This window comes from Rahnella aceris, from assembly GCF_011684115.1.
Taxonomy (GTDB): Bacteria; Pseudomonadota; Gammaproteobacteria; order Enterobacterales; family Enterobacteriaceae; genus Rahnella; species Rahnella aceris.
This window is the reverse complement of sequence record NZ_JAADJV010000001.1, coordinates 2,475,171-2,590,513: the sequence shown is the minus strand read 5'-3', so window position 1 is coordinate 2,590,513 and position 115,343 is coordinate 2,475,171. Positions and strand designations below refer to the sequence as shown.

Below are 115,343 nucleotides of genomic sequence, written 5' to 3'. Positions count from 1 at the left end.
ATTGATGAGTCTTGCCAGTACGCCCTGACTGATTTTTTCTTTCTCACGCAAAGCGCGAATGCGTTCAGCAGAGCTTTCTGCGAAGGCTTTCAGTCTTTCCTCCTGAACGGCTTCATCAACTATTTTGTTAATTTCACGCATCGTGGTTTGTGTTACCACGCCAGATGAATCATGGAAGCGTTGAGCCATCCGCTGCATTTTTAGCAAACGTTCATCAACCATTAGAAATCACCTCTTTAATTAATCCATTTCGAAGTTCTGTTTCGAGTTGAAGCTCTGTGAAGTTGAGCAAATCTTTAGCAATTGCTTTATATAAAGACAGAAGTTTGTCGGGAATTTCATTGCCTTTCTTGCGGACACTATTTTTCAGCCACCCGTCGATATAAAAGATCTTATCTTCAAAACGAAAAGCGATGACTGCCCGGCCAAACCCTGACTTCGATCTCCCTGACGGTGCAATTCTCTTCTTGTAAACGTTGCCGGACAAATCCGCATCAAAAAGTCCGTTTGCCAGTTCATGTGCTGACTTGAGGATATCCTTTTCCGACAGTTTGCTGGCGGTCATGATGTCGTGAAAATCCTCTGTAACAAAAATACGTAAACAGTTCATGTCATCGTCCCTGGTAAAATAAACTATAGTATTTATTACTACATATCGCAATGGGGCGAATATTGTCCAGCATCATGAAAAATGATGAAGCGATCATGAACTTTATTCATGTCCCATGAAAATTCCTCTGTTGCCCGTTAACACCCTGCATGACAGTATCTTCTTAAAGACGTTTAGACATCCAGATGTCTAAATATAACGCAGCGTAATTATTTACTTTGTGAATCATTCGCATTTCGCCACCGGCGGGATGTTATTAAGGAGTTCTTCATGCAACGTACAACCCCTCCATTCCGTGCAGACGTCGTTGGCAGTTTCCTGCGTCCGGCGGTGATTAAAGAAGCCCGTAAGCAGTTTCAGGCGGGTGAGATTGATGCCGCGCAACTGCGAGCCGTGGAAGACACCGAAATTCGCCGCGTGGTGGACTTGCAGCGCGAAGCGGGTCTGCAAGTGGTCACTGACGGTGAATTCCGCCGTGCATGGTGGCACTTCGATTTCTTCGAAGGTCTGCAAGGTGTGGAAGGTTACGATGCGGTGCAGGGGATCCAGTTCAACGGCGTACAGACTAAAGCGCGCAGCATTAAAGTGGTCAGCAAGCTCGGTTTCGGCTCGCACCCAATGCTGGAAGATTTCCGTTTCCTGAAAAGCATCAGCGGAAGTGCTGTGCCGAAAATGACCATTCCAAGCCCGAGTGTGATGCATTTCCGCGGTGGCCGTAACGCCATCAGCAAAGAAGTGTATCCGGATCTGAAAGCGTATTTTGACGATCTGGCGCAGGTTTACCGGGATGCGATTAAAGCGTTTTACGATGCCGGTTGCCGTTATCTGCAACTCGATGACACCGTCTGGGCTTATCTGTGTTCTGAAGATCAGAAGAAGCAGATCCGCGAGCGTGGCGATTCTCCGGAAGAGTTAGCACGTACTTACGCTGACGTGCTGAATAAAGCGATTGCAGGTAAACCTGACGATCTGGTGATTGGTCTGCATGTTTGTCGCGGGAACTTCCGTTCCACCTGGATTTCTGAAGGCGGCTATGAACCTGTCGCGGAGATCCTGTTTGGTGGCGTGAACATCGATGCCTTCTTCCTGGAATATGACAACGAGCGCTCCGGTGGCTTCGAACCGCTGCGTTTTATTAAGAAAGGCCATCAGCAGGCGGTTCTGGGATTGATCACCACCAAGTCCGGTGAGCTTGAACTGGCAAAAACCGTGGAATCACGTCTGGCCGAGGCGGCGGAATATCTGGATATCAACCAGATTTGCCTCAGCCCGCAATGTGGCTTTGCGTCAACGGAAGAGGGCAACAGCCTGACCGAAGCGCAGCAGTGGGAAAAACTAAAACTGGTGGTCGATATTGCTGCCCGCGTCTGGTAACCCCTGAAAGAGGTCAAATGATGACCTTGTAAATATGCTGTAAACTGTGCGTGAAATAACCTGAAAGTGGTGATTTCACGCATTTTTAATCTTATCGGAGCATATCTTGTGCTTCATTAGTTCAAAAATCATACATATCATATGGTGTGTTTATCGCAGTATTTAGTGAATATACCTGCCTTGTAACATTAATTTGGTTAAACACTCTGCTTTTTGGATCCCGGCTTGCCTTTATACGCTATAAAAGATTACCTTAGCCCCCGCTGTCGCTCGATACTCCCTGCATAACAACGTAATCATCTGCATATCATCAGGCGTTTTTGCTCACTTCGCTCCTCACATGGGTGCTCTCTGGCTGTTATATGCCATTCATCTTTCTGACGACGTGGCACGACGGCAGCATCGGACACTTTATTCATTTGAACAGGCAACACGACACCCATCATGAGTACTCGTTTAACAAATAAAGATATTCTGGCGCTGGGTTTCATGACCTTCGCCTTATTCGTCGGGGCGGGGAATATTATTTTCCCGCCAATGGTTGGTTTGCAGGCAGGTCATGACGTCTGGTGGGCTGCTGCCGGCTTTATGATCACCGCAGTCGGACTTCCGGTGATGACGGTAATTGCACTCGCACGCGTTGGCGGCGGTGTGGATGCCCTGAGTACGCCAATTGGTCGTGGTGCCGGTATTCTTCTGGCCACTGTGTGTTATCTGGCTGTTGGCCCGCTGTTTGCCACGCCACGCACGGCAACCGTTTCTTTTGAGGTGGGTATCGCACCGATGACCGGTGACGGCCCGCTGCCTCTGCTGATTTATAGCGTGATCTATTTCTCCCTGGTCATCGGCATTTCCCTGTATCCGGGACGTTTGCTTGATACTGTCGGCCATTTCCTCGCGCCGCTGAAAATGGTGGCGCTGGCTGCACTGGGTATTGCTGCCGTACTTTGGCCAGCCGGTTCTCCGATGCCAGCGGTGGATGCTTACCAGACAGTGCCGTTCTCCAGCGGTTTCGTTAACGGCTATCTGACCATGGATACGCTGGGCGCGCTGGTGTTCGGTATTGTTATCGTCAATGCCGCGCGTTCCCGTGGTGTATCTGATGCCAAACTGCTGACCCGTTATACCGTGCTGGCAGGGCTGATTGCCGGTCTGGGTCTGATGCTGGTTTACCTGAGCCTGTTCAAGCTCGGCGAAAACAGCGCTTCACTGGTGCCTGATGCGACCAATGGTGCGATTATTCTGCATGCCTATGTGGCACATACCTTCGGCGGTGTGGGCAGCTTCTTCCTTGGTGCGCTGATTTTCATCGCCTGCATGGTGACGGCGGTTGGCCTGACCTGCGCCTGTGCGGAATTCTTTGCTCAGTATCTGCCGCTGTCTTACAAAACACTGGTCTTCATTCTGGGTCTGTTCTCCATGCTGGTGTCCAACCTGGGTCTGAGCCATCTGATTGCGATTTCAGTACCGGTACTGACGGCGATTTATCCGCCTTGTATCGCGCTGGTTGTGCTGAGTTTCACCCTGCGCTGGTGGAACAGCACCACGCGTATCGTGGCGCCGGTCATGCTGGTAAGCCTGGTGTTCGGCATTGTTGATGGTATCAAGGCGTCTGCTTTTGTTGACCTGATGCCAGCCTGGACCGCAAACCTGCCCCTGGCTGCACAAGGTCTTGCCTGGTTACCCCCGTCATTATTAATGCTGGTACTGGTCGGGATTTATGACAAAATCAGCGGCCCGCGCAGCGTTACCGCGCACCAATGATCATCGGGTGAATGTTCGAAGACATAAAAGCATGATCGTCTGACGAATGTTTCGCCAATCAGGCCACGGAGAACCCTTCCGTGGCTTTTTCATTGGCAGGCTAAAAGTCATTTTTTAGAATACGATTTTTGATATTTAAAAAAACAACACGGGTTAATGCACATGCAGCAAGAAGCTGAACAACCAATAGCGCAGAACGAAGCGCCGGGCACGAAGTTAAAACGTGGCCTGACAACGCGCCATATCCGCTTTATGGCACTGGGCTCAGCCATCGGAACTGGTCTGTTTTATGGCTCGGCAGATGCGATTAAAATGGCCGGACCGAGCGTATTGCTGGCGTATCTGGTCGGTGGGATTATCGCGTTTATCATCATGCGTGCTCTCGGTGAGATGTCGGTTAACAACCCGCAGAGCGGTTCATTTTCGCGTTATGCGCAAGATTACCTCGGGCCGATGGCGGGTTACATCACCGGCTGGACGTACTGTTTCGAAATCCTGATCGTCGCCATCGCTGATGTAACCGCGTTCGGTATTTATATGGGCGTCTGGTTCCCTGATGTGCCGCAATGGACCTGGGTGCTCAGCGTGGTGTTGATCATCGGCGCGATCAATCTGGTCAGCGTGAAAGTCTTCGGCGAGCTGGAGTTCTGGTTCTCTTTCTTTAAAGTGCTGACCATCATCATCATGATCGTGGCAGGCTTTGGGATTATCTTCTGGGGTATCGGCAATGGCGGGCAGGCGACCGGTATCCACAATCTGTGGAGTCATGGTGGCTTCTTCAGTCAGGGCATCATGGGGACGATTTTGTCCTTACAACTGGTGATGTTTGCTTACGGCGGCATCGAGATCATCGGGATCACGGCCGGTGAAGCGGAAGACCCAAAGAAATCTATTCCGAAAGCCATCAACTCAGTACCGCTGCGTATTCTGGTATTTTATGTGGGTACGCTGTTTGTGATCATGTCTATTTTCCCGTGGAATCAGGTGGGGACGCAGGGCAGTCCGTTCGTGCTGACTTTCCAGCACATGGGCATTACTGCTGCGGCGACGATCCTGAATTTTGTGGTGATTACCGCGTCGCTTTCTGCCATTAACAGTGATGTGTTCGGCGTGGGCCGTATGCTGCACGGAATGGCAGAGCAGGGGCAGGCACCGAAAATGTTCAGCAAGGTATCGCGTCTGGGCACGCCGTGGGTCACCGTTCTGGTGATGATGGCGGCACTGCTGGTGGCGGTTTATCTGAACTACGTCATGCCATCGGCTGTGTTTCTGGTGATTGCGTCTCTGGCGACCTTCGCAACGGTCTGGGTGTGGATTATGATCCTGTTCTCGCAGATTGGTTTCCGTCGCAAACTGAGCAAACAACAGGTGAAAGAGCTGGAGTTTCCGCTGCGTGGCGGCGTTTATACCTCGGTGTTCGGTATTATTTTCCTGGTGTTCATCATCGGCCTGATTGGTTACTTCCCGGATACCCGTATTTCGTTGTATGTGGGGATGGTTTGGGTGGTGGCTCTACTGGTCGGTTATGCCTTTAAACGCCGCAACGACCGTAAGAAAGAAGCACTGGCGCTGAGCAATAAAGCGTAAGCAAGCACTTACCTTTCGGTAAATTTTAACGCCCCCGATATCAGATGATATCGGGGGCTTTTTACTACAGGTAAGTGATCGGGGTGAATGAAGGCAGCCAATGCAGAGATAGCTTGAAGGATGCCAGTTAATAACCGATGGCGGCTCCTGCGGGACGTCGCACATCATTCGCGCCATACAGATAACCTTCGCGAACCTTGCCTGACACCGCCGAGTCATTACCTGAGTTTGCTGATGTCACACCGGCCGCACCCGGTAACCCCACCATAATCAGCTCTGTCGCACCCCATGGCGTCTGTTCCACCATTCTGTAACCCATCTTCTGCAGGATATTCAGGCTGTCCTGAGAAACGCCGCGCTGCTCGTAATACACTTCATCCGGCAACCACTGATGATGAATACGTGGCGCATCCACGGCTTCCTGTGGTGCCATGCCATAATCGATGACATTCAGCGCCGCCTGCAGGGTAATGGTGATGATGCGCGAACCGCCAGGCGATCCCAGAACCATGAAAATTTTACCGTCTTTGGTCACCAGACTCGGGCTCATAGAGGATAGTGGGCGCTTACCGGGGGCGATGGCATTTTTGGTTCCCTGCACCAGACCGTACAGGTTTTTCTCGCCGACTTTGGTGGTGAAGTCATCCATTTCATCATTCAGGAAGAAACCGGTGCCCGGTGCAATCACGACAGAACCAAAGCGGCCATTCACTGTGTAGGTGGTGGACACCGCGTTACCCATTTTATCGACGATGGAATAATGCGTGGTTTCCGGTTTCTCGTGCGGTTCCATACCCGGCTGAACGGCAGTGGACGGCGTGGCTTTGTCCGCTTCTATTTTCTTACGGATTTCTTCGGCATAGCTTTTACTGACCAGCCGGTCGATCGGGTTTTTCACGAATTCCGGATCGCCGAGATAGGTATTGCGGTCCATATACGCATGGCGCATGGCTTCGGTGAGGACGTGAATCGATGCCGCTGAATTGAAGCCCATGCTCTTCAGGTCATAGCCTTCAACGATGTTAAGGATTTCACACATCGTGACACCGCCGGAGCTTGGCGGTGGCGCTGAGACAAATTTATAACCGCGATAGCTGCAGGCGATCGGGGCGTCTTCGGTGACTTTATAATTCGCGAAATCCGCTGCGGTCAGGATGCCGCCACCTTTTTTAGAGGCCGCTTCGACCGCTGCCGGGATTTTGCCTTTGTAGAACGCATCCGGGCCATGTTTCGATATGGACTCCAGCGTGTTGGCTAAATCGGTTTGTACCAGTTTGTCGCCGGGTTGCAGCGGGCTGCCGTCTTTGCGCAGGAAAATGCGCGCGGCTTCGGGATCTTCTTTGAAGCGTTTGACGGTGGTATCAAGAATATCGGTATCAGCACGGGTCAGTACAAATCCCTGACGGGCGAGTTTAATCGCCGGCGCCATTACCTGCTGGCGCGTCAGTTTGCCGTATTCTTTCTGCACGGTATCCATGCCCAATACCGTACCTGGCACGCCTGCGGCGAGATAGCCATACAGACTGGCCCCTTTCTTCACGTTGCCGTCGGCATCCAGATACATATTGGCACTGGCGGCGGCTGGGGCGGTTTCGCGGAAGTTGATGAAGGTGTCTTTACCGTCGGCAAGATGCACCGTCATGAAGCCTCCGCCACCGATATTGCCACAGCATGGGTTGACGACGGCCTGCGCGTAGCCGACAGCCACGGCAGCATCGATGGCGTTGCCGCCCATTTTCAGAATATCGACGCCGACCTGAGACGCCAGATATTGCGAGGTGACGACCATGCCATTTTTGGCTTCCACCGCGGGATTCGATGCGGCGTACAACGGCAGGCTGGTCAGCATGGCCAGCGCGATGAGTGATTTCCGTAACATAGGGGCTCCTGTCTATTACCCTGTCTTTTGAGTCATAACCTTCAGGTTATTGTGTGATAACGCTTTTTTGTTTTTTCAGTCTGACACTCTTTATGCAAACGGCACGCCATAATGAGACGGTCAGACTATTTTTCAGCGTAGACGTAAATGACCGGGAGCGGGAAGGGAAGGCGGGAAAATGTGATCGTGCCGGATAGCAGGCAAAAAAAAACGGCCAGCGAGGCTGACCGTTATTGACCGTGAAATCCGCTAAAGGATTACAGGTTTGATGCGTTTTCAGACAAATATTTAGCCACGCCATCCGGGGATGCGCCCATGCCTTTTTTGCCTTTTTCCCACTGAGCCGGGCACACTTCGCCGTGCTCTTCGTGGAATTGCAGCGCGTCAACCATACGCAGCATTTCGTCGATGTTACGACCCAGTGGCAGATCGTTAACGACCTGGTGACGAACAACGCCTTCTTTGTCGATCAGGAAAGAGCCGCGCAGTGCAACGCCAGCGTCCGGATGTTCGATACCGTAGGCTTTCTGGATTTCGCGTTTGATGTCAGCAACCATCGCGTACTTAACAGGACCGATGCCGCCTTTCTCTACAGGGGTGTTACGCCATGCGTTGTGAACGAACTCGGAATCGAAGGAGACGCCTACCACTTCTACGCCACGATTCTGGAATTCTTCGTAACGGTGATCGAAAGCGATCAGTTCAGAAGGACAGACGAAAGTGAAGTCCATTGGCCAGAAGAAGATAACAGTAGGTTTGCCTGCAGTGTGTTTTTTGAAGTTGAAGTTTTCAACTACTTCGCCGCTGCCCAGTACTGCTGCTGCGGTGAAGTCAGGGGCTGGACGAGTTACCAGAACCATATTATTACTCCTTATGAAACCCTTCCGGGCGTCGTAGGTGAGAAGGAAAGGGTGAACAAAACGACTGCCAGTATAGGGGCAACCTTCGGGTGAATAAACCCCATCGCACCAATCAATCAGATAGCATCCGGCTATCAGTCTTTGAAGTAAGTCTCAAACTTTTTAACAACTACTTTTTGTCTTGCAGAGAATTGCGGGGTAATCCACAAAATGAAGGGTATTTGTCAGATTTGCCGGTCTCTCGCCTGTTGCATCATCACAGGATAAAACTGCCAGAACAGTTGCTCGAGGGCGTCGTAATTGAGTTCGATATCATGGAAAGAGCCGGTCAGGGCGGCAAGTTTTGGCCGCCGGTTAGCCATACCGCGCAATACGTCGCCAATAAAAGGCAGCACCGCGTAACGTTCCATCCAGCGTTCAGGCCAGAGATAAGCGTTCAGATTTTGGAAACGTTCCGGCATTTCAGGTAACTGAGGTTCAATTTCCTGCTGACAGCCGTCAAGAAAATCTTCCAGTGATTGCTGCGGATGAATGCTGGCCCAGTGACGGGAAAGGAAGTGATCCCAGACGACATCGAGCGTTATCGGTGCGACGCGGCGAAAATCTTCACGGAAATAACTGCGGGCAATTTTCACTTCCGGCAGTGAATCGGTCATGACATCCACGCGGCGGTGCATGCGGATGCCGCTGACGATCTCATCAGAGAACTGACCGTCAGGATTGCCGCGAACGAAGTCTGCCAGCAGATTTCCGGTCAGTGAACTTTTGGCCAGTGAGGCCAGATGGAGGTGGGCTAAAAAATTCATTCGCGAAGTATAACGCAGGAAAGTTGATCTCCGACAGGGCAGCGGATGCCTTTATTCGCGCAGAAGCTTGCAGGGGATGCCCCGTCCCACTAGACTAAGCCGCCTGTTTTTGTCGTTAAGTGAAGTGAAAAACCATGCGTGTGGCCGATTTTTCTTTTGAACTCCCTGAATCCCTGATTGCCCGCTATCCGCAGACCCAGCGCAGCGGCTGTCGTTTGTTGTCTCTGGACGGGCCAAGCGGTGAGTTAACGCACGGCGTGTTCACTGATATTCTCGATAAAATTCATCCCGGCGATTTGCTGGTATTTAACAATACCCGCGTGATCCCGGCTCGTGTGTTTGGCCGCAAGGTCAGCGGCGGTAAAATTGAAGTGCTGGTTGAGCGCGTGCTGGATTCACACCGCGTTCTGGCCCATGTGCGTGCGTCCAAATCGCCAAAACCGGGCGCAGAACTGCTGCTCGGTGATAAAGAAGATATTAAAGCAACGATGGTGGCACGCCACGATACGTTGTTTGAGCTGGAATTTAATGAAGATCGTGATGTCTTTACTCTGCTCAACGAAATCGGCCATATGCCGCTGCCGCCGTATATTGACCGTCCTGATGAAGATGCCGACCGTGAACTGTATCAGACCGTCTACAGCGAACGCCCGGGTGCGGTAGCTGCGCCCACCGCTGGCTTGCATTTCGATGAGCCGCTGATGGATGCTTTGAAAGCCAAAGGCGTGGAGTTCGCTTTTGTGACGCTGCATGTGGGGGCAGGCACCTTCCAGCCGGTTCGTGTGGACACCATTGAAGACCACATCATGCATGCTGAGTATGCCGAAGTGCCTCAGGACGTTGTGGATGCGGTGCTGGCCTGCAAAGCGCGTGGCAATAACGTGGTGGCCGTGGGAACAACCTCTGTGCGTTCGCTGGAAAGTGCAGCGAAGGCCAGTGAAGATGCACTGATTGCGCCATTCTTCGGCGATACCAAGATTTTCATTTATCCGGGCTATCACTATCAGGTAATTGATTCCCTGATCACGAATTTCCATCTGCCGGAATCGACGCTGATCATGCTGGTGTCGGCGTTTGCCGGGTATAAAAATACCATGAATGCTTACCATCAGGCGGTGGCTGAGCAGTACCGTTTCTTCAGTTATGGTGATGCGATGTTCATCAACCGTAACCCGCTGGCGCCGCAGGAAGTGGTCGGCCAGTAACCTTGAGTTAATAATTACCGGCCTGGTCGCACCCGGTGCATCCGGGCTTTCTCTTCCGGGCGTCATGCCACGGATTTAACCTCATCAGACTGTTTCTCTGATGCTGGAGGCAATGTGAAGTACGAATTAAGCACGACCGATGGCCGCGCACGTCGCGGGCGTCTGATCTTTGAACGTGGCGTGGTCGAAACCCCGGCATTTATGCCAGTGGGCACTTACGGCACCGTAAAAGGCATGACCCCGGAAGAAGTCAAAGACACAGGTGCACAGATTTTGCTGGGCAACACTTTCCACCTGTGGCTGCGTCCGGGGCAGGAAATCATGAAACTGCATGGCGATCTGCATGATTTTATGAACTGGCATGGCCCGATCCTCACCGATTCAGGTGGCTTCCAGGTGTTCAGCCTGGGCGCGATGCGTAAAATCAAAGAAGAGGGTGTGCATTTCCGTAACCCGATCAACGGTGACCCGGTGTTCCTTAGTCCGGAAAAATCCATGGAAATCCAAAACGATCTGGGTTCCGACATCGTAATGATCTTCGATGAATGTACGCCATATCCTGCTGACTGGGATTATGCAAAACGCTCGATGGAGATGTCTTTGCGTTGGGCAAAACGCAGTCGCGATCGCTTCAACGAGTTGAATAATAAGAATGCTTTGTTCGGGATTATTCAGGGCAGCGTTTACGAAGATTTACGAGATGTATCATTAAAAGGGCTGGTAGATATCGGCTTTGATGGTTACGCTGTGGGCGGCCTGGCAGTGGGCGAGCCGAAGGAAGACATGCACCGTATTCTGGAGCACGTTTGTCCGCAAATTCCGGAAGACAAACCTCGCTATCTGATGGGTGTCGGTAAACCGGAAGATCTGGTTGAAGGCGTGCGTCGCGGTATCGATATGTTTGACTGCGTGATGCCAACGCGTAACGCGCGTAACGGTCACCTGTTTGTCACTGACGGCATCGTAAAAATCCGTAATGCCAAGCATAAAGATGATACGTCGACGCTGGATGAACATTGTGATTGTTACACATGTCGCAATTATAGCCGTGCCTACTTGCATCATCTTGACCGTTGCAACGAAATTCTCGGTGCGCGGCTAAACACGATCCATAATCTGCGCTATTACCAGCGTCTGATGGCCGGTTTACGCCAGGCTATCGAAGAGGGTAAATTAGAAGCGTTTGTGACAGACTTCTACGAGCGTAAAGGCAAGCCTGTTCCGCCTTTAAACTTCTGATTTCTTTCTCGTGTCGGCATCTTCGAAAGAGGGTGCCGATTTTATAATTTCTTGGACCGGCATTATGGGGTATTGTGCGAGACGTTTCATCGCAGACTCCGGGTCGGATTCTCGGTTTGTTTTACATCAATTTGCTTCACAACAACAATGAGGGAATTTAAATGAGTCTTTTCATTTCCGATGCAGTCGCAGCGACCGGCGCACCGTCACAGGGAAGTCCTTACTCTCTGGTTATCATGCTGGTGGTTTTTGGTCTGATTTTCTATTTCATGATCCTGCGCCCGCAGCAGAAACGTTCTAAAGAACACAAAAAACTGATGGACTCTATCGGTAAAGGTGACGAAGTCATGACCACGGGTGGCCTGATTGGTCGCGTAACCAAAGTAGCCGAAACCGGTTATGTGGTTATCGCACTGAACGACACTAACGAAGTGATGATCAAACGTGACTTCGTGGCAGCAGTTCTGCCAAAAGGCACGATGAAGTCTATCTAATTTTCGATTTTCCCGAAGGGAACTGCCGTGTTAAACCGTTATCCTGCGTGGAAGTATCTGATGTTGATCGTTGTGGTCATCGTCGGGCTGCTTTATGCACTTCCCAACCTTTATGGTGAGGATCCGGCTGTTCAAATCACTGGTGCTCGGGGTTCCGACGCCAGTGAAGCAACGCTGGACCAAGTCCGTAACGTATTAGATCAAAGCAAAATCCAGATCAAATCAGTTGCTCTGGAGAATGGCGCTATTCTTGCCCGTTTTAATGACACGGATGTACAGCTTCGTGCACGTGAAGCGCTGACTGAAGCGTTGGGCGACAAGTTTGTTATTGCACTGAACCTCGCGCCGGCAACGCCGCGCTGGTTGAGCATGCTGGGCGCTGAGCCGATGAAGCTGGGCCTCGACTTGCGTGGGGGTGTTCACTTCCTGATGGAAGTGGATATGGATACCGCGCTGAGTAAGCTGCAAGAGCAGACGATGGACAACATGCGCAGCGACCTGCGCGACAAGAATATTCCTTATGCCACGGTGCGTAAGCTCGACAACTATGGCGTTGAAGTGCGTTTCCGCGATGCTGCTACCCGTGATTCTGCGGTCAGCTACCTGAGCCCACGTCACCGCGATTTAGTGATCACTAACAGTGGCGACAATGCTATCCGTGTAGTGATGACTGATGCTCGCCTGAGTGAAGCCCGCGAGTATGCCGTTCAGCAAAACATCACCATCCTGCGTAACCGTGTAAACCAACTGGGTGTGGCCGAGCCTCTGGTACAGCGCCAGGGTGCTGACCGTATCGTGGTTGAGTTACCGGGTATTCAGGATACTGCGCGCGCTAAAGAAATTTTGGGCGCGACCGCGACACTGGAATTCCGTCTGGTTAACACCAATGTAGATGCTTCTGCAGCTTCAACCGGTCGTGTGCCGGGCGACAGCGAAGTCAAAAACATGCGTGATGGCCGTCCGGTTGTTCTGTACAAACGCGTGATCCTGACCGGTGACCACATCACTGATTCCACATCCAGCATGGATGAGTACAATCAGCCGCAGGTTAACATCTCTCTCGACAGCGCTGGTGGTAACGCCATGTCTAACTTCACTAAGGATAACATCGGTAAACCGATGGCAACCTTGTTCGTGGAGTACAAAGACAGCGGTAAGAAAGATGCCAATGGCCGTGCGATTCTGGCGAAGCAGGAAGAAGTTATCAACGTGGCGACCATTCAGTCACGCCTGGGTAACAGCTTCCGTATCACCGGGGTGAACGATCCGAATGAAGCCCGCCAGTTGTCCCTTCTGTTGCGTGCCGGTGCGTTGATCGCGCCAATTCAGATAGTTGAAGAGCGTACTATCGGCCCGACCTTAGGGATGCAAAACATCACTCAGGGTCTGGAAGCGTGCTTGTGGGGTCTGGTGGCATCCATTCTGTTCATGGTAGTTTGGTACCGTAAGTTCGGCATTATCGCTACGACAGCGCTGGTTGCTAACCTGATCCTGATTGTCGGGATCATGTCTCTGCTGCCTGGTGCGACGCTGACCATGCCGGGTATTGCCGGTATCGTCCTGACGCTGGCGGTGGCCGTCGACGCCAACGTACTGATAAACGAACGTATCAAAGAAGAGCTGAAGAACGGACGTTCCGTTCAGCAGGCGATTCATGAAGGCTATAAAGGCGCGTTCTCAAGTATCGTTGATGCCAACATTACGACCCTGATCACGGCAATTATTCTTTATGCAGTGGGTACCGGTTCGATTAAAGGCTTTGCTATCACCACCGCTATCGGTGTGGCAACCTCGATGTTTACGTCGATCGTGGGGACCCGTGCCATCGTGAACCTGGTTTACGGCGGCAAACGCATTAAAAAGCTGTCTATCTGAGGAGTGCGTTGTGGCACAGCAACAACCATATACTGTTGAACAACTGAACTACGGCCGTAAAGTCATCGACTTTATGCGCTGGGACAACGTGGCCTTCTGTATTTCAGGCCTGTTGTTTATCGCATCCGTTGCGATTATGGGTGTTCGCGGGTTCAACTGGGGTCTGGATTTCACCGGCGGTACCGTCATTGAAATCAGCCTTAGCCAGCCCGCTAACCTGGACGTAATGCGTGCCGATCTGGAAAAAGCAGGATTCAAGGATCCTGTGGTTCAGAACTTCGGTAGCAGCCGTGATGTGATGGTTCGTCTTCCACCTGTATCGGGTAATGCCGGTCAGGAACTGGGAAATAAAGTCCTTAGCCTGGTGAACGCGGATATCGATAAAGACGCGACCGTGAAACGTGTCGAGTTTGTCGGCCCGAGCGTGGGGAGTGATCTGGCGCAGGCTGGTGGCATGGCCCTGCTGATGGCGTTGATCTGTATCCTGATTTACGTCGGTTTCCGTTTTGAATGGCGACTGGCGCTGGGGGCGGTAATCGCACTGGCGCACGACGTGATCATCACCATGGGCGTATTGTCACTGTTCAGGATCGAAATTGATCTGACCATCATCGCGTCCCTGATGTCAGTTATCGGCTACTCGCTGAATGACTCCATCGTGGTATCGGACCGTATTCGTGAAAACTTCCGCAAAATTCGTCGCGGGAACTCTTACGAAATCATGAACGTGTCCCTGACCCAGACGTTAAGCCGTACCATTATGACTTCAGCGACCACGCTGATGGTGGTACTGATGCTCTATATCTTTGGCGGTGCGTTGCTGGAAGGCTTCTCACTGACCATGCTGATTGGTGTGTCGATTGGTACGGTTTCGTCCATCTACGTGGCGTCCGCGCTGGCTCTGAAACTGGGCATGAAGCGTGAACACATGCTGCAGCAGAAAGTGGAAAAAGAGGGCGCTGATCAGCCTTCCATTCTTCCGTAAGTTGCCGATGGTTGTCCCGTTCGGAAAAGAAAACAAAAACCCCGCAATGCGGGGTTTTTTTTCATCTGCAACTCGTTGTCTTTACCTGGTAACGACGGGCTGTGCCTGCGGTGTCGCCACAATATTATGCAGGTGAACAAATCCCAGAGTTTCGACAGTGACCTGATTAAATTTCACATCGACCGTTTTCACCGGGCCTGGCAAGAGATCTGGCTCGACGCTAATGGTCTGGGTTTGCATATCAACAGTCAGCGGTTTGCCCGTGACCGGGTCGAGCTGCCCCCAGCTCAGGGAAGCCGTAAACGGCGGCAATGGCTGGCCCGCAGTGTTTTTGATTTCCAGCACGGCCTGTACGCCGCTGGCATCCGGGGCGACGCGGATCAACTGCACACTTAATTCACCAATATTACTTTTCAGCAAGGCGGCACTTTTGGCTGCAGGTAACAAATAGACACCATTATTTGACTGGCGGTTGAGCGTGGTTTGCTGCTCCAGCGCGATGGCCAGATCCGTCAGGTGTTGCAGTTTTTGATTGAGCTGACCGACTTCTGTTTTCAGCTCCGGGATTTGTGAATTTTGCGTCGCGCAACCCGTCAGGCTGAACAATGCGGCGCAGACCAGCAAAAGGCGTGGGTGTTTTGTCATATCAGAGACTTCCTTTCATCTGCCCGTTGAAACATTCCGTCCGGGCACCAATATTGATAGTTAAGTTTAACCCGATGTCGATGAAAGTAGCGACAGCCTTTGTTGTAGGCAAACTTCGGGTTAAACTAATGTCCAATTGAGTTCGCGATCAGGAAGTGCTATGCATTGCCCATTTTGTGCCGCTGTTGATACTAAAGTCATCGATTCCCGTCTGGTAGGCGATGGATCGCAGGTTCGCCGTCGCCGTCAGTGTCTGGTGTGCCATGAACGTTTCACCACGTTTGAAGTGGCGGAACTGGTGATGCCTCGCGTCATTAAAAGCAATGAAGTTCGTGAACCGTTCAACGAAGACAAACTTCGCAGTGGCTTTCTGAAAGCACTGGAAAAACGCCCGGTCAGTTCCGATGACGTCGAAACGGCCATCAGCCACATTAAGTCGCAATTGCGCGCGACCGGTGAGCGTGAAATTCCAGCCAAAATGATCGGCAATCTGGTAATGGACGCCCTGAAAGGGCTGGATAAAGTCGCCTATATCCGCTTTGCATCGGTGTATCGCAGTTTCGAAGATATTCGTGAGTTTGGTGAAGAAATCGCCCGTCTTCAGGATTAAGGAAAGCTGATGTCGCCTGACCAACAAGTTGCCGAAAACCCTACCGATGAACACTACATGGCGCGGGCTTTCGAGCTGGCGCGTCGCGGGTGTTTCACCACGACACCTAATCCCAACGTCGGTTGTGTCATTGTCTTAAATGGCGAAATCGTCGGTGAGGGCTATCATTTGCGTGCCGGCGAACCACATGCTGAAGTCCACGCATTACGCATGGCAGGTGAGAAAGCGAAAGGGGCTACAGCCTACGTGACGCTGGAGCCGTGCAGTCATCATGGTCGCACGCCGCCGTGTGCCGATGCATTACTGGCAGCAGGTGTTGCCCGTGTTGTCGCCGCGATGCAGGATCCTAACCCGGAAGTCGCGGGGCGTGGTTTATACCGCCTCAAACAAAACGGCGTGGATGTCAGTCACGGGCTGATGCATCCGCAGGCTGAAGCCGTGAATCTGGGGTTCCTGAAACGAATGCGGACCGGTTTCCCGTATGTTCAGCTCAAAATGGGCGCGTCTTTAGATGGCAGAACTGCGATGGCCTCGGGCGAAAGCCAGTGGATCACCTCGGCTGCCGCCCGTGCTGATGTTCAGCGTTTTCGCGCTGAAAGCTCGGCGATTCTGAGCACCAGTGCCACTGTTCTCGCGGACAATCCCTCGCTGAATGTACGCTGGAGCGAACTGGGCAGTGAGGTGCAGGCGATTTATCCCGAGGAAAATCTGCGTCAACCGCTGCGGGTTATTCTCGACAGTCAGAATCGCGTGACGCCACAGCATCAGGTGGTGAATTTACCCGGTGAAGTCTGGCTGGCGCGGCTGGAAGCTGACACGCAAGTCTGGCCGGGATCCGTCGAGCAATGGCGTGTGGCCGGGCGCGACAACCGTATTGATCTGGTTCTGCTGATGATGCAACTGGCGAAACGGCAGATAAATTCCATCTGGGTGGAAGCCGGTGCACAACTGGCCGGTGCCTTATTACAAGCCGGTCTGGTTGATGAATTAATCGTTTATATGGCGCCTAAGTTATTGGGCGATAATGGCCGCGCACTGTGTGAACTGCCAGGATTGCAGCATTTGGCGGATGCCCCTGAATTTGTTTTCAATGATATCCGTCAGGTCGGCTCTGACTTACGTTTGCGCCTGAAACCGGTGTATTGAGAATTTTACTCCTCCCTGCGGAATGACTTTAAAAGCGCATGTCCAGACAGGGTAATTTTATGATAGAATCCGCCCCCCTGCGGCTGGGGTTGAGAAACTCCTGAACCCACTTTAAGGAAAACTATGAACGTTATCGAAGGTGTTGTAGCCACGCCTAACGCGCGCGTAGCGATCGCGATTGCTCGTTTTAACAATTTTATCAACGACAGCCTGCTCTCTGGCGCTGTTGATGCGTTGAAACGTATTGGTCAGGTCAGCGATGACAACATCACCGTAGTCTGGGTCCCGGGCGCATACGAATTGCCTCTGGCAACCCGCGCACTGGCTGAAAGCGGTAAGTATGATGCGGTTGTTGCACTTGGCACCGTGATCCGCGGGGGCACTGCCCACTTTGAATTTGTAGCGGGCGAATGCAGCTCTGGCCTGTCCAGCGTTGCCATGAACAGCGAAATCCCGGTGGCCTTTGGTGTGCTGACGACAGAAAGCATTGAACAAGCCATCGAACGCGCAGGGACAAAAGCCGGTAACAAGGGTGCAGAAGCTGCACTGACCGCGCTTGAAATGATTAATGTTATCAAGGCTATTAAGGCCTGAATCTAGTTAAGGGGAAATCCGTGAAACCTGCTGCTCGTCGCCGCGCCCGTGAATGTGCCGTTCAGGCGCTTTACTCCTGGCAGTTGTCGAAAAATGACATCGCCGATGTTGAATTAGAATTCCTGACCGAGCAGGATGTCAAAGACGTAGACATTGCCTATTTCCGCGAACTGCTGGCTGGTGTAGCAAACAGTGCTGAGAAACTCGATGCACTGATGGCGCCATACCTGTCCCGCCAGTTGGATGAACTGGGCCAGGTGGAAAGAGCTATTTTGCGTCTGGCTCTGTTTGAGCTGAGCAAACGCCAGGACGTTCCTTATAAAGTGGCGATCAACGAAGCTATCGAACTGGCCAAAACTTTTGGGGCTGAAGACAGTCATAAGTTCGTCAATGGTGTGCTGGATAAAGCAGGCCCACATATTCGTAAAAAGTGATCGTCAAAAAGGGTCAGCCTCGTTCACAAATGGCGACAGTCATTTTCGGTTGATTTCTGGCTCTGTTGATAATCTGGTGATGTCACTGCGTTTATCCTTTGTGTGACACCCTTCTTAAGGCCGGATTTCCGGCCTTAAGTCATTCTAACGATTTGGAAATGTACTATGGCATGCGGCGAATTTGATGTCATCACTCGCTACTTTAACCGGTTCAGAACTGCCCGGCAGGATGTGCATTTAGGCATTGGTGATGATTGTGCCTTACTGACGGTTGGCGAGAAGCAGCTATTAGCAGTCAGTACCGATACGCTGGTCGAAGGTATCCATTTTCTAAAAACTATTTCACCTTCCGACCTGGGCTATAAAGCGCTGGCGGTCAACCTGAGCGATCTGGCCGCGATGGGCGCCGATCCTGCCTGGGTTTCGCTGGCCCTGACGCTGCCGGAAGTGAACACCGACTGGTTGCAGGCATTCAGCGACAGTCTGTTTGAACAACTCAATTATTACGGCATGCAGTTGATTGGCGGCGACACTACGCGTGGCCCGCTGAGCATGACGTTAACCATTCAGGGGCTGGTGCCTGTGGGGCGTGCATTAACCCGTTCCGGTGCAGGCATTGGTGACTGGATCTTCGTCACCGGTACCCTCGGTGACAGTGCTGCGGGGCTCGCTATTCTGCTGGAACAGCTGAATGTGACTGATACCGATAACCGCGAATTTCTGCTCAAACGCCATCTGCGGCCTTCGCCACGCGTTCTGCAAGGGCAGGCGCTGCGCGATTTAGCAACATCTGCTATCGATCTTTCTGACGGGTTGATGTCGGATCTTAAACATATACTGACTGCCAGTGAATGTGGCGCGCGGCTCGATCTTGATGCGATCCCATTATCGGTTGCATTGAATAAAGTTGCCGATCCTGAGCAGGCGCTGAAATGGGCGCTGACCGGAGGCGAAGATTATGAACTTTGCTTCACTGTGCCGGAAATTAACCGCGGTGCGCTGGATGTGGCACTGAGCCATCTGGGTGTCAACTTTACCTGTGTTGGCCAGATTGCGCCGCTTTCAGAAGGTATTAAGTTTATGCGTTCTGGCGTACCGGTAGAACTTGAATGGCAAGGTTTTGACCACTTTGCCGGAGAGGAATTGTTGTGAATATTGGCCGTAAAAAACGCCCGGCGGGGTACAAGGGAAAAACCGGTGATCCGGTTCAGGACATGGCTGCGGCTAAAAAGCGTCTTGATTTGCGTAATCCGTGGCATTTACTGGCGACCGGTTTTGGCAGCGGTTTATTCCCTGTTGGTCCGGGCACTGCGGGCTCCATCGCTGCGATCCCGTTTTGGATTGTCATGACCTACCTGCCGTGGCAAGTGTATTCCATGATCGTCATGTTCAGTATTTGTATCGGGGTTTATCTTTGCCGACAGACCGCGCGCGACATGCGGGTTCATGACCACGGCAGTATTGTATGGGATGAATTTGTTGGCATGTGGATCACCCTGATGGCGATCCCGGTCAACGACTGGCGCTGGGTATTGATTGGCTTTATCGTTTTCCGCGTGCTGGATATCTGGAAGCCGTGGCCGATCCGCTGGTTTGACCGCAACGTGCAGGGCGGAATGGGTATCATGATCGATGATGTGGTCGCCGGTGTGCTTGGCGCGGCCATTATCTATCTGGTCGGACATCACTGGCCGCTGGGCCTGTTTTGATCCGTTTCAGATAGTAATAAAAAAGCGTTGCCGGGTTTTCCCTGACAACGCTTTTTTTACACGTTTATATTACTGAAAGCCGGTCGCCTGATGCGGCACATAAGCCATTTCCAGCTCGGCGATCTCTTCAATCGAAAGTTTCACCTCCAGCGCGGCAATGGCATCTTCCAGATGAGCGGGGCGCGAAGCGCCGATAATTGGCGCGGTCACGACGTGTTTACTCAGGATCCACGCCAGTGCGATCTGTGCGCGTGGCACGCCGTGATCTTCCGCTATTTTCCCGACACGTTCAGCAATTTTACCATCAGCTTCATCGGTGGCGTCATACAGCGTTTTGGCAAAATTATCGGAAACTGAACGTACGGTGGTTTCTCCCCACGGACGCGTCAGTTTGCCGCGAGCCAGCGGACTCCACGGCAATACTGCAATGTTCTTTTCCAGACACAGCGGGTACATCTCGTTTTCTTCTTCACGCTGGATCAGATTGTACTGATCCTGCATCGACACAAAACTCGCCCAGCCGTTTTGCGCAGAGACATCCAGCGCGTGTTTGAATTGATGCGCGTGCATCGATGACGCGCCGATAAATCGCGCCTTACCGGCTTTGACGACGTCATTCAGCGCTTCAAGGGTTTCTTCAATGGGTGTTTCGTAATCCCAGCGATGGATTTGCAGCAGGTCGACATACTCCATGCCGAGACGGCGCAGGCTGTCATCGATGGATTGCATAATCGAAGCCCGTGAAAGCCCCGGTTTTAAGCCGGTGACGGCGTTGTACACTTTGGTCGCCACGACAATCTCATCGCGTCTGGCGAAATCCTTCAGGGCGCGGCCAACGATTTCCTCGCTGCTACCGTCGGAATAGCTGTTGGCGGTGTCAAAGAAGTTAATGCCGGCATCCAGGGCCTGCTGGATGATCGGGCGACTGCTCTCTTCCGGTAACGTCCACGCATGAGTGCCGCGATCTGGTTCGCCAAAAGTCATACAACCGAGACACAGTTTCGATACTTTTAGTCCGGTTTTTCCTAATGTGGTGTATTGCATGACATCTCCTGGTAATCATGAAGTGATAACAGAAAATCATTGAAAATGATTAGCACGCTATAACTGTAGCTTAAAGCAGGGGGAGCTCGTGTGACTGAAGGGGAAAATGGAGAGGAAAATCCCCTCTTTCAGGTAGAAAGAGGGGAGGGGAATCAGGCCAGCCAGTCGGTTATCTGACGGTCAATGCCTTCGGCATCCAGTCCTAAATCGTGACGAATTTCGTCCTGCGTGCCTTGTGGCACAAAACTGTCCGCCAGACCGATATTCAGCACCGGCACCAGAATACGTCTGGACATCAGCAGTTCATTCACGCCACTGCCCGCCCCCCCCATGATGGCGTTTTCTTCCAGTGTGACCAGCACTTCATGGCTTGACGCCAGTGCCTGAATCAGTGCTTCATCGAGTGGTTTCACAAAGCGCATATCCACGACGGTCGCGTTGCGTTTTTCCGCTGCGGCCAGCGCTTCAGGCAACAATGTACCGAAGTTAAGAATCGCAACTTTCTCGCCTTCACGACGCACGACGCCTTTACCGATTGGCAGTGAAGCCAGCGGTTCACTGGTGGCGCCGGTACCATTACCACGTGGATAACGCACGGCAACCGGCCCGCTGTTATGGTGATAACCGGTGTGCAGCATCTGACGACATTCGTTTTCGTCGCTCGGCGTCATGATGGTCATGTTTGGGATGCAGCGCAGGAAGGAGAGATCGAACGCGCCCTGATGTGTCTGACCATCCGCTCCGACGATACCACCGCGGTCGATAGCAAACAGTACCGGAAGATTCTGGATCGCCACATCGTGGATCACCTGATCATAGGCGCGTTGCAGAAACGTCGAGTAGATCGCCACAATCGGCTTGTATCCGCCAATCGCAAGGCCTGCCGCAAAGGTGACCGCATGCTGTTCGGCAATGGCCACGTCGAAATACTGCTGCGGGTATTCACGCGAGAAACGCACCATACCGGATCCTTCACGCATCGCTGGCGTGACAGCCATCAGCTTGCTGTCTTTGGCCGCGGTTTCGCACAACCAGTCGCCGAAAATCTTCGAATAGGTTGGCAGACCTTCTTTGCTTTTCGGCAACGTGCCGGAAGCCGGATCGAATTTAGGCACGGCATGGAAGCTGATCGGATCTTTTTCGGCTGGGGCGTAGCCTTTGCCTTTTTTCGTCATGATATGCAGTAGCTGCGGGCCTTTCAGGTCACGCATGTTTTTCAGCGTTTGCGCCAGCGCCACCACGTCGTGACCATCGACCGGCCCGATATAGTTAAAGCCCAGCTCTTCAAACAGCGTGCCCGGCACCATCATGCCTTTCAGATGTTCTTCGGTACGGCGCACCAGTTCTTTAATCGGTGGCAGGCCAGACAGGACTTTCTTGCCGCCTTCACGCAGACGCGAATACAGCTTGCCGGAGAGCAACTGTGCCAGATGATTATTCAGCGCGCCGACGTTTTCGGAAATCGACATCTCATTGTCGTTGAGGATAACCAGCATGTCAGGTTTGATGTCGCCTGCATGGTTCATCGCTTCAAACGCCATACCTGCGGTGATCGCGCCATCGCCAATTACACAAACGGTACGACGACCTTTGCCTTCACGTTCAGCAGCCACCGCCATGCCGAGGCCTGCGCTGATGGAGGTCGATGAGTGACCAACGGATAAGGTGTCGTATTCGCTTTCACCACGCCAGGGGAACGGGTGCAGACCGCCTTTCTGACGAATGGTGGAAATACGATCACGGCGACCGGTCAGAATTTTGTGCGGATAGGCCTGATGGCCGACATCCCAGACAACGTGGTCGAACGGCGTGTTATAGACATAATGCATCGCCACGGTCAGTTCAACCGTCCCCAGACCGGACGCAAAGTGTCCGCTGGACTGACTGACGCTGGCCAATAAATATTGGCGCAGCTCATCGCAGAGCTTAGGCAAGCTCTCTTTAGGAAGTGAACGGAGATCTTCAGGATTCTCCGCCAGCGCCAGTGTCGGGTATTTGGCTAATTCAAGGCTCATCAGTTGCTCATAGTAAGTTTAATTATCGCGTTCAATGATAAAGCTGGCTAACGCGAGAAGTGGCGCTGTGTTGTAAGAAAGTGCCGCCAACTGATCCAGTGCGGAAACGGCTTCCTGATACAGATCCATGGCCTTAGCCTTTGCGCCGTCCAGCCCCAACAGGGCAGGATAGGTACTTTTTCCGAGTTGCTGGTCAGCGCCCTGGCGTTTGCCGAGCGTAGCGGTATCGCCAACCACGTCCAGGATATCGTCCTGAACCTGAAATGCTAAACCAATAGCCTGCGCGTAGTTATCCAGTATCGGTAAAACAGCACGTCCGGTTTCACCGGCAGCCAGCGCGCCCATGCGTACGGCGGCGCGGATCAGCGCACCGGTTTTATGGCGATGAATTTGTTCCAGTGCGTCGAGGTCAACCTGCTGACCTTCAGCGGCTAAATCCAGGGCCTGACCGCCACACATCCCGCTGGATCCGCTGGCGAGGGCCAGTTCAGAAATCATCGCCAGACGATCTTTTACCGCAACATCCGGCATTTCACTGTCAGCCAGAATCGAAAATGCCAGTGTTTGCAGAGCATCGCCCGCCAGAATCGCATTGGCTTCGCCAAATTTAATGTGGCAGGTCGGTTGACCACGACGCAAATCGTCGTCGTCCATGGCCGGTAAATCATCGTGTATCAGCGAATACGCATGGATGCATTCCACGGCAGCCGCAGGCGCATCGAGATTTTTCAGATCCAGACTGAACAACTGGCCGCTGGCGTAAACCAGATACGGACGCAGACGTTTACCGCCCAGCAACGCACCGTAACGCATGGCTTCAACCAGCGGTAAGTCGGCCAGCGGCAGTGCGCTGATATAGGCTGTTAATACCTGATCGACACGCTGTTGCATTGCGCGCAGTTCATGCGTAAATCCGTCAGCGCTGGAAAGGGAGATCGCTTCAGACATGACAGTTACTCGGCTTCCGGGGTGAACGGGGTCAGCGGAGCGTCGTTGTCGCTGTCGAGCAGGATTTGAACGCGCTGTTCTGCCTGTTGCAGCTTTTGCTGCCCCTGACGCGCCAGCTGGACGCCTTGCTCAAATTCGTTGAGTGCGTCTTCTAAAGGCAACTCGCCTGATTCGAGGCGGGAAACGATCTGTTCCAGTTCGGCCAGAGCCGTTTCAAAATTGGCAGGTGGTGCAGATTTTTTTGGCATAATTCTCTTTTAATATCGTTGATCAGAATGGATGATCGAAGTACTGAGGCGGCAGAGTCAGCGCTCAGCCTCAAGAGACATTCCTGTCCAGCATGACATCTGCTGCAGGGTTTTGTGCACAGAGTACCCATTTTAAGTGATATACTCTGCGCCGCAGATATTATTGCTAAGCCCAATGTGACACAAAATGAACATTTGGCTTAGCAATAATAGGATCCTAGATCCTTATTCAGCGACTTACTACCCCGTTTTTTCACCTGCTAACAAAAGACTGCCATGAAGTTTATCATTAAATTGTTCCCTGAAATCACCATCAAGAGCCAATCTGTGCGTTTGCGCTTCATTAAGATCCTCTCTAGCAGCATTCGCAATATCGTGCGACCGCATGATGAGACGCTGGCGGTGGTCCGCCACTGGGATCATATCGAAGTTCGCAGTAAAGACGAAAGCAAACACGACCTGATTCAGGAATTGCTCTGCCGCATTCCAGGTATCCGTTATGTTGAAGAAGTTGAAGACCGTCCTTACACCGATGTCCACAACATCTTCGAGCAAGCGCTGGAAGCTTACCGTGATGAAGTGGCAGGCAAAACTTTCTGTGTGCGTGTTAAACGTCGTGGTAAACATGATTTTACGTCTACCGAGGTTGAACGCTATGTCGGCGGTGGCCTGAATCAGCACATTGAATCAGCGAAGGTCAGCCTGAAAGATCCGCAGGTCACGGTGAAACTGGAAATTAACGACGATAAGCTGGTGCTGGTGAAAAGCCGCCTCGAGGGTCAGGGCGGTTACCCGATTGGCACGCAGGAAGATGTGCTGTCACTGATTTCTGGTGGTTTCGACTCCGGTGTATCCAGTTATATGCTGATGCGTCGCGGCTGTCGTGTGCATTATTGCTTCTTTAATCTCGGCGGCGCAGCGCATGAAATCGGTGTGAAACAGGTGGCGCATTATTTGTGGAACCGTTTCGGCAGCTCGCACCGGGTGCGTTTTATCGCGGTTGATTTCGAACCGGTCGTCGGTGAAATCCTCGAAAAAGTTGAAGACGGCCAGATGGGCGTTGTCCTGAAACGTATGATGGTGCGTGCGGCGTCTTCCATTGCTGAGCGCTATGGCGTGCAGGCACTGGTCACCGGTGAAGCGCTGGGGCAGGTTTCCAGCCAGACGCTGACCAATTTGCGTTTAATCGACAATGTTTCTGACACGCTTATTTTGCGTCCGCTGATTTCTCACGATAAAGAGCACATCATCAAGATTGCCCGTGAAATCGGTACGGAAGATTTTGCGAAAACCATGCCGGAATACTGCGGTGTGATTTCGAAAAGCCCGACGGTGAAAGCGGTGAAAGCAAAAATCGAAGCCGAAGAAGCGATGTTCGATTTTGAGGTGCTGGATAAAGTAGTCAGCGAAGCGCGCAATGTCGATATTCGCGAAATTGCTACACAGGCGGCGGAAGTGGTACCGGAAGTGGAAACTGTGGCTGAGTTCGTGTCAACAGACGTCGTTCTGGATGTCCGGGCACCGGATGAAGTGGAAGCCCAGCCGCTGGCACTGGAAAACGTTGAAGTGAAGCCGCTGGCGTTCTACAAACTGGCCACTCAGTTTGGCGATCTGGATCAGAACAAAACCTATCTGTTGTATTGCGACCGTGGCGTGATGAGTCGTTTACAGGCGCTGTATCTGAAAGAACAGGGCTTTAACAACGTGAAAGTCTATCGTCCGTAAACGATATTCCGGATGTAAAAAAGGGGTTCAGCATCGCTGAGCCCCTTTTTACTGGCGGTAATCGGATCACGACTCCCGGGTACCTTCATCGGTGTAGTTATAAATCCCCGGAGCCAGAACCAGTTGCGCGGCAATTTCCGCTGCTTTGGCTTTGCCCAGCAACAGATCGATAATTTTCAGGGCAAATTCCATTGACGTGCCCGGCCCCTGACTGGTCAGAAGATTAACACGCGGATCGAAAATCACCCGACGATCGGACCATTTATTCGGGTCAATCTTATCCTTTAAGCCCGGAAAACCGGTCATATTCCCGACCGGGAATAAATCGTGATACTCCAGCACCAGCGCAGGTGCGGCGCAGATAGCCGCAACAATTTTACCGCTGACATGCATCTGGCGCACTTTCTCTACCAGCAGCGGGCTTTCGCTGAAACAGGTTGCGCCACCGAGGCCACCGGGCAGAACGATCACGTCATGCTCATCATCTGCAACATCTACCAGTGCGACATCGGCCAGAATACGCACGCCGCGCGAGCAGCGGATTTCCAGGTTGCCATCGCCTGCGACACTGGCTGTCGTGACGTTAATGCCCGCCCGTACCAGCAAGTCAATTGCGGTAACGGCTTCTATTTCTTCGCTACCAGGTGCCAGGCAGACCAGAACTGACGCGCTCATAATCGTTTTCCTTTCTCTTAATCTGTTCAAATAAGCGGTTATTAACCGGCAGGGTCAGGCCGAACTTACGCCCGCGGCGCAGGACATAGCCGGTAATGTAATCGATTTCGGTATGACGTTGATTGCGGATATCCTGCAGCATCGACGAATGGTTAGCGGAGGTGGATTCAATCACCTGATAGACGAAGCTGAGCAAAGATTCTCTGTGAATTTCGACGCCTTCAATCGCCATCACCTGCGCGACCTCCTGACTGATTTGCTCAATCTGATCGGCATACGCCAGCAGGTCGCCGTTGGTGCAATCATACAAAGCTGTCAGCGGATTAATCACGCAGTTCACCGCCAGCTTATTCCACAGCGACGGCTTGATGTTGTCATGCCAGGCCACGTCCGGTAAGGCATTATGCAGCGTATCCGCCAGTGAACTCAGCGCCGCACCGCGCGGAGTCACCGGACCGATGTGCGTCGCTCCGGCAGCCACATGGACAATTGCGTTGCCTTCATGACGCGCCGCATGGGTCGTTGCGCCCTGCAAAATCGCCAGACGGTTAGGGGGTAATTCATCAACAGTGCCCATGCCATTATGCAGCAGTAATATCGCGCAATTATCATTAAGCATCGGCATCAGCGTGCTTATTGCGCCGGAAACCTGCCACGCTTTCAACGTGACCAGCAGTAATTCGCTTTGTGCCAGATGTTCCGGGTCGTTAGTAGGCATATTGCGATTAAAAGCAATGCCTTCCGGCGAAATAACGTTAACGGCACAAAATGGCTGCGCAATGCGGATCCAGCCCTGAACGTCGTGGCCTTGCTGATAGAGGGCCGAAAGCCAAAGTTGTCCCAGCGCACCGCAACCCAATACTGTTATTTTCATTGTGCCTCCCGGGAATTGTGGCGAAACAGGGCCATGAAATAGTTTGTTGAAAGAATATTCTGCTGTCCGGTTATCTTATTAGTATAGACATTTGTGCTGTAGATCACATTTTCACCTGCACTTTTTGACCCTCTGAGCATTTTATGTCCGGTACTTTGCTGTCGTTTGGCATCGGGGGTTGAAGGCGGTATTATGCACGCCATATAACGTGCAACACAAAAACTACAGGGAGAAGCGATTATGCCGTCTTTTGACATTGTTTCCGAAATCGACATGCAGGAAGTGCGCAATGCCGTGGAAAATGCCAGCCGTGAACTGCAAACCCGCTGGGATTTCCGCAACATTCCTGCCAGCTTCGATCTCAATGAAAAAAACGAGAGTATCAAAGTGGCCAGCGAATCAGATTTTCAGGTAAATCAGCTGGTCGATATTCTGCGTGAGAAGTTAGCCAAACGTGGCATTGAAGGCGGGGCGCTGGAAATTCCTGAGCAGATGGAGCACAGCGGTAAAACCTACAGCGTTGATGCCAAACTGCATTCCGGCATTGAATCCGCCCTGGCGAAGAAAATCGTCAAGCTGATCAAAGACAGTAAAATTAAAGTGCAGGCACAGGTTCAGGGCGACGAAGTCCGTGTTACCGGCAAAGCGCGTGATGATTTGCAGGCCGTAATGGCATTGATCCGCAACGGTGATCTGGGACAGCCGTTCCAGTTTAAGAATTTCCGCGACTGATAGCCTTCGTACTACGGTTATTTTAAAGGGACGCATTGCGTCCCCTTTTTTATGGCGATTACTTCCGCTGGCGCAGCCTTTTCACCAGTTCGAAGTCTTTAAAGTAAATCGGTTTGTCGTACTGCATCGAGAGATTTCCGGCAATTCCTGTCAGGATCGACATCGCGCCGGCGCGGTGATCGGCGGCGCGTTTTAAGGGGTCGTCTTTGCGCTCGCCGAACAGGTCTTCCAGCATGGCATTATCACCGCCGCCATGGCCGCCTTCTCCCATCTGGAACTCCGCCTTCCAGGGTTCGGCAAATAACGGATAAACAGTAATTTCTGCTTTCTCAATGCTGCCTTCGTTCTCGCGTTTTCCGCCTGCGTTGACGTACGACATCTCGACGATTTTCATTTCAATGCGGCCTTTGGTGCCGTTGAACACCACGTTCAAACCCTCCCACGGCAGATACGCATTGAGCGAATAGGTTAGCTGTACTTTGTTTTGATATTTCACCAGCACCGACAACGTATCTTCAATGCTGATGCCGTCACTGAAGACACTCTGGTCACGGAAATAGTTATCTTCATGTTCCGCATCCAGATACAGCGCTTTGAGCTGGGCGTTATCGCCCATATGCAGTGCAAACGGATCATTCTGTGCCTGCGGATAGCCATGTGTACGCGGATAAAACTCTGTCACGCCACGCTTTTCTGCATTCTCTTTACCGTAAAAACGCAGGTCGCCCTGCGCATAAACTTTCTCCGGCGTGCTGTTGAGCCAGAAGTTCATCAGGTCAAAATGGTGGGTCGATTTGTGCACCAGCAGGCCGCCGGAATTGCGTTTTTCACGGTGCCAGCGACGAAAATAATCAGCCCCGTGTTCGGTATTCAGCAGCCATTCAAAGTGTACCGAAAGTACTTCACCGATGGTTTCCTGCATCAGCAGTTCACGCATTTTGCTGTGATGCGGCGCGTAGCGGTAATTGAACGCCACACGCACCTGATAGCCAGTTGCATCGACGGCATCCAGAATGCGCAGCGCGCGCTGTTCATCGATGGTCATCGGCTTTTCAGTAATGACGTCACAACCGGCATGCAGGGCGCGGACGATATAATCGTCATGTGTGCGATCCATGCTGGTGACAATCACGATATCCGGTTTGGTTTCGTCGAGCATCGTATTGAAATCAGCAGATTTCCAGGTAGATACCCGTGCGATGCCGCTCTGCTCAAGCTGGCGGTTCGCATAATCCATTCGCGTCTGATTTGTATCACAGAAGGCCACAAATTTTGCGTTGTGGCGGTATTTACCGGTGATCGCTTCAATGTATAAACCTGAGCGTCCGCCGGTGCCAACGAGAGCATATGTTTTCATGAGATCCCCAAAAGGCCCGAGAGCCGTCATCACTGACAAAATTTTGTTAAGGAATTCTTGAGGATAACGATTGAGGGAATTTTTTAAGTGAAGGGTGTCACGCAGTGGGGATAAAAATGAAACGCTGTGCCAGTTTCCAGACACAGCTGATTACTTATGTCAGAAGGCGTCAGGCAGCGCTGACCAGTTGTTCGAGCGCTTTACGGTTGGTCTGTTTGGTGTCGACTTTTACGTAGGCGCTGAATTCTTCCGGAACGACAACGGCTTCGGCCACGCCCGGTTGTGCGAGGATCCGTGCCTGCAGGGCAGAATCTTTCACCGCCAGTTCAGACAGCGTAATACGCAGGCTGCTGACATACGGGGGTTCGGTCATGGTAGAACTGACCAGCAACCAGACGACGGCAATGGCCGCACAAACCAGGAATACGGCACCGGCCCCGACGTGTCCGTAAACATAACCGCCTAAGCTGCCGCCAATCGCCACGCCGATGAACTGGCTGGTGGAATAAAGCCCCATCGCCGTGCCTTTGTAGCCCGCGGGTGATTCTTTACTGATAAGCGAAGGCAGAATCGCTTCCATCACGTTGAAGGCCAGGAAGAACAGTTGGATACCGGCGATGACCGCCCATAAATGTAGCCCCGCGGCCCACAGTACGATTTCAGCCAGCAGCAACACAACCACGCAACCCATGAACACCTGTTTCATGTGGCGCTTTTTCTCAGCGTAGACAATCACCGGAATGACAGCGACGAAAGACGTCAGCATGGTGATCAGATACACCCGCCAGTGTTCACTCGGCGGGAAGCCCGCATGTTCCATCACTTGCGGTAACACCACGAAGCTCGACATCAGTAACACGTGAAGACACAGAATGCCGAAGTTCAGTTTCAGCAGTTTGGCGTTGCCCATCACTTTGCCGAAGCTGCCTTTTACCATGCTCGATTCGCGATTAAGAATGTGCGTAGCAGGGGAGGGCACCACGGCCACGGTAATGATGATGCCGAGAACGGTCAGTACTGCGATCGCCCAGAACAGGGCGTGTAAACCCCAGGCGTGGGTGATGATCGGGCCGAGCACCATCGCAATCGCAAAGGTAATACCGAAACTGATGCCGATAAACGCCATCGCTTTGGTGCGGTTTTGCTCACGGGTCAGGTCAGACAGCAGGGCCATCACGGCGGCAGCAATCGCGCCAGAGCCTTGCAGGGCACGACCAATGATCACGCCCCAGATAGATTCGGTGGAAGCAGCCACAATGCTGCCGATGCAGAAGATGACCAGACCAAAGACGATCAGTGGCTTGCGGCCAACGCGGTCAGAAAGCAGTCCGAATGGGATCTGGAAAACAGCCTGTGCCAGGCCGTAAATGCCGATGGCGATGCCGATCAGTGTTTCGCTGGCGCCGGATAATTTCATGCCGTAGGTGGTCAGCACCGGCAGAACCATGAACATGCCGAGCATGCGCAAAGAAAATACTGTCCCTAGTCCCCATGTAGCCCGACTTTCCTGCGGGGTCATCTGGTTATCGTTCACATTACTACCTCAAAATAACAATCCGACATTTTAATGATTAAGCCGGCCTGGGTAAAACGATGGATCTTTAGCAGATATTACGATGTTTGCCTGTCAGACTGAGAAAAAGAAAAGGCCAGTATTGCTACTGGCCTTTAGCTGTGATTTCAGCGGGTTACACTGAAGGTGCGTGTTACCAAACGTAGGTCAGCAAGGATGTCGGTGCAGAATTAAAATCCACGGACATCATGAAGCTCAGCGACATGATGGTGATGATGGAGAAACCAAACAGTTTTCTCGCCCACACCACGTCATTTTCCGTTTTATACCCCTTCAGTGCCATGCCCAGCCACCAGATACTGACAGCGGCGGCGACAATCAGGTATTTATAACCTGCATAACCGCTCAGGGTCAGCATCAGCGTCGCAATCATAAACGCCAGAATGTAGACGATAATATGATGCTTGGCGACGGAGATGCCTTTCACTACTGGCAGAACCGGGATACCTGCTGCCTGATAATCTTTGAAGCGGAAGATGGCAATCGCGTACGAATGCGGCATCTGCCACAGGCTGAAAATCAGAAGCAAGATCAGTGCACCGGTATCAAACTGGCCAGAAACGGCACAGTAACCGATAACCGGTGGCGCTGCGCCAGACAAGCTGCCGATCAGCGTGCCGTATACCGAGTTGCGTTTCATGTACAGGCTGTAAACGCCGACATAAACCACAAAGCCCATCACTGCCAGCCACATGGCCAGCGGATTTGCTCCGATATACAACAACGCAAAGCCCGCAATACCCAGAATGGTCGCGTAAACCAGGCTTGTTTTCGGCGGAATAAGCCCTTTCACCAGGACCCGGTTCTTCGTTCTTTCCATGATCCGGTCGATGTCGCGGTCGATAAAGTTGTTAAAGACACAACCCGATGCGACAACCAGCGAAACACCCACCAGTGTGGCGAGAAAGAGTGGGAAGTCGATGCTGCCTTTGGCAGCAAGGAGAAATCCCCCGATGACAGAAATTAAGTTGCCGAAAATAATTCCTGGTTTCGTTACTTGCAGGTATTGCTTAATCATCACGTGCAGCTCGGCTCTTTAACTGACCATCATATTGAGGTTGAGGTTATACATAATCCACAATGAGCCCACAACGACGATAAAGATAATCACAGCGGTGAACAGAAGTGCCACCAGGTTCCAGCGCTCTTCCGACGACGTATTCATGTGCAGGAAGAACACCAGATGGACAACGATCTGGATGATCGCGGAAGCAACCACAGTACCCAGAATCAGTGAATGTGACGCCGTGTCGGTCATGACCATGGCAAACGGGATCACCGTCAGGATAACCGACAAGATGAAGCCAATAGCGTATGACTTCAGGCTGCCGTGGCTTGCGCCACCATGGGAAGTAGCAGAATGACTCATTACATTGCTCCCATCAGATAAACAACGGTAAACACGCAGATCCACACCACGTCCAGGAAGTGCCAGAACAGGCTCAGACACATCAGACGGGTTTTGTTGACTTCAGTCAGACCGCGACGTGAAACCTGAACCATCATGGTCAGGATCCAAATCAGACCACAGGTCACGTGCAGACCATGGGTGGCGACCAGCGCAAAGAAGCCAGACAGGAAACCACTGCGCTGCGGACCATAGCCTTCAGCAATCAGGTGATGGAATTCATAGAGTTCCATCCCGATGAAGCCTAAACCGAACAGGAAAGTCAGGAACAACCAGCCGTTAACCGCTGCTTTGTTACCTTTGTTCATGCCCAGCATCGCAAAGCCGTAAGTGATACTACTGAACAACAGGCAGAAGGTTTCTACCAGTACGAACGGCAGTTCAAAAATGTCTTTACCAGAGGGACCGCCAGCGGTCCCGTTTACCAGTACTGCATAAGTTGCGAACAGGCTCGCAAACAATATGCAGTCACTCATCAGGTAGATCCAGAAGCCGAAGACTTTGGTTGCACCTGCATCGTGGTGCCCATGCTCAGCATGGGCCTCATCGTGGTGAGTCAGAGTATCAGTTGCCATGTTTCACACCTGCTTTACGGATTTGTTCATAATGTTGGTTTTCAATACGTTCCACTTCTTCAACTGGCACGTAGTAATCAACATCTTCGTCGAAGCTTTTCGCAATCCAGGTCGCAGCCAGTGCAATGAAGCTCACCGCTGCCAGCCACCAGATATCCCAGATTAACGCGAAACCACAAACCAGACTCAGCATAGCGATGATGAAACCGGCGCCGCTGTTACGTGGCATATGAATCGGTTCATATTTAGCAGGCTGCTTGTAAGCGGTGCCTTTCTCTTTCATGTCCCAGAACTCATCACGGTCGTGAATTTGCGGCACGATAGCGAAGTTGTAGAACGGAGGAGGAGAAGAGGTTGACCACTCCAGAGTACGTGCGCCCCATGGGTCACCGGTCAGATCTCGGTTCTGGTCGCGGTCGCGAACGGAAACGAAGATCATGATCAGCTGGCAGAGGATACCGCAGGCAATCAGTGCAGCACCGCACGCTGCAACAACCAGCAGCGGGTGGAACTCAGGATCGATGTTCTGGCTGACACGACGGGTCATGCCCATGAAGCCCAGGACGTACAGTGGCATGAACGCAACGAAGAAGCCGATGATCCAGAACCAGAATGAACGCACACCCCATTTTTCGTTCAGCGTGAAGCCGAAGGATTTAGGGAACCAGTAAGTCAGACCTGCGAAGCAACCGAAGACCACACCACCGATAATAACGTTATGGAAGTGGGCAATCAGGAACAGGCTGTTGTGCAGCACGAAGTCAGCACCCGGAACCGCCAGCAGAACACCGGTCATACCACCCACAGAGAAGGTGATGATGAAGCCAACAGTCCACAGCATCGCTGCGTTGAGCGTGATACGGCCCTGATACATGGTGAACAGCCAGTTGAAGATTTTTACCCCGGTCGGGATAGAAATGATCATCGTCATGATGCCGAAGAAGGCATTGACGTTGGCGCCAGAACCCATGGTGAAGAAGTGGTGCAACCAAACGATGAACGACAACACCGTGATGGCGATGGTTGCCCATACCAGCGAGGTGTAACCGAACAGACGTTTTTTGGAGAAGGTTGCGGTAACTTCTGAGAACACACCGAATACTGGCAGAACCAAAATGTACACTTCCGGATGGCCCCAGGCCCAAATCAGGTTGATGTACATCATCATGTTGCCGCCCATATCATTCGTGAAGAAATGGGTGCCCAGATAACGGTCTAAAGTCAGCAGTGCAACAGTCACGGTCAGAATCGGGAAGGACACGATAATCAACACGTTGGTGCACAGTGCGGCCCAGGTAAATACCGGCATTTTCATCAGCGGCATACCGGGTGCGCGCATCTTCAGGATGGTCGCAAAGAAGTTAACACCGGTCAGCAAGGTCCCGACCCCGGATATCTGGAGACTCCAGATCCAGTAATCTACCCCGACCCCCGGACTGTATTCCTTACCTGACAGTGGCGGATAAGCTAACCAGCCGGTCTGTGCGAACTCACCCACACCCAAAGAGATGTTGATCAGCACAACAGCCGCGGCGGTAAACCAGAAGCTCACGTTGTTCAGGAACGGGAACGCAACGTCGCGCGCACCGATTTGCAAAGGTACAACCACGTTCATCAGACCGATTACGAAAGGCATCGCCATGAAGAAGATCATGATCACGCCGTGCGCGGTGAAGATTTGGTCGTAGTGATGAGGAGGAAGGAAGCCCGGCTCGCCCGCAGAGGCAAGCACCTGCTGGCTACGCATCATGATGGCATCGGCAAAGCCACGCAGAAGCATGACGAAGGCCAGAATGATATACATGATACCTAATTTTTTGTGGTCGACGGAGGTCAGCCACTCGGTCCACAGATATTTCCACTTACCGAAATAGGTGATGCCGGCAACTACTGCCAGGCCACCGATAATAATCGCGGCAACTGTGACCATGATAATCGGTTCATGATACGGAACCGAATCAAGCGTTAATTTTCCGAACATCGTTTATTCCTCGGCTCCGGCTGCGTGAGACTGTCCACCCATATCCATGCCTTTCATGTCAGCGCCTGCCGGCATTGGCATGGTGTGACCTTCTGGCGCTGCCTTCATGTCATGCATGGAGTATTTGCCAATGATTTCTTTAAACAAACCAGGTTTTGCAACAGAGAAGTATTCGACCGGGTTGTCGATGCTCTGTGCAGCCAGTTTGTTGAAGTCATCAGTGGTAGCCAGCTGGTTCGGTGCACTTTTCACTTTTGCTACCCAGGTGTCGAAATCGGCACGGGTTGGAGTCGCAATTGTGTTGAACTTCATACCTGAGAAGCCGCGGCCGCTGAAGCTTGCTGAAATGCCTTTATACGTACCCGCTTCATTTGCAATCAAATGCAGCTGAGTTTGCATACCGGCCATCGCATAAATCTGCCCGCCTAACTGAGGAATGAAGAACGAGTTCATCACAGAGTCTGAAGTGACTTTGAACTGAACAGGCACATCTTTAGGAATAACCAGTTCGTTAACGGTCGCGATGCCTTGTTCTGGATAAATGAACAACCATTTCCAGTCCAGAGAAACGACTTCAACCGTCATCGGTTTTTGGTCAGTCACGATTGGCTTGAACGGATCAAGCGAGTGGGTGGTTTTCCAGGTAATCGTTGCCAGGATGGCAATGATAATAATTGGAACTGTCCAGACGACGGCTTCAATTTTGTTGGAGTGGGACCAATCAGGACTGTATTTTGCTTTTGTATTGGAAGCGCGATACTTCCAGGCAAAGGCAAACGCCATGATAATAACTGGTATAACAACGATCAGCATTAAACCGATAGCGGTTAAAATCAGCGTTCTCTGCTCAAGTCCAATTGCTCCCTTGGGATCCATCAATGCCGTATTGCAACCGCTCAACATTACCGCGGAGGCAAATAAGGACAACATCCCAATACTTTTATTGTATTTCTTAAGTCTCATCTAACGACCTCAATAACTAGGGCTCTATTGTCGCTTCAGGTGTGCGGGCATTTTACGGGAAGGTTGCAGGACTGTAAACACGCTTAAACAAGTGTCAAAGCGCTGTTGACACTTTATGTTAACGCAGTCACACATGTCACGGATCGTGACAATTTACAGTGGGCAACAATATGTTGCGTATGGATTTTTTTCTATAGTGATGAAAAACAAGGGGTGACAGATTTTGGCATTATAATTGTCGTGCGATATCTCATCGATACGTTTAATTAATGTTAAATTAATGTATAAAGCAGGTGAAATAAAATGCATGAAAAGCCCGAAAGAAAAACTATCCCGGAAAATATTATTTTTTCTGAATTTAATTTATTGCGTCCTATTTATAGATCATTTGTTAAATGAAACGCGCCATTCATTTCGAATGAATGGCGGTAAATCAGGAACGTGCAGTACGGCGCAGAGATAAAAAATCGAGCAGACTGCCTAAAATAACGCCAGTCAGGCAAATAACTGCTCCCGTTTCTAACAAGGTTGTCGCCAGCCTTTGCCAGGATGCCCAGCCCATACTGTCGACAATCAGCGTGATCAGCCAGAGTATCAATAACAAGCTTCCCGTCAGCATGCAACGTAATGCCCAGCGATACGGGGCGGCAAAGTGAATGCGCGGCAGGAAACTGTCTGTATTTTGGGTGTATTCGAGGGTCTGCCGGCAAACTGCCAGCAGCAGTAAACCGGGCACCGCTGCTACAATCGAGAAAAGATAAAACCACGGCCAGCCATAAGCTTCAACGAACCATCCGGCAATCGGCCCGACATACACGCGGCCCACGGCAGACAATGCTGAAAGCAGCGCAAACTGGGTGGCAGAGAATGAGCGATTACACAGCGTCATCAGGAGTGCCACGAACGCTGCCGTCCCCATACCGCCACACAGGTTTTCAAAGAAAATCGCCGCGCCCATAGTGGTTAAATCTTTATCGGTGATGGCGAGGATCCAGTAACCGGCATTAGAAACAGCCTGCAAAATCCCGAATAACATCAGGGCGCGGAACAAGCTCAGACGCTGCATTAACATTCCGCCAAACAATGCACCGATGATGGTTGCCATCAGCCCGAGCGTTTTATTTACCAGCCCGACCTCCCCCGCATCAAAACCGACGCCACGGATCAAAAATGTTGTACTCAGGCTTCCTGCAAACGCATCGCCCATCTTGTACATCACGATGAGCAGCAAAATCAGCCAGGCATTGTTGCGGCCAAAAAAGTCTTTCAGCGGTGCGACGACGGCCATCTCCATGGTACGCGGCGCTGGTTGGGTGTTTTCAGGCTCCGGCGACAACAGGGTGGCGAGAACGCCGATGAGCATCATACCTGCCATCAGCCAGTACATATGCTGCCAGCCGAGATACCGATCAGCCAGCCATAATGCCAGCCCGCCGGAGACCAGCATTGCCAGGCGGTAACCCAGAACTGACACGGCGGCACCATTTCCGCGTTCTTCCGGTGGCAGTAAATCGGTTTTATACGCGTCAAAAACGATGTCCTGCGACGCCGAGGCGAATGCAATCAGTACGGCCAGCGCGGCGAGCCAGAATAAATCTTTTGAAGGGTCCATAAAACCCATCGCGAAAATCGCCACGACCAGCAACAATTGCGTCAGGATCAGCCATCCGCGTCTGCGCCCGAGAAAAGAAGGCGTGTAACGGTCCATCATCGGTGACCATAAGAACTTGAACACGTAGGCCTGACCTACCAGCGAAAAAATACCGATGGTTTTCAGGTCAACATTTTCGACCGTCATCCACGCCTGCAACGTGCCGGACGTCAGCGCCAGGGGTAAACCGGAAGCGAAGCCCAGAAGCAGTAAAATGACCGTATTGCGTTGCGTGAAAATTTTAAAGTACTGACTGATCATGAAAATTGTGTTCCTGCGAACCGTTGAGAGAGTGGCGCATACGCATAATAAAGGAAGGGATGCATTTCAGGAAAGATAATCACTGGCCTTAAAAAGCATTCTGCCCGGACGAGCCGGGCAGAATTCATCACGCAAACTTCAGCTGAACTTAACGGGCATTCGCTTTGATGAAGTCACTGATGCTGGTGTCTGACGCCATGTCACTGATGACATCGCCCAGTGTGGTGTTAACTGCGTTGGTAATTTTTGCGTTAGTCGCAGACAGTGCGCCCTGAACGTTATATGTCGAGCGGTAGTTTTTCACCTGCTTGCTGCCGTTCTTCGCCGTCGCGATGATGGAGATGTCGGCTTTAGTGGTGATGTTATAACGCAGGTTACCTTCCTGAACATCTGCATACAGGTTGTTCACTACAATTTGCAAATCAACCGCGCCGTCAGCCCCCACCATGTAACCTCTGGCGGTCATTTGTTTCTCCAGTGATTCCTGCAACAGGAAACGCAGATCGCGTGACGGTGTCAGGGAAATCAACTGCCCATCGCGGTTCACTTTTGCCAGTGCCTGATCCTGACGCTGGTCAGCACCGTTGATGCTGATAGTAATGCCCTGAAGCGTTGGATCTTGTGAAGGCAGAACAATTTTCGGTGAAACGTCCAGGGTGTTAGTGCTGGTGGCGCAACCGGCCAGCATGAACAGTGCCAGAACAGGGAAAATAATTTTCTTTAGCATGTGTATTTTCTCAATATTAATAAGGGAATAGTGCTCAAAAATTTGCCGACATCATAACATTGCCATTTGCCGGGGGAAGTCCCAACAATCCGGAAAAGCGTGTTTTTCGCGTTTTTTTTCAGCAAAGTCGCAGTAAAGCTGCGGGCTGCTGACGCCATCCGTAGCGAAGCGGCAGTTTCTTTGACAGACTGAGCGCCATTTTTATCAATCTGCAGCAGAAATTTATTGTTCTGGCGTGCATAGAATCTGGAAAGCCGCCTATCATTATAAAGAGATAGGTGTACCAGACAGGCGCAGTTCTCTGCTGATGCGGTGTAAGGAGATTGCTATGATTCGTGAGCAAATAGAAGCAAAATTAGTTGAAGCATTTGAACCTGCGTTTCTGGAAGTGACTGACGAAAGCTATCGTCATAATGTCCCGGCAGGCTCCGAGAGCCATTTTAAAGTGGTCATGGTGTCGGATAAGTTTATCGGGGAGCGTTTCCTGGCGCGTCATCGTGCCATCTATGGGAAATTAACGGAGGAGCTGGCAGGCAGCGTGCATGCGCTGGCTTTGCACACGTATACCCTGAAAGAATGGGAAGGCTTACAGGATACGGTGCCAGCTTCACCGCCGTGTCGCGGCGCGGGCACCATGGCCTGACAGTCGCGATCTGATTCACAAAAGGCATAAATATCGGCATTTGACGCGGTAACACTGGAACTTTCCTTGCCAGATGCGGTATTAGTAGATGCGAATTTCAAGAAACGGCCTGCGGGCCGTTTTTGTTTTTCTTCTGACGGACTGACGGCACGAGGTTTATGCCTCTGAATGACCGCATTTTTCGAAGGATCGAGTCCCGTGTGAGTTTCCCTCCCGCGCAACAGAGACCGTCCTCGACTCAATGCGTATGCGCCGCTATAATGTCGCGTCTAATTTTTCCGGAATGGTTTCGGACGCTCTCGAATACAGGGCTACGTTCTGATACAGAACTGTCCCGGTTCTTAGAAGTCGTTTTCAAGGTAAGTTTGCGCTCATCTTGAGAACGACTTCTGGAGTTGACCGAGCACTGTGATTTTTTTTTGAGGTAACAAGATGCAAGTTTCTGTTGAAACCACTCAAGGCCTTGGGCGCCGCGTAACGATTACTGTTCCTGCTGAAAGCATTGAAAAAGCAGTGAGCAGTGAACTGATCAACGTCTCTAAAAAAGTACGTATTGACGGCTTCCGTAAAGGCAAAGTACCAAGCCACATCATTGAACAGCGTTACGGCGCGTCAGTACGTCAGGACGTACTGGGTGATCTGATGCAACGCAATTTCGTTGATGCGATCATCAAAGAAAAAATCAATCCAGCTGGCGCACCTAACTACATCCCGGGTGAGTACAAGCAGGGTGAAGACTTTAACTTCTCCGTAGAATTTGAAGTGTACCCGGAAGTTGAGCTGAAAGATCTGGAAAACATCGAAGTTGAAAAACCGGTTGTTGAAGTTAACGACGCTGATGTTGATACCATGCTGGAAACTCTGCGTAAGCAACAAGCGGACTGGAAGGAAACTGATGCTGCGGCCACTGCTGAAGACCGCGTGACTGTAGATTTCTCCGGTTCCATCGACGGTGAAGAATTCGAAGGCGGCAAAGCTTCTGATTTCGTACTGGCTATGGGCCAGGGCCGCATGATCCCAGGCTTCGAAGACGGTCTGGTGGGTCACAAAGCCGGTGAAGAATTCACCATCGACGTGAACTTCCCGGAAGATTACCATGCTGAAAACCTGAAAGGTAAAGCGGCTAAGTTCGCGATTACTTTGAAGAAAGTAGAAGAGCGTGAGTTGCCAGAACTGACCCCTGAATTCATCAAACGTTTCGGCGTGGCTGATGGTTCTGTTGAAGGTCTGCGTGCTGAAGTGCGTAAAAACATGGAACGCGAGCTGAAAGGTGCTGTTCGTAACCGCATCAAAACTCAGGCAATCGACGGTCTGGTCAGCGCTAACGAAATCGACGTGCCATCTGCACTGATCGACGGCGAAGTGGATGTTCTGCGTCGTCAGGCTGCACAACGTTTTGGCGGCAACGAAAAACAAGCGCTGGAACTGCCACGCGAATTGTTTGAAGAGCAAGCTAAACGTCGCGTCGTTGTTGGTTTGTTGCTGGGCGAGGTCATCAGCCAGCACGAACTGAAAGCTGATGAAGATCGCGTTAAAGCACTGATCGAAGAAATGGCTTCTGCGTACGAAGATCCACAGGAAGTTGTTGAGTTCTACAGCAAAAACAAAGAGCTGATGAACAACATGCGTAACGTCGCACTGGAAGAACAAGCGGTCGAAACTCTGTTGTCTAAAGCGAAAGTGACTGAAAAAGCCACTACCTTTACTGAACTGATGAACCAGACTCAACCTGCATAATTGTAATGCACGTTGCTGAACCTGTTTACAGGTTTGCTTCCAAAGCCCGCGGTTTTTACTGCGGGCTTTTTATTTCCTGAAAATCAGGTATTTTTGTTTTGGCTGTTGTTTTTGCACTATATTTATCAATATAAAGCACAGCCCACGTAGAAACTGTTGACTGACACCCTCAGGATGGCTTTTTACTGGCTCAGGGGGCACGCCAAAAAAGAAATATCACTGCAGGCTTGAAAAAGGGGGCAATTCCCCCAATTGATAAGAGCTAACCCAGGTAAATTTGTAGTTAAAATCTGACTGATAAACACCGTCAGGCGTGTAAATGGCGACTTGGCCGCTTGAGCATAGTCATGTGTGCCTATCTCAAGTAGAATCGATTTTAAATAGCGCCAAACAGAATCTATTAGGAGACGGTTATGTCATACAGTGGTGAAAGAGAGCAATTTGCACCAAACATGGCGTTGGTACCCATGGTGGTTGAGCAAACTTCACGGGGCGAGCGTTCATACGATATTTTCTCCCGTCTGCTTAAGGAACGTATCATCTTCCTGACCGGTCAGGTTGAAGACCATATGGCTAACCTGATTGTTGCCCAGATGCTGTTCCTGGAAGCAGAAAGTCCGGAAAAAGACATTTATTTGTATATCAACTCACCGGGCGGCGTGATCACTGCCGGTATGTCGATTTATGACACCATGCAGTTCATCAAACCGGATGTCAGCACGATTTGTATGGGACAAGCCTGTTCAATGGGCGCATTCCTGTTAACAGCCGGTGCCGAAGGCAAACGCTTCTGCCTGCCAAATTCCCGTGTGATGATCCACCAGCCACTGGGCGGTTTCCAGGGCCAGGCGACGGATATTGAGATCCACGCTAAAGAAATTCTGAAAGTGAAATCTCGTATGAATGAGCTGATGGCGAAACATACGGGCAAATCTCTTGAAGAAATAGAGCGTGACACTGAGCGTGACCGTTTCCTGTCCGCTGATGAGGCTGTACAGTACGGGTTAGTAGACTCCGTATTTACCCATCGCGCCTGACGGCTTATTTCTGCCGGGCTGATGGTCTATAGTTATACTCATACGGACGTCTCAAAGGCAGGGCTTGAGTTACTGAAGTTCTGCAAGCAATGAGTCATAACAGGAATGAACAGACATCAGCCAATCATGCGGCTGTTGTGTAATATAGTCGTGTCGTGGTGTTATTGTTACGCTGCGGGACTGATACCAGAGAAGAGGTTTACTGATGACAGATAAGCGCAAAGACGGTTCAGGAAAGCTGCTGTACTGCTCTTTTTGCGGCAAAAGCCAGCATGAAGTTCGTAAGCTGATTGCCGGGCCGTCAGTGTATATCTGCGATGAATGTGTCGATTTATGTAATGACATTATTCGCGAAGAGATCAAAGAAGTCGCGCCACACCGTGAACGCAGTGCATTACCGACGCCGCATGAAATCCGTCAGCACCTTGACGATTATGTTATCGGCCAGGAACCTGCAAAAAAAGTGCTGGCAGTGGCGGTCTACAACCACTATAAGCGCCTGCGTAATGGCGATACCAGCAACGGTATAGAATTAGGCAAGAGTAACATCCTGCTGATCGGGCCGACCGGTAGCGGCAAAACGCTGCTGGCTGAAACCCTGGCGCGTTTCCTGGATGTGCCATTTACCATGGCCGATGCCACCACGCTGACCGAGGCCGGTTATGTGGGTGAGGACGTCGAAAATATCATTCAGAAACTGCTGCAGAAATGTGACTACGACGTACAGAAAGCGCAACGCGGCATTGTTTACATTGATGAAATTGACAAGATTTCTCGCAAGTCTGACAACCCATCGATCACGCGTGATGTGTCCGGTGAAGGTGTACAGCAGGCACTGCTGAAACTTATTGAAGGCACCGTGGCTGCTGTTCCACCGCAAGGCGGACGTAAGCATCCGCAGCAGGAATTCTTGCAGGTTGATACTTCGAAAATCCTGTTTATCTGTGGCGGTGCTTTTGCCGGCCTGGATAAAGTGATTGGACAGCGTATCAATACGAATACCGGTATCGGTTTCGGCGCTGAAGTGAAAGGCAAAGAGCAGAAAGCGACTGAAGGTCAGTTACTGGCTCAGGCTGAACCCGAAGATTTGATTAAATTTGGTCTGATCCCAGAGTTCATAGGTCGTCTGCCAGTGGTGGCGACTCTGAGTGAGCTCAATGAAGAAGCCCTGATTCAAATCCTGAAAGAGCCGAAAAATGCCCTGACTAAGCAATATCAGGCATTGTTTAATCTCGAAGGCGTTGAACTGGAATTCCGGGATGAAGCGCTGACGGCCATTGCCAAAAAAGCCATGATCCGTAAAACCGGTGCGCGTGGCCTGCGTTCCATTGTGGAAGCGGCATTGCTGGATACCATGTATGATCTGCCGTCTCTCGAAGATGTCGAGAAAGTGGTTATTGATGAATCCGTGATTGCGGGTCAGTCAGAGCCTCTGATGATTTATGGCAAGCCGGAAGCACAACAAGCATCTGGCGAATAATTAGCCAATCTATCCAGAGAGTTAGCCACGAAATGGGGGATTTTGTCCCCCATTTTTTTTTCGCACATTCTTATCGTTGAATGTCGGACATTCATCCCCATATACTCAGTTAACGACTTGCTGAAACCCGTCTGACTCGTGTTTCACGAGATTTCCTTAACCTGGCGGAAGCTAAACTAAGAGAGAGCTCTATGAACCCTGAGCGTTCTGAACGCATAGAAATCCCCGTATTGCCTCTGCGCGATGTGGTGGTTTATCCGCACATGGTGATCCCGTTGTTTGTTGGCAGGGAAAAATCGATTCGATGCCTCGAAGCTGCGATGGATCACGACAAAAAAATCATGCTGGTGGCGCAGAAAGAAGCCTCAACAGATGAGCCGGGCGTTAATGATCTCTTCTCCGTGGGTACGGTTGCCTCAATATTACAAATGCTGAAGCTCCCGGATGGCACGGTAAAAGTGCTGGTGGAAGGGTTACAACGCGCGCGTATTACGACACTTTCTGACAGTGGCGAGCATTTTGCTGCCCAGGCGGAGTACCTGGAATCTCCGGCCGTGGATGAACGCGAGCAGGAAGTTCTGGTGCGTACTGCGATTAATCAGTTTGAAGGCTACATCAAGCTGAACAAAAAGATCCCGCCGGAAGTGCTGACTTCGCTGAACAGCATTGAAGATGCTGCACGTCTGGCTGACACCATCGCGGCACATATGCCACTGAAACTCGCTGACAAACAATCTGTACTGGAAATGTTTGATATCACCGAGCGTCTGGAATATTTGATGGCGATGATGGAATCGGAAATTGACCTGTTGCAGGTTGAGAAACGCATTCGCAATCGTGTCAAAAAACAGATGGAGAAAAGTCAGCGCGAGTACTATCTGAATGAGCAAATGAAAGCGATTCAGAAAGAACTGGGCGAAATGGATGACACGCCTGACGAGCACGAGGCGCTGAAACGCAAAATCGAAGCGGCCAAAATGCCGAAAGATGCGCGTGAGAAAACCGAAGCTGAGCTGCAAAAACTGAAAATGATGTCGCCGATGTCCGCCGAAGCTACGGTTGTCCGTGGATATATCGACTGGATGCTTCAGGTGCCATGGAATGCCCGCAGCAAAGTGAAAAAGGACCTGATCAAAGCACAGGAAGTTCTGGATACTGACCATTATGGTCTGGAACGTGTCAAAGACCGCATTCTGGAATACCTCGCCGTGCAGAGTCGCGTCAGCAAAATCAAAGGCCCAATCCTGTGTCTGGTCGGGCCTCCGGGTGTGGGTAAAACCTCACTGGGTCAGTCAATCGCACGCGCGACTGGCCGTCAGTATGTTCGTATGGCGCTGGGTGGCGTACGTGATGAAGCGGAAATCCGTGGTCACCGTCGTACCTATATCGGTTCCATGCCGGGCAAACTGATCCAGAAAATGGCGAAAGTGGGGGTTAAAAACCCGCTGTTCCTGCTTGATGAAATCGACAAGATGTCATCGGATATGCGTGGCGATCCGGCTTCTGCCTTGCTGGAAGTATTGGATCCGGAACAGAACGTGGCGTTCAACGATCACTATCTGGAAGTCGATTACGACCTGTCAGATGTGATGTTTGTGGCGACCTCGAACTCGATGAACATCCCGGCTCCGCTGCTGGACCGTATGGAAGTGATCCGTCTTTCCGGTTATACCGAAGACGAAAAACTGAACATCGCCAAACAGCACCTGTTGCCGAAACAGCTTGAACGTAATGCGCTTAAGAAGAACGAACTGACTGTGGATGACAGCGCAATAACTGGCATCATCCGTTTCTATACCCGTGAAGCGGGTGTACGTAGTCTGGAACGTGAGTTGTCGAAACTGTGCCGTAAAGCGGTTAAGCAATTGCTGATGGATAAAGACATCAAGCACATTGAAATTAACGGCGACAACCTGAAAGATTTCCTCGGTGTGCAGAAGGTCGATTATGGCCGTGCTGATACCGAAAACCGGGTAGGCCAGGTTACTGGTCTGGCGTGGACCGAAGTGGGCGGTGAATTGCTGACCATCGAAACGGCCTGCGTACCGGGCAAAGGTAAGCTGACTTACACCGGCTCTCTCGGGGAAGTCATGCAGGAATCCATTCAGGCTGCACTGACGGTTGTCCGTTCACGCGCAGACAAACTGGGTATCAACCCTGACTTCTACGAAAAACGTGATATTCACGTTCACGTACCCGAAGGGGCAACGCCGAAAGATGGTCCGAGTGCCGGTATTGCCATGTGTACCGCGCTGGTGTCTTGTCTGACGGGTAACCCGGTTCGTGCGGATGTTGCGATGACCGGTGAGATCACACTGCGTGGTCTGGTTCTGCCAATCGGTGGTCTGAAAGAAAAGCTGCTGGCGGCCCATCGTGGTGGCATCAAAGTGGTTCTGATCCCAGACGACAACAAACGTGATCTGGAAGAGATTCCGGCGAACGTGCTGGCAGATCTTGAGATCCATCCGGTAAAACGCATTGATGATGTTCTCAACATCGCACTGCAAAATCCGGCTTACGGTGCATTGCCGGTGGCAGCAAAATAGTGACCTCAGCTTACACAGTTGAATAAAACTCATGCTGGCAGGTGAAATCTCACTTGCCAGCTTTTTTTTGTGCCGTTAACTTAGTGAACGGTCAAAGAGTTTCAGGCTGCTTTCAGTCGCTTGCATCACTCTGACAAGATTGATATAACAGCAGCGCGGTCACGTCTGCAGGGAAAATGCGCCGTGATGAACGAATTTTAAGAGGGGATGATAAGAGTGAATAAGTCACAATTGATCGACAAAATTGCTGCCGGTGCTGATATTTCTAAAGCCGCAGCGGGACGTGTTTTAGATGCTGTTCTTGCATCTGTCACTGACACCCTGAAAGCTGGGGATGAAGTAGCTCTGGTTGGTTTTGGTACTTTCTCCGTTCGCGAGCGTTCAGCACGTACTGGTCGTAACCCACAGACCGGTAAAGAAATCAGCATTGCAGCCGCTAAAGTGCCGGGCTTCCGTGCAGGTAAAGCGCTGAAAGATGCCGTTAACGGTTAATTACCCGCAGACTGACGTCGAAACTGTGTGAGGCGCATCACTGATGCTTTTCATTCAGGTCTGGTTGTTAAACAATAACCTGACGTCATCGGGCTGGTAAGGTAAGATACAAGGCGCATCGAAAACGGTGCGCTTTTTTTATTACAGCGGAGTGTTGCCACACTATGATGGACAATTTACGCGCGGCCGCCAATCACGTCGTGCTCAAAATCATTCTGGCCCTGATTATTCTGTCCTTTATTTTGACAGGGGTAGGCAACTACCTGATCGGCGGTTCAGGCGACTATGCAGCGAAAGTGAATGGTCAGGAAATAGGACGTGCTCAGCTGGAACAGGCAGTTCAAAACCAGCGTAGCCGCTTGCAACAGCAGCTTGGAGATCAATTCTCTGCGCTTGCGGGCAGCGACGGTTATATGCAGCAATTACGCCAGGAATCCCTGAGCAACCTGATTGACGTCACGTTGCTGGATCAGTATTCCAAAAAATTAGGCATTACCGTCAGCGATCAGCAGATCAAAGATGCGATTTTTGCGACCCCGCAATTCCAGACTGATGGCCGTTTCGACAATGCTAAATATCTGCAAAGCATCCAGGGTATGGGATACACCGCGGATAACTTTGCGCAGTTGATGAAACAACAGTTAATCAGTCAGCAACTTGAGCAAGCCTACGGTCAGTCCGATTTCGTTTTGCCAGTGGAAAGCAAATCTCTAGGTGGGTTGATTCTGCAAAGTCGTGATGTGCAGACTGCCACATTGGATACCGATGCGCTGGCAGCTAAACAGCAGGTCACTGACGCTGAATTGCAGGCATTCTACGACCAGAATAAAAACAGTTTCCTCTCGCCTGAACAGGTGAAAGTCAGCTACATCGAAATGGATGCAGCGGCCATGCAGGGGAAAACTAACGTGACGGATGCGGATATCAGCGCCTATTACGACCAGCATAAAAGCGAATTTGGTCAGCCTGAACGCCGTCGCTACAGTGTCATTGTTCTGAAATCTCAGGCCGATGCTGACGCAGTGGCTGCCGAGCTGAAAAAAGGCACCGATTTCGCGGAACTGGCTAAGACCAAATCGACCGATGCGCTGAGTGCCAGACAAGGTGGTGACCTCGGCTGGATGGAGCCTGAAACGACGTTACCAGAATTTAAAAATGCCAATCTGACCACCAAAGGTCAGATGTCTGGTGTGATTAAATCGGACAGCGGTTTCTTCATTTTGCGCCTTGATGACGTGACGCCTGAGCAGGTCAAACCGTTAGCTGACGTTCGCAACACGATTGCCGACAAGCTCAAACAAGAGAAATCATTGGATGCCTACTACGCGCTGCAACAGAAAGTCAGCGAAGCGGCAACTAATGACAACGAATCTCTGGCTTCAGCTGAAGATGTTGCCGGTACGAAAGCGGTTCACACAGATTGGTTCACTCAGAATCAAATCCCGGCAGGTATCAATTTCAAACCTGTCGTACAGGCGATTTTCGACGGCGGCCTGATTGGTCAGGACGGTTCTCCTGGCAGTAACTCAGACATTATTACCGTTGATGGTGACCGCGCCTTTGTAGTTCGCGTGGATGCGCACAAAGCTGAAGGGGTTAAACCTTTCGCTGACGTGAAAGATCAGGTGACGACGCTGGTGAAACGGCAGAAAGCACAGGATCAGGCGCGTATGGAAGGTGAGAAACTGCTGACCGCGTTGAAAGAAGGCAAAGGCGATGACGCCATGAAAGCTGCCGGCCTGACATTTGGTGCCGTCCAGAAAGTACAGCGCAGCCAGCAGCCTTCTGCATTCGAAGAGAACGTTTACGCACTGCCTCATCCTCAGAAAGACCAACCGGTTTATGGGCTGACTCAGGACGATAAAGGCAACAGCGTACTGGTCAAACTGAATGCGGTGACGCCGGGTGCCATTCCTGCCGCTGATACAGCACGTTTCAATCAGGAAATGCAACAGACGTCCTCGAATGTGGCCTTTGATTCGCTGCTGACCAACCTGCGTCAGGAAGCGAAAATCAAATACGGTTCTGCTGCACAAAACCAGTAAATGCCGCAAAGTTTTGCAACGCGTTGCAACAAACAAAAGGCCGCTTCCGCGGCCTTTTCCACATTTGAATGTTGCCCATTGTCCGCTTTCTCTGCCTGATGCATTCTCTCCGTGCTGTCAAACACATGGAGGATACAGCATGAAAAAATTAGGCATCACCTCACTTTCGTTAGCTCTCGCTCTGGGACTTTCCACACTACCGGTCATGTTGCAGGCCGCGCCCAATGCGGCCAGCAGCGTGGCGACCACGACGACTGCGCCAGCGACGGCAGCCAGCAAAGTCACTGGCCCGCAAGTGAAAAAGGAACAAGTGGCAGTGACCGATGAAAGTACCGTAAGCATCAACACGGCGACTGCGGAAGAATTTGCCAATGTGATGAACGGGGTAGGGATGAAAAAAGCGCAAGCCATCGTCAGTTACCGCGAAGATCTTGGGCAATTTACGGATATCGAACAATTGCGTGAAGTTCCGGGAATTGGTGCTGCATTGTTTGAACGTAACAAGGACCGTCTGAAATTGTGACGGATGTCGCGGCGGTGATCCCTTAACGGTTGCCGCCGTTTTCTTCTGCTAATCTCTAGAGACATCTGACCAGTTTGGTTGTAAGCCTCAGACGACTATCAGGAGTTTCTTAACGATTATGCATACGTTCATTAAAGTTCGCGGTTTCCACATTGACGTTTATCAGCACGTAAACAACGCGCGTTATCTGGAATTTCTTGAAACAGCGCGCTGGGAATGGCTCGACAATCAGTCAGGTTTCCAGTGGATGAGCCAGAACAAGATTGCCTTCATCGTGGTGAATATCAACATCAATTACCGCAAGCCTGCGGTATTGGGGGATGTATTGCGCATTGACAGCAGTTTGCAGCAACTGAACGGGCGCAGTGGTGTTCTCGAGCAGGTTGTCACGTGTGAAGGTGATGTGGTTGCGGATGCGACGCTGACGTTCGTGTGTATCGATTTGCGTACGCAAAAAGCGCTGCCGCTGGAAGGGGAATTGCTCGAGCGGTTACGTGAACTGGAACTGGAAAACGATTAATCGTTTCCCCTTACGCAAGATCACTTTCCCGTCAAAAGAATACGCCAACGGGCGGTTGAAAGCCGCCCGTTACCGGCGAAACATTAAAACTGAAAAATTAACGCAGTCCGGTTTTGTTCTTCAGGCTGGTCATCACGCCCGCTTTATCCTGCTGGTATTGCTGCAAACCATTAGCGCGTAAATGACAGGCGGCACATTCACCACAACCATCACCAGCAATGCCGTTGTAGCAGGTCAGCGTTTTATGACGAACCAGATCCAACTGCTGGTAATAATCGGCCAGCGCCCAGGTTTCGGCTTTATTGAGCCACATCAGCGGCGTTTCGAAACGCACATCGCGCGCCAGACCCAGCGACACAGCCGTGTTCAGCGCCTTGACGAATTCATCACGGCAATCCGGATAACCGGAGAAGTCAGTTTCACACACGCCGGTGATGACGGCTTCTGCCTGGATCTGATAGGCATAAATGGCCGCCAGCGTCAGGAACAGAATATTACGACCGGGAACGAACGTACTCGGCAAGCCGCCGTTGTTTTCATCACCAAAATTAGGCACCGGAATGTTATCGCGGGTCAGGCTGCTGACAGCCAGTTCGTTTAACAACCCGACATCCAGCACTTTATGGGCACGTGCGCCCAGTTCCACAGACAGTTTTTGTGCAATCTCGATTTCTGCACGATGACGCTGACCATAATCGAAAGTAACGCAGTGGACTTCGTCATATTGCTTCAGAGCCTGAATCAGACAGGTTGTTGAATCTTGTCCGCCGCTAAAAACTACCACTGCTCTTTTCATTCTGATTACCTGTTGTTTGAAACCATTATCTGAAATTCACTGCGCATCGGGCAGTAAAAGTGCCCTAATGTTACTTTCCTTTACCCCCGGAGTGTAGTGAAACAGCTCCTTCAGGCACTTTCCGTTGGCAGCGGCGGCGGAACCCATGCCTGACAGAAATCGAACCAGCCCCATGCGGTGAGTTGCACACCGCTGATGCGCGGTGGTGCGCTGACCTGATACTGATAGTTAAACAACGGTGTGACGATGGCCGACTGCATCCACTGAAATAAATGATCGCGCAGTTCGTCCGAGCGATGGTTCTCCAGCGGGATTTGCTGAATAGCGGCCAGGCGCTGTTGCTGGCAAACATAATCTTTTTCGCGCAGGATCCCCGGCCAGAGCGGATCTTGCTGTAACCAGTTCTCCAGTGAGGCATCGGGAGATTCGCCAATCAGACGATCACCGAGAAGCAGATCGGCCCAGCCCAGCAGTGCATCATCTTCCCAAAGTCGCCCGGCATGATATTTAACCTCCAGTGCACAATCTTCTTCCGCCAGCTTTTCCTTTAGTGCCTGCGCCACCAGCTCAAATTCAACCGGCGGGTGAAACAGCAATGTCAGCTTTTCAGGCAATGGAACATCAGCATCGTCATGCAAAGGTATTGGCCAGCCAGGCAACATTTCTTTGCTGGCTTTCACCAGATCATGATCGATAGGCAAATTATCCAGCATGCCGCTGCGCTGGATCAGACGGACGATTTTACGCGCCTGAGCCTCATTCAATACGCCACGTTTCAGATTGGCGGCGATGTAGCAAAATCCCAGGCTGGTGCTGCGTCTGACCGGTTTCACGCGCGATAATTCATCCTGTTCACCCAAAATGATCCTGACCGGATGCTGGCAGCTGACATTGCTTTTTTGTGCAAAGAGTTGCGGTGTGATCCAAAATTCAATAGCCGCCAGATAAGGATGCTGTAAGGCGTACAACGTATGTTGTTCAAGCCTGATCAGTTCAGGTGAAAAGGTAGTCAGACGAAAAGGACCCGCGCCGATATGTGGATTATCGGGATGGGATAACAGGCAGTTAAGGTCGGCAAACCGGTGCGCCAGCCAGTAATCGGGTTTATCGAGATCAAACTGCAGACAAAGTGCGTGCGGCTGAGACAATCTGCTCACGCAAGCCAGATTATGTTTACTGCGCGGTGAGTTTTGCAGTTGTTCAAAGCGCGCCATTAATTGCGCGGTCTTCAGTGGTTCTCCGTTATGCCAGAACAACTGACTACGCAGGAAAAATTGCCAGGTTTTGCCGTTATTACTGATTTGCCAGTGATGGGCCAGATCGGGCTGGGGGGCTGAATTTCCCGGAATAAAACGCGTCAGTCCTGCATGAATAGTATGGGCAAGATGTTGCTCGGCACGGCCGGTCAACGTCAGCGGATCTAAAGGCTGGAGAGGGCGATAATAGGGTATACGCAGCGTGGGCGCATCTTCCTGCCATTGCCCGCCCAAATGCGGCGCCAGCAGTGCATTGAGATGGCTCGGATCCAGCTGGCTTAGCTGCAACGCGGCCGAATGTTCGCCATTTTTCAGCAACTCCTGCAAACAGGCTCCCCGCAATTCTTCGGGGGTTTTCAGGCAGCAAAGTGACGCACGCTTCCCGCGACCTGCTTGGGATTGCCAGTCAATCCAGCCCGCATCCTGAAAGTGTTTCAGCAACGTTCGGGTATGACGTTCACTGCAACAGAAAATCTCAGCCAGTTCGGCCACGGTAAATTGAACCGGAACTTGTCCGGTCTTCAGGTATAAACGCTGAAATTGATTAAGCCGGTTTTGCAGGCGCACGGTAAATACGGAACCTTATTTTTGCTGTGAATTAACCTGTTCATCATATCGTGCGTATGGTGCGCTGGCTTGCAGCGAAGAGCCAGAGTGTGAGCTAAAACCGGAACAGTATTCACAAACTGTTCACTATTAGTTCCGCAAATCGCAGTCCATACTTTGAGGGTGAAAATCATTCCTTTTCTGAGAGAAAATATGTTCCGTTTAGCTGCATTTGATATGGATGGCACTCTGCTTTTACCCGATCACACGCTGGGCGAAAAAACACTGGCAACATTGCGTCAGCTGGCTGAAAAGCCGGTAAAACTGACGTTTGCCACCGGCCGTCATTATCTCGAAATGAAAGATATTCTGGCGAACATCGGACTGGACGGTTTTCTGATCACCGGAAACGGCACGCGAATTCATGACTTGTCCGGGCACCGGTTGCATGCCAGTGACTTGTCCGAAGATTGTGCACACGAGCTTTTGCACACACAATGGGATACACCTGCCAGCCAGCATGTATTCCGTGATGATGGCTGGTTTACGTCTCTGGACGATCCGGATTTGCTGATCCCGCATCAGTTCAGCGGCTTCCGCTATCAGTTACAGGATCTGCGTTTATTGCCTGATTCTGGTAACAGCAAAGTGTGTTTCTGCGCACCGCATGAAACCTTGCTGGCGCTGGTACCCCAACTGGAAGCGCATTTCGGCCCGCGTCTTGACCTGTGTTTTTCAGCGGCAGATTGTCTGGATGTGCAGCCCGCAGGCAGTAATAAAGGCAGTGCTCTGGCGCTTCTCACTGCAGGTCTGGGGATCGATATGTCTGAATGCATGGCATTCGGCGATGCCATGAACGACAAGGAAATGCTGGAAAGTGTCGGGATGGGGCTGATTATGGGCAACGCTTTGCCGGTGCTGAAAGAACAGGCCTCTCATTTACAAATCATCGGACATTGCCGTAATCAGGCTGTGTCTCACTTTTTGCAACACTGGCTGCACACTCCACACCTCACCTATTCCCCCGAATATTAAGGTATTGCAGCAAGCCGGGTTCACTTTAACTGTCCCGGCTTTTTTCCCCTTCATCCTTCGAACTACAACTGCGTTAGCTGCATTCTTTCACCCGAATCACTTACTCTTGTAAGCTCATCGGGATTCATTCATTTGCTGCCTTGTTGTAGTTCGAATGATTTCGAGGATATTCAGTTGAGACCTTCCAGTTGTGCAGCGTAAACGGAAATATCCCCGATATTCTTCGCTACCCAGTTGTCATCAAAGTAGGTATTCAGATAACGTTCACCGCTGTCGCAAAGCAGGGTAACGATCGAGCCGGTTTCACCTTTCTCGCGCATTTGTTTTGCCAGTTGCAATGCCCCCCACATATTGGTTCCCGTCGAGCCGCCGACTTTTCTCCCCAGTACCTGTTCAAGCCAGCGAACGGTAGCAATGCTTGCAGCATCAGGTACTTGCATCATGCTGTCAATGACGTCGGGGATAAATGAGGGTTCGGCGCGCGGGCGGCCAATGCCTTCAATGCGGCTGCTGCATTGAGCGGTAACGCTGGCATCACGTTGCTGAAAGTAATCGTAAAAGACAGAGTTTTCCGGATCCACCACGACCAGTTCGGTATCGTGCCCCTGATAGCGGATGTAGCGGCCTAGCGTTGCGGACGTTCCGCCGGTACCCGCACTCATCACCAGATAACGCGGCACCGGATACGGTTCGCGGGACATCTGACGGAAAATGCTGTCTGCAATGTTGTTGTTTCCGCGCCAGTCGGTGGCCCGTTCTGCGTAGGTGAACTGATCCATATAATGGCCGTTCAGCTCTTTAGCGAGCTGCTCTGAGGCAGCATAAATCTGACCTGAGTTTTCGACAAAGTGGCAGCGACCACCATAAAACTCAATTTGCTGAATTTTGCGCGGGGCTGTACAGGCGGGCATTACGGCAATAAAGGGCAGGCCCAGCAGACGCGCGAAATAGGCTTCGGAGACAGCGGTACTGCCCGAAGACGCTTCAATAATCGGCGTATTTTCGCGGATCCAGCCATTGCACAGGCCATATAAAAACAATGAGCGTGCCAGACGATGTTTCAGGCTGCCGGAAGGATGCGTGCTTTCATCTTTGAGATACAACGAAATTCCAGGAAAGTCGTTCAGCGTGAGACGAATTAAATGTGTGTCGGCTGAACGTTGATAATCGGCGTCGATTTCTTTAATGGCGTGAGTGACCCAGGAATTGCGCATGTTGCAGGCTCATTTAAGTGTTTTGATGAGATAAAGAATAACGTAATCACCAGAGAAATAAGTTACTCTTTGACCCATGGATCATCTTATTTGGAGAAATACTTTCTCCTGGAGTGCGGTATGGTAGATAAAATTGACCTCAGGCTTTTATCGCTGCTACAGCGGGATTGCACCCTTTCTCTGAACGAGCTGGCTGAGGCCGTCAACCTCACCACCACCCCCTGCTGGAAAAGAATAAAGCGCCTTGAAGATGACGGGATTATTTGCGGAAAAGTGGCGTTACTTGACGCTGAGAAACTGGGACTTAGCCTGACAGCATTTGTGCTGATTAAGACCCAGCATCACAACAGTGAGTGGTATCAGCGATTTGTTCAGCAAGTCGAAGCGTTTCCAGAGGTGCTGGGTTTTTACCGGATGGCGGGCGAGTACGATTATTTGCTGCAAGTTCAGGTCTCCGATATGAAAAGCTACGATAACTTTTACAAGCGACTTGTGAATGGCATTCCAGGACTGAACGACGTGACCTCAAGTTTTGCGATGGAGCGCATAAAATCGACCACCGCATTGCCGATTTAATGCAAAAGTTGCAGTAAAAAGTTTCATCAGAAACCCCTGTTAACTCTGGTATCCTTGTCGGCCTGAAGAGAAAATTGGTCTTTCTGTCGCCGGTTTAACTCAATAAAATTATTATTATTTGTATGGAAAACACTGCGTGAGATTGTTTGCACAATTAGGCTGGTACTTCCGGCGTGAATGGCGCCGGTATTTGGGTGCCGTCGCCTTACTGGTCATTATCGCCGTTCTGCAATTACTGCCGCCAAAACTGGTGGGCGTAATTATCGATGGTGTTACGTCAAAACAAATGTCTTACGGCGTGCTTTTTGCGTGGCTTGGCCTGATGCTCGGCACGGCTGTTGTGGTGTATCTGCTGCGTTATGTCTGGCGCGTGCTGCTGTTCGGCGCGTCTTATCAGCTTGCTGTTGAACTACGACAGGATTTTTTCCGTCAGCTGAGCCGTCAGCATCCCGCTTTTTATCTGCGCCATCGCACCGGTGATTTGATTGCCCGTGCGACTAATGACGTCGACCGGGTGGTGTTCGCTGCGGGAGAGGGCGTGCTGACGCTGGTCGATTCGCTGGTCATGGGGCTGGCGGTACTCATCGTTATGGCAACGCAGATCAGCTGGGAACTGACGTTATTGTCGCTGGTGCCGATGCCGGTAATGGCGATCATTATCAAGCGATATGGTGATCAACTTCATTCCCGTTTCAAAACCGCACAGGCGGCGTTTTCCTCGCTTAACGATCAGGCGCAGGAAAGCCTGACCAGTATCCGTATGATCAAAGCTTTTGGCCTGGAGAATCATCAGTCATCGCAGTTTGCTGATGTGGCTGCGGATACCGGTGCAAAAAATATGCGTGTCGCGCGTGTTGATGCCCGCTTTGATCCGACCATCTATGTCTCTATCGGTATGGCAAACCTGCTGGCCATCGGCGGCGGTAGCTGGATGGTAGTCAATGGCCACCTGACGCTGGGTGAACTCACCAGCTTTGTGATGTACCTTGGCCTGATGATCTGGCCGATGCTCGCGCTCGCCTGGATGTTTAACATTGTCGAACGTGGCAGCGCGGCTTACAGCCGTATCCGTAGCCTGTTACAGGAAGCCCCGGCTGTTGTTGATGGCACAACACCGTTACCGGCAGGCCGCGCGACGCTTGAGGCTCACATCAACGATTTCCATTATCCGGAAAATAGCCACGCTGCTTTAACGACCGTTACTTTTTCCCTGCAACCAGGGCAAATGCTGGGGTTATGCGGTCCGACAGGTTCCGGTAAAAGTACGCTGCTTTCACTCCTTCAGCGCCAGTTCGATGTCACTGACGGTGACGTGTCCTATCACGGGTTATCCCTTAAAGAAATCCAGCTTGATGACTGGCGTGCCCGGCTGGCAGTTGTCAGTCAGACGCCTTTCTTGTTCTCAGACACTGTCGCGCAGAACATTGCGCTCGGAAGGCCTGATGCCACGCAGGAAGAGATTGAAGAAGCCGCGCGTCTCGCCAGCGTTCATGATGACATTCTGCGATTGCCTCAGGGATATGAAACTGAAGTCGGCGAGCGCGGCGTCATGTTATCGGGTGGTCAGAAGCAGCGTATTTCGATTGCGCGCGCATTGCTCCTCAAAGCCGAAATTCTGATCCTGGATGATGCTTTATCCGCCGTTGATGGCCGGACGGAGCACCAGATTCTGCACAATCTGCGTCAGTGGGGAAATGACCGTACGGTGATCATCAGCGCACATCGTCTCTCTGCACTGACCGAAGCCAGTGAGATTCTGGTCTTCAGCCAGGGGAGTATTTCGCAGCGTGGCAATCATGACCAGCTTGCTGCCGAAGCCGGCTGGTACCGCGATATGTTCCGTTATCAGCAATTAGAAGCTGCGCTGGATGATGTGTCACAGGAAAAGGAGCCGGAACACCGTGGCTGAACCCAAAAAAATTAAAATTCAGAAGCTTTGGCCAACGCTAAAGCGCCTGTTGAAATACGGGAAACCTTACCGCAAGCCGTTGTCTTATGCGGTTCTGATGTTGTGGATTGCAGCGGCAGCGGAAGTGACCGGCCCTATATTAATCAGCTTCTTTATCGATCACTACGTGGCTAAAGGTGAAATGCCGTGGGGGAAAGTCAGTTTGCTCGCGCTGAGTTTTATCTTCCTGCAATTCCTGGCAGCAAGCCTGCACTATTTTCAGGCACTGTTGTTCAACCGTGCTGCGGTGGGGGTCGTCCAATGCTTGCGCACCGAAGTCATGGATGCGGCATTACGGCAACCGTTGAGCGCATTTGATACACAGCCTGTAGGTCAGCTGATTTCCCGCGTGACTAATGACACGGAAGTTATCCGTGATCTGTATGTGACCGTGGTGTCGACAGTCTTACGCAGCATCGCCCTGATTGGTGCGATGCTGGTGGCGATGTTCAGCCTCGACTGGCGACTGGCATCGGTGGCAATTTGTATCTTCCCGGCCGTATTTGTCGTGATGGGGCTGTACCAGATTTACAGTACGCCGGTGGTGCGCAAAGTACGCGCTTATCTGGCGGATATTAATGATGGCTTCAATGAAGTCATCAACGGTATGAATGTGATTCAGCAATTCCGTCAGCAGAAAAGGTTTGGCGAACGACTTGCCCGCGCCAGCCAGTCGCACTACCTGGCCCGCATGCAAACGCTGCGACTGGAAGGATTTCTGTTGCGTCCTTTGCTCAGCTTATTCTCGTCGTTGATTTTATGCGGTCTGCTCATTCTCTTTGGATTCAGTGCCGAAGGTTCTGTGGGCGTTGGGGTTCTGTACGCCTTCATCAATTATCTCGGACGGCTCAACGAGCCTCTGATTGAACTGACCTCACAACAATCGATTATGCAGCAGGCAGTCGTTGCCGGTGAACGTATCTTTGATTTGATGGACAGGACGCAACAGCAATACGGGCCAGACGAAAAGTTGCTCACCAGCGGCGAGATTGACATCAAAGACGTCAGCTTTGCTTACCTCCCGGATAAATGGGTGCTGGAAAATATTTCCCTGCACGTGCCTTCGCGCGGTTTTGTGGCGTTGGTTGGACATACCGGCAGTGGTAAAAGTACGCTGGCAAATCTGCTGATGGGTTATTACCCGTTAAACAAAGGTGAGGTCAGGGTTGACGGACGTAACCTCGCCGACTTATCGCACACCAGCCTGCGCAAAGGTATTGCAATGGTTCAGCAGGATCCGGTGGTTCTGGCAGAATCCGTGTTCGCTAATGTCACGTTAGGCCGTGATATTGATGAAGCGCAGGTGTGGCACGCGCTGGACATTGTGCAGCTCTCACCGCTGGTACGCGAAATGCCCGAAGGTTTGAATACGCGTCTGGGAGAGCAGGGCAATAATCTTTCTGTCGGGCAGAAACAATTACTGGCGATGGCGCGCGTTTTGGTGCAGGCACCGGAAATTCTGATCCTTGACGAGGCAACGGCCAATATTGATTCCGGCACCGAGCAGGCTATTCAGCGTGCATTACGGGCTATCCGGCAGCAGACTACGCTTGTGGTTATCGCACATCGGCTTTCGACGATTGTGGATGCCGATAATATTTTGGTATTGCACCGTGGCCAGGCTGTTGAGCAGGGTAATCACTTGCAACTGCTGGCAGAAAAAGGCCGGTATTATCAGATGTATCAGTTGCAACTTGCCGGACAGCAATTGGCTTCTGCCGGACAGATTATGCCTGCAACAGAAAACGCATAATCTTTGCATCGGTGCCGTATCCCTGCGGCACCGGCTTTCTTCTTTCTCCGTTTTTCATTTCCTGTTTTTCTTTTCCCCGCACTGTATTCATGCAGGCAGAACCCTTTTTCAATTCGGGTGCACTAAAAAGCAGCGGTGAGCACTTAAATGGTGCGTGTGCTGCTGTGCTGCATATGGCATGACAACTGTGCGCCTGGTCACGATTATTCTGAAAATGCCGTATTACGCGGGAATTGCATGAATCTGCGCCCGATTTCAACTCTGGCACATCCTTTGCTTTATCCAATCCGTATCGGGCGCGAATCCTCTCGCGGCAAGCCCTTAATTCGAGGAGTGGCACAATGAAGCTGGTTACTGTGGTGATCAAACCTTTTAAGCTGGAAGACGTGCGTGAAGCGCTGTCTGCTGTTGGAATTCAGGGGCTGACCGTAACGGAAGTTAAAGGTTTTGGCCGTCAGAAAGGTCATGCCGAACTTTACCGTGGCGCGGAATACAGCGTGAACTTTCTGCCAAAAGTAAAAATCGACATTGCTATTGCAGACGATCAGCTTGATGAAGTGATCGATGTGATCAGCAAAGCGGCCTATACCGGCAAGATCGGTGATGGCAAAATTTTCGTTGCTGAATTGCAACGTGTTATCCGTATTCGTACTGGTGAAACCGACGAAGCAGCACTGTAATTTCAGGCTTTTATCTCTCATACCAATCGGTTTGAGATAAATCAGATTAGAAAAAACAGTTTTGAGAAACAGGGGTGGGTTAATAATGAAAAAACTTTTATCCATGATGGGGCTTGGTGCCGTGGCTTTGCTGCCTTCGCTTGCCATGGCAGCAGCGCCAGCAGCGGCAAACGGTGCTGATAACGCCTTTATGATGATTTGTACCGCGCTGGTATTGTTCATGACCGTACCGGGCGTGGCGTTGTTCTACGGTGGCTTACTGCGTTCTAAAAACGTTTTGTCCATGCTGACTCAGGTTATTGTCACCTTTGCTCTGGTCTGCGTGTTGTGGATCCTCTACGGCTACAGTCTGGCCTTCAGCGAAGGTAACGCGTTCTTCGGTGGTTTCAGTAACGTCATGATGAAAGGCATCGGCCTGGACTCCGTGACAGGCACCTTCTCCCAGATGATCCACGTTGCTTTCCAGTGCTCATTTGCCTGTATCACTGTGGCGCTGATCGTGGGCGGTATCGCTGAACGTGTACGTTTCTCAGCGGTTCTGATTTTCACTGTGATCTGGCTGACTTTCTCTTACATCCCGATGGCTCACATGGTGTGGGCAGGCGGTTTCCTGGCTGCTGATGGTGCGCTGGACTTTGCCGGTGGTACTGTTGTTCACATCAACGCCGCTATCGCAGGTCTGGTGGGGGCTTATCTGCTGGGTAAACGTGCCGGTTTCGGTAAAGAAGCTTTCAAACCACACAACCTGCCAATGGTCTTCACTGGTGCATCAATCCTGTATGTGGGTTGGTTCGGCTTCAACGCAGGTTCTGCAAGTGCAGCAAGCCCTGTTGCCGCGTTGGCTTTCCTGAACACGGTGATTGCAACGGCTGGTGCAATCCTGTCCTGGACACTGGTTGAATGGATGGTGCGTGGTAAACCTTCACTGCTGGGCGCAAGCTCCGGTGCTATCGCAGGTCTGGTCGCTATCACACCTGCATGTGGTACGGTCGGCGTGGGTGGTGCTCTCATCATCGGTCTCGTAGGCGGTATCACTGGCCTGTGGGGTGTGGTTACCCTGAAAAAATGGCTGCGTGTTGATGACACCTGTGACGTGTTCGGTGTTCATGGTGTGTGCGGTATCGTAGGTTGTCTGCTGACTGGCGTATTCACTTCCAGCTCACTCGGCGGCGTAGGTTATGCAGAAGGTGTGACCATGGGCCATCAGGTTTGGGTTCAGTTCTTCAGCGTGTGCGTGACATTGGTCTGGTCTGGTGTTGTTGCTTTCATCGGTTACAAAGTGGCGGACATGATCGTAGGTCTGCGTGTTCCTGAAGAACAAGAACGCGAAGGGCTGGATGTTAATAGCCACGGCGAAAACGCTTACAACCAATAATGAGATTTCAGAGAAAGTAGTGCGCTAACTCTCTCATTAATGAGTTAAAAATAATAAAATAATGATGATATGCAAAAGGGGCGATAATGTTATCGCCCCTTTTTAATGCGCCATTTTTACAGGGCGCTCTTTAATGATGATTATTCAGGCTTTCGCTGACGAATAACCCCTTCCTGTACCGTGGAGGCGACCAGCACGCCATCGCGGGTATAAAACTGTCCACGCACAAAACCACGCGCACCGGATGCAGAGGTACTTTCGACGGCATACAGCAACCAGTCATCCATGCGGAACGGGCGGTGGAACCACATCGAATGGTCGATGGTCGCGACCTGCATTCCCGGTTCAAGGAAGCCAATGCCATGGGGTTGCAGCGCCGTAGGCAGGAAATTGAAGTCAGACGCATAGCCCAGTAAATACTGATGAATTCGCAAATCATCTGGCATTTCACCGTTGGCCCTGAACCACACTGCACGGTTAGGCTCTTCGACACTCCCTTTCATCGGGTTATGAAACTTCACCGGACGCATTTCAATAGGCTTATGACCAATAAATTTTTCGCGGAATTTTTCCGGTATCAGATGCGCCAGATTTTTAGCAATATCTGATTCTGATACCAGTGTTTCCGGCGGCGGCACATCCGGCATGGTGTTCTGATGCTCAAAACCACTTTCCTGGCTTTGGAACGACGCCGTCATATAGAAAATCGGCTTGCCATGCTGCACCGCTTTTACGCGGCGGGCGCTGAAACTGTTGCCATCGCGCAGGATTTCCACGTCATAGATAATCGGCTTGCTGCTGTCACCCGGGCGCAAAAAGTAGCTGTGGAAAGAATGGATACCACGTTCCGCCGGGACAGTCTGTTTGGCGGCATATAATGCCTGGCCTACGACCTGACCGCCAAAGACCTGACGTAAACCCAAGTCTTCACTTTGACCACGAAACAGCCCTTCTTCAATTTTTTCCAGATCAAGCAGATCCAGCAGATTTTTTAATGCCTGACTCATAGTGGCCTCATGAAAGTTACCGGAGAAATCGACCTAAGTTGTTCGGGGTAATGCAGGCAGGAATTTTCTGAAATACGCCTTAACCGACAGGTCTAACCTGTTAATCATAGTGGATCTTACGTTTTGTCAGAAGATCTGTTTGGCCGCTGACAGGAAAACCTCAGACTTTTGTGCCATGATTAGTAGGTAAGCTGGTTAAAGTCACTAAATTCATCGTCGGCGTTTATTACAGCTTGTCGACAAGCGACTAATAAAAAAGGGAGTACGATCAATGAAACTTTGGCAGATAGTAGGTGGAACCGCGCTGTCTCTGACTCTTGCCGGGTGCGCACAGCATCATGAGGCACCAGCGCAGCAACCTCCTGTGAATACGGCGGCTAGCCCGGACACCGGACCTGCGATCACTGGCCCGAATGTATCGGGTAGCGTGTTTATCAATCAGCGTGTAGCCTTGCCACCGGATGCTGTCCTGACGGTGACATTGTCTGATGCTTCGGTGGCGGATGCGCCATCCCGCGTGATTTCGCAAAAGGTGGCGAGAACTCAGGGTAAACAGGCACCGTTTACCTTCATCCTGCCGTATAACCCGCAGGAAATTGCCCCTAACGCGCGTATTCTGCTGAGTGCGGCGGTAACCATCAATGGTCAGATGACCTTCATCACTGACTCCATTAAAGAAGTGATTAATCACGGTCAGGGTACACGTGCCGATCTGCAACTTGTCCCGGTTGTCGCCGTCCCTGTAGCGACCAAACCCAGTGCCCTGGGACCAATGACTAACCCGTCAAATCCAGGACTGGGCACTTCGCCTGCACCGGTTAGTATGGTACCTGCACAACCAACGACCTATTAATTCATCACTTATGATGGCTAAGCACCGCTCTCGCGGTGCTTTTTTATGTGCGTTTTGAAGGCAGGCATTCACCATTTCCAGCCGTATTTCTCTAAATCGATTTTGCCTTTCTTAAACGTGATGCCCTCGGCCAGCAGTGCCTGACGCTGACGTTTAAAGTCTTCGCCCTGCAAAGAGATTTCACCGTGCCGGTTTATCACCCGGTGCCAGGGAAGAGTGCTGCCTTCCGGCAATTTCTTGAGTACGCCCCCGACCTGACGTGCCGCGCGGGGTGAACCGGCCAGTTGCGCGACGTTACCGTAAGTTGTGACCTGCCCGACCGGGATGGCGGCGATAATCTGAAATACGCGCTGGCGAAAGTTATCGGGTTCCGACATGACATCCTCCTCAGTGATTTGCGCCAGTATGACGCAAAAATTAAGGTTTTGTAGGCTCTGATTCAGGCGTATTGTTTAAGAAAACAACGGTTGTCGGCAGTTAACTTGCTTTTGTTTCGGCCATCACAGATAATGCCCACCGCTTCGATTCTCTTAGCAGAGAAATGAAGCTGACAACGTCAATGGGGGCCCTGTTGGTTCTCCCGCAACGCTAACTTGTCAACTTGGTCAGGTCCGGAAGGAAGCAGCCATGGCAGGTGTCGTGTGTGCCGGGATGTAGCTGGCAGGGCCTCCACCATTTCAGGCCTCCGGAATTATCTCTTCTCTTTGATTTCCTCCTAAAAATATCTTCAAAGCCAGGCTGCGCCCATAAAAAAGGGCACGTTTTCACGCGCCCTCTGTTAACCCGCAAGTTTCAGTGATGAACCAGCGTCGCAAAATAATACACCAGCGGGATTGCCAGAATATAAAGGCCTACAGGCACTTCACGTGCTTTTCCTGCGACCACTTTAATGATGACGTAAAACAGCAGGCCGCCGGCGATACCGGTGCCGAAGCTGTTGGAAATCAGCGTAATCATTACCATCATCAGTACCGGCAGCGCGTCGGTAAAATTCGCTAAGTCCACTTTTCGCAAATTACTGAACATGTTCAGGCCAATCAGAATCAGTGCCGGTGCGGTCGCCTCTTTCGGGATCATCAGCGCAATCGGAGTAAATAACAGCATCAGCAGAAACATGACTGCAGCGGTAAGTGCCGTCAGGCCAGTTTTCCCGCCTGCTTCAGCGGCGGCAGAGGATTCGATCAATGCTGTAGCTGCAGGAATACCGACGATCGGGCCCAGCGCTGCTGCAATGGAATCCACCATGAAAGGCCGGTTGATATTTTTCATATTGCCGTGTTCATCGAGCAATCCAGCCTCACCACCGACAGCCAGTGTGGTGCCCATCGTAGAGAAGAACTCCGAGGCGAAGAAGATAAACAGGAATGGCAGAAAGGCGATGTTGATAGCACCGATAAGATCGACTTTGCCCAATAACGGAGCAACCGAGTGAGGCAGCGAGATCCATTGCTCAGGTAAATGCGTTACGCCAAACGGTATACCCGCCACCGTCGCCAGCAAAATGGCCCATAAAATGGCACCCGGTACTTTACGAGCCTGTAACCCCACGGCGACCAGCAGACCAAGAAGCGCAATTAACGCACCCGGCGCAGTAAAATCTCCCAGAGCCAGCGCATGTGTTTTGGTATTTGCCATTACCAGCCCGGCATTGCGGAAGCCGAGCAGGGCGACAAAAATGCCAATAGAAGCGGTCAGCCCAAGCTTGATCGACTGCGGAACAGAACGGGTGACTACTTCGCGTAAGCCAAACACTGTCATCACGAAAAATAAAATCCCCGACCAGCATGCAATCCCCAGCGCGACGGGCCAGGTAATGCCGTCGCCCGCCAGCGTAATACCGACCAGTACCGAGCCGCCAATGCCAGGCCCGACCATAAAGGGCAGGTTGGCGTAAAAAGCCATCAGGAGAGAGCCCAGTACAAACACCAGGATCACGCCGGTGGTGGCTGCGCCTTTATCTATACCACTGACGGCCAGCAAGCCCGGGATCACCACCAGTAAATACGCCGCCGCCAGAAACCCGGTGATGCCTGCCAGACATTCCGTTTTAATCTTGGTCTGGCGCTGGTGCAGATGGAAGCGGCGTTGTAACCAGCTTTCGTCTGCTGAGACGGTAACATTTTTCACAGAACTTTCGGACATACTTAAATTCCCCTGAAAATAATTTTTATAATGTTGTGTTTGCTATCTTTTTACGTCTGGTGGTTTTGAGAATGCTTCAGATTTCTTCTGGCCAGATTTCCAGAACCGGGTTGACGATTTCCCGTGAACCGCCATCTGTCAGCCCTAAATCAGTCAGATGTGGGCCTGCATTACAGGCTAAGCACGTTCCTTCGATAGCTTTGAAAACGCGATAAGGCGGTTCCCAGTCTGCGACCTGTGCACTGAGGTCGCGCAGGTTTTTAAACTGCTTCGCCAGTTCCGTGGCCGGTAAATCAGACAGCATTCCGGCAATCGGCATATCGATATTGGCCAGCAACTTGCCATGCTGGCTCAACGCCATACCGCCGCCGCTGGCGATCAGCTGATTGGCCGCTATCATCATGTCGACAGGATCCCGGCCGATAATCACCAGATTATGGGCGTCGTGAGAGTAAGAGGTCGCGATGGCACCGCGCAATGCTCCCCAGCCTTCAAGTAATGCCATTTTCGGTGTGGCGTCGTGGCGGCCATGGCGGTGCTGAACCCAAATCAGGCTGAAGCCGTCAGGTATCTGTACGGCACCATCCCGCACATTCACGGTTACTTCACTCCATTGTGTAAAGCGTGCGCCTTTAATATTGCGCAGACGCGCTTTGCCGTTGTTCAGCCCCGGAATTTTTAGCCTGAAATCAGCGGCGTTCAGCGGCGTTAAGCGCATGGTGTCTCGTGGTGGAACCACTCCGCTCGCGGCGGCAGGGGTAAACAGCAGCTTGCCTTGCTGAGCTACACAGGTTCCGCCGACATATACTGCACGCGGAAGAAGATTTTCCAGCGAGTCAAACGCGATAAGATCAGCCGTGCGGCCTGCGGCAATCAGCCCTAAATCAGAACGTTGCATGCGAATAGCGGCATTCAACGTCGCCATGCGTAGTACATCTTCTGCACGTAATCCGTAGGAAATCAGGAGCTTGATTAAGGCGATCAGCCCGCCTTTTTCCAGCAGATGATCGGGCGGTACGTCGTCAGTACACAATGTTATTTGTGATGAAAGATGGGGAAGTGCGAGCAAAGCGGCTGCGATATCGGGCAGAAGATAAGGATGTGAGCCGCGAATTTGCAGCGTCAGACCGGCACGCAGCTTTTCCAGGGCATCATCAGCCGAGGTCAGTTCGTGATCTGATGTCACACCTGCGGCAAGATACGCCTGCAATTGTTCATCTTTGAGGCCGCGTGCGTGGCCTTCAATCAGCTTTCCGCTGTTTAGTCCGGCTTCGAGGATTTCCAGCATTCGCCCGCTGCCATTGAGCACGCCATGCATATCCATCACTTCGGCGACACCTGCAATTTCCGGCCAGCTAAGCATTGTCTGCATTTCCTGGCCTGTGAAATCCGCACCGGACATCTCTAAGCCCGGTGTTGACGGCACGCTGGAAGGCGCAGCGCATATCACGCGTAATGGCAGATTACGGCTGGACTGGATGGCGTACTGCACCCCGGCAACGCCCAGCACATTCGCCAGTTCATGCGGATCCCAAAACACCGTTGTTGTGCCCTGAGCGACGACGACTTCGGCGTATTTTTCGGGTGGCAAATGCGAGCTTTCGATGTGAACGTGCGTGTCGATAAGGCCGGGAGAGAGGTAATTTCCTGATAAATCATCAACGTTTTCAGTCTGCGTGAATTTCCCGCGTGAATGAACGCTGGCAATCATATTGCCGGTGATGCCGACATCGGCTTCGCGAATTTCCCCTGTGACCATGTCGATAACACGGGCATTAATCAGCAGACGGTCGAAAGGGATGTTCCCCAGTGCTGCGTTTATGGCCCGCTGGCGCAGGGGCTGGGAGGTGATGCCGTCGGTCATATCAGTGTCCGGATTTAAACAATGGTGAGGCTAATGTAGGGAGCAGGGGGGGCTTTGCACAGATGAATTATTTTATCCGTTTATAAGATACGGTTATGCTGAGCAAACGTTTTCTATTTTTCGCGGAATAGCTGCTCATATGTCTGAACCCTGGCGCCGGTTACCTGCCCTTTCCCTCAAGCAAATTCAATACTTTGTGACGCTGGCACAACTGCGCAGTTTCACCGATACGGCGAATCGTCTGGCGATCAGTCAGCCCGCGCTGAGCAGTGCGCTTCGGCAAATTGAATCGGTATTAGGGGGCAAACTACTCAACCGGACGGCACAAGGTGTGAGTCTGACTGAACAGGGTGAGGCTGTTCTGCCATATGCAGAACGTTTATTGAATACCGCGCTTAGTGTTTTCGATGATATGCAGCAAATTATGCGTCAGGGCGGGGATGGCACATTACGCATTGGATTAGTACCTTCGGTGAGTACATTGTTATTTCCGGTCGTTCCACAATTACTGGCGGAATATTTCCCTGATATGCGTGTGGAATTTCATGACCTGACAAACGATGCATTATTACTGGAACTGGAGAACGGATCAGTGGATTTTGGTATCGGTGCAACAGACAGTACAGTGCCGGAATCCATAGCTGTTTATCCACTGCTGGAAGATCCTTTTGTGGCGGTTATCAGACGCGACGATCCGCTTTCTCAGGATCACAATATTCCCTGGCGACAACTGCTGAAAAGAGATATTGCCTTGTTCTCAAAGGGGAATGTTAGCAGGCTGGTGACATCACTGAGTGAGAGTCATCGTTTGAATTTACGGGTGAGTTATCGCGTAGATTTTCAGGAGACGTTATATGGACTGGTGCGTTCGCGTCTGGCATTAGCAATATTACCAGAGTTATATACTGCAACACTTAACGATAATGAATTAACAGTGATTCACTTGCAGCAGCCCACATTAAGCAGAACAGTGGCGATGATGCGCAAACCCGCACCATTGCGTTCACCTAAAACGGAACAATGTTTTCAGTTTCTGTTGCAAACATTTCATCGGCAGATCAAAGAGAAAGTAGAAAAACTTAACTCAAAGATATAGTTAAATAATATTAACGATAATATGGTTAAATATTAACCAGCCAGACCGGGGGATATTCCGGCCTGGCTTTATAGATCAGCGTACAAATTTCCAGACTGATACCGGGATTTTATCGTACAACTTGTTCATCGTTAGCTCCGCTAAACGATGGTCAGCTGCCGAGTAAAACAATTCCAGCTCGTCGTCGGAAAGTTCGTACTTATTTTTTTCAATAACACGTTCAAGTGTATCGATAGTGGTGCATTTTCGTAAACGCATCAAATAGTCGATTTTGTTCATCTTAGCCTTTTGATTTTTATCTGATGACTGCATATAAATTATTACTCAAGTCTTCATTAGGGTACAGATGTAGTCCCCTGAGAACATTCTGAATAACCGCTTCTTGGTCTTTTGCCATTGGCGTAAATCAGAATCGTTAATTCCATAATTACTGAACAGCGTGTAGGTATCATCCAGATACTCTTCAACCAGATCACTTAAATGGTTATCGTCTGGATACTTAATTTTAAAACTCATCACAAAGGATGCAATGTGCTCAATCAGTTCATTGAGCTGCAAGTTAACAGCCGAAGTCGGATCGTTAACCCAACCATGATGACTGTCACCCAGTGTCGCAATCCCTTCATCATACAGCATTTCATTCAGGTAGCGTAACTGAGCGATATCGTGCCGCTTAGGCGAGTACTCATCCATATCATCCCCTCCGTAATGGTTTATTCGGTGTTGATAACACTCTGTGAGTAAACAACAAAACTTAATGGCTTACAGGAAACGGCTCTCACTAAAACGCTATGAACTGGCTTAAACATCAAAGACAATCACAATGAACAGTGTTCGGGATGAGGTTTAAAGGATTTAATATACAGCCGGTATTTTAAATATAATTCATTTTTAGAAAGCTGTGCAAACGTATTACTCAAACTTACAATTCTTCAGCCGTTGAGCCTTTGAAGGACTCAATAATATCAAACTCCAATCCGTCAGGTTTAACCCAGAATCTGACACTTTGCTTCGTTAACTCATCAGCATTAATGTCCAGACAACCATTGAAAATCGTCCATTTGAACTGGTAAGTCATTGAATAATAGTTTTTGCCAATTTGTGTTATTGACACGATCTGCAAAGAATTTGTTTCATAACGTGCATTTTCTGAAAAATAAGTTAAATCTCCAATTAAGGACTCTTCAATTTCAGACAAAGCAGGTTCAATAATCTGTTGTAACTCATCAACCGTAAGAATATTCCCATTAATATCACAATGGATCAATTTCTTCAAAGGCATTTACCTCTTAAGCACATATCCCTTCATTATCGCATATTTTCATCAGGATGTGTTTTGGGCAGAGAAAAAAATTTCCAAACCAAAATTCCATAACTTTTTGATTGTAGTGCAAATTACAACTCATTCATCAATTTTTACTCTTTTTTAACAGTTAAGATCCGTGTTCTCTCAAAAACGGCCTGCTATCCCTTCTGCCGTAAAAAACTGAAACAGTTCATGTATTGATACTCATACCCCACTGTGATGTTATATTATAACTTTTCGGAGGGGGTATGACAAAAACACTCTTTACACTTTCTGCGCCGGTACGCTGCGTCGCTGTACTGGCTGTGCTCGCTTTGTTATGGGCAGCTATTTACTGGGCAATTTCACTACCATGATTTTTGTTAATGACCTCGAAGTGGGGTATGACCGTCAGGCGGTAGCCATGCCCCTTAACGGACAGTTTTGTCCGGGTTCCCTGACAGCTGTCATTGGTGCCAACGGTGCCGGGAAATCCACCTTTCTCAAAACATTAGCCGGTTTGCAGCAGGCTGTGGCAGGGAATATAACTTTCACGGGCGGGAAACGCCCCCGACTGGCGTATTTGCCACAGCAGGCTGAGCTGGATCGCAGTTTCCCTATCAGCGTGTTTGATCTGGTCGCGATGGGATGCTGGCCGCAAAGCGGGTTATTCGGTGGCATAAACCAACAGTCTGCGATAGCCGTCGATAAGGCGCTGGAGACGGTGGGGATGACGGAAATGTCGCATCTGCCCGTAGGATCGCTTTCTGGCGGGCAATTGCAACGTACGCTGTTTGCCCGCTTACTGGTGCAACAGGCACCCCTCATTATGCTTGATGAACCGTTCACAGGTATCGACACTCAAACCATCGATTTACTGTTAAAAGTCATCGCGCAATGGCATCAGGAAGGAAAAACTGTCATCGCGGTTTTGCATGATATTTCGATGGTTGCACGACACTTTCCGCACGTGCTTTACCTCAGTGGACAGCAGAATTTATGGGGAAGCGCACAGGATGTCCTCGGGCATTTTCCTCATCAGGCGCATGCCTGCATTTCGACAGAACCTTTCTCCCTGACGACGGGAGTCGCAAATTCATGATGCTTTTTCATCTGCTTGCCGATCCTTTCATTGAATTCGGCTTCATGCGGCGGGCTTTGATTGCCTGCATCGCATTATCAATCAGCGCCACGCCATTGGGCGTTTTCCTGTTATTACGCCGGATGAGTCTGGTGGGTGATGCACTTTCGCATGCTGTTTTACCCGGCGCAGCGATTGGCTATCTGATCTCGGGGATGTCGCTGGTCGCCATGGGGATTGGTGGTTTTATCGCAGGCCTGGCTGTTGCGATGCTGTCCGGGCTGGTGAGTCGTCGTACACAATTGAAAGAAGACGCCAGTTTTGCCGGTTTCTATCTTGGCTCTCTGGCACTTGGGGTCACGCTGGTTTCCCTGCGCGGTTCGAGCGTGGATCTTTTACATGTGCTGTTTGGCTCAATTCTTGCCATCGATTCATCCGCCATGATTATGGTCGGTATTATCGCCAGTCTTTCTTTACTGGTCTTGGCATGCATTTACCGTGCACTGGTCATTGAGTCATTTGATTCGCTATTTCTGCGCGTCAGCGCCGGAAAATGGCTGGCAGCGATCCATGGAATGTTTCTGGCGCTGGTGGTGATCAATCTGGTGGCGGGTTTCCAGATCCTCGGCACTCTGATGTCTGTCGGGCTGATGATGTTGCCTGCCGCCAGTGCCCGTTTCTGGGCTCGCGACCTGCCTCATACCTTACTGAGCGCGATGATTATTGGTGTGATTGCCAGCGTTGTAGGACTCATCTGGTCTTATTATGCTTCGTTGCCCGCCGGGCCCGCGATAGTGCTGAGTGCGACAGTGATCTTCTTCATTTCGGTTTTATTCGGAAAGCGGGGCGGCATGTTAACCGCCTCGCGAAGTTAAGCAGCAATACGTTAATAAGCAGTACCACAATTAAGGGGAATGATGAAATTATTACCTGTATCACTCGCAGTAGCTGCCCTGCTGTCGAGTCCGCTGGCGATGGCTAAAACCGTCAATGCGGTAGCCAGCTTTTCAATTCTTGGAGATATCGTTCAGGAAGTGGGGGGGGAGCATGTGAAAGTCACGACGTTAGTCGGACCGGACGGTGACCCGCATAGCTTCGAACCTTCACCTAAAGACAGCAAAGCCATCAATGCGTCTGATGTTGTCTTTGTCAGCGGTCTGGGCCTGGAAGGGTGGATCGATCGCCTGGTGACTGCATCGGGTTATAAAGGTCATCTGGTAACAGCATCGGAAGGCGTAAATTCCCGCAAAATGGAAGAAGACGGTAAGCAAATCACCGATCCTCACGCATGGAACAGTATGGCGAATGGCGTGATTTATGCCACTAACGTGATGAATGCGCTGATCAAAGTGGATCCAGAAGATGCGGATTATTTCCGTCACCGCGGCACTGCTTATATTGAACAATTGCAAAAGCTGGATGCGTGGGCAAAAACTGAATTTACCGGTATCCCACAGTCGAAACGTAAAGTGCTGACCAGCCATGATGCCTTCGGCTATTTTGGTCAGGAATATCACGTCAGCTTTATGGCGCCCGTTGGTTTTTCTACGGAAGCTGAAGCAAGTGCCAGTGGTGTGGCTTCTCTGATTAAGCAGATTAAAGCAGAGAAGGTGAAAACTTACTTCATCGAAAATCAGACCGACCCGCGTCTGGTTAAACAGATAGCAGCAGCCAGCGGTGCTGAGCCAGGGGGGGAGTTGTACCCTGAAGCATTGTCCGGCCCGAAAGGACCAGCGACAACTTACGTGAAAGCGTTTAAGCATAACGTTGAGACGATTGTCGCCAGCATGAAATAAGATCTTCGCTCCTCACGGCTATGCTGTGGGGAGCTTTACATCATGTCTTAGCATAAGAAAAAGCCCTGTCGGGCAAGCGACGGGGCTTTTGTTTTTAGTACAGAAGGAATGAGAAGACGAGGTGTTAACGCTTTTTCTTCTTACCTTGTACGGCTTTAAAACGTGGATTGCTTTTGCAAATCACATAAACCCTGCCTTTGCGGCGGACTACGCGGCAATCCGGATGACGATTTTTCGCTGAACGTAATGAACTCAGAACCTGCATAACGATTTCCCTGATGTCATTTATTTCTTACCGAGGAAGCTGCCGAAGCGTTGGTTAAAGCGCGCGGTACTTCCTTCTTTGGAATACTCTTTCTGCTTACCGGTGTAGTAAGGGTGAGAGGCTGAAGACACTTCAATGCTGATATACGGGTAGGTAGCGCCTTCCAGTTCAATGGTGCGCTCCGTCGAGATAGTCGACCCAACTTTGAAGTATTCGTCAGCACTGGTGTCGTGAAAAACCACGGTGCGGTACGCAGGATGGATAGTGGGTTTCATAATGCCTCTAAGTGTTATGTTATACTATAACATTAATTATGCACTCATCCTTTTTCCGGTTCAAGTCTCAGGCGAAAAAAAAGGCCGCATAAGCGGCCTTTCGTTTAGATGGGAGATCCGGTTACAGCGTCGGATGCTCTACTTTGTGCGTATGTTCGATATCCTCGTTCTTCTTACCAAAGCGGCGACGAACCACCACGAAGAAGACCGGAACAAAGAAGATCGCCAGCAGGGTCGCCGTGATCATCCCGCCCATTACGCCGGTACCTACAGCGTTCTGTGAGCCGGAACCTGCACCGGAACTGATAACCAGCGGCATAACACCAAGGATGAACGCCAGCGATGTCATCAGGATCGGGCGCAGACGCATACGAACCGCTTCAAGCGTTGATTCGATAAGACCTTTGCCTTCTTTATCCATCAGGTCTTTGGCGAATTCAACAATCAATATGGCGTTCTTCGCAGACAGCCCGATAGTGGTCAGCAGACCCACCTGGAAGTATACGTCGTTGCTCAAACCGCGCATCGTAGCTGCAATAAGTGCACCGACAACACCGAGCGGAACCACCAGCATAACCGAGAACGGTATTGACCAGCTTTCGTACAACGCTGCCAGACACAGGAAGACGACGATCAGGGAGATAGCGTACAAGGCCGGAGCCTGGTTACCTGACAAACGTTCCTGATAAGACAGGCCAGTCCAGTCATAGCCGATACCGTTTGGCAGTTTAGAAGCCAGAGACTCCATCATCGCCATGGCAGCACCCGAACTTTTACCCGGAGCTGGCTGACCCAGAATTTCCATTGATGGCAGGCCGTTATAACGTTCCAGACGCGGTGAGCCGTATTCCCATTTCGCACTTGAGAACGCGGAGAACGGCACCATCTGGCCTGCGCTGCCACGGACATACAGATTGTTGATGTCTGATGGCAACATACGGTATTTATTTTCAGCCTGAACGTACACTTTCTTCACACGACCACGATCGATGAAGTCGTTGACGTAGCTACCACCAACCGAGGCACCCAATGTGGTGTTGATGTCGGAAATTGAAACGCCAAGTGCCGTTGCTTTTTCCTGATCAATCTCGATTTTGTACTGTGGTGTATCTTCCAGACCGTTCGGACGAACCTGAGTCAGCAAGTCAGGATGTTGAGCCACCATGCCCAGCAACTGGTTACGTGCTTGTGTCAGTTTGTCATGCCCAAGGTTAGCCTGGTCAATCAGCTGGAAGTCGAAGCCTGTCGCCGTACCCAACTCAACAATCGCGGGTAAGTTGAACGGGAACACCAGTGCATCTTTAATGGTACTGAACGCACCCATTGCACGGCCTGCAATCGCAGGAACCTTGTTTTCAGCGCCGCTACGCTCAGACCAGTCTTTCAGACTGACGAACGCGATACCGGTATTCTGACCACGACCTGCGAAGCCAAAGCCGTTAACCGTAAACACCGAGTTCACGTTAGCTTTTTCTTTGTTCAGATAGTAATCGGTAACTTCATCGAGCACTTTCTGCGTACGTTCCTGGGTTGCACCTGCTGGCAATTGCGCCATGGTCAGGAATACACCCTGGTCTTCTTCCGGCAGGAAGGAGGTTGGCAGGCGGATAAACAGGAATGCCATGCCGACAACGATCAACAGATAAATCACCAGATAACGACCGGTGCTGCGCAGAATGTTGCCTACGCTGTCGGTGTAGTGGTGCGTACTTTGCTCGAATTTCTTGTTAAACCAGCCGAAGAAACCTTTCTTCTCGTGATGCTCGCCTTTGGCAACCGGCTTAAGCATGGTCGCACAAAGCGCAGGCGTCAGGATCATCGCCACCAGAACCGACAGCACCATGGCAGAAACGATGGTGATGGAGAACTGACGGTAGATAACACCGGTTGAACCGCCGAAGAAGGCCATCGGAATGAATACTGCGGACAGCACCATCGCGATACCGACCAATGCACCCTGGATTTGCTCCATGGATTTTTTGGTGGCTTCTTTAGGCGGCAGCCCCTCTTCGACCATGACGCGTTCGACGTTCTCGACGACGACGATGGCGTCATCGACGAGCAAGCCTATCGCGAGCACCATCCCGAACATCGTCAGGGTGTTTATCGAATAACCGAATGCCGCCAGGATTGCAAAGGTGCCCAGCAAGACCACAGGAACCGCGATCGTTGGGATCAGGGTTGCGCGGAAGTTTTGCAGGAACAGGAACATCACCAGGAATACCAGGACGATGGCCTCGAACAGCGTTTTACCGACTTCTTTAATCGAGATTTTTACGAACGGCGTAGTGTCGTATGGGTAAACAACTTCTAAGCCAGCCGGGAAGAACGGTTCAAGTTTAGCCAGCGTGGCTTTTACAGACGCTGCGGTGTTCAGGGCGTTCGCACCCGTTGCCAGTTTGATACCCAAACCTGACGCAGGTTGTCCGTTAAAACGGGCAATAACGTCGTAGTTTTCACCACCGAGTTCGATTTTAGCCACATCTTTCAGGCGAACCTGAGAACCATCCTGATTCACTTTCAGAATGATTTTGCCGAATTCATCCGGTGACTTCAGACGGGTCTGGGCCACGATAGAGGAGTTCAACTGCTGGCCCGGAACCGGTGGCGTACCACCCAACTGACCGGCTGCAATCTGGTTGTTCTGAACTTTGATGGCGTTAATCACATCCACCGGCGTCAGCTGGAAGTTGTTCAGTTTGTTCGGATCCATCCAGATACGCATCGCGTACTGAGCACCGAACAGCTGAACGTCACCCACACCGGCGGTACGGCTGATAGGATCCTTGACGTTGGAACCGACGTAGTCGGCGATGTCATCCTGAGTCATTGAACCATTGTTGGAAATAAAACCGGCCACCATCAGGAAGCTGCTGCTCGATTTCTCAACGGAGATACCCTGTTGCTGAACTTCCTGCGGCAGCAACGGCGTTGCGAGCTGCAGTTTGTTCTGAACCTGTACCTGTGCGATATCCGCGTCAGTACCTGAAGCAAAGGTCAGGGTAATCTGAACAGTACCGGATGAATCACTGGTCGACGACATGTACATCATGTTGTCGATACCGTTCATGTTCTGTTCAATAACCTGAGTAACGGTATCCTGTACCGTTTGCGCATCCGCGCCCGGATAGGTTGCGGTCAGCTGGATAGCCGGTGGCGCAACGGTTGGATACTGCGCAATTGGCAATTTAAGAATTGCCAATCCCCCCGCCAACATGATTATGATGGCGATCACCCATGCAAAGATGGGACGATCTATAAAAAACTTAGCCATGAATTACCGGCTCCTATTAAGACTTCGTCGCTGTAGCGGGCGCTGCTGCGTTTTGATCGACTTCCTGTGCAGTAACCTGTACGCCTGGCTTAATTTTTTGCAGTCCTGTCACGATAACTTTATCGCCACTTTTTAAACCGTCAGTAACAACCCATTTGTCGCCAATAGCTTGTGTTGTGGTCACAGTACGAAGTTCAACTTTATTGTCAGCGCCGATAACCATCGCTGTTGCATCACCACGTGGGTTACGAGTGATACCTTGCTGCGGAACCAGCAGTGCGTTGTTGTTAACACCTTCATCAAGACGTGCGCGCACAAACATACCCGGCAGCAGGGAATCATTTGGATTCGGGAAGATGGCTCGTAAAGTAATGGAACCGGTGGTTTCATCAACAGTCACATCAGAGAATTCTAATGTACCCGGCTGTGAATATTCTTTACCGTTATCCATCAGCAGTTTGACTTGCGCTTTACCGTCAGCCTGTTTCAGTGAACCGTCAGCCAGTTCCTGTTTCAGACGCAGGAAATCATTGCTGGACTGTGTTACGTCAACGTAGATAGGGTCGAGCTGTTGCACGGTTGCCAGCGCAGTGGCCTGGCCGTTAGACACCAGTGCACCTTCTGTCACAGACGATTTACCGATACGTCCGCTGATCGGGGAGGTCACTTTGGTGTAAGCGAGATTGATGCGTGCAGACTCAACGGCTGCTTTCGCACTGACTACTGCAGCATCAGCCTGTGCCGCAGTTGCGACAGCCGTATCGTAATCTTGCTTGCTGATGTAACTGGTACCGAGCAGAGGCTTGTAACGTGTCACGGTAAGACGGGAAATTTGTGCATTCGCCTGAGCTTTTACCAGATCGCCTTTAGCGCTGTCATACGCGGCCTGATAAGTGGCAGGATCAATTTGATATAAGGAGGTACCGGCTTTGATGTCGCTACCTTCAACGAAGTTACGTTTGAGAATGATACCGTTAACCTGCGGGCGCACTTCAGCAATGCGAAAAGCAGCAGTACGACCAGGAAGTTCGGTAGTCACATTAAGCGGTTCAGTTTTCAGGGTAACGACGCCAACCTGCGGAGCCTGTGGCGCACCTTGCTGAGCTTCTTTATCGTTACATCCTGTAAGTGCTAAGCTTCCGGATAGCATCAGAACTACCGCCAGAGGCGTTAACCCTCTGTTTTTGTTCATAAATAAACCTCAAGTGTCCGATTTCAAATTGTCCAATGGATCACAACATCCCAAATCCATTGCTGCGCTTTTAGTATGTGCGTGCTATGTTACATACATTCAAGAATGTATGTAAATCAAACTCCCCATAAAGATAAACCTATGGCACGAAAAACCAAATCACAGGCACTGGAAACCAGACAACAGATTCTGGATGCTGCTGTGCGTGAATTTTCTGCCCGTGGAGTATCGTCGACATCACTGACTGATATTGCAAATGCAGCCGGTGTGACGCGGGGCGCAATTTATTGGCATTTCAGGAACAAAGTGGAACTGTTTAACGCGATCTGGGAAGCTTATGAATCCCGGATAAAAGTGCTCGAAGTAGAGTATCAGACAAAGTTTCCGAATAATCCACTGCGTATTTTGCGCGAAATCCTTATTTACATACTGGTCGCCACCGTCACAGATAGCCAGCGTAAAGCATTGATGGAGATTATATTCCATAAATGTGAATTTGTTGGGGAGATGACATCGGTTCATGAAGCGCGCAAAGCGCTCTATATGGAAGGATACGGTAAAATTGAGCGTATTCTCGTACGCTGCATAGAAGAAAAGCAACTCCCGGCCAATCTCGATACCCGCCAGGCCGCAGTTATTTTACGCGCCTATCTCTCCGGTTTAATGGAAAACTGGTTATTTATTCCTGAAAGCTTTGATTTAGAAGGCAATGCCGGAAGGTTTGTGGATACGTATATAGATATGCTCCGCCACTCATCCTTTCTTACCATGATAAAATAACGTCTTACTGCTTTCCGCTGTATTAATAAGCCTGCAAATCTGTTCTCCATTTTGGCGACAAAATAAACACACTGATGTTGTATTCAGATACGCTTTTCTCCTTCCTTTCATCGTGAACGCTGCTATTGTCATCACCTATTATTCATTTGGTATGAGTTGACACCGACGTATGTTTATCTGGTTTCTGGCCGCCGCTTCTGACGTAATTTCTCTCCTGAAAAAAAAGGGAATGGCAGGTTTTTTTACGTTTGTGATATGCGTTGCATTGTTTCTTTTCTCCTTCCCCGGTCATGCTGCCAGTAATGATATTCCGGGCCGTAATGAAGTTCAAAACCAGCTTGATGCGTTAAATCGCCAAAAAAACCTGACGCCGGTCGATAAGCTATCGCAACAGGATTTGATCCACACGCTGGAATACCTTGATGCGCTCGATCGGGTGAAACAGGAAGTTAATCAGCTGCAAAAACAGGTCGCAGAAGCACCGCAGAAGTTACGGGTGGCGATGGATGGCCTCGAGCAAATCAAAAACAACCCCAAAGATGACGTCAACAAAGCGCAACTTGGCGCTTTATCGCTGCGTCAGCTGGAAAATCGTCTTAACGATACCCTCGATGATCTTCAGTCTTCTCAGGAAGATTTATCCACATTCAATACCCAGCTGATTTCCCTGCAAACCCAGCCGGAACGCGTGCAGAACGCGATGTACACCTATTCGCTGGCTATCCAGAAAATCCGCAATCAGCTCAATGGCATGTCGCCTGGTCAGCAAGATTTACGAACTACTCAGCAAAATATGCTCGTGACGCAGCAGGCTTTGCTGACTGCGCAGATTGATCTGCAACGTAAGAGCCTCGAGGCCAACACTACGTTACAGGATTTACTGCAAAAACAACGCGATTACACCAATGCGCACATCAGCCAGCTGGAACATACCGCGCAGCTGTTGCAGGAAGTGGTCAACGGAAAACGGCTGATTTTGTCTGAACGCACGGCAAAAGAAGCACAGACCCCGGACGACACCTCGGACATCCAAAATGATCCGCTTGTTGCGCAGGAACTGGGGATTAACCGCCAGCTCAGTGAACGCCTGATTGCCGCCACGGAAGAGGGCAACCAACTGGTGCAGAAAAACATCACGGTGAAAAACTGGCTCGACCGTTCGGCGCAGGCTGAGCATGACCTCAAAGAGCAAATCACTGTACTGAAAGGCAGTTTATTGCTGTCGCGCATTTTGTATCAGCAACAACAAAATACCATCCCGCCTTCCGGCCTGATAACGGACATGAGCACGCACATTGCCGATCTGCGTCTCGAACAGTTCAAGATCAATCAGCAGCGTGATGCCTTATTCCAGGGCGACAGCTACATTCAGGGCGTAGTGGCCAACAGCAAAGAGACGATTAACGGCGATATCAGTGATGCACTGGATCAGATTGTCGACATGCGACGTGAGCTACTTGATCAACTGAATAAACAGCTCGGTAATCAGCTGTCGCTGGCCATCAGTTTGCAGATTAACCAGCAACAATTGCTGAGCATCAACCAGTCGCTGACCGAAACGCTGACCCAGCAAATTTTTTGGGTGAGCAGCAATAAACCGATGAACTGGGAGTTCATCAAGTCATTGCCAGATGAAGTGAAAAATCAGCTGAGCAGCCTGCATGTCAGTATTCCGCCGGGTGAGCTGATGCTGGGTGCACTGCATTCCCTGCCGGTGACCATTCCGCTGTTAACCGTAATTTTGTTGCTGCTGTGGCGCAGGAAATATATTAACCAGCGGATTGAAATGTTGAGCAATGATGTCGGACAGCTCAAGCGGGACAGCCAATTGCATACGCCGCAGGCGCTGGCATTAATGGCGCTGAATGTTTTGCCCGGCGTCCTGCTGATGCTCGGCATCGGCTACTGGCTTTCAGTGTGTGATATCGAGCCGAGTGATTTCTTCTGGACACTGGCGCAACGGTTGGCGGTTTTCCAGCTGGTGATGGGCTTTTGTTATCGAATTCTCAAACCGGGCGGCATAAATGAACGGCACTTCAATACGCCGGCGGCCACTTGTGCTCACTATCGTCGTTCTGTCATTCGTCTGAGTCTGGTGATGTTACCGCTGATTTTCTGGTCGGTACGCGGTGAGAAAGCGCCGCTCGGGCTGGTGGATGACATCATCGGTCAGGTCGTGATTTTCCTGACGATGCTAGCCCTGACTGTTCTGGTTTTCCCGATTGCGCGCGATGGCTGGCGTGAAAAAGATTCGCACAGTATTCGGCTGGTGGTGGTGACGGCGATTGCCCTGGCACCGATTTTCTTCGTCGGATTGGTGGTCAGCGGGTATTTTTACACCACGTTGCGACTGGCAGGTCGCTGGATTGACAGCCTGTATCTGCTGATTTTCTGGAACATTGCCTATCTTGCGGCATTGCGCGGACTCAGTGTTGCCGCGCGGCGCCTGGCTTATCGCCGAGCGCTGGCGCGTCGCCAGACCATAGCGGCGAAAGATGGCCCGGAGGGCAACGAGCCAGTCGAAGAGCCGCAGATCGGGTTGGATCAGATCAACCAGCAGTCATTACGCCTGACCACGATGGGCCTGTTCTTTATCTTCGCGACAGTGTTTTACTGGATTTGGTCGGATTTGCTGACGGTGATTTCGTATCTGGACAGCATTACCTTGTGGCATTACTCCAGCACGGTGGCGGGCGCGGTCATTCAGCAAACGGTGACGCTGGGGAATTTCCTGCTCGGTTTCCTCGCGGTGATTGTGGCGTATGTATTAACGCGAAATTTGCCGGGATTGCTTGAGGTTGTCGTGTTGTCGCGGCTGCAATTGCGGCAGGGGACGTCCTACGCCATTACGACCATTCTGACCTATTCGATTACGGTGATTGGCGCAGTGACAGCGCTCGGATCGCTCGGTGTCTCGTGGGATAAATTGCAATGGCTGGTGGCCGCGCTGTCGGTGGGGCTGGGCTTTGGTTTGCAGGAGATCTTCGCGAACTTTGTTTCAGGGCTGATCATTCTCTTCGAACGCCCGGTGCGTATTGGCGATACCGTGACCATCGGGACATTCTCAGGCACCGTCAGCCGCATTCGTATCCGTGCGACTACGATTATCGATTTCGACCGCAAAGAAGTGATCATCCCGAATAAAGCGTTTGTGACCGAGCGGCTGATCAACTGGTCGTTGAGCGACACCGTCACCCGCGTGTTGATCAAACTCGGCGTGGCGTATGGTTCCGATCTCGACAAAGTGAAAGAGATCTTATTGCAGGCGGCGCATGAAAATGCCCGTGTGATGAGTGACCCCGCGCCATTGGTGTTCTTCCTGAATTTCGGGGCCAGCACGCTCGATCACGAACTGCGAGTGTATGTGCGTGAGCTGGGGGATCGCAGTTATACCGTGGATGAACTTAACCGCAGCATTGATAAGCTTTGCCGCGAAAACGGCATTAATATCGCGTTCAATCAGCTGGAGGTGTATCTGCATAATCAGGACGGCAGTGAAGTGCAGGAAGTGAAACGTGTAATGCGACAACCGGGCGATGAACCGGATGCATTGCCACAGAGCTGAGAAATTCGGTGCCATTCAGGGGAAATTGACGGGTTCCCCTGAAGCAGGCAGCCGGTCAGCTTAAAGGTAACTGATCGAAAGCGTACTCTTACTGTTTTTCAACTTTTCCTGATAATCGCGTTGTACGATTTCCAGCGCCGCAAGCGCGGTTTCAGGGGCAATTTCATTGCACTCAAGCAGGTAAATCAAATCGACAGCAAGCTGAAGTTCGGGGGGCGCATTTTCTACGGACATATAGGCCAACATTATGATTAGCAGGTTTTGGACTTACTATTATAGATAAGAAAAGGTCCGGCCTGAATGCCGGATTAAAAAAATGTGATAAAGATTCAAAAACCTTTTTCCTGCCGCTCGATTTGTCTCTCTATTTTGGCCAGCGCCTGACGACAACGCATTAAACGTCCTTCGAGCGCCGCCAGTTCCTTCTGCACCCGCTGCTGATCGCTGAATGTCGCCAGCTGACCCAGCGTGGTTTCCCGATCTTCAATCATCGCAATCAGACGTCGCTCGAACTGCTGAGTTTCCGCCAGTTTGGTGTAATTATCATGGCTTTTGCGTTCCGGTGTCTGGTGCGTTTTGCGCAGAGACTGGGTCGCCAGTTCGCGCTGCATGGCGGTAATTTGTGCCACCAGCCGTTCGGCGATAAACGCCACCTGCGCAGAGCGTTTTTCGAGTACTTCCTGATTCAGTTGCCGCAAATTGGTTTTAATTTCTGCCAGATAATCGCGCAACCGGGTGCCTTTGGTTGAGAAAAGTGCGACATCAAACCGTGCCTGTGAGGCGGAAACATGGCCGATCGGTTCAATTTCCCGAGCCAGTGTTTCGATCTGCTGATCGAGGACATGTAAAATTCGTTCTGTGCTCACGATAATCTCCCTTAAACTCTGGCGTAGCTTACCGGTATGACAGCCTCTGCGCACTTGTTTACACTGAGAAACCGTAAATCGGCTATGCAGCCTGTTTTAAGCTGAAGGAAATGCATGAAACGCGTACTACTGATTACCGTTGGCTGGTTGTGTGTGGTGCTGGCGACGCTCGGCGTGGTGTTACCGTTGTTGCCGACAACCCCCTTTTTACTGCTGGCGGCCTGGTGCTTTGCCCGGTCCTCACCCCGTTTCCATCAGTGGTTATTGTACCGCTCATGGTTTGGCAGCTATCTGCGCCACTGGCAGACACATCGCGCGTTACCGAAAGGTGTAAAACCGAAAGCGGTTGCGCTGATTGTGGTGACTTTCGCGATTTCGATTTATTTCGTACCATTATGGTGGGTGCGTATTTTATTGGTTTGCATGATGTTTTCGCTGCTGATCATGATGTGGCGATTACCTGTGGTTGACCTTGAGCAATAAAACAGGCGATCATGTCCGGCTGCGGGTTGCTTTTTAAAGCAGCTTTGCATAGATTTGGGCATCTCGTACGTCGGTGCGCTCCCAATTTCCTTCCTTGAACGACATGCTTTATACAGGCATGGCGGGGGACATTTGACCGCCCGCGTTTAAGTATGAACAGCAGCTTTATCAGGCAATTACATTATGACCGCTACCGCACAGCAGCTACAGTTTATTAAAGACAGTATCAAAACCATCCCTGACTATCCTAAGCCAGGCATACTGTTCCGTGACGTCACCAGCTTGCTGGAAGACCCAAAAGCTTACGCTGCAAGCATTCAGTTACTGGCCGACCGTTACCGCGATGCTGGCGTCACCAAAGTGGTGGGCACTGAAGCACGAGGTTTCCTGTTTGGCGCACCGGTTGCGCTGGTTCTGGGCGTGGGGTTTGTTCCCGTGCGTAAACCGGGCAAATTACCGCGTGAAACCATCAGCGAAACCTACGATCTTGAATACGGCACTGACAGTCTTGAAATCCACGTTGATGCGATTCAACCTGGCGAAAAAATTCTGGTGATCGACGATTTGCTGGCAACAGGCGGCACGATTGAAGCCACCGCGAAACTGATCCGTCGTCTGGGGGGAGAAGTGACTGATGCTGCATTCATCATTAACCTGCCGGAACTGGGCGGTGAAAAACGCCTGAACGATTCAAATATCAACTGCTACAGCCTGGTCTGTTTCGACGGCCACTGATTCATGCGCGTTGATGTGAACTGGCCTCGCCGTTAACGCGAGGCCTTTTGCTTTCTGCGCCGTTATTTCCCTCTTTCTTCTGCCCAGACCACCATTATTTTATCGTCACCTTGCTGACGGCTGAAGGCATAATATTGCGCCGTCAGCTGCGATTTCTGCACGCCTGCGCCAACCGCCGGATGTTGTTCCCTGAAAGTTCCCAGTTTTTGCCAATGCTTCAGTAAAGCCTGTTTCGGGCCGGTCAGCTCACTCCAGTTCATGTCAGAACGCGTTCCCTGTAAAGGATCTGAACCCGTCGCGCCAAACTGGCGACCACTTTCATCGCCGTAATAAATCTGCACCGCGCCGGGTGCCAGTAGCAACAAATCTGCGGCGCGCTGCTGTAACGGTAGAGAACCTTTGGCATCGGCAGCGAAAAACAGCCGGGTATCATGCGATGACAAATAACTGAGGACATTGAAATCCTGCATTTTCTCCGCCATCTGCTGATAAGTTGCATCGATGCTGGCAAAACAACTCAGCGCCGCCGCGGCCTGATCCTGAAAATCAAAATTAATCATTGCGTCAAAACCATTGGCGTAATAATCGCTTTTCATCACGCCGTGGCCCCATGCCTCGCCGGTCATCCAGAATGGTGCGCCATCCAGTGCCTTTGCAGGATTGGCCGTTTTCCATTGTTTCAGGGCTTCGGCTGAACGGTCTTTGAGTAATGCCAGTGTCGCTTTTTCGACGTGTTTGGCGGTATCCACACGGAATCCGTCTATGCCGTAATCCCGCACCCACTGACTGAGCCAGGTGACCAGATAATCACGCGGTGTTGCACCGGGAATTTCACGTGCGGCCGTATCGGGTTTGTTGCGATAGAAAACGGGCAGGCCGCTGGCTTGCGTCGATTCCGTTTTAATATCCGGCAGGAAGGCCAATGACATCGTCAGATCGTCATAACCGGGCGAGTCATAGTCACCAATGTCGGTGCGGATCCATTTTTTCCCCCACCAGGTGCTCCAGCCCTCTTTGTCGCCGAAATTAATATAATCATTAAAGCTGTGCCAGTTCTGGCCTGGACCGGGCTTCCAGTCAGTCCAGCTTTTGCCGAGTGTTTTTCCGATGTCATCACCTTTCAGATATAACGAGCCGAACTGGAAGGTTTGCATGTCTGCCAGCGTGGCGTAGCCGGTGTGATTGACGACAACATCAAATAAAATGCGGATCCCACGTTTGTGCGCTTCGCTGACCAGTTTCTGTAAATCTTCGCCGGTGCCCATATTGGCATCGAGTTTTGTCCAGTCGAGCGTGTAATAGCCGTGATAGGCATAATGCGGGAAGTCGCCTTTGGTGCCGCCGCCGACCCAACCGTGGATCTGCTCGAGCGGCGAACTGATCCAAAGTGCGTTAACGCCGAGCTGTTGCAGATAGTCGAGTTTGCTGGTCAGCCCGGCCAGATCACCGCCGTGGAAAGTGCCGATTTCCTGCATTCCGTCACTGTGACGGCCATAGCTGTGATCGTTATCCGGATTGCCGTTTTCAAAGCGATCGGTCAGTACGAAATACACTGTGGCGTTTTTCCAGCTAAACGCCGCGGGCGCTTTGCGCTCTGCTGTTTCCAGTAACAACAGGCCGCCGCTGGCCGGATCCGGCATCATGGTGATGTGGCCGCCGCTGACCTGTGTGCTCTGACCAGAATAAAAATCGCGAACAGTTTCACCCTCAGCAAAAGTGCCGGAGACATCGACGGTCAGCGGTTTTCCATCTCCACGCGGACAGGTTTTCGCCACCGGGGCGACGGTCTCCTCCGCCGTTTTCAAACTGAGCTGAAGCGTGGGTGTGCCGCTGCGGGTATCAATTCGAACCTGATAATCCCCCGCGCGGAACAGTTTCCAGTTAGCCGGCACGTGGCTTTCACAAGGTTGCAGCGACAGCATTTCGTTAAGCTTTACCGCGCCCGTGGGTTGCCAGCACTGATTATCCTGATGTAATTCCAGTGTGCGTTGTCCCTTAGGTAATGTGGCGTGGCTGGTGAATATTCCGCTGACCGGTTCGGCGAAACCGGGGAAGCCTTGCAGCGTCCAGTCGGCCTGTGCGGCGGGAGAAATGAGCAATAATAAAGGCAGTGTCAGGTGTTTCATGGCTCTCCTTACGAAAGGCAGAAAGCATTATCAGAACAGAGGTGAATTTAAGTGTAATGAGTGGGCAAAATTTGCCCTCATCCCGTGAGGCGAATTGTCAGGAGGAGGAGGAAGGTGGAGAAACTGCGGCGCGCTGCGCAAAAAGTAAAGTAATAGGAATGATGGCGACCCTGCTGGTACACTAAGAAGTGGCAGTCTGGCTCCGGCATCATTATGCTGAGTCTTCAGTCTCCGTTTCGCAGACCAGCGCAGAAAGACGGGTTAAACGATGTTTTTTCGTGTATCGTCAAATTATTCATTATAAATCAACGATGAAGTGTTAATGAGCTATCAGGTTCTTGCCCGTAAGTGGCGCCCCCAAACTTTTGCCGACGTCGTCGGACAGGAACATGTGCTGACCGCGCTGGCCAATGGCTTGTCGCTCGGGCGCATCCATCACGCCTACCTGTTTTCCGGTACCCGTGGCGTAGGGAAAACCACCATCGCCCGTCTGCTGGCGAAAGGCCTTAACTGCGAAACTGGCATTACCTCCACCCCTTGTGGCGTGTGTGATAACTGCCGCGAGATCGAGCAGGGCCGTTTTGTCGATCTGATTGAAATCGATGCCGCTTCCCGTACCAAAGTCGAAGACACCCGTGAGCTGCTGGATAACGTGCAATATGCACCGGCGCGGGGCCGCTTCAAAGTTTACCTGATTGACGAAGTGCACATGCTCTCGCGTCACAGTTTTAATGCGCTGTTGAAAACGCTGGAAGAGCCGCCCGCACACGTCAAATTCCTGCTGGCAACGACGGATCCGCAAAAACTGCCGGTCACCATTTTATCGCGTTGTTTGCAGTTCCATCTCAAAGCGCTGGACGCTGAACAGATCCGTAAACAGCTCGAACATGTATTAACCCAGGAAACCATTACCACGGAACCGCGCGCTTTACAGCTGCTTTCGCGCGCTGCCGACGGCAGTATGCGTGATGCGCTGAGCCTGACCGATCAGGCGATCGCGATGGGGCAGGGCGCGGTGACGACCGAAACCGTGGCACAAATGCTCGGTACACTGGATGACGAACAACCGCTGGCAATGCTGGAAGCGCTGGTCAGCGCCGATGGCGGACAGATGATGGCGCAGGTCGAACAGGCCGCGTCCCGTGGCGTGGACTGGGAAAATTTGCTGGTGGAAACGCTGGCGTTGCTGCACCGCATTGCAATGGTTCAGTTGTTACCGTCGGTTCTCGATAATCATTACGCGGCGATTGAACAACGCCTGCGCGAACTGGCGCGTGTCATTCCGCCTGCAGACGTACAGCTTTATTATCAGACCTTACTGATTGGCCGCAAAGAGCTGGCCTATGCGCCGGACAAACGTATGGGTGTTGAAATGACGCTGCTGCGCGCGCTGGCCTTCCATCCGAAAGTGATTATTGCTGAACCGGCTCCCCAGCCAGTCGCAGCCCCAGCTTATGTGGCGCCGCAGGCTCCATCACAACCGGCGGCACCGCGTAACGCACCGCCGCAACAAAACGATAATGCGCCTGCACCGCAGGGAAATGCAGAACCGGCGTCAATGCCGGATTCCACCGCGCAACTTTTACAGGCACGAACACAATTGCTCAGGCAGGGGAGTACCACCCCAAAAAAAGCTGAGCCGGCAGCGCCAGGAAAAGCGCGGCCGGCAACCTCAGCACTGGAGCGTCTCGCTTCGGTGACTGAGCGTGCGCAGACATTGGCTGTGAAGAAAGAACCTGCCGCGCCGATAAAAGAAGAAGCGTATCGCTGGAAAGCGATGATGGAACCGGAAGTCGCACCGGAACCGGTGGCGACACCGAAAGCGCTGCGCACCGCGCTGGAACATGAAAAATCGCCGGAACTGGCTTCCCGCCTGGCGGAAGAAGCGATTGAACGTGATGAATGGGCGGCTGAGATCAGCCGGATGACCATTCCGAAACTGGTGCAGCAACTGGCGCTGAATGCGTATCGTGAGCAGCCGGAACCAGGCAAAATCTGCCTGCACCTGCGTTCCTCGCAAAAGCACCTGAATTCGCCGTCCGCGCAGAAAGTGCTGACGGATGCTTTATCGGCATTGCATCAGACGCCGGTTGAACTGACCGTGCTGGAAGATGATAATCTGGCGGTGAAGACGCCGCTGGAATGGCGACAGGCCATTTATGAAGAAAAACTGGCGCAGGCGCGTCAGTCTATTATTGCGGATAACAACATTCAGACTTTGCGCCGTTTCTTCGACGCTGAGCTGGATGAGGAAAGTATCCGCCCAATTTAAACGCCGCGATTGTGACGCGGCCATTGCTGAGAGAGAAGACTATGTTTGGAAAAGGCGGCATTGGTAACCTGATGAAACAGGCCCAGCAAATGCAGGAAAAAATGCAACAGGCTCAGGCGGAAATCGCTCAGCTGGAAGTGACCGGTGAGTCAGGCGCTGGCCTGGTGAAAATCACCATCAACGGTGCGCACAACGTGCGTCGCGTTGAAATCGATCCAAGCCTGCTGGAAGACGATAAAGACATGCTGGAAGATCTGATCGCTGCGGCGTTCAACGATGCTGCACGTCGTATCGATGAAACTCAGAAAGAAAAAATGGCAGCCGTATCTGGCGGCATGCAATTGCCACCAGGCTTCAAGATGCCATTCTGATGCAAACCAGCCCTCTCCTTGAATCTTTAATGGAGGCGTTGCGTTGCCTGCCGGGCGTCGGCCCGAAGTCCGCGCAACGTATGGCATTCCAGTTGCTGCAACGTGATCGCAGCGGCGGAATGCGGCTGGCGCAGTCTTTAACGCGTGCCATGTCTGAGATCGGCCATTGTGCCGATTGCCGTACCTTCACCGAGCAGGAAATCTGTACGATTTGCGCCAATCCACGGCGTAAAGAAAACGGTCAGGTTTGTGTGGTGGAAAGCCCGGCGGACATTCATGCGATAGAACAAACCGGTCAGTTCTCTGGTCGCTATTTTGTGCTGATGGGACACCTGTCACCACTCGATGGCATCGGGCCGGACGACATCGGTTTAGGCCGTCTGGAAGAGCGTCTTGAAAGTGAAAATATTCAGGAAGTGATCCTGGCGACTAACCCGACGGTTGAAGGTGAAGCGACCGCCAACTACATCGCTGAAATGTGCGGCCAGTATGGCGTACTGGCTAGCCGCATTGCGCACGGTGTGCCGGTCGGAGGCGAACTGGATATGGTCGACGGCACCACGCTGTCGCATTCCCTTGCCGGACGTCATCCCTTTCGGTTCTGACTGTTATGCGGGCGCGGTTCTCTGCGCCCCGTTTTATTCAGCTATCCCTCTGCATTTCTTCTTAAAATTTTCTCCCTGTGCTTGAAAAGCCTGACACGTAACCCCACTTATTCCTCAACGTCTGATTTGGTCAATAACAGTATCTGGATTGAGGTAATTTGATGAGTATGAAAGGACAAGAGACACGCGGATTCCAGTCTGAAGTAAAACAACTGCTTCATCTGATGATCCATTCCCTGTATTCAAACAAAGAAATTTTCCTGCGCGAGCTGATTTCCAACGCCTCAGATGCCGCTGATAAACTGCGTTTCCGCGCATTGTCTGCGCCTGAACTTTATGAAGGTGATGGCGAGCTGCATGTCCGTCTGGCATTTGATAAAGAAAAACGCACCCTGACGCTGAGTGATAACGGTATCGGCATGAGCCGTGACGAAGTTATCGATAACCTCGGTACCATCGCCAAATCCGGCACCAAAGCGTTCCTGCAATCTGTCGGTTCTGAGCAGGCGAAAGACAGCCAGTTGATTGGTCAGTTTGGTGTGGGCTTCTACTCTGCCTTTATCGTGGCAGACAAAGTCACCGTGCGCACCCGCGCAGCCGGTGCCAGTGCTGAAGAAGGCGTATTCTGGGAATCTGCCGGTGAAGGTGAGTACACCCTGGCGGATGTCGAGAAAGCCGATCGCGGGACTGAAATTACCCTGCATTTGCGCGAAGATCAGGACGAATTCCTGGATGACTGGCGCGTGCGCTCCATCATCAGTAAATATTCCGACCATATTGCGTTGCCGGTTGAAGTCGAAACCCGTAACGAAGAAGACGACACCGTAACCTGGGAACAAATCAACAAGGCACAGGCCCTGTGGACCCGCGGTAAAGCGGAAGTCACCGACGACGAATATAAAGAATTCTACAAACACATTTCCCATGATTTCAGCGATCCGCTGAGCTGGAGCCACAACCGCGTTGAAGGTAAGCAGGAATACACCAGCCTGCTGTACATCCCTTCACAGGCACCGTGGGATATGTGGAACCGCGACCATAAACACGGCCTGAAACTGTATGTTCAGCGCGTGTTTATCATGGACGAAGCCGAGCAGTTCATGCCGAACTACCTGCGTTTTGTTCGTGGTCTGATAGATTCCAACGATCTGCCGCTGAACGTGTCCCGTGAAATTCTGCAGGACAGCCGCATCACCCAGAACCTGCGCAGTGCGCTGACCAAACGTGTTCTGCAAATGCTGGAAAAACTGGCGAAAGACGACAACGAAAAATACCTGCAATTCTGGAAACAGTTTGGTCTGGTATTGAAAGAAGGTCCGGCAGAAGACGGTGCGAACAAAGAAGCGATCGCCAAACTGCTGCGTTTCGCCAGCACCCGCAACGACAGCAGCGAGCAGACGTTGTCGCTGGAAGAGTATGTAGCGTCGATGGTTGAAGGCCAGGACAAAATTTATTACATCACTGCCGACAGCTATGCGGCCGCGAAGAGCAGCCCGCATCTGGAATTGTTCCGCAAAAAAGGCATTGAAGTCCTGTTGCTGTCTGACCGTATCGACGAATGGATGATGAGCTATCTGACTGAGTTTGATGGCAAAGTCTTCCAGTCCGTCAGCAAGGCCGACGACACACTGGACAAACTGGCTGACGAAAGCGAAGAGCAGAAAGAAGCCGAAAAAGCGCTGGAGCCGTTCGTTGAGCGCGTGAAAACGCTGCTGGGCGATCGTGTGAAAGAAGTGCGTCTGACGCACCGTCTGACTGACACGCCAGCCATCGTTACCACCGGTGCCGACGAAATGACCACGCAGATGGCAAAACTGTTTGCCGCTGCCGGTCAGGATGCGCCGGAAGTGAAATACATCTTTGAGCTGAACCCGGAACACGCGCTGGTGAAACGTGCTTCTGATGTGGCTGATGAAGATCAGTTCAGCGAGTGGATTGAGCTGCTGCTGGATCAGGCGCTGTTCGCAGAACGCGGCACGCTGGAAGATCCAAACCTGTTCATCCGTCGCATGAATACGCTGTTACAGGCGTAATCAGCTGGCGTAAAACGAAAAGGGTGTCGTGAAAGCGACACCCTTTTTTATTGCTTTGCTTCTTCCCGTTTCCATTCCCTGAAAGCCTGTGAGTAAAGTTCAGCAATCATGCCGGTAGCGTGATGTTCTCGCTGGTCGTGGTCCCGCAAACTGGCGGGTGGAACGACGGATGGCGCAGGCTTAACCCCAATTTCAGCAGGGCTTGTTCCTTGAGCAAAAGTGCTCAGAATGGTATGGTTGACCGTTTTTCGAGATTCATAAAAATTACATGCAAGGGGATTTACGCAATGCGTATCATTCTGCTGGGCGCTCCGGGCGCAGGTAAGGGTACTCAGGCTCAATTCATCATGGAGAAATTTGGTATTCCGCAAATTTCTACCGGTGATATGTTGCGCGCCGCTGTGAAGGCCGGAAGTGAACTCGGCAAGAAAGCAAAAGAGATTATGGATGCCGGTAAACTGGTAACCGACGAACTGGTTATCGCACTGGTGAAAGAACGTATTCAGCAGGAAGATTGCCGCAACGGTTTCCTGTTAGACGGTTTCCCTCGTACCATTCCGCAGGCTGATGCCATGAAAGACGCGGGCATCAAAGTGGATTACGTGCTGGAATTCGACGTGCCTGACGAACTGATCGTCGATCGCATCGTAGGTCGTCGCGTACACCCTGGCTCTGGCCGCGTGTACCACATCCATTACAATCCACCTAAAGTGGAAGGTAAAGACGATGTCACCGGCGAAGAACTGATCACCCGTAAAGATGATCAGGAAGAAACCGTGCGTAAACGTCTGGTGGAATACCATGAGCTGACTGAGCCGCTGGTGTCCTACTACAGCAAAGAAGCTGAAGCGGGCAATACCAGGTACGTCAAAATTGACGGTACACAACAGGTCTCTGCAGTGCGTGACGAACTGGCTGCTATTCTGAGCTGATCGTCTGTTCTGCGCACTATCACGGGGTGACTACGGTCGCCCCGTTTGTTTTTTTAGGGACTCCATTTCCAATACCCAAAATAATTCGAGCGGCGGCAAGCGAGCGTGACGGGGATTAATAATAACAATTCGCATTGATAGTTTCTGCCGTTGTTCCCATCGTCTTTGTTTTCGTTACAATGACCTGCGCCTCTTTGCCGCAGCACAAATAAACGGTGGCGCCCATAACTTTTCGCACTGGCTTCAGTGCCTTCAATTTAGGAAATTCAGCATGACGCAGACCAAATTCGGTGTTCTCCTGGTCAACCTCGGGACGCCGGAAGCTCCGACCCCGCAGGCCGTTAGAAAATATCTGGCTGAATTTTTGAGTGATATCCGTGTGGTTGATACCCCCCGCTGGCTGTGGTGGCCGATCCTGAATTTGGTGATCCTGCCGCTGCGTTCCCCGCGCGTGTCCAAACTGTATAAAGCCGTGTGGATGGAAGAGGGCTCACCGCTGATGGTTTACAGCCGTCGTCAGCAGAAAGCGCTGGCAGAACGCCTGCCGGGTACGCCGGTTGAACTGGCGATGAGTTACGGCAAGCCGGGCATGAAAGAACCGATTGAAAAACTGCTGGCGCAGGGCGTGACCAAAATGGTGGTGCTGCCGCTGTATCCGCAATACTCTTGCTCAACCAGCGCCGCGGTATTTGACGGCGTGGCGCGTGTGCTGAAATCGCAGCGTCGCCTGCCTTCAATGAGCTTTATCCGTGATTACGCCACGCATCCGGCTTATATTTCCGCGCTGAAAGCCAGCATCGAACGTTCGTTCGCTCAGCATGGCGAACCGGACCGCCTGGTGTTGTCCTTCCACGGCATTCCAAAGCGTTTCGTCGCGCAGGGTGATGACTACGAACAGCGTTGCCGGGATACAGTGCAGGCGCTGACCGATGCGCTGCAACTGCCTGCGGGCAAAATTATGCTGACCTTCCAGTCCCGCTTTGGTCGCGAACCATGGCTGACGCCTTACACCGATGAAACGCTGAAAGGCCTTCCGGATCAGGGAGTTAAGCATATTCAGATCCTCTGCCCGGGCTTTGCGGCAGACTGTCTGGAGACACTGGAGGAAATCAAAGGCGAGAACCGCGAGATTTTTATTCATGCAGGCGGCGAGCGCTTCGAATATATTGACGCCTTAAACGACCAGCCGGAACATATTGATTTGCTGCAACAGCTGGTCACTCAGCACTTCTGACTGAAGCCTGAGTTTTTTGAATCTCCCGAGAATAATGCATGAAATTTCCTGGTAAACGTAAGTCCAAACACTATTTTCCGGTCAGCGCACGCGACCCTTTATTGCGTGATTCTATGTTGCAGGCAATGCAGCCGGAGTCAGAAGCCGGTGCCTCGTACATCGCCGGCATTGACCAGACGATGGTCGATATCGAAGCGCGTGTTGATGAGAATTTTGTTGCCCGCTACGGGCTGACGCCCGGTGAATCCAATATTCTTGATGATGAGATGTCGGAAACGCTGTATCAGGAACTGATGAGCAACGCCCTGATCACGCACCAGTTTGCGGGCGGCACGGTCGGTAACACACTGCACAACTATTCCGTGCTGGCCGATGACCGTTCGGTGCTGCTCGGCGTGATGTGTAATAACGTTAAAATTGGCGATTATGCTTACCGTTATCTTTGCAACACCTCCAGCCGCGTAGATCTTAACTTCCTGCAGGGCGTGGATGGCGCGATAGGTCGTTGCTTTACGCTGATCAGCGATACCGGCGAGCGCACCTTTGCCATCAGTCCGGGCAAAATGAACGGTCTGCGTGCGGAAAATGTGCCGGAAGATGTGATAGCAGGAGCCTCCGCGCTGTTACTGACCTCGTATTTGCTGCGCAGCAAGCCGGGCGAACCGATGCCGGAAGCTACCATGCAGGCGATTGAGTACGCGAAGAAGTACCATGTGCCGGTGGTCTTAACATTGGGCACACAATACGTTATCGCCGAAGATCCGCAGGCATGGCGTGATTTCATCCGTGATAACGTGTCGATTCTGGCGATGAACGAAGATGAAGGTTTTGCGCTGACTGGCCTGAAAGATCCGCTGATGGCGGCGGATAAGGCGCTGGACTGGGTCGATCTGGTGTTGTGTACCGCCGGGCCGAACGGCCTGTTTATGGCGAGTTATACCGAAGACGAATTCAAACGCACCACCCAGCATCCGCTGCTGCCGGGGACGATTGCCGAATTCAATCAGTACGAATTCAGCCGCGCGATGCGTCGTGACTGTTGTCAGCAACCGTTGAAGATTTATTCCCACATCGCGCCGTATATGGGCGGGCCGGAGAAAATCATGAACACCAACGGAGCGGGGGACGGGGCATTATCGGCGCTGCTGCATGATATCGCCGCCAACGGTTTCCACCGGACTTCTGTGCCGAATTCCAGCAAACATTCCCGCGAGTATCTGACCTATTCCTCGCTGGCGCAGGTGTGTAAATACGCCAACCGCGTCAGCTATCAGGTGCTGAACCAGCATTCTCCGCGTCTGACGCGTGGCCTGCCGGAACGTGAAGACAGCCTGGAAGAGAGTTACTGGGAGCGCTAGGGAGTCAGGCGGCTGTCAACATTTTGATGAAAATCAGAAGGGCGTTGAGATAGAAGCCATTTTTTATAAAGCCACTTAAGCGGGCGCAGTGATGAACTGCGCCCTTATTTTTTTAATCACTAACAGATGATCAGAACGGGCAAAACGGCCGCTTTTCGTCTTCGGTCATAATATCGATTTGCAGCATACTCAGCATGCTGTTGGCGATTTCCCGCTCGCCCATCACCACGCGATCCGCACCGCGCTCCAGGATATAGGTGACTTCATCGTCATAATGCGCACGGGCGATAATTTCGATATTTGGCCGCTTGACACGGGCTGATGCGACGATTTCACCGGCTTCATAACCGTTGGGAATGGTCACCAGCAGCCAGCGGGCGCAGTCGAGACGCGCCAGATCCATCACTTCCTGATTGGCGGCATTGCCGAGCACCGTACTAATGCCCTGATCGCGCAGCGCCTCGACACGCGGACGCGAATTTTCAATCACCACCAGCGGGATCCCCGCAGCCTGAAGTTTCTCGCCGAGCAGACTGCCGACGCGTCCGTAACCCACCAGCAGTGCGTGATTGCACAAATCGAACGGGATTTGCTTCTCGTCTTCAACCGCTTCTTCAACGCTCTGGTCTTCGATGGTTTCCGTTTTCGCCAGATATTTTTCCAGCAGCGTGAACAGCAGCGGGTTAAACATAATCGACAGAATTGCCCCCGCCAGCACCAGATTACGGCCATGTTCAGACAGCAGTCCCAGCGAAATCCCCAGACCGGCGAGAATAAAGGCGAATTCGCCGATCTGCGCCAGACTGACGGAAATCGTCAGCGCGGTGCGTTTAGAATGCCCGAACATCTTCACCAGCAGGAATGCGGCAATGGATTTACCGAACACGATAATCGCCAGCGTGGCGATCACGGTCAGCGGTTCACGCACCAGAATCATCGGGTCGAATAGCATGCCAACCGAGACGAAGAACAGCACCGCGAAGGCATCGCGCAGTGGTAACGTGTCGTGCGCCGCACGCTGGCTGAGTTCGGATTCATTGAGCACCATACCGGCGAAGAACGCGCCCAGCGCGAACGACACATCAAAGAATTCCACGGCGCCGTAAGCGATGCCCAGCGCCAGTGCCAGAACTGACAGCGTAAACAGTTCACGTGAACCGGTGCTGGCGGTTTTGGCGAGGATCCACGGCACTACACGGCGGCCCACCACCATCATCAGCACCATAAACGCGATCACTTTACCAATCGTCACGGCAAGCCCGGTGAGCAGTTCTACCGGGCTGGAGTGATGGCTTTCCAGCATGCCGCTGAACGCAGGCAGCAGAACCAGCGTCAGCACCATCACCAGGTCTTCAACAATCAGCCAGCCGATGGCGATTTGGCCGCGCTGGCTTTCAATCAGTTGCCGTTCTTCCAGCGCCCGCAGCAACACCACGGTACTGGCGGTGGACAGACACAGCCCGAACACCAGTCCGGTGGCCAGATCCCAGCCCATCAGGCTTGATAATCCCATTCCAAGCAGTGTTGCAACCGCGATTTGCGCTACAGCGCCGGGAATGGCTATCGACTTTACGGCGAGTAAATCTTTCAGAGAAAAATGCAAACCTACGCCAAACATCAGCAGGATGACGCCGATTTCTGCCAGCTCCGGTGCCAGTGAAGTGTCTGCAACGAAGCCCGGTGTAAACGGACCGGCCAGCACGCCAGCAGCGAGATAGCCAACCAGAGGAGAAATTCGCAGGCGGTTGGCGAGCATTCCTAACAGGAACGCTAAGACCAGACCGCCAACGATGGTAGTGATGAGAGGCGTAGAATGATGCATTCAGACTCCTTCTGGTTATGCATAAAGCAAATATGTTGCTGATTGTTTCTAAGTTTATGGTAAAAATCGTTTTCACGTTGGGGAATTTTGGCCTTTTTTATTTAAAATCATCAGCAGACGATAAAAAAAATTCCAACGCGGGATTTAAATGGGTTTTATCAGGCAGATATCAAGGGAATAAGGGTTCAGACGCTGCCGATATTTAACTATCGGCAGCCGGGAAGGAAAGGTTAAGGGCTATTTGCGTTCTATATTTGGCAGGAATGCTGTCAGGATCCCGAGCAACGGCAGGAAGGCACAAATCTGATACACCAGCTCGATACTGGTTTTATCGGCCACATAGCCGAGCACCGCGGCGCCCAGCCCGCCCATACCAAAGGCCAGCCCAAAGAACAGGCCCGACACCATGCCGACTTTCCCTGGCATCAGCTCCTGCGCAAACACCAGAATCGCCGAAAATGCTGAGGCGAGGATCACGCCGATAATCACGCTCAGTACGCTGGTCCACATCAGACTGGCGTGCGGCAAAAGTAGCGTAAATGGCGCGACGCCGAGAATTGAAGCCCAAATGACGTATTTGCGCCCAATCTTATCACCCACCGGCCCGCCGATAATGGTGCCCGCAGCCACTGCAAACAGAAAAACAAACAGATGGATTTGTGCGCTTTGCACCGATACACCAAATTTATGGATCAGGTAAAAGGTGTAATAGCTGCTCAGGCTGGTCAGGTAGAAGTACTTGGAAAATATCAGGATCAGCAAAATACCCAGTGACATCGCCACCGTTTTACGTGGCAACAGGGTCACATGACTTTTCACCGGCCCGCGCGTTTTGGCGATCAGGTTTTGCTGGCGATACCATTTACTGATTTGCAGTAACACCACAATGCCGAGCAGCGCAGCCAGTGAGAACCACGCAACATTGCCTTTACCGTAAGGCGCAATAATCAGTGCAGCCAGCAGCGGGCCGAGGGAAGCGCCGAAATTACCGCCCACCTGGAACAGCGATTGCGCCAGCCCGTGACGACCGCCGGAAGCCATGCGTGCCACGCGCGAAGACTCAGGGTGGAAAACCGAAGAACCCGTCCCGACCAGCGCCGCCGCCAGCAGCACGACAGGGAAACTCTGCGCCACAGCCAGCAGCAGCAGCCCGGAGAGCGTAAAGCCCATGCCGACCGGCAAAGAATAGGGTTGCGGATGTTTGTCGGTGTAATAGCCGATCAGCGGCTGCAACAGTGATGCGGTGATCTGATACGTCAGCGTGATCAGCCCGATCTGTGTGAAGCTCAGGGAAAACTCGTTTTGCAGCAACGGATAAATCGCCAGTATCAGCGACTGGATCATGTCATTAAGCAGGTGAGAAACGCTGATCGCCGCCAGAATAGAAAACGCAGTCTTTTTGACTGCGTCTTTCTGCGGGCTGGCTGGCGTTGACGTCGTGTCTGTCATAGCAGAGGAAGCCTTCTTATTGTAGAGGTGCAGAGTACCGGCCTGTCAGCTGATTTTCGCGATCTCAGCAAACTGACCTTTCAGTAAGCGACAAAGATCACCTGCCGCCAGTTCAATATCAAGGCCGCGTTTACCGCCTGAAACATAAATGGTATTGAACGTCTGCGCCGGGCTGTCGATCACCGTGGGCAGCAGCTTTTTCTGTCCGAGGGGACTGATGCCACCGACCAGATAACCGGTAACGCGTTGTGCAATCATAGGATCCGCCATATCGGCTTTTTTCGCCCCCAGCGCTTTCGCGACTTTTTTTAAGTCCAGTTGGGATGCCACCGGCGTGACCGCCACGGCCAGATTTTTAGCATCGCCATTCAACGAAACCAGCAGGGTTTTATAAACCTGACGGGCGTCCAGACCGAGTTTTTTTACGGCTTCATCGCCAAAATTGGTTTCATCGCTGCTGTGTTCATACGGATGAAGGGTGAAGCTGACTTTATTCTTTTCCAGGAGTAATACGGCAGGGGTCATAGCCTGTCTCCTCTGTTTTATTTTATGTTGTTGTTCGAAATTTCATCACCTGTTCAATCTGATGAAATTAAACAATAAAGTGCACTTAATAAGCGAAGGAGAAATAGTAGAGCAATGAATGGTTATTGCCAAGACCCAACACAGATTGCTACCCTGTGCCAGCCGGTGTTGCGCCTGTAAAGGCTGACACTGAAGCTATAACTAATAAAATGAAATTCCTCTTTGACTGGCCGATAGAAATATCGGCCATTTTTTTAATCTCCGTCATCCTTCAGGCTATCTCTTCTTTGCGAGTAATTCCGGCAGATTCCCTTCGCCATACAAATGCAGCGCACCTACTGCGACCACATAGTTTCCCGCCGGGAGATCCAGCAACAGTTGTTTCCAGCGAATGTTTCGCTGATTCATCAGGATATCGTACAAATCGCTGCTGAAAGTGTTAGGCAATTGCTCGGTCGCCAGCCCCGGTTTGGTATCCAGCCACCAGCTGATCATGGTTTGCAGCAAGCGGGCATTGGTGTGCCAGTGCGTCAGGGTATCTTCCAGCAGCGTGAGTCCGCCATCTGGCAACTGCTGCAATAATTCGAACTGTTCCTGCGGACCTTCCAGCTCGATGATTTTCGTCCCCTGCTTTTTGGCGGTCTGCAACAGCTGATAATCAATGCCGTAATTTCCGCGCAACCCGAGGCGCTGCGCCTGCGTGGCCTGCAACATCAGTGCCACCTGCCACGAGGGCAGCGGATTGAGCGTCCACATGGATACGCCCAGTTCTTCGCATAAACGTTCGACGTGCAGATACTGGGATTCGGGCAGACGTTCGGCCAGCGGCGGAAATTCGCCGGTCATGCTGAAGGGAGATTCCGTGCCGCTGATATCGGCTTCGACAATCAGTGCATCGGCTTTTTGCAGGCGGCGCAACAGGGGGGCGGGCAGGGGGTGCATGTCCTGCGTGCCCATATGAATGCTGCCGACCAGATGCAGGGAGCGGTTGCCGGGAAGCTGAATATCAATGGCGGGATAAGAATACTCGACGGGAAACAACTTGCGGAACCCGCTTAATACCCGGTTGAAAAAATGCGCCATAGTGCATGGTCTCCCGAAAAATGAGAGACCATGCTAACGCGTCATCGTTTTAGCGAACAGGGGAAACGTCTTGTTTTTTCGGCTTAAAGTGCAACAGGCGATTTGCGTTAGCGACGACGGTAATGGATGACAGTGCCATCGCTGCACCTGCCACGACCGGGCTGAGCAAGGTACCGGTCAGCGGATAAAGCACACCGGCCGCAACGGGAATGCCAATCACGTTATAGATAAAAGCGCCCAGCAGGTTCTGCTTCATGTTACGCAGCGTCGCCTGAGACATCGCCAGCGCATCGGCGACACCGTGCAGACTCGGACGCATCAGGGTAATGGCCGCTGTTTCGATCGCCACATCGCTGCCTCCGCCCATCGCAATCCCGACATCGGCCTGCGCCAGTGCCGGGGCATCATTAATGCCGTCGCCGATCATGGCGACCTGCTGGCCTTTGTCCTGCAACGCTTTAATGGCATCGGCTTTGCCTTCGGGACGCACACCGGCAATCACTTTATCGATTCCTGCTTGTGCGGCAATTGCCTGAGCGGTACGCGGATTGTCGCCGGTCAGCATCACCAGCTGATACCCAAGCTGATGCAGACGTTGTAAGGCGCTGACGCTGTCTTCACGTAATGGGTCACGCAGCGCGAACAGCGCCGCCAGTTGTCCGTTTGCCGCCAGCAATACCGGCGTCGCGCCTTCGCCTGCCATGCTTTCCAGCAGAGTGTTGGCATCCACGGTATCCACGCCATTTTCCTGCATCAGCGCCTGATTACCCAGTAATAACGCCGTACCGTCAACATCGCCGCGTAAACCCAGACCGCCAAGGGTACGGAAATTCAGCACGTCAGGAATGTCCAGCCCGCCAGCTTTTTCAACAATCGCCTGCGCCAGCGGGTGGTGCGAGCCTTTTTCCAGCGCGGCGGCAAAGCGCAGCGCCTGCTGTTCACGGATACCGCCAAAGGTGTATGTATCCGTCACTTTCGGCTGGCCTTCCGTCAGCGTCCCGGTTTTATCAAATACCAGCGTGGTGAGGGTACTGGCTTTTTGCAGCGCATCGGCATCACGCACCAGTACGCCGAATTCCGCCGCACGGCCGACGCCCGCGGTAACCGACATCGGCGTCGCTAATCCCAGCGCACAAGGACAGGCGATAATCAGCACGGTAGTGACGATCACCAGCGTATACATCAGTTGTGGCTGCGGACCAAAGAAGTACCAGATTGCGCCACTGAACAAAGCAATCAGCACCACGGCGGGCACGAAGACAGAAGATATTTTATCTGCCAGCTTACCGATTTCAGGCTTGCTGCTCTGGGCTTCGCGCACCAGTTTGATGATCCGCGAAAGGGTCGTCTGGCTGCCGATAGCGTCAGCGCGGAACAGCACGCTGCCGTCTTTGACCAGCGTCCCCGCATGCACTTTTTCACCCTGGGATTTCTGCTGTGGGATGGGTTCGCCGGTCAGCATAGCTTCATCCATCCAGGCTTCGCCGCTTTGAATTTCACCGTCAACCGGCACACGATCACCGGTGGTGAGCCGCAGCGTCATGCCTTGCTGTATTTCAGCCAGCGGCAGGGTTTTTTCGCCTTCTGCGGTGACAACGCGTGCGGTCGGTGGGGTCAGATCCAGCAAGCGTTCGAGTGCTTTTGATGAACGCTGACGTCCGCGTTGTTCCAGCGCGTGACCCAGATTAATCAGGCCAATAATCATCACGCTGGCTTCATAGTAAAGATGGCGCGCCTGCATCGGGAACGCGTCCGGCCACAGGCTGACAGCGAAGGAGAAAATCCACGCTGCGCCGGTACCGAGTGACACCAGCGTGTCCATATTCGCGCTGCCGTGCATCAGGTTTTTCCATGCACTGCGGTAAAAATGCCCGCCAGCGACAATCATAATCAGCAATGTCAGCAGGCCGATAATCAGCCAGCCGGTCTGATTACCGGCGGTGACCATCATTTCGCCGCCGAACAATCCCCATAACATCATCGGGATACCGGCAGCCAGGCCGAGCGCTGCCTGCCAGCTAAAGCGGATCATGCTTTTGCGTGAGGTTTGTTGCTGGCGCTCACGGCGTTCGGTTTCGTCGATAATAATTTCAGCGCCATAACCGGCACGTTCAACGGCGGCAATCAGTGCGTTTTGATCAGCTTTGCCGCTGACCAGCGCACTGCGTTCCGCCAGATTGACCCGTGCCCGCTCGACACCATTCACGCCTTCCAGCGCCCGCTGCACTTTACTGACACAACTGGCGCAGCTCATGCCGCTGAGCAATAATTGCACGCTGTCATCAGCGGCTTGCGGGGCGTGAGTCTCAGCCGGAACAGGTGACGCAGCCGCTGACAGGGGTTCCGGCAAAACACTCGCCTTATCGGTCAGCGGCTCAGATTTTGGGGATGTATCTCCTGCAACCTGCGCGTCGTAGCCGGCGTTCACTACGGCGTCGATCAGGCTCTGGCTGCTGGCATCGCCTTTGACGATGGCTTTATCCAGAGAGACTTCTACAGAGGTGGTGCCTTCAACCGCTTCCAGCGCTTTCCGCGTTGAAGCGACACAGTGCCCGCAGGACAAGCCTTGCAGGGATAATACGGTAGTCGTCATGATGAATTTCCTTTTTGCCTTGACCTGATTGTCAAATTTCACTAGTTATAGAGCATAAACCTTCCAGCAAGGGTAAGGTCAAGGAGGCAAAATGAACATCAGTGATGTGGCGAAAAAAACCGGGCTGACCAGCAAAGCGATTCGTTTTTATGAAGAGAAAGGGCTGGTCACCGCACCGGCTCGCAGTGAAAACGGCTACCGCAGCTATGCACAAAAACATATCGAAGAACTGACGTTGTTGCGCCAGGCGCGGCAGGTTGGTTTTACGCTGGAAGAGTGTCAGGAGCTGGTGGCATTATTCCACAATCCTGACAGGCACAGTGCTGACGTAAAAGCGCGGACATTAGAAAAGGCCGCCGAAATTGCGCGGCACATTGAAGAACTGAAAGTGATGCGTGAGCGCTTACTGACGCTGGCGGAATCCTGCCCCGGCGACGAGGGTGCGGATTGCCCGATCATCGATAATCTCAGCGGCTGCTGTCATAACAAACATTAACGCGCATCGGGTTCTACGCGCAGCGTCGCCCCTTCCACGCCGGTGATAACGACTTTGTCCCCGACGTTCAGAGGGGAGCTGCAGATCGCGCGCCAGCTGCTGTCACCGATTTGTACCCGTGTGAACTGGTTAGTTACCGGTTCCAGCACCGTAGCGTAAGTGCCCACTAATTGCTGGCCTCGCTGATTGAGTGCGGCATTGCCGGAAGATTTATCCACCCGCTGGTTCAGCCACTTCCACCACAACCACGCCGCCAGAATGGTCAGCAGCGCGAACGCCGTGCCCTGCCATTCCCACGGCAACGGCAGGATCCAGGTGACAGCACCCACCAGGGCCGCTGCCACGCCGCTCCACAGCAAGTAACCACTCGCACCGACCAGCTCAGCCGCCAGCAACAGGCCACCCAGAGACAGCCAGAATACGTGCGGATTTGCCATGAAATCATGCAGCATTATTTGCCGCCTTTGGTTTCTTTCAGCAACTCAGCAATCCCGCCAATGGAGCCCATCAGGCTGGTGGCATCCAGCGGCATCATGATGATTTTGCTGTTATTGGCAGAACCGATTTTCGTCAGGGCATCGGTATATTTTTGTGCCACGAAGTAGTTAATCGCCCGCACATCACCGGCCGCAATCGCCTCGGACACCATTTTGGTTGCCTGCGCTTCCGCTTCCGCCGCACGTTCACGCGCTTCTGCCTGCAGGAATGCTGACTGACGCTCACCTTCGGCTTTCAGGATTTGTGACTGTTTTTCACCTTCAGCACGCAAAATTGCGGACTGACGCACGCCTTCAGCTTCCAGAATATCGGCACGCTTTGTACGTTCGGCTTTCATCTGCGCGTTCATGGCGGAAATCAGTTCAGCCGGTGGGCGCACATCGCGGATCTCGATACGGGTGATTTTCACGCCCCACGGATTGGTGGCTTCATCGACGATATGCAGCAAACGTGCGTTGATGTTGTCGCGTTGTGACAACATTTCGTCCAGTTCCATCGAGCCGAGAACGGTACGGAAGTTGGTCATCGTCAGGTTAACGATCGCCTGCTCCAGATTGCTGACTTCATAGGCGGCGCGCGCCGGATCAATCACCTGAATAAAACACACGGCATCGATGGCAACATTGGCGTTATCGCGGGAAATCACTTCCTGAGAAGGAATGTCCAGCACCTGTTCCATCATATTGATTTTGCGGCCGATGCGGTCAACAAACGGCACCACCAGGTTCAGCCCCGGCATCAGGGTTTTGGTATAGCGGCCAAAACGTTCGACGGTCCACTGGTAGCCCTGGGGCACGATCTTGATCCCGGCGTACACCATCAGCAGCGCCAGTACGATCAGAATAAGGATAGGGATGGGAATAAGGTCAAACATAGTATGAAACTCCTGTAAAACTGTGTTCTGACTATCCACGGGGGAATAATCGAATAAAAACATGTCCCTGGCGCACTCACCGACCGGTCAGGCGCGTGTTCAATTGTCGCACAAATCGTTAAGTCATCGTATTAATAAAAGGATAGTTCAGAGGATAAAAGACGGGGGAAATGCTAAAAAAAACGCACGTCCGGAGAAGTGACGTGCGCAGGGCGTTTACGGTGAAACCGGATGAATCAATAGAGCAGGGAATATAACTGGCGGCGGTATTTGGCGGCCAGCGCATCGCCGGTGCCGAGTGCTGCCATAATATCCATCAGCGTTTTACGTGCCGCACCGTTCGCCGCCCCTAAGTCTTTCTTCAGCGGTGCCATCAGCAGTTCCAGCGCTTCTTCATTACGCCCGACCTGATGAAGTTGCAGGCTGAGTTTGACCACCAGCTCGGCATTCTCAGGATCCTGCGACAACGCCTGCTGAAGTTGCTGAATTTCCGGCGTATCGGCGGCCTGTTTCAGTAACTCGATCTGCGCAATCAGCCCCTGATAACGGGAATCTTTATCCTGTAACGGAATGGTCGCCAGCACGGCTTCGGCATCGTCAGTACGGTGCAGATTAATTTGTGTTTCCGCCAGCAACAAACCGATGTCACTGCGCTGATTGCTCAACTGCCATGCTTCTTTCAGCAACGGCAGGGCACCATTCACATCGCCCGCTTGCAACATTTCCTGCGCCTGAGCCAGTTTCAGCTCTTCTTCTTTCGGCAACACTTTCTGCAGCAGTTCGCGGATCACTTCTTCCGGCTGCGGACCCTGGAAACCATCGACCGGCTGACCGTCTTTGAACAGATAAACGGCAGGGATCGAGCGCAGACCAAACTGCTGGGCGATCATCTGCTCGGCATCGCAGTCCACTTTTGCCAGGATTAGCTGACCGGCGTATTCGACGGCCAGTTTGTCGAGAACCGGACCCAGTTGCAGGCAATGCTGGCTGCGTTCAGACCAGAAATAGAACATCACCGGCACAGACATGGATTGTTCCAGCGTCTGGTGCAGGTTGGTTTCGTTGATATCGATTACTGTAGGTTGTGCAAGCATGAATTCTGTCTCTCCGCTACCCGTCATACTTCGAGCTGCTGATGCGTTGGCTGCGCTCATTCAGCCCGGTCACTTAGTTATCTAAGCTCCCGGGTCTTCGTGAGCTTGCCGCCTTCCCGCAACTCGAATTATTTAGGGTATAGAAAATTAAAGTATTTAAGAACAAATGGGGGCGACTCTTGCCGCTTCAACCCCGTATCGCTTTTACTTAGCTGTTTCCGCGTAATATTTTGTCCAGCACGCGCGCGGGCAACAGGCGTTTCAGCACCGTCAGTGCATGGGCGACCAGTGTGACCGGATAACGCAGGCGCGCGCGCGGATGTTCTAAAGCATGGTGCAGTTTGGGCAAAACCGCCTCCGGCTTGAGTGTAAAACGACGGGCAATACCCGGATTTTCGACCGGCTGGTCGGTCTGCGACTGACTCACATTGGCGGTGAAATTACTGCTCAGCGGGCCGGGTTCAATCAGGCTGACCTGAATACCGGTGCCGTGCAGCTCCATGCGCAGTGTGTCGGACCAGGCCTCCAGTGCAAATTTACTGGCAGCATACACGCCCCGGCGCGGCGTAGTAATCAGCCCCATCACCGAGCTGGTCTGGATAATACGGCCTTCGCCGTGTGGCAACATGGCGGGTAACAGAAGCTGCGTCAGCTGATGTGTACCAAATAAATTGGTGGAGAATTGTTGTTCGAACTGCTCACGGCTGATGCTGCTGAGCGGGCCATAAACGCCGTAACCCGCATTATTAAACAAGCCATACAGACGGTTGCCTGTCAGCGCAATGACCTCGGCGGCCGCAAGTTCGACGCTCTGTTTATCATCAAGATCGCACTGAATAGTTTCAAACCCCATCTGCTGCAGCGTGTCGATATCCTGCGTTTTCCGACATGCCGCCAGTACCCGATAACCGCGTGCGCGCAAATCCTGTGCGGCAACCAGCCCGATACCGCTGGAACAACCGGTGATTAATACTGCTTTTTGCATAACTTTACCTGTGAGGTGTCCCTATTTTTTATGACTGTGATTTACTAGGGAGTCGGGTGAAAAAGGTAACGTCTTGGTTTTACTCACGTCCCGGTATTATTTTTATTCGTCGTATTTTAACCCTAATGCGTCAGCAGCGGCGTGAGTTTTTCTGACATCCATCCGGCAATAAAGGATTGTGCTGCCAGCGCAGGATGTAAACCGTCGTCCTGCATCCATTCAGGTTTCACGGCGACCTGCTCCATAAAGAACGGCACCAGCGGGATGTTTTCCTGCTTTGCCAGCGCCGGATAAATGGCGTAGAACGCGTCGCCGTAGCGGCGGCCATAATTGGGTGGCAGACGGATTTGCATCAGCAACGGTTGGGCATTGCTCTGTTTTACCTGTTCAATCACCTGTTGCAGCGTCCGGGAAAGGGTTTGTGGCGGGAAACCCCGCAATCCGTCGTTGGCACCCAGTTCAATCAGCACCCAGCGGGGGTGATGTTGTTGCAGCAAGGATGGCAGGCGTGCCAGCCCTTGTTCAGCGGTATCGCCGCTGATACTGGCGTTGATTATGGTGGGCTTGCCACCTTCTTTTTGCCATGTGTTATTCAGTAATGTCGGCCAGGATTCGGCTACCGGAAGGCGATAGACTGCACTCAAACTGTCGCCAATAATCAGCAAGTTATCAGCAGCAACGGCGCGAAAACTCAATAATCCTAACAACATAAGGAAGGGGAGATGCCAGCGGAAAATGTTCTTGAAGTTCATCATCTAAGTAAGCACGTCGGTCAGGGTGAAGGTCAGCTCACCATCCTGTCCGGTGTGGAGCTGGTTGTCAAACCTGCCCAGACAATTGCCCTGATTGGCGAATCCGGTTCCGGTAAATCCACCTTGCTGGGCATTCTTGCCGGGCTGGATGATGGCACCCGGGGTGATGTGAAATTACTGGGCAAATCCCTCAGCGAACTCAATGAGGAAGGGCGCGCGGCGCTACGGGCAAAAAATGTCGGTTTCGTGTTCCAGTCTTTCATGCTGGTGCCGACACTCAACGCACTGGAAAACGTCCAGCTTCCTGCGTTGTTGCGCGGTGAAAGCGACAGCAGCAGTCGTCAGCAGGCCGTGCAGTTACTGGAAAGTCTCGGGCTGGGCGGGCGTCTGCATCATCTTCCGGCGCAGCTTTCCGGCGGCGAACAACAGCGTGTGGCGCTGGCGCGGGCATTCATCGGCAAGCCGAAATTATTGTTTGCCGATGAGCCGACCGGCAATCTGGATCGCGTGACCGGCGAGCGTATTGTCGATTTGCTGTTTTCACTGAACCGCGATGCGGCAACGACGCTGATTCTGGTCACGCATGACGAACAGCTGGCGGCGCGCTGTCAGCGGCGGTTGCGTCTGCGCGACGGGAAATTATGGGAGGAAGCATGATCTGGCGCTGGTTCTGGCGGGAATGGCGTTCGCCTTCGCTGCTGATCGTCTGGCTGGCGCTGACCCTGGCAGTGGCCTGTGTGCTGGCGCTTGGCAGTATCAGCGACCGCATGGACAAAGGGCTGAGTCAGCAAAGCCGTGAGTTTATCGCCGGGGATCGCGTCCTGCGTTCCGCGCATCCGATTACGGAAGCCTGGTTGCAGGATGCACAGTCGCAGGGGCTGAAAGTCAGCCGTCAGCTCTCTTTTATGACCATGACGTTTGCCGGCGAAACGCCGCAACTGGCGGCGGTGAAAGCCACCGATCTGGCATATCCGCTGTATGGCGCGTTACAAACCGAACCGGCAGGACTGAAACCTGAACCGGGAACGGTGCTGGTCGCGCCGCGCCTGCTGGCACTGCTGAACGTAAAAGTCGGCGACAATCTGGATGTCGGAGATACCACGCTGAAAATTGCCGGTGTGATTGTTCAGGAGCCGGATTCGGGCTTTAACCCGTTCCAGACTGCGCCCCGGGTGATCATGAATCTGGAAGACGTGCCGAAAACCGGGGCTGTTCAGCCGGGCAGTCGTCTGACCTATCGCTATATGTTTGCCGGTTCGCCGCAAGCGATTCAAAGTTACGGCGAAGCGATAAAAGGTCTGCTTAAGCCTGATCAGCGCTGGAGCGGGATGGAGGATTCCGACGGGGCGCTGGGCAAATCATTACAGCGCTCTCAGCAATTCCTCACGCTGTCGGCACTGCTGACCCTGATGCTGTCAATCGCCGCGATTGCCGTGTCGATGGGGCATTACTGCCGCAGCCGTTATGATCTGGTTGCGGTACTGAAAACGCTGGGTGCCGGGAAAAAGGCGCTGCAAAAACTGATTATCGGTCAGTGGCTGGCGGTGCTGGCGCTGGCGGGGTTGTGCGGCAGTGTGGTTGGTCTGGCATTTGAAGCCATCCTGATGAAAGTGCTGGCGCCGGTTTTGCCGGCAGAATTACCGCCTGCCGGTGGCTGGCCGTGGGTGTGGTCGATGGGCGCGATGGTGGTGATCTCGCTGTTGATCGGCATTCGTCCGTATCGCCAGTTGCTTGCGACCCAGCCACTGCGGGTGCTGCGCCATGATGTGGTGGCAAATGTATGGCCGCTGCGTTATTTCCTGCCGGTGATGGTTGTGGTAGTGGTGGGTTTGCTGGCGGCGCTGATGGGCGGCAGTTCGCTGCTCTGGTCATTGCTGGCGGGCGTACTGGTACTTTCGCTGCTGCTTGGTCTGATTGGCTGGGGGGCGCTGCTGCTGTTACGCAAGCTGACATTCCGTCAGTTACCGCTGCGTCTGGCGGTCAACCGTCTGCTGCGTCAGCCGTGGGTGACGCTCAGCCAACTGGCGGCATTCTCGATGTCATTTATGTTGCTGGCGTTGCTGCTGGTGATGCGCGGGGATTTACTGGATCGCTGGGAGCAACAACTGCCGCCGGACAGCCCGAATTACTTCCTGCTTAATATCACCAAAGACCAAATCCCGCAGGTGACGGATTTCCTGCATCAGCATAACGCGCAACCGGAAACCTTCTACCCGATTGTGCGGGTACGTCTGACGAAGATTAACGACAAAGTTGCCACTGATATCATCAAACCGGATGACGCAGGGGGAGAGGCGGTCAACCGTGAACTGAATCTGACCTGGATGCAGGGACTGCCGGATCACAATCCGCTGGTTGCAGGCAACGGACCGCCGAAAGCCGGTGAAGTGTCGGTAGATGAAGGGCTGGCGGGGCGTCTGGGACTGAAGCTGGGCGATACCGTCACGTTCAGCGGTGATACGCAGGAATTCAGCGCCAAAATCACCAGCCTGCGTAAAGTGGACTGGGACAGCCTGAAGCCGAATTTCTACTTCATCTTCCCGCCGGGTGCGCTGGATGCACAACCGCAAAGCTGGCTGACCAGCTTCCGTTATCACGGTGATGTCAGCACCATCACGCAGCTTAACCGTCAGTTCCCGACGCTGAGTTTGCTGGATATCGGCTCGATCCTGCGTCAGGTCGGCCAGGTATTACAGCAGGTGAGTCGGGCGCTGGAAGTGATGGTGATCCTGGTGATGCTGTGCGGCGGATTGCTGCTGCTGGCGCAGATTCAGGTCGGCATGCGTCAGCGCCGTCAGGAGCTGATTGTTTACCGCACGCTGGGTGCCAGCAAAAAAATGCTGCACCGGACATTGTGGTGTGAATTTGCCGTGCTCGGGCTGGTGGCGGGGATCGCCGCCGCCATCGGCGCGGAAGCTGCATTGTGGCTACTGCAACGCCAGGTTTTCGATTTCCCATGGGAACCGAATTATCTGATGTGGATTGCGGTACCGGTGGTCAGCGCGGTGCTGCTGTCGGTTTGCGGCGGTTGGCTGGGTGTGCGGTTGCTGCGGGGGCGGGCGTTGTTCCGGCAATACGACTCGTAGTTTCTAAACTCCTCCCCCTGCGAAGGGGGAGGCAGGGAGGGGGTTTTAATGGCTAACTGTTTGTCAAAGCACACTTTAACTATGAGATTTTGACCTTAATACCCCACCCCAACCCTCCCCTTCGCAGGGGAGGGAGCCGATCAAATCAAAGCTTTTCAACTGCCCATTCAATCCCGCTGGCGTATTCTTCCGGCAGCATCGGGACCAGTGCGTTGAGATTGTCTTTCAGCAGGCGGACGCTGGCGTCGTTGAGATTCAGGTGTCCGACTTTACGACCCGGACGCACGTCTTTCTCGTACCAGTGCAGATTGACCAGCGGCAGGCTCAGCCATTTTTCTGACACATCCGTGCCAATCAGATTCACCATCACTGACGGTGTGCTCACCACCGGTTTCGGCAGCGGCAGACCAAGGATGGCGCGCAGATGCATTTCAAACTGACTGTAAGAGGCGCCGTTCTGTGTCCAGTGCCCGCTGTTATGCACACGCGGTGCCAGCTCATTGATCAGCAAACCTTCGCTGACCACGAAACACTCCATTGCCATCACGCCGACATAATTCAGTTCGTTCATGATCGCCGACAGCATGTTTTCTGCCTGCTGTTGCAGGGCGGCATCCGGCTGCGGCAGCACAACACTGGTGCGCAGAATGCCGTCCTGATGCAGGTTATGGGTCAGCGGATAAAACACGGTTTTACCATCGTGACCGCGCGCGCCCACCAGCGAAACTTCACCGGAGAAGTTGATACCCTGCTCAACGATGCATTCGCCATAGCAATCCTGCGGCAGCGTATTTTCTTCACCAGAACGCAGACGCCACTGACCCCGGCCGTCGTACCCGCCGACGCGACGTTTCACAATCGCCAGTTGGCCAAGCCGGGAGAATACCTGCGGCCATTCGGCGGCATCGGCCAGCAATTGCCACGGCGCAGTCGCCAGACCGAGCTGGTCGAGCAACTGTTTTTGCGTCAGGCGATCGGCCAGACGCGGGAAAATGTCGCGGTTAACGAACGCATTGTGCGTCGCCAGTTCGCGGGTCAGTGCCGTTTCCGGCCAGCGTTCGATTTCAGCGGTGATCACGCTTTGCTGATACGGCACGGCTTCCGGTTCAGCATCAAGGCCGACAGGATAGACGGCGATGCCCAGCGGTTCACCGGCCTGACGCAGCATTCGGCCTAACTGGCCGTTTCCGAGTACGCAAACCGGTTTCATGCTTCCTCCCGCGGGTCGGGATTATTCAGCACTTCGTCAGTTTGTGCGGTGCGCCACGCGGCCAGGTTTTTGGCAATCTCAGCATCGTGCAGTGCAAGAATCTGTGCCGCCAGCAATGCGGCGTTTGCGGCACCGGCTTTACCAATCGCCAGCGTACCGACCGGAATACCACGCGGCATTTGCACAATGGAATAGAGACTGTCGATGCCACTGAGTGCAGCACTTTGCACCGGCACGCCCAGCACCGGCACCAGCGTTTTCGCCGCCAGCATGCCCGGTAAATGCGCTGCGCCACCGGCACCCGCGATGATCACATCAAAACCGTTAGCGGAAGCCTGCTCAGCGAAAGTAAACAATTTGTCCGGCGTACGGTGAGCGGAGACGATATCGACATGGAAAGGAATATTCAGCGTTGTGAGGACGTCGGCGGCGAACTGCATGGTCGCCCAGTCACTTTTAGACCCCATAACGATGGCGATTTTTGCCGGGGTAACGTTGGATGACATGTCTGTAAAGCTCCTGTGATTCGGAAATAGAAACTGCGAGGGCGCAAATGATAGCACGCTCCGTGAGGGAGGAAAACGGTTGCGTCGCCGGAAAACGGCGCATTTTTGATGAGAAGTTGGCGGCAGATTTGTATAATCCAAACCAATATATTAATGACAAACTTCATTGGAAACTGATTTATGACGCAGGCTTTACTGGCACCGATTTATGATTTTCTTCACTGTGAAACACCCGCTCTGTGGGTGGATGTGGCGCTGGAAAATCAGACGGTGATGCTGATCGACCACGCTAACTGTGAAAAGAAAGCGGCGGCCACGGCGATGAGCCTGATGACCAAATATCTGGATCGCACCGAGCTGCTGTTTTGTGCGGCGCGTCTGGCGCGTGAAGAGCTTCATCACTTCGAACAAGTGGTGGAAATCATGCAAAAGCGCAATATTACTTATACCCAGCTTTCCCCCTCGCGCTACGCCAGCGGTATGATCAAACATACCCGTCATCACGATGATCTGAATATTCTGGTCGACCGGCTGATTATCGGGGCGTACATCGAAGCGCGATCCTGTGAGCGTTTTGCCAAAATTGCGCCGCATCTCGACGAAACCTTGTCGCGTTTTTACACCTCATTGCTGCGTTCAGAATCACGGCATTTTGCCGATTATCTGGCGCTGGCGGAGCAATATGCCGGAACGGATATCAGTGAGCGGGTAGAGGAGTTTGGCAGGATTGAAGCGGAACTGGTCCTCACGCCGGACGAACAATTCCGCTTCCATTCAGGCGTACCCGTTACCCTTCATACTTCGGGCTGCTGATGCGTTGACTGCACTCATTCACCCCGGTCACTTAGTCAGCTAAGCTCCCAGGGATTCATGAGCTTGTCGCCTTCCAGCAACTCAAATTATTTTGGGTAACTTTGAGGTGACTCAAAACGGGAAGCTGATCAGCTCGACGTTATCGGCGGTGACTTTCACCATCGAGCCTTCTTCGTGCCATGCGCCGAGTACCACGCGGTGGCCGGTTTTATTTTCCAGCGGCACATCGTGAATTGCCGGACGATGGGTGTGACCGTGAATCATCCACTCCACGCCTGCCATCTGCATTTCGCTGACCACCGCCTGCGGGTTCACATCCATAATTTCCAGTGATTTGCCCTGATTCGACGCCTTGCTGTTGGCGCGCATTCTGGCAGCAATGCCCAGTCGCCATTTCAGCGGCAGCATCAGGAACAGTTTCTGGATCAGCGGATTGTGGACTTTTTTGCGGAAGTTCTGATACGCGACATCGTCGGTGCACAGCGTGTCACCGTGCAGGATCAGGACGCGGCGGCCATACAGTTCCAGCACTTTTTTCTCCGGCAGCAACGTCATCAGGCTGTCGCGGGCGAAACGTCTGCCGAGCAGAAAATCGCGGTTGCCGTGAATGAAGAAGCAGGGCACACCTTGCTGGTGTAACTGATTTAGGGCCGCCGAGATTTCAGCGTGAAGCGGCTGCGGATCATCATCGCCAATCCAGGCTTCGAACAGGTCACCGAGAATGTACAGGGCGTCGGCCTGCGGCGCATCTTCACGTAGAAAACGCAGAAAACCGGCAGTGATTGCCGGTTCCTGTGCGCAAAGATGGATATCTGCGATAAAAAACGTGGTCATCCCGACGTTGATTATTCGCTGACTGTGACGCTTTTGATCACAACATCTTCTTTTGGAACGTCCTGGTGCATACCGCTGCGGCCGGTTTTGACGGCTTTGATCGCGTCAACCACGTCCTGACCTTCAACCACTTCTGCGAATACGCAGTAGCCCCAACCCTGTGCGTTTTTGCCACTGTGGTTCAGGAAGTCGTTGTCAGTTACGTTGATGAAGAACTGTGCCGTGGCGGAATGCGGATCGTTGGTACGCGCCATCGCCAGCGTGCCTTTGGTGTTTTTCAGGCCGTTGTCTGCTTCGTTATTGATAGGCGCATCGGTGTTTTTCTGGTTCATGCCTGGCTCAAAACCGCCGCCCTGGATCATGAAACCGTTAATCACACGGTGGAAAATTGTGTTGTCGTAGAAGCCTTTACGGCAATAGTTCAGGAAGTTTTCAACCGTGGCTGGCGCTTTGTCAGCGAAAGTTTTAATGACGATGTCGCCGTGGTTGGTGTGGAAAGTGACCATAATTATCATCCTGCTAATGTTGATGTGTGCTCTTAGTAAGAGCGGCTACTATAGCCTTTTCTTATACCATAACTCAAAAGTTGCCGTCAGCAGCGGCTTTGTGACGACTAAAGCCCGTCCGGCGGCCTTATGCCGTTTCGGTGAAATCATTTTCGTTATATTATACGCGTTAGTGTCGCTTAAACGCGCCAACGTCATTTTCTACGCCCAACACACGGAATAGCCTGATGCTGAAGATTTTTAATACCCTGAGTCGCCAAAAAGAGGAATTCAAGCCAATTCATGCCGGTAAAGTCGGGATGTACGTGTGTGGGATCACTGTTTACGACCTGTGTCATATCGGCCACGGTCGCACCTTTGTGTCTTTCGACGTGGTGTCGCGTTACCTGCGTTACCTCGGTTATGACCTGAAATACGTGCGCAATATCACCGATATCGACGATAAAATCATTAAACGTGCCGCTGAAAATGGCGAAACGTTTATGGCGCTGACCGACCGTATGATCGCCGAGATGCATGCTGATTTTGCTTCACTGAACATTCTGCCGCCGGACTCCGAACCGCGCGCCACGCAGCACATTCACGAAATTATCGATATCGTGCAGAAGCTGATTGACCGTGACCACGCCTATGTCGCGTCGAACGGTGATGTGATGTTCTGGGTGGAAAGTGATCCGGATTACGGACTGTTGTCCCGTCAGGATCTGGATCAGTTACAGGCGGGTGCGCGCGTCGAAGTCGAAGCCAACGTGAAACGCAATCCGATGGATTTCGTACTGTGGAAAATGTCCAAGCCGGGCGAACCGAGCTGGACATCTCCGTGGGGCGAAGGTCGCCCGGGCTGGCATATCGAATGTTCCGCGATGAACTGCAAACAGCTCGGTGCGCATTTCGATATTCACGGCGGCGGTTCTGACCTGATGTTCCCGCACCACGAGAACGAAATTGCGCAGTCAAGCTGTGCCCATGACGGCCCGTATGTGAATACCTGGATGCACTCCGGCATGGTGATGATCGACCGCGAAAAGATGTCCAAATCACTGGATAACTTCTTCACCGTGCGCGATGTGCTGAAATATTATGACGCTGAAAGCGTGCGTTACTTCCTGATGTCGGGTCACTATCGCAGCCAGCTAAACTACAGCGAAGAGAACCTGAAACTGGCGCGTACCTCGATGGAGCGTTTGTACACCGCACTGCGCGGCACTGATGCCGCTGCAACGCCAGCCGGTGGTGAGGCTTTCGTTACGCGCTTCCGTGCGGCTATGGACGATGATTTCAACACACCGGAAGCTTATTCCGTGTTGTTCGATATGGCACGTGACATCAACCGTCTGAAAACGGAAGATCTGTCTGCGGCCAACGGTCTGGCAGCGGAACTGCGGCAACTTGCAGGCGTACTTGGCCTGCTGGAGCAGGATCCGGAGCAGTTCCTGAAATCCGGTGCTCAGGCGGATAACGATGACGAAGTGGCTGAAATCGAAGCGTTGATTAAACAGCGTAACGATGCCCGCGCCAGCAAAGACTGGGGCATGGCGGATAAAGCGCGCGATCGTCTCAATGAAATGGGTATCGTGTTAGAAGACGGCGCGGCAGGGACCACCTGGCGTAGAAAATAGTCTATTCTTTTGTTCTTAATACTGAATTATGGCTCCCAACCGGGGGCCATTTTTATAAGGATCATGCTGTGACAACCCTGTTTCTGACCTATCAGCCTCCGTATGACTGGCAATGGATGACGGCATTTCTCGGCGCGCGTGCATTGCAGGGTGTTGAACAGCAGGATGGCGAATATTACCAGCGTACGCTGGCGGTGATGCACCACGGCGAACGGCTGACCGGCTGGTTGCGGTTGCGTCCGTTGCCTGAGCGAAATGGCGTTGAGCTGGAAGTGTCGGCGTCGCTTTCGCCGGTCACGGAGAACATAGTTGCCCGGGTGCGGCGGTTGCTGG

The 115,343-nt window shown here is 52.0% G+C and carries 105 protein-coding genes, 1 other RNA gene and 1 other annotated feature (2 of these 107 cut by a window edge); of the genes, 54 read left to right on the top strand and 52 right to left on the bottom strand.

Annotated features, from left to right (window positions below):
- Both GW591_RS11835 and GW591_RS11830 read right to left on the bottom strand, forming a co-directional pair.
- Positions 1–222: the 5' portion of a helix-turn-helix domain-containing protein gene (locus tag GW591_RS11835; protein ID WP_013576680.1), read on the bottom strand. The gene continues 111 nt to the left of window position 1, outside the view; only the first 222 of its 333 coding nucleotides appear in the window; the start codon lies at positions 220–222; the stop codon falls past the left edge of the window.
- Complete coding sequence (locus GW591_RS11830) at positions 215–610, bottom strand: type II toxin-antitoxin system RelE/ParE family toxin (RefSeq protein WP_166860623.1); 396 nt, start codon at positions 608–610, stop codon at positions 215–217. Before GW591_RS11830 ends, GW591_RS11835 begins: the two co-directional genes overlap by 8 nt.
- A gap of 270 nt (positions 611–880) precedes the next feature.
- On the opposite strand from GW591_RS11830, the gene GW591_RS11825 reads away from it, so the two are divergent.
- The 3 genes from GW591_RS11825 (at position 881) to proY (ending at position 5,335) form a co-directional block, all read left to right on the top strand.
- Entirely contained in the window at positions 881–1,984 is a 1,104-nt protein-coding gene (locus GW591_RS11825) for a cobalamin-independent methionine synthase II family protein (RefSeq protein ID WP_166860621.1), read from the top strand.
- A gap of 444 nt (positions 1,985–2,428) precedes the next feature.
- The gene (gene brnQ, locus GW591_RS11820; RefSeq protein ID WP_013576677.1) at positions 2,429–3,748 is read left to right on the top strand and encodes a branched-chain amino acid transport system II carrier protein; all 1,320 of its coding nucleotides are present in this window, start codon (positions 2,429–2,431) and stop codon (positions 3,746–3,748) included.
- 162 nt (positions 3,749–3,910) lie between these two features.
- Entirely contained in the window at positions 3,911–5,335 is a 1,425-nt protein-coding gene (gene proY, locus GW591_RS11815) for a proline-specific permease ProY (protein WP_015690313.1), read from the top strand.
- A gap of 127 nt (positions 5,336–5,462) precedes the next feature.
- On the opposite strand, the gene ggt is transcribed toward proY, so the two are convergent.
- The 3 genes from ggt to GW591_RS11800 all read right to left on the bottom strand — a co-directional run bounded on the left by ggt (position 5,463) and on the right by GW591_RS11800 (position 8,880).
- Entirely contained in the window at positions 5,463–7,214 is a 1,752-nt protein-coding gene (gene ggt, locus GW591_RS11810) for a gamma-glutamyltransferase (RefSeq protein WP_166860619.1), read from the bottom strand.
- A gap of 257 nt (positions 7,215–7,471) precedes the next feature.
- Entirely contained in the window at positions 7,472–8,074 is a 603-nt protein-coding gene (locus tag GW591_RS11805) for a peroxiredoxin C (RefSeq protein WP_013576674.1), read from the bottom strand.
- A gap of 224 nt (positions 8,075–8,298) precedes the next feature.
- Positions 8,299–8,880 carry an ACP phosphodiesterase gene (locus GW591_RS11800; RefSeq protein ID WP_013576673.1) on the bottom strand — a complete coding sequence of 194 codons (582 nt, stop codon included), beginning with the start codon at positions 8,878–8,880 and terminating at the stop codon, positions 8,299–8,301.
- A 134-nt stretch (positions 8,881–9,014) separates the two neighbouring features.
- Between GW591_RS11800 and queA the strand changes: the two genes are divergently transcribed.
- The 5 genes from queA (at position 9,015) to secF (ending at position 14,678) form a co-directional block, all read left to right on the top strand.
- Positions 9,015–10,085, top strand: a complete 1,071-nt coding sequence (gene queA, locus GW591_RS11795) for a tRNA preQ1(34) S-adenosylmethionine ribosyltransferase-isomerase QueA (RefSeq protein ID WP_112198140.1) — start codon at positions 9,015–9,017, stop codon at positions 10,083–10,085.
- Between the two features lie 114 nt (positions 10,086–10,199).
- A complete protein-coding gene (tgt, locus tag GW591_RS11790) occupies positions 10,200–11,324 on the top strand; it encodes a tRNA guanosine(34) transglycosylase Tgt (RefSeq protein ID WP_013576671.1) in 1,125 nt (374 codons plus the stop codon).
- Between the two features lie 161 nt (positions 11,325–11,485).
- Positions 11,486–11,818, top strand: a complete 333-nt coding sequence (gene yajC / locus GW591_RS11785) for a preprotein translocase subunit YajC (protein ID WP_013576670.1) — start codon at positions 11,486–11,488, stop codon at positions 11,816–11,818.
- Between the two features lie 27 nt (positions 11,819–11,845).
- Positions 11,846–13,693 (top strand): protein translocase subunit SecD, encoded by a 1,848-nt coding sequence (secD, locus tag GW591_RS11780; RefSeq protein WP_015690312.1) that lies wholly within the window; start codon positions 11,846–11,848, stop codon positions 13,691–13,693.
- Positions 13,694–13,766: 73 nt separating this feature from the next.
- Positions 13,767–14,678, top strand: coding sequence for a protein translocase subunit SecF (gene secF / locus GW591_RS11775; protein WP_049804364.1), 912 nt, complete (start codon positions 13,767–13,769; stop codon positions 14,676–14,678).
- Between the two features lie 81 nt (positions 14,679–14,759).
- On the opposite strand, the gene GW591_RS11770 is transcribed toward secF, so the two are convergent.
- On the bottom strand, positions 14,760–15,323 hold the full coding sequence (locus GW591_RS11770; protein ID WP_013576667.1) for a DUF3251 domain-containing protein: 564 nt from the start codon (positions 15,321–15,323) through the stop codon (positions 14,760–14,762).
- Between the two features lie 160 nt (positions 15,324–15,483).
- Between GW591_RS11770 and nrdR the strand changes: the two genes are divergently transcribed.
- From nrdR to pgpA, 6 genes are all read left to right on the top strand, one after another.
- Positions 15,484–15,933: a transcriptional regulator NrdR gene (nrdR, locus tag GW591_RS11765; RefSeq protein ID WP_013576666.1), complete on the top strand. Its 450-nt coding sequence runs from the start codon at positions 15,484–15,486 to the stop codon at positions 15,931–15,933.
- A gap of 9 nt (positions 15,934–15,942) precedes the next feature.
- The gene (ribD, locus tag GW591_RS11760; RefSeq protein ID WP_166860617.1) at positions 15,943–17,079 is read left to right on the top strand and encodes a bifunctional diaminohydroxyphosphoribosylaminopyrimidine deaminase/5-amino-6-(5-phosphoribosylamino)uracil reductase RibD; all 1,137 of its coding nucleotides are present in this window, start codon (positions 15,943–15,945) and stop codon (positions 17,077–17,079) included.
- 123 nt (positions 17,080–17,202) lie between these two features.
- Positions 17,203–17,673 carry a 6,7-dimethyl-8-ribityllumazine synthase gene (ribH, locus tag GW591_RS11755; protein WP_013576664.1) on the top strand — a complete coding sequence of 157 codons (471 nt, stop codon included), beginning with the start codon at positions 17,203–17,205 and terminating at the stop codon, positions 17,671–17,673.
- Positions 17,674–17,693: 20 nt separating this feature from the next.
- Positions 17,694–18,107 (top strand): transcription antitermination factor NusB, encoded by a 414-nt coding sequence (gene nusB / locus GW591_RS11750; protein WP_013576663.1) that lies wholly within the window; start codon positions 17,694–17,696, stop codon positions 18,105–18,107.
- 165 nt (positions 18,108–18,272) lie between these two features.
- Positions 18,273–19,259 (top strand): thiamine-phosphate kinase, encoded by a 987-nt coding sequence (thiL, locus tag GW591_RS11745; protein WP_013576662.1) that lies wholly within the window; start codon positions 18,273–18,275, stop codon positions 19,257–19,259.
- 62 nt (positions 19,260–19,321) lie between these two features.
- The gene (pgpA, locus tag GW591_RS11740) at positions 19,322–19,816 is read left to right on the top strand and encodes a phosphatidylglycerophosphatase A (RefSeq protein ID WP_015690311.1); all 495 of its coding nucleotides are present in this window, start codon (positions 19,322–19,324) and stop codon (positions 19,814–19,816) included.
- Between the two features lie 69 nt (positions 19,817–19,885).
- On the opposite strand, the gene GW591_RS11735 is transcribed toward pgpA, so the two are convergent.
- The 4 genes from GW591_RS11735 to xseB form a co-directional block, all read right to left on the bottom strand.
- A complete protein-coding gene (locus tag GW591_RS11735; RefSeq protein ID WP_013576660.1) occupies positions 19,886–20,860 on the bottom strand; it encodes an aldo/keto reductase in 975 nt (324 codons plus the stop codon).
- A gap of 152 nt (positions 20,861–21,012) precedes the next feature.
- Complete coding sequence (gene dxs / locus GW591_RS11730; protein ID WP_166860615.1) at positions 21,013–22,875, bottom strand: 1-deoxy-D-xylulose-5-phosphate synthase; 1,863 nt, start codon at positions 22,873–22,875, stop codon at positions 21,013–21,015.
- Positions 22,876–22,893: 18 nt separating this feature from the next.
- The gene (gene ispA / locus GW591_RS11725; RefSeq protein WP_037036807.1) at positions 22,894–23,823 is read right to left on the bottom strand and encodes a (2E,6E)-farnesyl diphosphate synthase; all 930 of its coding nucleotides are present in this window, start codon (positions 23,821–23,823) and stop codon (positions 22,894–22,896) included.
- A gap of 5 nt (positions 23,824–23,828) precedes the next feature.
- Positions 23,829–24,071 (bottom strand): exodeoxyribonuclease VII small subunit, encoded by a 243-nt coding sequence (gene xseB, locus GW591_RS11720; protein ID WP_013576657.1) that lies wholly within the window; start codon positions 24,069–24,071, stop codon positions 23,829–23,831.
- A 276-nt stretch (positions 24,072–24,347) separates the two neighbouring features.
- On the opposite strand from xseB, the gene thiI reads away from it, so the two are divergent.
- Positions 24,348–25,796 carry a tRNA uracil 4-sulfurtransferase ThiI gene (thiI, locus tag GW591_RS11715; RefSeq protein WP_037036809.1) on the top strand — a complete coding sequence of 483 codons (1,449 nt, stop codon included), beginning with the start codon at positions 24,348–24,350 and terminating at the stop codon, positions 25,794–25,796.
- Positions 25,797–25,862: 66 nt separating this feature from the next.
- Here the strand turns inward: thiI and yajL are convergent, their stop codons facing one another.
- Positions 25,863–26,471, bottom strand: a complete 609-nt coding sequence (gene yajL / locus GW591_RS11710; RefSeq protein ID WP_119261889.1) for a protein deglycase YajL — start codon at positions 26,469–26,471, stop codon at positions 25,863–25,865.
- Complete coding sequence (panE, locus tag GW591_RS11705; RefSeq protein ID WP_037036811.1) at positions 26,434–27,345, bottom strand: 2-dehydropantoate 2-reductase; 912 nt, start codon at positions 27,343–27,345, stop codon at positions 26,434–26,436. Before panE ends, yajL begins: the two co-directional genes overlap by 38 nt.
- A gap of 240 nt (positions 27,346–27,585) precedes the next feature.
- Between panE and GW591_RS11700 the strand changes: the two genes are divergently transcribed.
- Positions 27,586–28,077, top strand: coding sequence for a YajQ family cyclic di-GMP-binding protein (locus tag GW591_RS11700; RefSeq protein WP_013576652.1), 492 nt, complete (start codon positions 27,586–27,588; stop codon positions 28,075–28,077).
- Positions 28,078–28,135: 58 nt separating this feature from the next.
- Here the strand turns inward: GW591_RS11700 and GW591_RS11695 are convergent, their stop codons facing one another.
- The 9 genes from GW591_RS11695 to GW591_RS11655 form a co-directional block, all read right to left on the bottom strand.
- Entirely contained in the window at positions 28,136–29,434 is a 1,299-nt protein-coding gene (locus GW591_RS11695) for a Gfo/Idh/MocA family protein (protein ID WP_013576651.1), read from the bottom strand.
- Between the two features lie 169 nt (positions 29,435–29,603).
- Positions 29,604–30,968: an MFS transporter gene (locus GW591_RS11690; protein WP_013576650.1), complete on the bottom strand. Its 1,365-nt coding sequence runs from the start codon at positions 30,966–30,968 to the stop codon at positions 29,604–29,606.
- Between the two features lie 172 nt (positions 30,969–31,140).
- Positions 31,141–32,025: a heme o synthase gene (gene cyoE, locus GW591_RS11685; protein ID WP_013576649.1), complete on the bottom strand. Its 885-nt coding sequence runs from the start codon at positions 32,023–32,025 to the stop codon at positions 31,141–31,143.
- Positions 32,026–32,043: 18 nt separating this feature from the next.
- A complete protein-coding gene (locus GW591_RS11680) occupies positions 32,044–32,376 on the bottom strand; it encodes a cytochrome o ubiquinol oxidase subunit IV (protein WP_013576648.1) in 333 nt (110 codons plus the stop codon).
- Positions 32,376–32,990 (bottom strand): cytochrome o ubiquinol oxidase subunit III, encoded by a 615-nt coding sequence (locus GW591_RS11675; protein WP_013576647.1) that lies wholly within the window; start codon positions 32,988–32,990, stop codon positions 32,376–32,378. The genes GW591_RS11680 and GW591_RS11675 overlap by 1 nt, the downstream gene beginning before the upstream one ends.
- Positions 32,980–34,971 (bottom strand): cytochrome o ubiquinol oxidase subunit I, encoded by a 1,992-nt coding sequence (gene cyoB / locus GW591_RS11670; protein ID WP_013576646.1) that lies wholly within the window; start codon positions 34,969–34,971, stop codon positions 32,980–32,982. Before cyoB ends, GW591_RS11675 begins: the two co-directional genes overlap by 11 nt.
- A gap of 3 nt (positions 34,972–34,974) precedes the next feature.
- On the bottom strand, positions 34,975–35,934 hold the full coding sequence (gene cyoA, locus GW591_RS11665; protein WP_013576645.1) for a cytochrome o ubiquinol oxidase subunit II: 960 nt from the start codon (positions 35,932–35,934) through the stop codon (positions 34,975–34,977).
- 433 nt (positions 35,935–36,367) lie between these two features.
- Complete coding sequence (gene ampG / locus GW591_RS11660) at positions 36,368–37,846, bottom strand: muropeptide MFS transporter AmpG (protein ID WP_037036815.1); 1,479 nt, start codon at positions 37,844–37,846, stop codon at positions 36,368–36,370.
- A 148-nt stretch (positions 37,847–37,994) separates the two neighbouring features.
- The gene (locus tag GW591_RS11655; RefSeq protein WP_013576643.1) at positions 37,995–38,573 is read right to left on the bottom strand and encodes a lipoprotein; all 579 of its coding nucleotides are present in this window, start codon (positions 38,571–38,573) and stop codon (positions 37,995–37,997) included.
- 328 nt (positions 38,574–38,901) lie between these two features.
- Between GW591_RS11655 and bolA the strand changes: the two genes are divergently transcribed.
- The 9 genes from bolA (at position 38,902) to GW591_RS11610 (ending at position 49,596) form a co-directional block, all read left to right on the top strand.
- A complete protein-coding gene (gene bolA, locus GW591_RS11650) occupies positions 38,902–39,216 on the top strand; it encodes a transcriptional regulator BolA (RefSeq protein ID WP_112151718.1) in 315 nt (104 codons plus the stop codon).
- 432 nt (positions 39,217–39,648) lie between these two features.
- Positions 39,649–40,953, top strand: coding sequence for a trigger factor (gene tig / locus GW591_RS11645; RefSeq protein ID WP_013576641.1), 1,305 nt, complete (start codon positions 39,649–39,651; stop codon positions 40,951–40,953).
- 413 nt (positions 40,954–41,366) lie between these two features.
- Positions 41,367–41,990, top strand: a complete 624-nt coding sequence (gene clpP, locus GW591_RS11640; RefSeq protein ID WP_013576640.1) for an ATP-dependent Clp endopeptidase proteolytic subunit ClpP — start codon at positions 41,367–41,369, stop codon at positions 41,988–41,990.
- A 205-nt stretch (positions 41,991–42,195) separates the two neighbouring features.
- On the top strand, positions 42,196–43,470 hold the full coding sequence (gene clpX / locus GW591_RS11635; protein WP_013576639.1) for an ATP-dependent protease ATP-binding subunit ClpX: 1,275 nt from the start codon (positions 42,196–42,198) through the stop codon (positions 43,468–43,470).
- Between the two features lie 191 nt (positions 43,471–43,661).
- Positions 43,662–46,016, top strand: a complete 2,355-nt coding sequence (gene lon, locus GW591_RS11630) for an endopeptidase La (RefSeq protein WP_013576638.1) — start codon at positions 43,662–43,664, stop codon at positions 46,014–46,016.
- A 216-nt stretch (positions 46,017–46,232) separates the two neighbouring features.
- Complete coding sequence (gene hupB, locus GW591_RS11625) at positions 46,233–46,508, top strand: nucleoid-associated protein HU-beta (RefSeq protein ID WP_013576637.1); 276 nt, start codon at positions 46,233–46,235, stop codon at positions 46,506–46,508.
- Between the two features lie 164 nt (positions 46,509–46,672).
- Entirely contained in the window at positions 46,673–48,553 is a 1,881-nt protein-coding gene (gene ppiD, locus GW591_RS11620; RefSeq protein ID WP_166860613.1) for a peptidylprolyl isomerase, read from the top strand.
- Between the two features lie 139 nt (positions 48,554–48,692).
- Positions 48,693–49,076: a ComEA family DNA-binding protein gene (locus GW591_RS11615; protein WP_112151716.1), complete on the top strand. Its 384-nt coding sequence runs from the start codon at positions 48,693–48,695 to the stop codon at positions 49,074–49,076.
- Between the two features lie 118 nt (positions 49,077–49,194).
- The gene (locus GW591_RS11610; protein WP_013576634.1) at positions 49,195–49,596 is read left to right on the top strand and encodes a YbgC/FadM family acyl-CoA thioesterase; all 402 of its coding nucleotides are present in this window, start codon (positions 49,195–49,197) and stop codon (positions 49,594–49,596) included.
- A 97-nt stretch (positions 49,597–49,693) separates the two neighbouring features.
- On the opposite strand, the gene queC is transcribed toward GW591_RS11610, so the two are convergent.
- Positions 49,694–50,392 carry a 7-cyano-7-deazaguanine synthase QueC gene (queC, locus tag GW591_RS11605; RefSeq protein ID WP_013576633.1) on the bottom strand — a complete coding sequence of 233 codons (699 nt, stop codon included), beginning with the start codon at positions 50,390–50,392 and terminating at the stop codon, positions 49,694–49,696.
- Between the two features lie 110 nt (positions 50,393–50,502).
- Complete coding sequence (locus tag GW591_RS11600; RefSeq protein WP_166860611.1) at positions 50,503–52,215, bottom strand: SgrR family transcriptional regulator; 1,713 nt, start codon at positions 52,213–52,215, stop codon at positions 50,503–50,505.
- Between the two features lie 192 nt (positions 52,216–52,407).
- Here GW591_RS11600 and cof point away from each other — a divergent pair, with 192 nt between their 5' ends.
- Positions 52,408–53,229 (top strand): HMP-PP phosphatase, encoded by an 822-nt coding sequence (cof, locus tag GW591_RS11595; RefSeq protein ID WP_013576631.1) that lies wholly within the window; start codon positions 52,408–52,410, stop codon positions 53,227–53,229.
- A gap of 170 nt (positions 53,230–53,399) precedes the next feature.
- On the opposite strand, the gene GW591_RS11590 is transcribed toward cof, so the two are convergent.
- The gene (locus GW591_RS11590) at positions 53,400–54,443 is read right to left on the bottom strand and encodes a PLP-dependent cysteine synthase family protein (RefSeq protein ID WP_013576630.1); all 1,044 of its coding nucleotides are present in this window, start codon (positions 54,441–54,443) and stop codon (positions 53,400–53,402) included.
- A gap of 120 nt (positions 54,444–54,563) precedes the next feature.
- Between GW591_RS11590 and GW591_RS11585 the strand changes: the two genes are divergently transcribed.
- From GW591_RS11585 to amtB, 5 genes are all read left to right on the top strand, one after another.
- Positions 54,564–55,019: an Lrp/AsnC family transcriptional regulator gene (locus tag GW591_RS11585; RefSeq protein ID WP_013576629.1), complete on the top strand. Its 456-nt coding sequence runs from the start codon at positions 54,564–54,566 to the stop codon at positions 55,017–55,019.
- A gap of 136 nt (positions 55,020–55,155) precedes the next feature.
- Positions 55,156–56,928: a SmdA family multidrug ABC transporter permease/ATP-binding protein gene (locus tag GW591_RS11580; protein WP_119261885.1), complete on the top strand. Its 1,773-nt coding sequence runs from the start codon at positions 55,156–55,158 to the stop codon at positions 56,926–56,928.
- Positions 56,888–58,720: a SmdB family multidrug efflux ABC transporter permease/ATP-binding protein gene (locus GW591_RS11575; protein WP_370447488.1), complete on the top strand. Its 1,833-nt coding sequence runs from the start codon at positions 56,888–56,890 to the stop codon at positions 58,718–58,720. Before GW591_RS11580 ends, GW591_RS11575 begins: the two co-directional genes overlap by 41 nt.
- 341 nt (positions 58,721–59,061) lie before the next feature.
- Complete coding sequence (gene glnK, locus GW591_RS11570; protein WP_009639071.1) at positions 59,062–59,400, top strand: P-II family nitrogen regulator; 339 nt, start codon at positions 59,062–59,064, stop codon at positions 59,398–59,400.
- An 85-nt stretch (positions 59,401–59,485) separates the two neighbouring features.
- A complete protein-coding gene (amtB, locus tag GW591_RS11565; RefSeq protein ID WP_013576624.1) occupies positions 59,486–60,775 on the top strand; it encodes an ammonium transporter AmtB in 1,290 nt (429 codons plus the stop codon).
- A 140-nt stretch (positions 60,776–60,915) separates the two neighbouring features.
- Here the strand turns inward: amtB and tesB are convergent, their stop codons facing one another.
- Complete coding sequence (gene tesB / locus GW591_RS11560; RefSeq protein ID WP_013576623.1) at positions 60,916–61,782, bottom strand: acyl-CoA thioesterase II; 867 nt, start codon at positions 61,780–61,782, stop codon at positions 60,916–60,918.
- Positions 61,783–62,053: 271 nt separating this feature from the next.
- Here tesB and GW591_RS11555 point away from each other — a divergent pair, with 271 nt between their 5' ends.
- Positions 62,054–62,635, top strand: a complete 582-nt coding sequence (locus tag GW591_RS11555) for a YbaY family lipoprotein (protein WP_037036825.1) — start codon at positions 62,054–62,056, stop codon at positions 62,633–62,635.
- A 68-nt stretch (positions 62,636–62,703) separates the two neighbouring features.
- On the opposite strand, the gene GW591_RS11550 is transcribed toward GW591_RS11555, so the two are convergent.
- A complete protein-coding gene (locus GW591_RS11550) occupies positions 62,704–63,012 on the bottom strand; it encodes an MGMT family protein (protein ID WP_037036827.1) in 309 nt (102 codons plus the stop codon).
- A gap of 192 nt (positions 63,013–63,204) precedes the next feature.
- Between GW591_RS11550 and ffs the strand changes: the two genes are divergently transcribed.
- Positions 63,205–63,301, top strand: an RNA gene (ffs, locus tag GW591_RS11545) — signal recognition particle sRNA small type.
- 126 nt (positions 63,302–63,427) lie between these two features.
- On the opposite strand, the gene GW591_RS11540 is transcribed toward ffs, so the two are convergent.
- Both GW591_RS11540 and GW591_RS11535 read right to left on the bottom strand, forming a co-directional pair.
- Positions 63,428–64,777 (bottom strand): NCS2 family permease, encoded by a 1,350-nt coding sequence (locus tag GW591_RS11540; RefSeq protein ID WP_119261884.1) that lies wholly within the window; start codon positions 64,775–64,777, stop codon positions 63,428–63,430.
- A gap of 76 nt (positions 64,778–64,853) precedes the next feature.
- Positions 64,854–66,641: an adenine deaminase gene (locus GW591_RS11535; protein WP_013576619.1), complete on the bottom strand. Its 1,788-nt coding sequence runs from the start codon at positions 66,639–66,641 to the stop codon at positions 64,854–64,856.
- A gap of 139 nt (positions 66,642–66,780) precedes the next feature.
- Here GW591_RS11535 and GW591_RS11530 point away from each other — a divergent pair, with 139 nt between their 5' ends.
- On the top strand, positions 66,781–67,737 hold the full coding sequence (locus tag GW591_RS11530; protein WP_013576618.1) for a LysR family transcriptional regulator: 957 nt from the start codon (positions 66,781–66,783) through the stop codon (positions 67,735–67,737).
- Positions 67,738–67,812: 75 nt separating this feature from the next.
- On the opposite strand, the gene GW591_RS11525 is transcribed toward GW591_RS11530, so the two are convergent.
- The 3 genes from GW591_RS11525 to GW591_RS11515 form a co-directional block, all read right to left on the bottom strand.
- Positions 67,813–68,016, bottom strand: coding sequence for an HHA domain-containing protein (locus tag GW591_RS11525; RefSeq protein WP_013576617.1), 204 nt, complete (start codon positions 68,014–68,016; stop codon positions 67,813–67,815).
- A 45-nt stretch (positions 68,017–68,061) separates the two neighbouring features.
- Complete coding sequence (tomB, locus tag GW591_RS11520) at positions 68,062–68,430, bottom strand: Hha toxicity modulator TomB (protein ID WP_013576616.1); 369 nt, start codon at positions 68,428–68,430, stop codon at positions 68,062–68,064.
- Positions 68,431–68,659: 229 nt separating this feature from the next.
- Entirely contained in the window at positions 68,660–69,019 is a 360-nt protein-coding gene (locus GW591_RS11515; RefSeq protein WP_015690306.1) for a hypothetical protein, read from the bottom strand.
- Between the two features lie 376 nt (positions 69,020–69,395).
- Here GW591_RS11515 and GW591_RS11510 point away from each other — a divergent pair, with 376 nt between their 5' ends.
- The 3 genes from GW591_RS11510 to GW591_RS11500 are packed head-to-tail and all read left to right on the top strand — an operon-like array spanning position 69,396 to position 71,899.
- Positions 69,396–70,124, top strand: a complete 729-nt coding sequence (locus GW591_RS11510; RefSeq protein ID WP_173362112.1) for a metal ABC transporter ATP-binding protein — start codon at positions 69,396–69,398, stop codon at positions 70,122–70,124.
- Complete coding sequence (locus GW591_RS11505; protein WP_013576613.1) at positions 70,121–70,978, top strand: metal ABC transporter permease; 858 nt, start codon at positions 70,121–70,123, stop codon at positions 70,976–70,978. Before GW591_RS11510 ends, GW591_RS11505 begins: the two co-directional genes overlap by 4 nt.
- Positions 70,979–71,020: 42 nt before the next feature.
- Positions 71,021–71,899: a metal ABC transporter substrate-binding protein gene (locus GW591_RS11500; protein ID WP_166860609.1), complete on the top strand. Its 879-nt coding sequence runs from the start codon at positions 71,021–71,023 to the stop codon at positions 71,897–71,899.
- A gap of 124 nt (positions 71,900–72,023) precedes the next feature.
- Here GW591_RS11500 and ykgO read toward each other — a convergent pair whose 3' ends face one another.
- The 4 genes from ykgO to GW591_RS11480 form a co-directional block, all read right to left on the bottom strand.
- On the bottom strand, positions 72,024–72,164 hold the full coding sequence (ykgO, locus tag GW591_RS11495) for a type B 50S ribosomal protein L36 (RefSeq protein ID WP_013576611.1): 141 nt from the start codon (positions 72,162–72,164) through the stop codon (positions 72,024–72,026).
- A 20-nt stretch (positions 72,165–72,184) separates the two neighbouring features.
- On the bottom strand, positions 72,185–72,439 hold the full coding sequence (locus tag GW591_RS11490) for a type B 50S ribosomal protein L31 (RefSeq protein WP_112198133.1): 255 nt from the start codon (positions 72,437–72,439) through the stop codon (positions 72,185–72,187).
- A 121-nt stretch (positions 72,440–72,560) separates the two neighbouring features.
- Positions 72,561–75,713, bottom strand: coding sequence for a multidrug efflux RND transporter permease subunit AcrB (gene acrB, locus GW591_RS11485; RefSeq protein ID WP_013576609.1), 3,153 nt, complete (start codon positions 75,711–75,713; stop codon positions 72,561–72,563).
- Between the two features lie 16 nt (positions 75,714–75,729).
- Positions 75,730–76,905 carry an efflux RND transporter periplasmic adaptor subunit gene (locus GW591_RS11480; protein ID WP_013576608.1) on the bottom strand — a complete coding sequence of 392 codons (1,176 nt, stop codon included), beginning with the start codon at positions 76,903–76,905 and terminating at the stop codon, positions 75,730–75,732.
- A 141-nt stretch (positions 76,906–77,046) separates the two neighbouring features.
- Here GW591_RS11480 and acrR point away from each other — a divergent pair, with 141 nt between their 5' ends.
- Both acrR and mscK read left to right on the top strand, forming a co-directional pair.
- Entirely contained in the window at positions 77,047–77,685 is a 639-nt protein-coding gene (acrR, locus tag GW591_RS11475; RefSeq protein ID WP_013576607.1) for a multidrug efflux transporter transcriptional repressor AcrR, read from the top strand.
- Positions 77,686–77,854: 169 nt separating this feature from the next.
- Positions 77,855–81,250 (top strand): mechanosensitive channel MscK, encoded by a 3,396-nt coding sequence (mscK, locus tag GW591_RS11470; protein ID WP_166860607.1) that lies wholly within the window; start codon positions 77,855–77,857, stop codon positions 81,248–81,250.
- Positions 81,251–81,310: 60 nt separating this feature from the next.
- On the opposite strand, the gene rsmS is transcribed toward mscK, so the two are convergent.
- Complete coding sequence (gene rsmS, locus GW591_RS11465; protein ID WP_015690305.1) at positions 81,311–81,484, bottom strand: pleiotropic regulatory protein RsmS; 174 nt, start codon at positions 81,482–81,484, stop codon at positions 81,311–81,313.
- A gap of 95 nt (positions 81,485–81,579) precedes the next feature.
- Positions 81,580–82,116 carry a primosomal replication protein PriC gene (gene priC / locus GW591_RS11460; RefSeq protein ID WP_013576604.1) on the bottom strand — a complete coding sequence of 179 codons (537 nt, stop codon included), beginning with the start codon at positions 82,114–82,116 and terminating at the stop codon, positions 81,580–81,582.
- A gap of 114 nt (positions 82,117–82,230) precedes the next feature.
- On the opposite strand from priC, the gene GW591_RS11455 reads away from it, so the two are divergent.
- The gene (locus tag GW591_RS11455; protein ID WP_121019778.1) at positions 82,231–82,599 is read left to right on the top strand and encodes a DUF454 family protein; all 369 of its coding nucleotides are present in this window, start codon (positions 82,231–82,233) and stop codon (positions 82,597–82,599) included.
- 183 nt (positions 82,600–82,782) lie between these two features.
- Positions 82,783–83,334, top strand: a complete 552-nt coding sequence (apt, locus tag GW591_RS11450; protein WP_013576602.1) for an adenine phosphoribosyltransferase — start codon at positions 82,783–82,785, stop codon at positions 83,332–83,334.
- 62 nt (positions 83,335–83,396) lie between these two features.
- Here apt and GW591_RS11445 read toward each other — a convergent pair whose 3' ends face one another.
- Complete coding sequence (locus GW591_RS11445) at positions 83,397–85,460, bottom strand: alpha-amylase (RefSeq protein ID WP_166860605.1); 2,064 nt, start codon at positions 85,458–85,460, stop codon at positions 83,397–83,399.
- Between the two features lie 322 nt (positions 85,461–85,782).
- Here GW591_RS11445 and dnaX point away from each other — a divergent pair, with 322 nt between their 5' ends.
- From dnaX to GW591_RS11410, 7 genes are all read left to right on the top strand, one after another.
- Positions 85,783–87,732: a DNA polymerase III subunit gamma/tau gene (dnaX, locus tag GW591_RS11440; RefSeq protein ID WP_013576600.1), complete on the top strand. Its 1,950-nt coding sequence runs from the start codon at positions 85,783–85,785 to the stop codon at positions 87,730–87,732.
- Positions 87,068–87,132, top strand: a sequence feature (DnaX frameshifting element). It overlaps the preceding gene by 65 nt.
- A gap of 41 nt (positions 87,733–87,773) precedes the next feature.
- A complete protein-coding gene (locus GW591_RS11435; protein ID WP_013576599.1) occupies positions 87,774–88,103 on the top strand; it encodes a YbaB/EbfC family nucleoid-associated protein in 330 nt (109 codons plus the stop codon).
- Positions 88,103–88,708 (top strand): recombination mediator RecR, encoded by a 606-nt coding sequence (gene recR / locus GW591_RS11430; protein ID WP_013576598.1) that lies wholly within the window; start codon positions 88,103–88,105, stop codon positions 88,706–88,708. The genes GW591_RS11435 and recR overlap by 1 nt, the downstream gene beginning before the upstream one ends.
- A 167-nt stretch (positions 88,709–88,875) precedes the next feature.
- Positions 88,876–90,741 (top strand): molecular chaperone HtpG, encoded by a 1,866-nt coding sequence (htpG, locus tag GW591_RS11425; RefSeq protein ID WP_166860717.1) that lies wholly within the window; start codon positions 88,876–88,878, stop codon positions 90,739–90,741.
- Between the two features lie 287 nt (positions 90,742–91,028).
- Positions 91,029–91,673: an adenylate kinase gene (gene adk / locus GW591_RS11420; RefSeq protein ID WP_013576596.1), complete on the top strand. Its 645-nt coding sequence runs from the start codon at positions 91,029–91,031 to the stop codon at positions 91,671–91,673.
- A gap of 271 nt (positions 91,674–91,944) precedes the next feature.
- Positions 91,945–92,907, top strand: coding sequence for a ferrochelatase (hemH, locus tag GW591_RS11415; protein ID WP_013576595.1), 963 nt, complete (start codon positions 91,945–91,947; stop codon positions 92,905–92,907).
- Positions 92,908–92,945: 38 nt separating this feature from the next.
- Positions 92,946–94,265, top strand: coding sequence for an inosine/guanosine kinase (locus GW591_RS11410; RefSeq protein WP_037036883.1), 1,320 nt, complete (start codon positions 92,946–92,948; stop codon positions 94,263–94,265).
- Positions 94,266–94,395: 130 nt separating this feature from the next.
- Here GW591_RS11410 and ybaL read toward each other — a convergent pair whose 3' ends face one another.
- The 5 genes from ybaL to copA all read right to left on the bottom strand — a co-directional run bounded on the left by ybaL (position 94,396) and on the right by copA (position 101,737).
- On the bottom strand, positions 94,396–96,087 hold the full coding sequence (gene ybaL, locus GW591_RS11405) for a YbaL family putative K(+) efflux transporter (protein WP_126125075.1): 1,692 nt from the start codon (positions 96,085–96,087) through the stop codon (positions 94,396–94,398).
- A 237-nt stretch (positions 96,088–96,324) separates the two neighbouring features.
- Positions 96,325–97,536: an MFS transporter gene (locus GW591_RS11400; RefSeq protein WP_037036886.1), complete on the bottom strand. Its 1,212-nt coding sequence runs from the start codon at positions 97,534–97,536 to the stop codon at positions 96,325–96,327.
- Positions 97,537–97,581: 45 nt separating this feature from the next.
- A complete protein-coding gene (gene ybaK, locus GW591_RS11395; RefSeq protein ID WP_013576591.1) occupies positions 97,582–98,061 on the bottom strand; it encodes a Cys-tRNA(Pro)/Cys-tRNA(Cys) deacylase YbaK in 480 nt (159 codons plus the stop codon).
- Positions 98,062–98,337: 276 nt separating this feature from the next.
- Positions 98,338–99,144 carry a TraB/GumN family protein gene (locus tag GW591_RS11390; RefSeq protein ID WP_013576590.1) on the bottom strand — a complete coding sequence of 269 codons (807 nt, stop codon included), beginning with the start codon at positions 99,142–99,144 and terminating at the stop codon, positions 98,338–98,340.
- Between the two features lie 49 nt (positions 99,145–99,193).
- Entirely contained in the window at positions 99,194–101,737 is a 2,544-nt protein-coding gene (gene copA / locus GW591_RS11385) for a copper-exporting P-type ATPase CopA (RefSeq protein ID WP_126125074.1), read from the bottom strand.
- 91 nt (positions 101,738–101,828) lie between these two features.
- Between copA and cueR the strand changes: the two genes are divergently transcribed.
- The gene (cueR, locus tag GW591_RS11380) at positions 101,829–102,233 is read left to right on the top strand and encodes a Cu(I)-responsive transcriptional regulator (protein ID WP_013576588.1); all 405 of its coding nucleotides are present in this window, start codon (positions 101,829–101,831) and stop codon (positions 102,231–102,233) included.
- Here cueR and GW591_RS11375 read toward each other — a convergent pair.
- The 5 genes from GW591_RS11375 to tesA all read right to left on the bottom strand — a co-directional run bounded on the left by GW591_RS11375 (position 102,230) and on the right by tesA (position 106,436).
- Complete coding sequence (locus tag GW591_RS11375; protein WP_119261878.1) at positions 102,230–102,685, bottom strand: NfeD family protein; 456 nt, start codon at positions 102,683–102,685, stop codon at positions 102,230–102,232. The genes cueR and GW591_RS11375 overlap by 4 nt on opposite strands.
- Entirely contained in the window at positions 102,685–103,605 is a 921-nt protein-coding gene (locus GW591_RS11370) for an SPFH domain-containing protein (RefSeq protein WP_037036893.1), read from the bottom strand. The genes GW591_RS11375 and GW591_RS11370 overlap by 1 nt, the downstream gene beginning before the upstream one ends.
- A gap of 236 nt (positions 103,606–103,841) precedes the next feature.
- Positions 103,842–104,699: a co-chaperone YbbN gene (locus tag GW591_RS11365; protein ID WP_131638164.1), complete on the bottom strand. Its 858-nt coding sequence runs from the start codon at positions 104,697–104,699 to the stop codon at positions 103,842–103,844.
- A gap of 208 nt (positions 104,700–104,907) precedes the next feature.
- Positions 104,908–105,684, bottom strand: coding sequence for an SDR family oxidoreductase (locus GW591_RS11360; protein ID WP_112197391.1), 777 nt, complete (start codon positions 105,682–105,684; stop codon positions 104,908–104,910).
- Positions 105,685–105,806: 122 nt separating this feature from the next.
- Positions 105,807–106,436, bottom strand: a complete 630-nt coding sequence (tesA, locus tag GW591_RS11355) for a multifunctional acyl-CoA thioesterase I/protease I/lysophospholipase L1 (RefSeq protein ID WP_015690300.1) — start codon at positions 106,434–106,436, stop codon at positions 105,807–105,809.
- Between tesA and ybbA the strand changes: the two genes are divergently transcribed.
- Together ybbA and ybbP are read left to right on the top strand one after the other, a co-directional pair.
- On the top strand, positions 106,407–107,093 hold the full coding sequence (gene ybbA, locus GW591_RS11350) for a putative ABC transporter ATP-binding protein YbbA (RefSeq protein ID WP_015690299.1): 687 nt from the start codon (positions 106,407–106,409) through the stop codon (positions 107,091–107,093). The genes tesA and ybbA overlap by 30 nt on opposite strands.
- Positions 107,090–109,522 (top strand): putative ABC transporter permease subunit YbbP, encoded by a 2,433-nt coding sequence (gene ybbP / locus GW591_RS11345; protein ID WP_119261877.1) that lies wholly within the window; start codon positions 107,090–107,092, stop codon positions 109,520–109,522. The genes ybbA and ybbP overlap by 4 nt, the downstream gene beginning before the upstream one ends.
- Before the next feature lie 145 nt (positions 109,523–109,667).
- Here ybbP and purK read toward each other — a convergent pair whose 3' ends face one another.
- Positions 109,668–110,732, bottom strand: coding sequence for a 5-(carboxyamino)imidazole ribonucleotide synthase (gene purK, locus GW591_RS11340; RefSeq protein ID WP_119261876.1), 1,065 nt, complete (start codon positions 110,730–110,732; stop codon positions 109,668–109,670).
- Entirely contained in the window at positions 110,729–111,238 is a 510-nt protein-coding gene (purE, locus tag GW591_RS11335; RefSeq protein ID WP_013576579.1) for a 5-(carboxyamino)imidazole ribonucleotide mutase, read from the bottom strand. The genes purK and purE overlap by 4 nt, the downstream gene beginning before the upstream one ends.
- A gap of 180 nt (positions 111,239–111,418) precedes the next feature.
- Here purE and miaE point away from each other — a divergent pair, with 180 nt between their 5' ends.
- Positions 111,419–112,051, top strand: a complete 633-nt coding sequence (miaE, locus tag GW591_RS11330) for a tRNA-(ms[2]io[6]A)-hydroxylase (RefSeq protein WP_166860603.1) — start codon at positions 111,419–111,421, stop codon at positions 112,049–112,051.
- Between the two features lie 111 nt (positions 112,052–112,162).
- Here miaE and lpxH read toward each other — a convergent pair whose 3' ends face one another.
- Both lpxH and ppiB read right to left on the bottom strand, forming a co-directional pair.
- On the bottom strand, positions 112,163–112,885 hold the full coding sequence (lpxH, locus tag GW591_RS11325) for a UDP-2,3-diacylglucosamine diphosphatase (protein ID WP_119261874.1): 723 nt from the start codon (positions 112,883–112,885) through the stop codon (positions 112,163–112,165).
- Between the two features lie 11 nt (positions 112,886–112,896).
- The gene (gene ppiB / locus GW591_RS11320; RefSeq protein WP_013576575.1) at positions 112,897–113,391 is read right to left on the bottom strand and encodes a peptidylprolyl isomerase B; all 495 of its coding nucleotides are present in this window, start codon (positions 113,389–113,391) and stop codon (positions 112,897–112,899) included.
- A gap of 227 nt (positions 113,392–113,618) precedes the next feature.
- Between ppiB and cysS the strand changes: the two genes are divergently transcribed.
- Positions 113,619–115,010, top strand: coding sequence for a cysteine--tRNA ligase (gene cysS, locus GW591_RS11315; protein WP_013576574.1), 1,392 nt, complete (start codon positions 113,619–113,621; stop codon positions 115,008–115,010).
- Positions 115,011–115,078: 68 nt separating this feature from the next.
- On the top strand, positions 115,079–115,343 hold the 5' end (the start) of the coding sequence (gene alkA, locus GW591_RS11310) for a DNA-3-methyladenine glycosylase 2 (RefSeq protein WP_119261873.1). 608 nt of this gene lie beyond the right edge of the window; 265 of the gene's 873 nt are visible here — the first part of the coding sequence; the start codon lies at positions 115,079–115,081; its stop codon lies beyond the right edge, outside the window.

Excerpts from the sequence above, each read along its gene's own strand:
- GW591_RS11535 (WP_013576619.1), bottom strand. The coding sequence starts at position 66,641 with ATGACCGACGGCATCACCTCCCAGCCCCTGCGCCAGCGGGCCATAAAC.
- GW591_RS11390 (WP_013576590.1), bottom strand. The coding sequence starts at position 99,144 with ATGGCGCATTTTTTCAACCGGGTATTAAGCGGGTTCCGCAAGTTGTTT.
- GW591_RS11530 (WP_013576618.1), top strand. The coding sequence starts at position 66,781 with ATGTCTGAACCCTGGCGCCGGTTACCTGCCCTTTCCCTCAAGCAAATT.
- GW591_RS11770 (WP_013576667.1), bottom strand. The coding sequence starts at position 15,323 with ATGACAAAACACCCACGCCTTTTGCTGGTCTGCGCCGCATTGTTCAGC.
- bolA (WP_112151718.1), top strand. The coding sequence starts at position 38,902 with ATGATTCGTGAGCAAATAGAAGCAAAATTAGTTGAAGCATTTGAACCT.
- GW591_RS11575 (WP_370447488.1), top strand. The coding sequence starts at position 56,888 with ATGATGTGTCACAGGAAAAGGAGCCGGAACACCGTGGCTGAACCCAAA.
- rsmS (WP_015690305.1), bottom strand. The coding sequence starts at position 81,484 with ATGTCCGTAGAAAATGCGCCCCCCGAACTTCAGCTTGCTGTCGATTTG.
- ggt (WP_166860619.1), bottom strand. The coding sequence starts at position 7,214 with ATGTTACGGAAATCACTCATCGCGCTGGCCATGCTGACCAGCCTGCCG.
- GW591_RS11825 (WP_166860621.1), top strand. The coding sequence starts at position 881 with ATGCAACGTACAACCCCTCCATTCCGTGCAGACGTCGTTGGCAGTTTC.
- GW591_RS11370 (WP_037036893.1), bottom strand. The coding sequence starts at position 103,605 with ATGTTTGACCTTATTCCCATCCCTATCCTTATTCTGATCGTACTGGCG.
- tesB (WP_013576623.1), bottom strand. The coding sequence starts at position 61,782 with ATGAGTCAGGCATTAAAAAATCTGCTGGATCTGCTTGATCTGGAAAAA.
- purE (WP_013576579.1), bottom strand. The coding sequence starts at position 111,238 with ATGTCATCCAACGTTACCCCGGCAAAAATCGCCATCGTTATGGGGTCT.
- GW591_RS11805 (WP_013576674.1), bottom strand. The coding sequence starts at position 8,074 with ATGGTTCTGGTAACTCGTCCAGCCCCTGACTTCACCGCAGCAGCAGTA.
- GW591_RS11410 (WP_037036883.1), top strand. The coding sequence starts at position 92,946 with ATGAAATTTCCTGGTAAACGTAAGTCCAAACACTATTTTCCGGTCAGC.
- GW591_RS11555 (WP_037036825.1), top strand. The coding sequence starts at position 62,054 with ATGAAACTTTGGCAGATAGTAGGTGGAACCGCGCTGTCTCTGACTCTT.
- GW591_RS11375 (WP_119261878.1), bottom strand. The coding sequence starts at position 102,685 with ATGCTGCATGATTTCATGGCAAATCCGCACGTATTCTGGCTGTCTCTG.
- GW591_RS11700 (WP_013576652.1), top strand. The coding sequence starts at position 27,586 with ATGCCGTCTTTTGACATTGTTTCCGAAATCGACATGCAGGAAGTGCGC.
- GW591_RS11480 (WP_013576608.1), bottom strand. The coding sequence starts at position 76,905 with ATGAACAAAAACAGAGGGTTAACGCCTCTGGCGGTAGTTCTGATGCTA.
- brnQ (WP_013576677.1), top strand. The coding sequence starts at position 2,429 with ATGAGTACTCGTTTAACAAATAAAGATATTCTGGCGCTGGGTTTCATG.
- proY (WP_015690313.1), top strand. The coding sequence starts at position 3,911 with ATGCAGCAAGAAGCTGAACAACCAATAGCGCAGAACGAAGCGCCGGGC.
- cof (WP_013576631.1), top strand. The coding sequence starts at position 52,408 with ATGTTCCGTTTAGCTGCATTTGATATGGATGGCACTCTGCTTTTACCC.
- hemH (WP_013576595.1), top strand. The coding sequence starts at position 91,945 with ATGACGCAGACCAAATTCGGTGTTCTCCTGGTCAACCTCGGGACGCCG.
- tig (WP_013576641.1), top strand. The coding sequence starts at position 39,649 with ATGCAAGTTTCTGTTGAAACCACTCAAGGCCTTGGGCGCCGCGTAACG.
- yajC (WP_013576670.1), top strand. The coding sequence starts at position 11,486 with ATGAGTCTTTTCATTTCCGATGCAGTCGCAGCGACCGGCGCACCGTCA.
- GW591_RS11360 (WP_112197391.1), bottom strand. The coding sequence starts at position 105,684 with ATGCAAAAAGCAGTATTAATCACCGGTTGTTCCAGCGGTATCGGGCTG.
- tomB (WP_013576616.1), bottom strand. The coding sequence starts at position 68,430 with ATGGATGAGTACTCGCCTAAGCGGCACGATATCGCTCAGTTACGCTAC.
- GW591_RS11365 (WP_131638164.1), bottom strand. The coding sequence starts at position 104,699 with ATGCTTGCACAACCTACAGTAATCGATATCAACGAAACCAACCTGCAC.
- lon (WP_013576638.1), top strand. The coding sequence starts at position 43,662 with ATGAACCCTGAGCGTTCTGAACGCATAGAAATCCCCGTATTGCCTCTG.
- GW591_RS11455 (WP_121019778.1), top strand. The coding sequence starts at position 82,231 with ATGAAACGCGTACTACTGATTACCGTTGGCTGGTTGTGTGTGGTGCTG.
- dxs (WP_166860615.1), bottom strand. The coding sequence starts at position 22,875 with ATGAGCCTTGAATTAGCCAAATACCCGACACTGGCGCTGGCGGAGAAT.
- GW591_RS11830 (WP_166860623.1), bottom strand. The coding sequence starts at position 610 with ATGAACTGTTTACGTATTTTTGTTACAGAGGATTTTCACGACATCATG.
- ribD (WP_166860617.1), top strand. The coding sequence starts at position 15,943 with ATGTCGCCTGACCAACAAGTTGCCGAAAACCCTACCGATGAACACTAC.
- GW591_RS11505 (WP_013576613.1), top strand. The coding sequence starts at position 70,121 with ATGATGCTTTTTCATCTGCTTGCCGATCCTTTCATTGAATTCGGCTTC.
- apt (WP_013576602.1), top strand. The coding sequence starts at position 82,783 with ATGACCGCTACCGCACAGCAGCTACAGTTTATTAAAGACAGTATCAAA.
- ybbP (WP_119261877.1), top strand. The coding sequence starts at position 107,090 with ATGATCTGGCGCTGGTTCTGGCGGGAATGGCGTTCGCCTTCGCTGCTG.
- acrR (WP_013576607.1), top strand. The coding sequence starts at position 77,047 with ATGGCACGAAAAACCAAATCACAGGCACTGGAAACCAGACAACAGATT.
- lpxH (WP_119261874.1), bottom strand. The coding sequence starts at position 112,885 with ATGACCACGTTTTTTATCGCAGATATCCATCTTTGCGCACAGGAACCG.
- GW591_RS11735 (WP_013576660.1), bottom strand. The coding sequence starts at position 20,860 with ATGCAATACACCACATTAGGAAAAACCGGACTAAAAGTATCGAAACTG.
- GW591_RS11445 (WP_166860605.1), bottom strand. The coding sequence starts at position 85,460 with ATGAAACACCTGACACTGCCTTTATTATTGCTCATTTCTCCCGCCGCA.
- cyoB (WP_013576646.1), bottom strand. The coding sequence starts at position 34,971 with ATGTTCGGAAAATTAACGCTTGATTCGGTTCCGTATCATGAACCGATT.
- GW591_RS11550 (WP_037036827.1), bottom strand. The coding sequence starts at position 63,012 with ATGTCGGAACCCGATAACTTTCGCCAGCGCGTATTTCAGATTATCGCC.
- mscK (WP_166860607.1), top strand. The coding sequence starts at position 77,855 with ATGTTTATCTGGTTTCTGGCCGCCGCTTCTGACGTAATTTCTCTCCTG.
- GW591_RS11515 (WP_015690306.1), bottom strand. The coding sequence starts at position 69,019 with ATGCCTTTGAAGAAATTGATCCATTGTGATATTAATGGGAATATTCTT.
- thiL (WP_013576662.1), top strand. The coding sequence starts at position 18,273 with ATGGCATGCGGCGAATTTGATGTCATCACTCGCTACTTTAACCGGTTC.
- GW591_RS11540 (WP_119261884.1), bottom strand. The coding sequence starts at position 64,777 with ATGTCCGAAAGTTCTGTGAAAAATGTTACCGTCTCAGCAGACGAAAGC.
- dnaX (WP_013576600.1), top strand. The coding sequence starts at position 85,783 with ATGAGCTATCAGGTTCTTGCCCGTAAGTGGCGCCCCCAAACTTTTGCC.
- secF (WP_049804364.1), top strand. The coding sequence starts at position 13,767 with ATGCGCTGGGACAACGTGGCCTTCTGTATTTCAGGCCTGTTGTTTATC.
- ykgO (WP_013576611.1), bottom strand. The coding sequence starts at position 72,164 with ATGCAGGTTCTGAGTTCATTACGTTCAGCGAAAAATCGTCATCCGGAT.
- GW591_RS11680 (WP_013576648.1), bottom strand. The coding sequence starts at position 32,376 with ATGAGTCATTCTGCTACTTCCCATGGTGGCGCAAGCCACGGCAGCCTG.
- ribH (WP_013576664.1), top strand. The coding sequence starts at position 17,203 with ATGAACGTTATCGAAGGTGTTGTAGCCACGCCTAACGCGCGCGTAGCG.
- amtB (WP_013576624.1), top strand. The coding sequence starts at position 59,486 with ATGAAAAAACTTTTATCCATGATGGGGCTTGGTGCCGTGGCTTTGCTG.
- ppiD (WP_166860613.1), top strand. The coding sequence starts at position 46,673 with ATGATGGACAATTTACGCGCGGCCGCCAATCACGTCGTGCTCAAAATC.
- purK (WP_119261876.1), bottom strand. The coding sequence starts at position 110,732 with ATGAAACCGGTTTGCGTACTCGGAAACGGCCAGTTAGGCCGAATGCTG.
- GW591_RS11435 (WP_013576599.1), top strand. The coding sequence starts at position 87,774 with ATGTTTGGAAAAGGCGGCATTGGTAACCTGATGAAACAGGCCCAGCAA.
- queC (WP_013576633.1), bottom strand. The coding sequence starts at position 50,392 with ATGAAAAGAGCAGTGGTAGTTTTTAGCGGCGGACAAGATTCAACAACC.
- htpG (WP_166860717.1), top strand. The coding sequence starts at position 88,876 with ATGAAAGGACAAGAGACACGCGGATTCCAGTCTGAAGTAAAACAACTG.
- GW591_RS11675 (WP_013576647.1), bottom strand. The coding sequence starts at position 32,990 with ATGGCAACTGATACTCTGACTCACCACGATGAGGCCCATGCTGAGCAT.
- GW591_RS11610 (WP_013576634.1), top strand. The coding sequence starts at position 49,195 with ATGCATACGTTCATTAAAGTTCGCGGTTTCCACATTGACGTTTATCAG.
- nrdR (WP_013576666.1), top strand. The coding sequence starts at position 15,484 with ATGCATTGCCCATTTTGTGCCGCTGTTGATACTAAAGTCATCGATTCC.
- cysS (WP_013576574.1), top strand. The coding sequence starts at position 113,619 with ATGCTGAAGATTTTTAATACCCTGAGTCGCCAAAAAGAGGAATTCAAG.
- miaE (WP_166860603.1), top strand. The coding sequence starts at position 111,419 with ATGACGCAGGCTTTACTGGCACCGATTTATGATTTTCTTCACTGTGAA.
- xseB (WP_013576657.1), bottom strand. The coding sequence starts at position 24,071 with ATGCCAAAAAAATCTGCACCACCTGCCAATTTTGAAACGGCTCTGGCC.
- ybaL (WP_126125075.1), bottom strand. The coding sequence starts at position 96,087 with ATGCATCATTCTACGCCTCTCATCACTACCATCGTTGGCGGTCTGGTC.
- GW591_RS11525 (WP_013576617.1), bottom strand. The coding sequence starts at position 68,016 with ATGAACAAAATCGACTATTTGATGCGTTTACGAAAATGCACCACTATC.
- ispA (WP_037036807.1), bottom strand. The coding sequence starts at position 23,823 with ATGTCTGAAGCGATCTCCCTTTCCAGCGCTGACGGATTTACGCATGAA.
- copA (WP_126125074.1), bottom strand. The coding sequence starts at position 101,737 with ATGACGACTACCGTATTATCCCTGCAAGGCTTGTCCTGCGGGCACTGT.
- GW591_RS11585 (WP_013576629.1), top strand. The coding sequence starts at position 54,564 with ATGGTAGATAAAATTGACCTCAGGCTTTTATCGCTGCTACAGCGGGAT.
- GW591_RS11695 (WP_013576651.1), bottom strand. The coding sequence starts at position 29,434 with ATGAAAACATATGCTCTCGTTGGCACCGGCGGACGCTCAGGTTTATAC.
- GW591_RS11500 (WP_166860609.1), top strand. The coding sequence starts at position 71,021 with ATGAAATTATTACCTGTATCACTCGCAGTAGCTGCCCTGCTGTCGAGT.
- adk (WP_013576596.1), top strand. The coding sequence starts at position 91,029 with ATGCGTATCATTCTGCTGGGCGCTCCGGGCGCAGGTAAGGGTACTCAG.
- ppiB (WP_013576575.1), bottom strand. The coding sequence starts at position 113,391 with ATGGTCACTTTCCACACCAACCACGGCGACATCGTCATTAAAACTTTC.
- panE (WP_037036811.1), bottom strand. The coding sequence starts at position 27,345 with ATGAAAATAACAGTATTGGGTTGCGGTGCGCTGGGACAACTTTGGCTT.
- thiI (WP_037036809.1), top strand. The coding sequence starts at position 24,348 with ATGAAGTTTATCATTAAATTGTTCCCTGAAATCACCATCAAGAGCCAA.
- GW591_RS11655 (WP_013576643.1), bottom strand. The coding sequence starts at position 38,573 with ATGCTAAAGAAAATTATTTTCCCTGTTCTGGCACTGTTCATGCTGGCC.
- GW591_RS11490 (WP_112198133.1), bottom strand. The coding sequence starts at position 72,439 with ATGAAACCCACTATCCATCCTGCGTACCGCACCGTGGTTTTTCACGAC.
- yajL (WP_119261889.1), bottom strand. The coding sequence starts at position 26,471 with ATGAGCGCGTCAGTTCTGGTCTGCCTGGCACCTGGTAGCGAAGAAATA.
- GW591_RS11400 (WP_037036886.1), bottom strand. The coding sequence starts at position 97,536 with ATGACAGACACGACGTCAACGCCAGCCAGCCCGCAGAAAGACGCAGTC.
- acrB (WP_013576609.1), bottom strand. The coding sequence starts at position 75,713 with ATGGCTAAGTTTTTTATAGATCGTCCCATCTTTGCATGGGTGATCGCC.
- ybbA (WP_015690299.1), top strand. The coding sequence starts at position 106,407 with ATGCCAGCGGAAAATGTTCTTGAAGTTCATCATCTAAGTAAGCACGTC.
- cyoE (WP_013576649.1), bottom strand. The coding sequence starts at position 32,025 with ATGATTAAGCAATACCTGCAAGTAACGAAACCAGGAATTATTTTCGGC.
- GW591_RS11800 (WP_013576673.1), bottom strand. The coding sequence starts at position 8,880 with ATGAATTTTTTAGCCCACCTCCATCTGGCCTCACTGGCCAAAAGTTCA.
- clpP (WP_013576640.1), top strand. The coding sequence starts at position 41,367 with ATGTCATACAGTGGTGAAAGAGAGCAATTTGCACCAAACATGGCGTTG.
- ampG (WP_037036815.1), bottom strand. The coding sequence starts at position 37,846 with ATGATCAGTCAGTACTTTAAAATTTTCACGCAACGCAATACGGTCATT.
- GW591_RS11510 (WP_173362112.1), top strand. The coding sequence starts at position 69,396 with ATGATTTTTGTTAATGACCTCGAAGTGGGGTATGACCGTCAGGCGGTA.
- clpX (WP_013576639.1), top strand. The coding sequence starts at position 42,196 with ATGACAGATAAGCGCAAAGACGGTTCAGGAAAGCTGCTGTACTGCTCT.
- queA (WP_112198140.1), top strand. The coding sequence starts at position 9,015 with ATGCGTGTGGCCGATTTTTCTTTTGAACTCCCTGAATCCCTGATTGCC.
- GW591_RS11590 (WP_013576630.1), bottom strand. The coding sequence starts at position 54,443 with ATGCGCAATTCCTGGGTCACTCACGCCATTAAAGAAATCGACGCCGAT.
- GW591_RS11615 (WP_112151716.1), top strand. The coding sequence starts at position 48,693 with ATGAAAAAATTAGGCATCACCTCACTTTCGTTAGCTCTCGCTCTGGGA.
- ybaK (WP_013576591.1), bottom strand. The coding sequence starts at position 98,061 with ATGACCCCTGCCGTATTACTCCTGGAAAAGAATAAAGTCAGCTTCACC.
- glnK (WP_009639071.1), top strand. The coding sequence starts at position 59,062 with ATGAAGCTGGTTACTGTGGTGATCAAACCTTTTAAGCTGGAAGACGTG.
- pgpA (WP_015690311.1), top strand. The coding sequence starts at position 19,322 with ATGGCTGCGGCTAAAAAGCGTCTTGATTTGCGTAATCCGTGGCATTTA.
- recR (WP_013576598.1), top strand. The coding sequence starts at position 88,103 with ATGCAAACCAGCCCTCTCCTTGAATCTTTAATGGAGGCGTTGCGTTGC.
- tesA (WP_015690300.1), bottom strand. The coding sequence starts at position 106,436 with ATGAACTTCAAGAACATTTTCCGCTGGCATCTCCCCTTCCTTATGTTG.
- cyoA (WP_013576645.1), bottom strand. The coding sequence starts at position 35,934 with ATGAGACTTAAGAAATACAATAAAAGTATTGGGATGTTGTCCTTATTT.
- cueR (WP_013576588.1), top strand. The coding sequence starts at position 101,829 with ATGAACATCAGTGATGTGGCGAAAAAAACCGGGCTGACCAGCAAAGCG.